The organism is Streptomyces decoyicus (assembly GCF_019880305.1).
Lineage (GTDB): Bacteria > Actinomycetota > Actinomycetes > Streptomycetales > Streptomycetaceae > Streptomyces > Streptomyces decoyicus.
The window spans coordinates 8,521,685-8,632,952 of sequence record NZ_CP082301.1 but is presented as its reverse complement, the minus strand read 5'-3'; the positions used below and the strand labels follow the sequence as shown (position 1 = coordinate 8,632,952).

General features: G+C 67.8%; 89 protein-coding genes and 19 pseudogenes (1 of these 108 only partly in view). 45 read left to right on the top strand and 63 right to left on the bottom strand.

All coding sequences use genetic code 11. From position 1 onward, the window contains the following. Window positions 1-623 precede the first annotated feature (623 nt). Entirely contained in the window at window positions 624-3,143 is a 2,520-nt protein-coding gene (locus K7C20_RS37885; protein WP_078952995.1) for a DEAD/DEAH box helicase, read from the top strand. A gap of 18 nt (window positions 3,144-3,161) precedes the next feature. Here the strand turns inward: K7C20_RS37885 and K7C20_RS37880 are convergent, their stop codons facing one another. The 5 genes from K7C20_RS37880 to K7C20_RS37860 all read right to left on the bottom strand — a co-directional run bounded on the left by K7C20_RS37880 (window position 3,162) and on the right by K7C20_RS37860 (window position 7,070). After that, window positions 3,162-3,464 (bottom strand): hypothetical protein, encoded by a 303-nt coding sequence (locus K7C20_RS37880; RefSeq protein WP_030084011.1) that lies wholly within the window; start codon window positions 3,462-3,464, stop codon window positions 3,162-3,164. Between the two features lie 161 nt (window positions 3,465-3,625). Then, the gene (locus K7C20_RS37875; protein WP_030084008.1) at window positions 3,626-3,952 is read right to left on the bottom strand and encodes a hypothetical protein; all 327 of its coding nucleotides are present in this window, start codon (window positions 3,950-3,952) and stop codon (window positions 3,626-3,628) included. A 79-nt stretch (window positions 3,953-4,031) separates the two neighbouring features. Beyond that, window positions 4,032-4,334 carry a hypothetical protein gene (locus K7C20_RS37870; protein WP_030084006.1) on the bottom strand — a complete coding sequence of 101 codons (303 nt, stop codon included), beginning with the start codon at window positions 4,332-4,334 and terminating at the stop codon, window positions 4,032-4,034. Between the two features lie 59 nt (window positions 4,335-4,393). Continuing rightward, window positions 4,394-6,253: an RICIN domain-containing protein gene (locus K7C20_RS37865; protein WP_030084005.1), complete on the bottom strand. Its 1,860-nt coding sequence runs from the start codon at window positions 6,251-6,253 to the stop codon at window positions 4,394-4,396. 67 nt (window positions 6,254-6,320) lie between these two features. After that, window positions 6,321-7,070 (bottom strand): hypothetical protein, encoded by a 750-nt coding sequence (locus tag K7C20_RS37860; protein ID WP_030084003.1) that lies wholly within the window; start codon window positions 7,068-7,070, stop codon window positions 6,321-6,323. A 271-nt stretch (window positions 7,071-7,341) separates the two neighbouring features. On the opposite strand from K7C20_RS37860, the gene K7C20_RS37855 reads away from it, so the two are divergent. Continuing rightward, window positions 7,342-8,439, top strand: a complete 1,098-nt coding sequence (locus K7C20_RS37855) for a hypothetical protein (RefSeq protein WP_030084002.1) — start codon at window positions 7,342-7,344, stop codon at window positions 8,437-8,439. A 40-nt stretch (window positions 8,440-8,479) separates the two neighbouring features. Further along, window positions 8,480-9,001, top strand: a complete 522-nt coding sequence (locus K7C20_RS37850) for a hypothetical protein (RefSeq protein ID WP_030084000.1) — start codon at window positions 8,480-8,482, stop codon at window positions 8,999-9,001. Between the two features lie 52 nt (window positions 9,002-9,053). Here K7C20_RS37850 and K7C20_RS37845 read toward each other — a convergent pair whose 3' ends face one another. Continuing rightward, window positions 9,054-10,571 (bottom strand): NHL domain-containing protein, encoded by a 1,518-nt coding sequence (locus tag K7C20_RS37845; protein WP_222892730.1) that lies wholly within the window; start codon window positions 10,569-10,571, stop codon window positions 9,054-9,056. Between the two features lie 1,194 nt (window positions 10,572-11,765). On the opposite strand from K7C20_RS37845, the gene K7C20_RS37840 reads away from it, so the two are divergent. The 3 genes from K7C20_RS37840 to tpg all read left to right on the top strand — a co-directional run bounded on the left by K7C20_RS37840 (window position 11,766) and on the right by tpg (window position 13,397). Next, on the top strand, window positions 11,766-12,374 hold the full coding sequence (locus K7C20_RS37840; RefSeq protein ID WP_030083996.1) for a helicase associated domain-containing protein: 609 nt from the start codon (window positions 11,766-11,768) through the stop codon (window positions 12,372-12,374). Between the two features lie 46 nt (window positions 12,375-12,420). After that, the gene (locus tag K7C20_RS39645) at window positions 12,421-12,615 is read left to right on the top strand and encodes a helicase associated domain-containing protein (protein WP_409351340.1); all 195 of its coding nucleotides are present in this window, start codon (window positions 12,421-12,423) and stop codon (window positions 12,613-12,615) included. Between the two features lie 260 nt (window positions 12,616-12,875). Continuing rightward, a complete protein-coding gene (gene tpg / locus K7C20_RS39640; RefSeq protein WP_409351357.1) occupies window positions 12,876-13,397 on the top strand; it encodes a telomere-protecting terminal protein Tpg in 522 nt (173 codons plus the stop codon). 44 nt (window positions 13,398-13,441) lie between these two features. Here the strand turns inward: tpg and K7C20_RS38910 are convergent, their stop codons facing one another. From K7C20_RS38910 to K7C20_RS37825, 3 genes are read right to left on the bottom strand one after another with little or no spacing between them, the layout of a single operon-like run. Continuing rightward, window positions 13,442-14,044 (bottom strand): hypothetical protein, encoded by a 603-nt coding sequence (locus K7C20_RS38910; protein ID WP_052414337.1) that lies wholly within the window; start codon window positions 14,042-14,044, stop codon window positions 13,442-13,444. After that, window positions 14,023-14,574 (bottom strand): hypothetical protein, encoded by a 552-nt coding sequence (locus K7C20_RS38905; RefSeq protein WP_245171005.1) that lies wholly within the window; start codon window positions 14,572-14,574, stop codon window positions 14,023-14,025. Before K7C20_RS38905 ends, K7C20_RS38910 begins: the two co-directional genes overlap by 22 nt. Continuing rightward, on the bottom strand, window positions 14,571-15,314 hold the full coding sequence (locus K7C20_RS37825; RefSeq protein WP_030083984.1) for an ATP-binding protein: 744 nt from the start codon (window positions 15,312-15,314) through the stop codon (window positions 14,571-14,573). The genes K7C20_RS38905 and K7C20_RS37825 overlap by 4 nt, the downstream gene beginning before the upstream one ends. Window positions 15,315-15,410: 96 nt before the next feature. Here K7C20_RS37825 and K7C20_RS37820 point away from each other — a divergent pair, with 96 nt between their 5' ends. Continuing rightward, a complete protein-coding gene (locus tag K7C20_RS37820; protein WP_030083982.1) occupies window positions 15,411-15,818 on the top strand; it encodes a helicase associated domain-containing protein in 408 nt (135 codons plus the stop codon). A gap of 1,170 nt (window positions 15,819-16,988) precedes the next feature. Further along, a complete protein-coding gene (locus K7C20_RS37815) occupies window positions 16,989-18,029 on the top strand; it encodes a vWA domain-containing protein (RefSeq protein WP_030083978.1) in 1,041 nt (346 codons plus the stop codon). 640 nt (window positions 18,030-18,669) lie between these two features. Here the strand turns inward: K7C20_RS37815 and K7C20_RS37810 are convergent. Beyond that, window positions 18,670-19,221 (bottom strand): SMI1/KNR4 family protein, encoded by a 552-nt coding sequence (locus K7C20_RS37810; protein ID WP_048828433.1) that lies wholly within the window; start codon window positions 19,219-19,221, stop codon window positions 18,670-18,672. Between the two features lie 246 nt (window positions 19,222-19,467). Then, window positions 19,468-21,924: an Orn/Lys/Arg family decarboxylase gene (locus tag K7C20_RS37805; protein WP_078953008.1), complete on the bottom strand. Its 2,457-nt coding sequence runs from the start codon at window positions 21,922-21,924 to the stop codon at window positions 19,468-19,470. 1,141 nt (window positions 21,925-23,065) lie between these two features. Between K7C20_RS37805 and K7C20_RS37800 the strand changes: the two genes are divergently transcribed. After that, entirely contained in the window at window positions 23,066-23,284 is a 219-nt protein-coding gene (locus K7C20_RS37800; protein WP_030084834.1) for an EF-hand domain-containing protein, read from the top strand. Between the two features lie 196 nt (window positions 23,285-23,480). Here the strand turns inward: K7C20_RS37800 and K7C20_RS37795 are convergent, their stop codons facing one another. Next, window positions 23,481-24,125 carry a DUF3995 domain-containing protein gene (locus K7C20_RS37795; RefSeq protein ID WP_209443864.1) on the bottom strand — a complete coding sequence of 215 codons (645 nt, stop codon included), beginning with the start codon at window positions 24,123-24,125 and terminating at the stop codon, window positions 23,481-23,483. Beyond that, window positions 24,122-24,463, bottom strand: coding sequence for a DUF6191 domain-containing protein (locus K7C20_RS37790; RefSeq protein WP_150127177.1), 342 nt, complete (start codon window positions 24,461-24,463; stop codon window positions 24,122-24,124). Before K7C20_RS37790 ends, K7C20_RS37795 begins: the two co-directional genes overlap by 4 nt. Before the next feature lie 598 nt (window positions 24,464-25,061). Here K7C20_RS37790 and K7C20_RS37785 point away from each other — a divergent pair. Continuing rightward, a complete protein-coding gene (locus K7C20_RS37785; RefSeq protein ID WP_030084840.1) occupies window positions 25,062-25,580 on the top strand; it encodes a cupin domain-containing protein in 519 nt (172 codons plus the stop codon). A 588-nt stretch (window positions 25,581-26,168) separates the two neighbouring features. After that, window positions 26,169-26,766 (top strand): annotated as a pseudogene (locus K7C20_RS39635) (transposase); the annotation flags it as partial. Between the two features lie 940 nt (window positions 26,767-27,706). On the opposite strand, the gene K7C20_RS37780 reads toward K7C20_RS39635, so the two are convergent. Continuing rightward, complete coding sequence (locus K7C20_RS37780) at window positions 27,707-28,117, bottom strand: peptidoglycan-binding domain-containing protein (protein WP_160328755.1); 411 nt, start codon at window positions 28,115-28,117, stop codon at window positions 27,707-27,709. 673 nt (window positions 28,118-28,790) lie between these two features. Here K7C20_RS37780 and K7C20_RS38895 point away from each other — a divergent pair. Together K7C20_RS38895 and K7C20_RS37775 are read left to right on the top strand one after the other, a co-directional pair. After that, window positions 28,791-29,267, top strand: a pseudogene (locus K7C20_RS38895) (transposase); the annotation flags it as partial. A 194-nt stretch (window positions 29,268-29,461) separates the two neighbouring features. Beyond that, a complete protein-coding gene (locus K7C20_RS37775; protein ID WP_150127306.1) occupies window positions 29,462-30,448 on the top strand; it encodes a hypothetical protein in 987 nt (328 codons plus the stop codon). A gap of 197 nt (window positions 30,449-30,645) precedes the next feature. Here K7C20_RS37775 and K7C20_RS37770 read toward each other — a convergent pair whose 3' ends face one another. Both K7C20_RS37770 and K7C20_RS37765 read right to left on the bottom strand, forming a co-directional pair. Next, on the bottom strand, window positions 30,646-31,809 hold the full coding sequence (locus tag K7C20_RS37770) for a VanZ family protein (RefSeq protein WP_078953386.1): 1,164 nt from the start codon (window positions 31,807-31,809) through the stop codon (window positions 30,646-30,648). A gap of 187 nt (window positions 31,810-31,996) precedes the next feature. Then, window positions 31,997-32,545: a hypothetical protein gene (locus K7C20_RS37765; RefSeq protein WP_150127304.1), complete on the bottom strand. Its 549-nt coding sequence runs from the start codon at window positions 32,543-32,545 to the stop codon at window positions 31,997-31,999. 73 nt (window positions 32,546-32,618) lie between these two features. On the opposite strand from K7C20_RS37765, the gene K7C20_RS37760 reads away from it, so the two are divergent. Beyond that, on the top strand, window positions 32,619-33,341 hold the full coding sequence (locus tag K7C20_RS37760; RefSeq protein ID WP_342452588.1) for a YncE family protein: 723 nt from the start codon (window positions 32,619-32,621) through the stop codon (window positions 33,339-33,341). Continuing rightward, complete coding sequence (locus K7C20_RS37755; RefSeq protein ID WP_078953384.1) at window positions 33,275-33,544, top strand: YncE family protein; 270 nt, start codon at window positions 33,275-33,277, stop codon at window positions 33,542-33,544. Before K7C20_RS37760 ends, K7C20_RS37755 begins: the two co-directional genes overlap by 67 nt. A 68-nt stretch (window positions 33,545-33,612) precedes the next feature. Here K7C20_RS37755 and K7C20_RS37750 read toward each other — a convergent pair whose 3' ends face one another. Further along, window positions 33,613-34,782, bottom strand: a complete 1,170-nt coding sequence (locus K7C20_RS37750; protein WP_078953401.1) for an IS110 family RNA-guided transposase — start codon at window positions 34,780-34,782, stop codon at window positions 33,613-33,615. Window positions 34,783-35,311: 529 nt separating this feature from the next. On the opposite strand from K7C20_RS37750, the gene K7C20_RS37745 reads away from it, so the two are divergent. Continuing rightward, the gene (locus K7C20_RS37745; protein ID WP_053209679.1) at window positions 35,312-37,570 is read left to right on the top strand and encodes a protein kinase domain-containing protein; all 2,259 of its coding nucleotides are present in this window, start codon (window positions 35,312-35,314) and stop codon (window positions 37,568-37,570) included. Window positions 37,571-38,272: 702 nt separating this feature from the next. On the opposite strand, the gene K7C20_RS37740 is transcribed toward K7C20_RS37745, so the two are convergent. Further along, window positions 38,273-38,512, bottom strand: a complete 240-nt coding sequence (locus tag K7C20_RS37740; protein ID WP_053209678.1) for a hypothetical protein — start codon at window positions 38,510-38,512, stop codon at window positions 38,273-38,275. Window positions 38,513-39,373: 861 nt separating this feature from the next. Between K7C20_RS37740 and K7C20_RS37735 the strand changes: the two genes are divergently transcribed. The 4 genes and pseudogenes from K7C20_RS37735 to K7C20_RS37720 all read left to right on the top strand — a co-directional run bounded on the left by K7C20_RS37735 (window position 39,374) and on the right by K7C20_RS37720 (window position 43,313). Beyond that, complete coding sequence (locus K7C20_RS37735; RefSeq protein ID WP_160328753.1) at window positions 39,374-40,546, top strand: GTP-binding protein; 1,173 nt, start codon at window positions 39,374-39,376, stop codon at window positions 40,544-40,546. Between the two features lie 163 nt (window positions 40,547-40,709). Next, entirely contained in the window at window positions 40,710-41,321 is a 612-nt protein-coding gene (locus K7C20_RS37730) for a GNAT family N-acetyltransferase (protein ID WP_053209677.1), read from the top strand. Window positions 41,322-41,588: 267 nt separating this feature from the next. Next, window positions 41,589-42,705, top strand: a pseudogene (locus K7C20_RS37725) (PP2C family protein-serine/threonine phosphatase). A gap of 192 nt (window positions 42,706-42,897) precedes the next feature. Next, window positions 42,898-43,313, top strand: a pseudogene (locus tag K7C20_RS37720) (NUDIX hydrolase). 610 nt (window positions 43,314-43,923) lie between these two features. Here K7C20_RS37720 and K7C20_RS37715 read toward each other — a convergent pair. Further along, window positions 43,924-44,268 carry a hypothetical protein gene (locus tag K7C20_RS37715; protein ID WP_030089311.1) on the bottom strand — a complete coding sequence of 115 codons (345 nt, stop codon included), beginning with the start codon at window positions 44,266-44,268 and terminating at the stop codon, window positions 43,924-43,926. A gap of 846 nt (window positions 44,269-45,114) precedes the next feature. Here K7C20_RS37715 and K7C20_RS37710 point away from each other — a divergent pair. Further along, window positions 45,115-45,339 (top strand): type A2 lantipeptide, encoded by a 225-nt coding sequence (locus tag K7C20_RS37710; protein ID WP_245171502.1) that lies wholly within the window; start codon window positions 45,115-45,117, stop codon window positions 45,337-45,339. Between the two features lie 329 nt (window positions 45,340-45,668). On the opposite strand, the pseudogene K7C20_RS37705 reads toward K7C20_RS37710, so the two are convergent. From K7C20_RS37705 to K7C20_RS37695, 3 genes and pseudogenes are all read right to left on the bottom strand, one after another. Next, window positions 45,669-47,646: pseudogene (locus K7C20_RS37705) on the bottom strand (SpoIIE family protein phosphatase). Window positions 47,647-48,261: 615 nt separating this feature from the next. Next, window positions 48,262-48,723 carry a hypothetical protein gene (locus tag K7C20_RS37700; protein ID WP_030089315.1) on the bottom strand — a complete coding sequence of 154 codons (462 nt, stop codon included), beginning with the start codon at window positions 48,721-48,723 and terminating at the stop codon, window positions 48,262-48,264. 42 nt (window positions 48,724-48,765) lie between these two features. Beyond that, window positions 48,766-49,323: a hypothetical protein gene (locus K7C20_RS37695; protein ID WP_053209676.1), complete on the bottom strand. Its 558-nt coding sequence runs from the start codon at window positions 49,321-49,323 to the stop codon at window positions 48,766-48,768. A gap of 269 nt (window positions 49,324-49,592) precedes the next feature. On the opposite strand from K7C20_RS37695, the gene K7C20_RS37690 reads away from it, so the two are divergent. Next, the gene (locus K7C20_RS37690; RefSeq protein WP_167352526.1) at window positions 49,593-49,748 is read left to right on the top strand and encodes a DUF6131 family protein; all 156 of its coding nucleotides are present in this window, start codon (window positions 49,593-49,595) and stop codon (window positions 49,746-49,748) included. Window positions 49,749-49,926: 178 nt separating this feature from the next. Here the strand turns inward: K7C20_RS37690 and K7C20_RS37685 are convergent. From K7C20_RS37685 to K7C20_RS38890, 4 genes and pseudogenes are all read right to left on the bottom strand, one after another. Next, a pseudogene (locus tag K7C20_RS37685) lies at window positions 49,927-50,088 on the bottom strand (transposase); the annotation flags it as partial. 46 nt (window positions 50,089-50,134) lie between these two features. Continuing rightward, window positions 50,135-51,409 (bottom strand): serine/threonine-protein kinase, encoded by a 1,275-nt coding sequence (locus tag K7C20_RS37680; protein ID WP_280922012.1) that lies wholly within the window; start codon window positions 51,407-51,409, stop codon window positions 50,135-50,137. Between the two features lie 841 nt (window positions 51,410-52,250). Beyond that, a pseudogene (locus tag K7C20_RS37675) lies at window positions 52,251-52,580 on the bottom strand (flavoprotein); the annotation flags it as partial. Beyond that, window positions 52,577-52,765 (bottom strand): annotated as a pseudogene (locus tag K7C20_RS38890) (helix-turn-helix domain-containing protein); the annotation flags it as partial. The pseudogenes K7C20_RS37675 and K7C20_RS38890, both read right to left, overlap by 4 nt. Before the next feature lie 661 nt (window positions 52,766-53,426). Between K7C20_RS38890 and K7C20_RS39730 the strand changes: the two are divergent. Both K7C20_RS39730 and K7C20_RS37670 read left to right on the top strand, forming a co-directional pair. After that, on the top strand, window positions 53,427-53,945 hold the full coding sequence (locus K7C20_RS39730) for an SCO2400 family protein (protein ID WP_425337910.1): 519 nt from the start codon (window positions 53,427-53,429) through the stop codon (window positions 53,943-53,945). Between the two features lie 623 nt (window positions 53,946-54,568). Beyond that, window positions 54,569-55,600 (top strand): hypothetical protein, encoded by a 1,032-nt coding sequence (locus K7C20_RS37670; protein ID WP_150127303.1) that lies wholly within the window; start codon window positions 54,569-54,571, stop codon window positions 55,598-55,600. An 881-nt stretch (window positions 55,601-56,481) separates the two neighbouring features. On the opposite strand, the pseudogene K7C20_RS37665 reads toward K7C20_RS37670, so the two are convergent. The 5 genes and pseudogenes from K7C20_RS37665 to K7C20_RS37645 all read right to left on the bottom strand — a co-directional run bounded on the left by K7C20_RS37665 (window position 56,482) and on the right by K7C20_RS37645 (window position 60,055). Next, window positions 56,482-57,530, bottom strand: a pseudogene (locus K7C20_RS37665) (iron-containing redox enzyme family protein). Next, window positions 57,527-57,715 (bottom strand): CDGSH iron-sulfur domain-containing protein, encoded by a 189-nt coding sequence (locus tag K7C20_RS37660; RefSeq protein ID WP_409351356.1) that lies wholly within the window; start codon window positions 57,713-57,715, stop codon window positions 57,527-57,529. The pseudogene K7C20_RS37665 and the gene K7C20_RS37660 overlap by 4 nt, the downstream one beginning before the upstream one ends. 70 nt (window positions 57,716-57,785) lie before the next feature. Continuing rightward, window positions 57,786-58,447 (bottom strand): annotated as a pseudogene (locus K7C20_RS37655) (HemK2/MTQ2 family protein methyltransferase); the annotation flags it as partial. A 520-nt stretch (window positions 58,448-58,967) separates the two neighbouring features. Continuing rightward, window positions 58,968-59,695: pseudogene (locus K7C20_RS37650) on the bottom strand (DUF6766 family protein). 87 nt (window positions 59,696-59,782) lie between these two features. Beyond that, the gene (locus tag K7C20_RS37645) at window positions 59,783-60,055 is read right to left on the bottom strand and encodes a hypothetical protein (protein ID WP_053209675.1); all 273 of its coding nucleotides are present in this window, start codon (window positions 60,053-60,055) and stop codon (window positions 59,783-59,785) included. Window positions 60,056-60,627: 572 nt separating this feature from the next. Here K7C20_RS37645 and K7C20_RS37640 point away from each other — a divergent pair. Both K7C20_RS37640 and K7C20_RS37635 read left to right on the top strand, forming a co-directional pair. Further along, the gene (locus tag K7C20_RS37640) at window positions 60,628-61,272 is read left to right on the top strand and encodes a hypothetical protein (protein ID WP_030084568.1); all 645 of its coding nucleotides are present in this window, start codon (window positions 60,628-60,630) and stop codon (window positions 61,270-61,272) included. Further along, entirely contained in the window at window positions 61,269-62,273 is a 1,005-nt protein-coding gene (locus tag K7C20_RS37635) for an SMP-30/gluconolactonase/LRE family protein (protein ID WP_107083456.1), read from the top strand. Before K7C20_RS37640 ends, K7C20_RS37635 begins: the two co-directional genes overlap by 4 nt. Window positions 62,274-62,496: 223 nt before the next feature. Here the strand turns inward: K7C20_RS37635 and K7C20_RS37630 are convergent, their stop codons facing one another. The 3 genes from K7C20_RS37630 to K7C20_RS37620 form a co-directional block, all read right to left on the bottom strand. Then, a complete protein-coding gene (locus tag K7C20_RS37630) occupies window positions 62,497-63,486 on the bottom strand; it encodes a magnesium and cobalt transport protein CorA (RefSeq protein ID WP_030084572.1) in 990 nt (329 codons plus the stop codon). Between the two features lie 387 nt (window positions 63,487-63,873). Continuing rightward, window positions 63,874-64,365, bottom strand: a complete 492-nt coding sequence (locus K7C20_RS37625; RefSeq protein WP_030084574.1) for a hypothetical protein — start codon at window positions 64,363-64,365, stop codon at window positions 63,874-63,876. Beyond that, window positions 64,362-66,851, bottom strand: coding sequence for a molybdopterin oxidoreductase family protein (locus tag K7C20_RS37620; protein ID WP_053209674.1), 2,490 nt, complete (start codon window positions 66,849-66,851; stop codon window positions 64,362-64,364). The genes K7C20_RS37625 and K7C20_RS37620 overlap by 4 nt, the downstream gene beginning before the upstream one ends. A gap of 157 nt (window positions 66,852-67,008) precedes the next feature. On the opposite strand from K7C20_RS37620, the gene K7C20_RS37615 reads away from it, so the two are divergent. From K7C20_RS37615 to K7C20_RS39165, 5 genes and pseudogenes are all read left to right on the top strand, one after another. Next, on the top strand, window positions 67,009-68,487 hold the full coding sequence (locus K7C20_RS37615; RefSeq protein ID WP_030084578.1) for an aminotransferase class I/II-fold pyridoxal phosphate-dependent enzyme: 1,479 nt from the start codon (window positions 67,009-67,011) through the stop codon (window positions 68,485-68,487). Between the two features lie 1,014 nt (window positions 68,488-69,501). Next, complete coding sequence (locus tag K7C20_RS37610) at window positions 69,502-71,370, top strand: virginiamycin B lyase family protein (protein ID WP_030084582.1); 1,869 nt, start codon at window positions 69,502-69,504, stop codon at window positions 71,368-71,370. A gap of 105 nt (window positions 71,371-71,475) precedes the next feature. After that, a pseudogene (locus K7C20_RS39630) lies at window positions 71,476-71,688 on the top strand (Ku protein); the annotation flags it as partial. Window positions 71,689-71,707: 19 nt separating this feature from the next. Next, window positions 71,708-72,100: a Ku protein gene (locus K7C20_RS39625; protein ID WP_409351355.1), complete on the top strand. Its 393-nt coding sequence runs from the start codon at window positions 71,708-71,710 to the stop codon at window positions 72,098-72,100. Between the two features lie 127 nt (window positions 72,101-72,227). Further along, the gene (locus K7C20_RS39165; protein ID WP_280922011.1) at window positions 72,228-72,911 is read left to right on the top strand and encodes a transposase; all 684 of its coding nucleotides are present in this window, start codon (window positions 72,228-72,230) and stop codon (window positions 72,909-72,911) included. A 48-nt stretch (window positions 72,912-72,959) separates the two neighbouring features. On the opposite strand, the gene K7C20_RS37600 is transcribed toward K7C20_RS39165, so the two are convergent. Next, window positions 72,960-73,679, bottom strand: a complete 720-nt coding sequence (locus tag K7C20_RS37600) for a hypothetical protein (protein ID WP_245171532.1) — start codon at window positions 73,677-73,679, stop codon at window positions 72,960-72,962. 92 nt (window positions 73,680-73,771) lie between these two features. On the opposite strand from K7C20_RS37600, the gene K7C20_RS37595 reads away from it, so the two are divergent. After that, window positions 73,772-74,344, top strand: a complete 573-nt coding sequence (locus K7C20_RS37595) for an ArsR/SmtB family transcription factor (protein ID WP_030084588.1) — start codon at window positions 73,772-73,774, stop codon at window positions 74,342-74,344. 459 nt (window positions 74,345-74,803) lie between these two features. Here the strand turns inward: K7C20_RS37595 and K7C20_RS37590 are convergent, their stop codons facing one another. Both K7C20_RS37590 and K7C20_RS39620 read right to left on the bottom strand, forming a co-directional pair. After that, on the bottom strand, window positions 74,804-75,058 hold the full coding sequence (locus K7C20_RS37590; protein WP_030084590.1) for a hypothetical protein: 255 nt from the start codon (window positions 75,056-75,058) through the stop codon (window positions 74,804-74,806). 34 nt (window positions 75,059-75,092) lie between these two features. After that, window positions 75,093-75,176 (bottom strand): annotated as a pseudogene (locus K7C20_RS39620) (helix-turn-helix domain-containing protein); the annotation flags it as partial. Between the two features lie 300 nt (window positions 75,177-75,476). Between K7C20_RS39620 and K7C20_RS37580 the strand changes: the two are divergent. The 3 genes and pseudogenes from K7C20_RS37580 (at window position 75,477) to K7C20_RS37570 (ending at window position 77,058) form a co-directional block, all read left to right on the top strand. Next, window positions 75,477-75,653: a hypothetical protein gene (locus K7C20_RS37580; protein ID WP_160328751.1), complete on the top strand. Its 177-nt coding sequence runs from the start codon at window positions 75,477-75,479 to the stop codon at window positions 75,651-75,653. Between the two features lie 186 nt (window positions 75,654-75,839). Beyond that, window positions 75,840-76,157 (top strand): annotated as a pseudogene (locus K7C20_RS39615) (MmyB family transcriptional regulator); the annotation flags it as partial. A 760-nt stretch (window positions 76,158-76,917) separates the two neighbouring features. Next, on the top strand, window positions 76,918-77,058 hold the full coding sequence (locus K7C20_RS37570) for a hypothetical protein (RefSeq protein WP_160328750.1): 141 nt from the start codon (window positions 76,918-76,920) through the stop codon (window positions 77,056-77,058). Window positions 77,059-77,331: 273 nt separating this feature from the next. Here K7C20_RS37570 and K7C20_RS38880 read toward each other — a convergent pair whose 3' ends face one another. Next, window positions 77,332-77,547: a hypothetical protein gene (locus tag K7C20_RS38880; protein WP_030084592.1), complete on the bottom strand. Its 216-nt coding sequence runs from the start codon at window positions 77,545-77,547 to the stop codon at window positions 77,332-77,334. A gap of 351 nt (window positions 77,548-77,898) precedes the next feature. On the opposite strand from K7C20_RS38880, the pseudogene K7C20_RS37560 reads away from it, so the two are divergent. Beyond that, window positions 77,899-78,342, top strand: a pseudogene (locus K7C20_RS37560) (IS701 family transposase); the annotation flags it as partial. Between the two features lie 9 nt (window positions 78,343-78,351). Here K7C20_RS37560 and K7C20_RS39610 read toward each other — a convergent pair. From K7C20_RS39610 to K7C20_RS37545, 4 genes are all read right to left on the bottom strand, one after another. Then, window positions 78,352-78,492: a transposase gene (locus K7C20_RS39610; protein WP_030084596.1), complete on the bottom strand. Its 141-nt coding sequence runs from the start codon at window positions 78,490-78,492 to the stop codon at window positions 78,352-78,354. Between the two features lie 76 nt (window positions 78,493-78,568). Beyond that, a complete protein-coding gene (locus tag K7C20_RS37555) occupies window positions 78,569-79,180 on the bottom strand; it encodes an IS5 family transposase (RefSeq protein WP_409351339.1) in 612 nt (203 codons plus the stop codon). Window positions 79,181-79,415: 235 nt separating this feature from the next. After that, window positions 79,416-80,687, bottom strand: coding sequence for an LmeA family phospholipid-binding protein (locus K7C20_RS37550; protein WP_245171499.1), 1,272 nt, complete (start codon window positions 80,685-80,687; stop codon window positions 79,416-79,418). Window positions 80,688-80,939: 252 nt separating this feature from the next. After that, a complete protein-coding gene (locus K7C20_RS37545; protein ID WP_053209673.1) occupies window positions 80,940-82,691 on the bottom strand; it encodes a pentapeptide repeat-containing protein in 1,752 nt (583 codons plus the stop codon). A 356-nt stretch (window positions 82,692-83,047) separates the two neighbouring features. Here K7C20_RS37545 and K7C20_RS37540 point away from each other — a divergent pair. The 3 genes and pseudogenes from K7C20_RS37540 to K7C20_RS37530 all read left to right on the top strand — a co-directional run bounded on the left by K7C20_RS37540 (window position 83,048) and on the right by K7C20_RS37530 (window position 85,004). Continuing rightward, a pseudogene (locus tag K7C20_RS37540) lies at window positions 83,048-84,062 on the top strand (IS5 family transposase). Window positions 84,063-84,380: 318 nt separating this feature from the next. After that, the gene (locus K7C20_RS37535) at window positions 84,381-84,641 is read left to right on the top strand and encodes a hypothetical protein (RefSeq protein WP_030084604.1); all 261 of its coding nucleotides are present in this window, start codon (window positions 84,381-84,383) and stop codon (window positions 84,639-84,641) included. An 87-nt stretch (window positions 84,642-84,728) separates the two neighbouring features. Next, on the top strand, window positions 84,729-85,004 hold the full coding sequence (locus K7C20_RS37530) for a transposase (protein WP_160328749.1): 276 nt from the start codon (window positions 84,729-84,731) through the stop codon (window positions 85,002-85,004). Here K7C20_RS37530 and K7C20_RS37525 read toward each other — a convergent pair. Both K7C20_RS37525 and K7C20_RS37520 read right to left on the bottom strand, forming a co-directional pair. Then, on the bottom strand, window positions 84,926-86,122 hold the full coding sequence (locus tag K7C20_RS37525; protein ID WP_150127301.1) for a hypothetical protein: 1,197 nt from the start codon (window positions 86,120-86,122) through the stop codon (window positions 84,926-84,928). The genes K7C20_RS37530 and K7C20_RS37525 overlap by 79 nt on opposite strands. A 594-nt stretch (window positions 86,123-86,716) precedes the next feature. After that, the gene (locus K7C20_RS37520; protein ID WP_048829816.1) at window positions 86,717-87,037 is read right to left on the bottom strand and encodes an IS5/IS1182 family transposase; all 321 of its coding nucleotides are present in this window, start codon (window positions 87,035-87,037) and stop codon (window positions 86,717-86,719) included. Window positions 87,038-87,145: 108 nt separating this feature from the next. Here K7C20_RS37520 and K7C20_RS37515 point away from each other — a divergent pair, with 108 nt between their 5' ends. After that, window positions 87,146-87,859 carry a hypothetical protein gene (locus K7C20_RS37515; protein WP_048829817.1) on the top strand — a complete coding sequence of 238 codons (714 nt, stop codon included), beginning with the start codon at window positions 87,146-87,148 and terminating at the stop codon, window positions 87,857-87,859. Between the two features lie 113 nt (window positions 87,860-87,972). Here K7C20_RS37515 and K7C20_RS37510 read toward each other — a convergent pair whose 3' ends face one another. The 8 genes and pseudogenes from K7C20_RS37510 to K7C20_RS37475 all read right to left on the bottom strand — a co-directional run. Then, on the bottom strand, window positions 87,973-88,833 hold the full coding sequence (locus K7C20_RS37510; protein WP_245171530.1) for an alpha/beta fold hydrolase: 861 nt from the start codon (window positions 88,831-88,833) through the stop codon (window positions 87,973-87,975). A gap of 160 nt (window positions 88,834-88,993) precedes the next feature. After that, on the bottom strand, window positions 88,994-89,287 hold the full coding sequence (locus K7C20_RS37505; protein ID WP_053209672.1) for a hypothetical protein: 294 nt from the start codon (window positions 89,285-89,287) through the stop codon (window positions 88,994-88,996). 561 nt (window positions 89,288-89,848) lie between these two features. Then, window positions 89,849-91,693, bottom strand: coding sequence for an ABC transporter ATP-binding protein (locus K7C20_RS37500; RefSeq protein WP_048829818.1), 1,845 nt, complete (start codon window positions 91,691-91,693; stop codon window positions 89,849-89,851). Window positions 91,694-91,703: 10 nt separating this feature from the next. Next, a complete protein-coding gene (locus K7C20_RS37495) occupies window positions 91,704-92,135 on the bottom strand; it encodes a lasso peptide biosynthesis B2 protein (RefSeq protein WP_030084612.1) in 432 nt (143 codons plus the stop codon). Beyond that, the gene (locus K7C20_RS37490; RefSeq protein WP_030084614.1) at window positions 92,132-92,386 is read right to left on the bottom strand and encodes a lasso peptide biosynthesis PqqD family chaperone; all 255 of its coding nucleotides are present in this window, start codon (window positions 92,384-92,386) and stop codon (window positions 92,132-92,134) included. The genes K7C20_RS37495 and K7C20_RS37490 overlap by 4 nt, the downstream gene beginning before the upstream one ends. Before the next feature lie 29 nt (window positions 92,387-92,415). Next, window positions 92,416-94,269, bottom strand: a complete 1,854-nt coding sequence (locus K7C20_RS37485; protein WP_048829819.1) for a lasso peptide isopeptide bond-forming cyclase — start codon at window positions 94,267-94,269, stop codon at window positions 92,416-92,418. Between the two features lie 25 nt (window positions 94,270-94,294). After that, the gene (locus K7C20_RS37480; protein WP_107050258.1) at window positions 94,295-94,405 is read right to left on the bottom strand and encodes a keywimysin-related RiPP; all 111 of its coding nucleotides are present in this window, start codon (window positions 94,403-94,405) and stop codon (window positions 94,295-94,297) included. An 815-nt stretch (window positions 94,406-95,220) separates the two neighbouring features. Further along, window positions 95,221-95,661: pseudogene (locus tag K7C20_RS37475) on the bottom strand (flavoprotein); the annotation flags it as partial. Window positions 95,662-95,750: 89 nt separating this feature from the next. On the opposite strand from K7C20_RS37475, the pseudogene K7C20_RS37470 reads away from it, so the two are divergent. Further along, window positions 95,751-96,032 (top strand): annotated as a pseudogene (locus K7C20_RS37470) (IS5/IS1182 family transposase); the annotation flags it as partial. Between the two features lie 61 nt (window positions 96,033-96,093). Here K7C20_RS37470 and K7C20_RS37465 read toward each other — a convergent pair. After that, window positions 96,094-96,570 carry a DUF1453 family protein gene (locus K7C20_RS37465; RefSeq protein WP_048829820.1) on the bottom strand — a complete coding sequence of 159 codons (477 nt, stop codon included), beginning with the start codon at window positions 96,568-96,570 and terminating at the stop codon, window positions 96,094-96,096. A 74-nt stretch (window positions 96,571-96,644) separates the two neighbouring features. Between K7C20_RS37465 and K7C20_RS37460 the strand changes: the two genes are divergently transcribed. Continuing rightward, window positions 96,645-97,271: a TetR/AcrR family transcriptional regulator gene (locus K7C20_RS37460; protein WP_053209671.1), complete on the top strand. Its 627-nt coding sequence runs from the start codon at window positions 96,645-96,647 to the stop codon at window positions 97,269-97,271. Between the two features lie 212 nt (window positions 97,272-97,483). Here the strand turns inward: K7C20_RS37460 and K7C20_RS37455 are convergent, their stop codons facing one another. Both K7C20_RS37455 and K7C20_RS37450 read right to left on the bottom strand, forming a co-directional pair. Beyond that, window positions 97,484-98,584 carry a hypothetical protein gene (locus tag K7C20_RS37455; protein WP_053209688.1) on the bottom strand — a complete coding sequence of 367 codons (1,101 nt, stop codon included), beginning with the start codon at window positions 98,582-98,584 and terminating at the stop codon, window positions 97,484-97,486. A 639-nt stretch (window positions 98,585-99,223) separates the two neighbouring features. Then, entirely contained in the window at window positions 99,224-100,213 is a 990-nt protein-coding gene (locus tag K7C20_RS37450; protein WP_030084626.1) for a BtrH N-terminal domain-containing protein, read from the bottom strand. 1,079 nt (window positions 100,214-101,292) lie between these two features. On the opposite strand from K7C20_RS37450, the gene K7C20_RS37445 reads away from it, so the two are divergent. Next, window positions 101,293-102,567: an APC family permease gene (locus tag K7C20_RS37445; RefSeq protein WP_030084628.1), complete on the top strand. Its 1,275-nt coding sequence runs from the start codon at window positions 101,293-101,295 to the stop codon at window positions 102,565-102,567. A 567-nt stretch (window positions 102,568-103,134) separates the two neighbouring features. Here K7C20_RS37445 and K7C20_RS37440 read toward each other — a convergent pair. The 8 genes and pseudogenes from K7C20_RS37440 to K7C20_RS37405 all read right to left on the bottom strand — a co-directional run bounded on the left by K7C20_RS37440 (window position 103,135) and on the right by K7C20_RS37405 (window position 109,687). After that, the gene (locus tag K7C20_RS37440; RefSeq protein WP_030084630.1) at window positions 103,135-103,500 is read right to left on the bottom strand and encodes a cupin domain-containing protein; all 366 of its coding nucleotides are present in this window, start codon (window positions 103,498-103,500) and stop codon (window positions 103,135-103,137) included. 135 nt (window positions 103,501-103,635) lie between these two features. Next, window positions 103,636-104,096, bottom strand: a pseudogene (locus K7C20_RS37435) (acyltransferase family protein); the annotation flags it as partial. Window positions 104,097-104,144: 48 nt separating this feature from the next. Further along, the gene (locus K7C20_RS37430) at window positions 104,145-104,621 is read right to left on the bottom strand and encodes a hypothetical protein (protein WP_030084632.1); all 477 of its coding nucleotides are present in this window, start codon (window positions 104,619-104,621) and stop codon (window positions 104,145-104,147) included. After that, on the bottom strand, window positions 104,618-107,116 hold the full coding sequence (locus tag K7C20_RS37425; protein WP_409351338.1) for a molybdopterin oxidoreductase family protein: 2,499 nt from the start codon (window positions 107,114-107,116) through the stop codon (window positions 104,618-104,620). Before K7C20_RS37425 ends, K7C20_RS37430 begins: the two co-directional genes overlap by 4 nt. Window positions 107,117-107,234: 118 nt before the next feature. Further along, window positions 107,235-107,726, bottom strand: coding sequence for a hypothetical protein (locus K7C20_RS37420; protein WP_053209670.1), 492 nt, complete (start codon window positions 107,724-107,726; stop codon window positions 107,235-107,237). A 55-nt stretch (window positions 107,727-107,781) separates the two neighbouring features. Then, a complete protein-coding gene (locus K7C20_RS37415) occupies window positions 107,782-108,339 on the bottom strand; it encodes a hypothetical protein (protein ID WP_030087967.1) in 558 nt (185 codons plus the stop codon). A 135-nt stretch (window positions 108,340-108,474) separates the two neighbouring features. Next, window positions 108,475-108,630 carry a DUF6131 family protein gene (locus tag K7C20_RS37410; protein WP_167352525.1) on the bottom strand — a complete coding sequence of 52 codons (156 nt, stop codon included), beginning with the start codon at window positions 108,628-108,630 and terminating at the stop codon, window positions 108,475-108,477. A 163-nt stretch (window positions 108,631-108,793) separates the two neighbouring features. Next, on the bottom strand, window positions 108,794-109,687 hold the full coding sequence (locus tag K7C20_RS37405) for an RNA polymerase sigma factor SigF (RefSeq protein WP_053209669.1): 894 nt from the start codon (window positions 109,685-109,687) through the stop codon (window positions 108,794-108,796). A gap of 577 nt (window positions 109,688-110,264) precedes the next feature. Here K7C20_RS37405 and K7C20_RS38875 point away from each other — a divergent pair. Both K7C20_RS38875 and K7C20_RS37400 read left to right on the top strand, forming a co-directional pair. Beyond that, window positions 110,265-110,435 (top strand): hydrophobic protein, encoded by a 171-nt coding sequence (locus tag K7C20_RS38875; protein WP_078953396.1) that lies wholly within the window; start codon window positions 110,265-110,267, stop codon window positions 110,433-110,435. Window positions 110,436-111,085: 650 nt separating this feature from the next. Then, on the top strand, window positions 111,086-111,268 hold the beginning of the coding sequence (locus tag K7C20_RS37400) for an FUSC family protein (protein WP_245171496.1). The gene runs 1,026 nt beyond the window's last position; 183 of the gene's 1,209 nt are visible here — the first part of the coding sequence; its start codon is at window positions 111,086-111,088; its stop codon lies beyond the right edge, outside the window.

The following is a 111,268-nucleotide window of genomic DNA, read 5'->3' as shown; positions in this document are numbered from 1 at the left end:
TCCGCGGGAACGCCAACGGAGCGCTTCGCGCACCGCGCCCGGCGAAGCCGGGCCGGCCCCTCCGCTCCGCTCCAGGGCCAACAGCAGTGCAAGCGGGCCGCGTTGCGGCCCGAGGCCGGGCTCCGCCCGGCCCGGCGGCCTCCGCTCCGCTCCAGCCACCCCCGCACGGCCCGCCATCGACAACCACCGGGCCGTGGGGGCGTAGTGGCCCTGCGGGCCAAGCGGGCTACGAAGAGGGGGTGGTGACGGACAGTCGGGACGGGGGCGGGAAGCGCCGGGGGCCGGCCTCAGAGGCAGAGGCACAGATTGAGGGGGTGTCAAGGCTTTGGAGTGGCTTGCGATAAGGCAAGACTGGCGGCTTTCGGCCACGTTAGAGGAATCTTCGAGGTCCGTGTGCTTCATTTTTAAAGCCGAGATAAGCTATGGACTCAGAGCGCACCACCCCGGACCACTCCGAAGGGTTATCGAGATCCATCCCACGGCCTTGCCGGTGCTCCGGTGAGGCGGAGCAACCAGCCGATCGCGTCAGTCCAGCCGAAGCCCTCTCACCTCTCTTACGTGCAGGTTTCCCGTTTTTGCCGCTCGAATCAACCGGACGGTACCCCAGGATAAGGCAGGAGAGTATGTCGAGCACAGACCGCGTTGACCAGCGCGAGGCAGCCCAGCGAGAAGCCGTTGACGCGGTCGTGCGTGCCCTCGAATTGCCTGCAAGATCACTTGTGCCCGAACGAGGGATTCGAACGCAGGTGATCATGGCGACCGGGTCCGGGAAGACTCGGGTGGCGGTCCGCAGTGCGGAGGAGCTCCACGCGGGTCGTGTGCTGGTGCTCGTGCCCTCGCTGGACCTGCTCGCCCAGACCGAGTCCGCGTGGCGCGAGGGGGGCCGCCGGGGGCCGATGATCGGGGTGTCCTCGCTGCGGGGCGAGGAGGTGTCCTTCCCCAACACCACGGACGTGGACGAGCTGGTGGAGTGGACGCGGGGCCTGGACAAAGTCACCGTGTACGCCACGTACGCCAGCCTGGGGCTGGGCATGCTGGAGCGGGCGCACGCTGAGGGTTTGGCGGCTTGGGACCTGATCGTCGTCGACGAAGCCCACAGGGTTTCGGGCCGGATCGGGAAGCCGTGGGCGGTCGTGCACGACAACCAGAAGATCCCGTCCCTGCGCCGGTTGTACATGACGGCCACGCCCCGGCTGTGGCAGCTCGGGGATGAGGACGAGGCCGGCGCACCGGGCGAGCTGGTCGCGAGCATGGAAGACGACCCCGAGGGCCCCTTCGGCAGCAGGGCGTTCACCTTGACGCTCTCGGAGGCCATCGACCGGGGAATTTGTGCCCCCTACCAGGTCGTATGCGTGGACGTCACCGACACCGCGCTCCAGGCCGCGCAGCTCCTGGGCGCCGAAGGCCGCTCGGCAGAGGTACGCGGGGCACGGCTCGCCGCTCTGCAGACCGCCCTGGTCAAGGCATCAGCCGAGGAGGGCTTCCGCCGCACACTGGTGTTCCACCATCAGATCCGGGAAGCCGAGGCGTTCGCGGCTGGCCTTCCCGACGTCGCCGCGCAGCTGCACGCATCCGATCCCGAGCTGTACCCCAGGACGATCTGGACGGATTGGCTGTGCGGGGACCACAAGCCTCTGGACCGGCGTCGTCTGCTGGGCGAGTTCGCGGCCGGGATCGCCACGGACGGCACCGTGGTGGAGAAATGCTTCCTGTGCTCGGTGAAGGTGCTGGGCGAGGGCGTCGACACCAAGAACTGCGACTCCGTCTACTGGGCGGATGTGCGCGGCTCCATGCCCGACCTGGTCCAGGCCGTAGGGCGGGCGCTGCGGATGCAGCCGGGCGAGGGCAAGGTGGCCTCGCTCGTGGTGCCGGTGCTGCTCGGGCCGGGCGAGACGGCGGACAACATGCTGACGTCCCGGGCGTTCGGCGGGTTGGCCAAGCTGTTGGAGGCGCTGCGGGCGCATGACGCGCGGATCGTGGAGAGCCTCGCGGAGCAGCAGGCTCCGAGCCGCTACAAGCCCGTCAGCAAGGACGAGAGCGGGAAGAGCACGGGCGGGAGCGGCGAGGGCTCCGGAGGCGTCAGCGGCCCCGCCAAGGCCCTGCTGAAGTTCTCCACGCCCCGCGACCCGGCCGCCCTCGCGGCGTTCATCAACCTGCGCGTCCTCAACCCTGAGCATGAGCACTGGCGGCGTGGGGTGGAGGCCGCGGTCATCTTCGCCCGTGTGCACGGTGACCTGCGGGTGCCGTTCACGTACCGCGTGCCGGAGGGCGAGGAGGCCGAGGGGGTCGGGTGGCCGGCCTCGCTAGCGAATTTCCCACTGGGGCAGTGGACCGCCGACGCGCGCCGGTTCTACGCCCGCGGCGACATGGACGAGGACCGCATCGAGCAACTGGAGAAACTCGGCATGGTCTGGAGCCACTTCGACGTCGCGTGGGAGGAGGGCCTGAGCGCCGCCCGCGGGTGGGCCACCGAACACGGGCACCTCCTGGCCCCCCTCGACGCCGCCCACCAGGGCTACAAGGTCGGCATCTGGCTGAAGAACGCCCGCGCCGCCGCCCGGCGCGCCCAGGAGCTCGAACAGCGCCAGGCCGAAGGACTCCCCGTCGACTCGTGGACCGGCGCCCTGTCGCCGGACCGGCGCGAGCAGCTGGAGGACATCGACCCGTCCTGGTGCCCAGCCTGGCCGGTGGAGTGGCAGCGGGCCTTCCACCTCACACGGCAGCATCTGGAAGAGATCGGCGGCGAACTGCCCACCGAACCCGGCGTCGTCATGCACCGCGGCCAAGACCTCGGGCGATGGGTCAAGGCGCAACGGCTGGGCTGGCAGAAGCTGACGACAGTGCAGCAGTGGATGTGCGAACAGGTCCTCGGGATCACACCCGCGAGTGAGGACGAGAAGCCGAAGCCGCGCCGCACGCAGGCCGACAAGTGGACCGCCAACCTCGCGGCCGCCCGGCAGTTCTTCGAGCGCGAGGGCCATCTGAAGGTGCCTCGAAAGCATGTCGAGACCGTGCTCTCCGAGGACGGCTGGGAGCTCCAGTTCCGTCTGGGGGCATGGGTCAGCAACCAGCGGAGCCGGGCCGCCACGCTGACCCCGGAGCGGATGGAAGAGCTCTCCGCCATCGGCATGCGATGGGCATGACTCAATTCCTGTGGGGTGCTACAGGACGGCGATGTGGAACGGCTGCGCCGCCTCCGTCCCGTTCTTGCCGGTCAGGACCTGCACGACATGCGGTCCCAGGCTGTGGGCGTAGACCTCACTCCCCCAGTTGGCCGCGCTGTCGGCGGTGACTTGCAGCGCGGCGTGGGTCACGTCGACGGTCTCGGCGATGATCACCTTGTAGGTGCCGGTGCCGACTTTCTCCACGCGGAGGATGTTCTTCGTCTTCTCCACGATCCCGTCGCGGGTCACCATGGCGGCGGCGCGGGCGTAGGGGGCGTACAGCGGGACGGGATCGGCCATGGCATGTCCTCCAGGTTGTTGTCTTGGCGAGGGCCGTTTTTCTCGTACTGTGATCGGCCGGGTGAGGTCAGGGCACGGGCAGGTTGAAGGGCTCGTCGCCCCGGGGGTTGCGATCTTGGTAAGGGGCACAACCGTGTCGGTGAGGGGCCGGCCAATGAGGCTTAGGGCACGATCACAATGAAGGGGCTGTCCACACGGGCAGCGCCCGCGTACGTAGTTACGCCGAAGGTGTGCGGGTCGTCGCTGGTCTCGTGGGGGTTGATATAGATCTGGGCCGGGACGGACGAGTCAACCCGGCCGATCAGGGAGGCCAGCGGCACGGCTTTGTCCAGGTCGATGTCCTTGCTGACCTCCACGGAGTAGCTGCCGTCTGCGATCCGTCGGACTTTGACGACGCCTTGGGCTCGTACGACGGTGCCATCCCCATTGATCACGGCCGCGGCTTGGGCATAGGGAGCGTTGGCCAGCGGGTAGGACGGGGTGCTCACAGCTTGTTCCTCTTTCCTTCGCGGGTGACGGCCGCACCGGGAGGGGAGCAGCGCATCTGGGTGCGGACGAGCGGCCTGTTCACGGCACGACCAGGTGGAAGGGCGCGTTGTTTCCGCCGTTGATGGTTTGGATGAGGACGCGGATCACGCTTTCTGCGCTGAGCACTTCGATGAGCGCGCCGGAACCCCACGGTGCTCCCGGTGAGGGGGTCGCCACGGGGACCGAGCGGTCCAGGCGGACCGTGCTGTCGACCTTGATCCAGTAATTGCCGGAGCCCTTTGGGATCACTTGCTGGATGCCGTGGGCGCGCAGGATGGTGCCGTCGGCTTTGACCACGGCTGCGGCCTGCGCGTACGGGGCGATGGCGGAGGGGTGACTCATGCAAGCTTCCGTTCATTCGACGCGGCTGACTGCCGTGGTCCGGCTGGGCTCTGCGTGGTCTATCGGGTCCTAAAGCGGCGGTAGAGGTTGCGGGCCACGTACACGCCGGGGCCGCCGAAGCCGATGATGTCGGTGCGTCCGTCGCCGGTGATGTCGGCGAGGAAGCGGGGGTGGTGGTCGACTCGCCAGGCGCCGGCGTCGTCGTTGTAGCCGAAGCCGCGGCACACCAGTTGGGCTTGGTCGAACTGCCCGTCGCCGCGGTTGTGCGCCACCCAGACGCCTTCGTCGCCGAAGCCGGTGATGTCCGGGGTGCTGTCGCCGGTGACGTCGGCCAGGAGCCGCAGATGTTTCTTGCCCGTCCACCCCTGGGCGCTTCCGAAGTCGTTCAGGACGAGTTTCGCGGGCTCGAAGGTGCCGTCGCCGCGGCCGCGGGCGACGACGACGCCCTGCGGGCCGAAGCCGACGATGTCCACTGCTCCGTCACGGGTGGTCGGAAGCAGGAACCGGGGGTGCTCCTCGGTCGTGCTCCATCCCTGTTCGACCCCGAAGTCGTCGAGGACGTACAGGGGTTCGACGAAGGTGCCGTCCTCGTCCTGGAGGGAGATCCAGAGTCCGTCGTCGTGGAAGCCGGCGATGTCGGCGCGTCCGTCTCCGGTGGTGTCGACGAGGAAGCGGGGGTGCTTGTCGGCCAGCCAGCCGCCCGCTTCCTCGTTGTGGCCGAACGCCTTGAGAGCAGGTTCGTCGGTGAGTGGTGCGAAGGCGCCGTCCTCGTCCTGGAGCGACAGCCAGAATCCGTCGTCGTGGAAGCCGGCGACGTCGGCGCGTCCGTCTCCGGTGGTGTCGACGAGGAAGCGGGGGTGCTTGTCGGCCAGCCAGCCGCCGGCTTGGACACCGTGTCCGAAGGCGTGGAGGGCCGGCTCGCCGCCCGAGGGCTTGAACGTCCCGTCCTCATCGCGAGCAAAGACGCGGAGGCCGTCGGCAGAGAGAATGACGATGTCGGGATTTCCGCCGGCTGTCGTGTCCGCGAGGGTCCACAGGTCCGCCGGGCTCGCGGAGGGTGCCGCTGAGTGCAGGACGCGTTCGTCGTCGAACGTGCCGTCGCCGTGGCTGGAGGCCGTGACCAGACCCGTCGCGGGTTTGAGGCCGACGATGTCCGCTCCTCCCGCTCCGGTGGTGTCGGCGAGGAACCGTGCGCCGGGCCCGGCCCACCAGGTGGGTCGCCCGTCGGGTGAGCGGTTGGCTCCGTCGCTCTTCCATCCGCCGGCCTCCTGGTCGCTCCCGAATGCCTCAAGGACCAGCAGCATGTCGCTGAAGGCAGGGGCGGCGCCGGGGGCCGGGCGCAGGGCGGGCGAGCGGGTCAGCCGCCAGGACTGGCGGCTGTTCCAGTGGCTCAGTGGTGCCCAGCGCAGCATGGGGTCGCTGGTGCGCTCGGGCTCGGCCGTGACGAACCGCCAGCGCTGGCTCTTAGCGTTCTCGTCGTAGTCGCTCAGGACGACCGCGGTGTCGTCCGGGCCGGGGCCGGTGAGGTCGAGGACGGCGAGGTCGAGGACGGCGCCGTCGGTCGCGGTCTCGATGACGTAGCAGCCGGCTTCGCCCTCGACGGGGATGACATGCCACTGCTGGGCCTTCTCGTTGGCGGCGGCGTTCCACTGGCGGACACCGCGGTCCGCGGCGGCTGGGTTGTCGAACACCTTGCCGCCGGCCGCGTTGCGGATCACGTACGCCTGCTCGTCCTGTGTCTGTCCGCCTTGTGCGGCCTGCACGGGGACGAGTTGCCACTGTTCCGGGCTCGGGCCGCCGTCCGGCAGGTCGCCTAGGACGAGCGCCCCCTCCGCGCCCGGCGCGTCCTTGACGCCGAGGGTCTTCCCCGTGGCGGCGTTGACGATCTGAAGCTTCAGCTCTTGCGTGGGTACGGGCATCGTGCTGCCCCTTCCAGGCGGTGCGGGCGTAGGTCAGGGATGGGGCTGATGCGGCGGTGGCCGCCGGTCACGTGAAGACGTGGTGGTAGGGGACGCTCCACTCGTTGGGCAGCCGCGGGTAGAAGGTGTTGATGACCGTCCCGGTGAAGTCGCCGCCCCAGTTGTAGGTGAGGCGCACCTCGCTGTCGGCGGCCACCGCGTGGTCCTTGAACCCGAGGATGGTGTCGGGGTGGGTGATCGGCACGAACGTGATCCCGCCCCACGGCGTCACCGTGACGATCCAGAGCTGTGTGTCCTCGGGCGCGCCGTTCTTCCCGCGCCACTTGTCGTCGACCTTGTCCGGCAGTCCCACCTGGACGGTGTCGGCCGGGCTCGCGGGGGCGTCTTGGTGCACGGTGACACGCCGGCGCTGCGGCTTCGGGGTGCCGTCGTCACCGCGCCCGGCATCGGTTTGCCCCGCGGCAGCGGGTGCGGGCGGCACTGGCCCGGCGGTGGCAGGGGTGGGCGACACCTGGCCCGCGGCGCTCTCGAGGAAGTACAGGGGGCGCTGCCCGAAGAAGCCTGCGGGGGTGATGTACCAGAGGTGGCCCTTCGCCTCCTTGGTGACCTGGTCCAGTGCGGTGGCCAGCTCGACGCCCTTGTCGTGGACCGAGTCGGTCAGTTCGGCGGGCCGCAGATAGCCGCCGTTGAAGGCGTGGACGAGCATGACGGGCCGGTTCTCGACCAGTGCCGCCACGATCGCGTTGTCGTGGCTGTTGACCGCTACCGGGCCACCGACCACCAGGTTCGACATCGTGGTGCGTTCTTGGGTGTACATCGCGAAATACCTCACCTGTTCTGGATGTGGAGAACAACGCGTCCGGCGCTCAGCGATATCACCGATAAACCGCTGCGATCGATACTTTCTCGAAGTTACCCTGGAACAAGGAGAGTTGAGAGGGCAGGGAGCGTTTATCACTCGATGGAGGGTGATGAACGGTGACATCTTTCGGGGAAAAAAATGCCGTGCTAGCTTCGATCGCCAGAACGCGTGCACATTCCGTTCAAATTTACCGAGCGATATTCGGCCACATTAGTCGAGGATGGGAATGTCTTCCAACGCGTACAACCTGGGACGGACCAAGCGCCAGCCGCTGACGAAGAAGAACCTGAAAGAACTCCACATCGACTGGAAGGCTCTGCTGAACCACCCCAACCTGGTCTACGTCGACGACTCAGGTGTGCCGCACAAACCCATCGGGCTCTCCGTTAACAAGCAGCGTTACGGCACCATGCCCGGTACCGTTACCGCGTTCCAACTGGGCTGGATCGCCTATATGCACCTCGGGGAGCCGCTCATCGAGGAGCGGTGCGACATCAGGCAGCCCCCGCCCGACATGTGCTCCTCGCGTACCTATGTCAACCGCAGTCAGACGTCCAAAATGACCTTCACCGACTCGGTCGACTTCAGCGTGTCGAACGACATCAAGTGGTCGCTCCAAGGAGATGCCAAGCTCACCTTCGGCGGCAGCATCAGCGCACAACTGCAATTGCAGCTGCAGAACCAGCTGCGGATGGACCTCCAGGAGCAGATGCAGGCGCAGTGCCAGAACGAGGTGGCGAACAAGAACGCGAACACCGTGACGAACAAGAACAGCAAAGACAGCGTCGGAGTGGACAACGCGAACGCCACCGAGAACGCGGTGCGGAACGCGGCAACGAACTCCATGGCGAACACGGTGACGGAGTCGGTGGGCTTCACGACCACGGGCAGCGCCACCGGCACCGCTACGCTCAACGCCTCGCTGGCGCTGGGCATCCAAGGCTCCGTGAGCGGTTCGCTGAGCACCAGCTGGGCCTCGAAGTCGCAGATCTCCGGCGAGGTCCCCCCGGGCGGCCGCGTGGAGAGCGTCGTCACCCAGCGACGCTGCCACAAGCACTACTACTACGAGATCCCGGTGACCTTCTCCGGGTTCATCGCGGTGTACTACGCCGTGCCGGTGGCGGTCCTGTGTCCCCCGCAGCCCGGCGACTATCCCGGCCTCGACCAGATGGTCGCCCGCCCCATCAGCGTCCTCGACCTGGCCTGCGGCGGCTTCCACCTGCACGGGCTGGCCGAGGTCGTCTCCGTCCTGGACGTCCACCACACGATGTTCGACTGCCAGAGCCTGACCGACAGCGACCGCTCGCTGCACAAGCACACGTGAGCCGGCACCACGCCGAGCACGACGAGCAGAGGTGACCACCATGGTGTTCAACAGCATCTTCGACTTCGCCGGCAAGAGCGCGGGGTTCTTCTCCGTGACCCACGGCGACCGGACGCAGCCGACCGCGGACCCCGACTTCGACTTCGACTCTGACTTCGAGGAGGACGTCACCGACACCACGTACGACGACAAGAGCACGAGCCTGTCCGCCGATGCGATCCACGGGGCTTCCTCGCGCGCGAAGGTCGTACAGGAGCAATCGCCGGAAGCGCGCCTCATCATGGGCTTCCTCGGCGCCTTCGTCCAAAAGACCCAGGAGGCGGCCGGCCCGACGGGGTACACCCAGGATCTCGGCTCGGTGTCCACGGCAGCGTCCGAAGGCATGGAGCAGTCGAATGCGAAGATGGCGAACAACCCCGACCTGAAGAAGAACGAGGACCTGCAGAACAAGCCGGACAAGGGCAAGTACACCGGCATGCCCAAGACGCCGGCGAAGCCCGCGGCGCCGGAGGCCGGCAAGGCACCCAAGGCGACCGCCGACAAGCCGCCCGGCTCCAAGTGACGCCCTGGTCGTGAAGGGGGCAGGGGCGAGACCGCCTCTGCCCCCTTCGGCATCACGCGGGCAGCAGCTGCCACTGCCGGCCCTGGTGGTCGCCCTCCGCCCCGTCCTGCCTGATCGCCGTGCGGGCATTGGTGTCCGCTCGCAGGTACAGTCCGCTGTTGCGGTTCGCGATCTCGTACACATGCGGAGCGTCCGCCGCCGAGCCCGCCGGGATCAGCCTCCACTGCTGGTGGTGCGCGTCGTCCCCCTCATAGGCGCGTTGCGCGATCACCGCGCCGGGCCACTCCTGCCCGCCGACGACCTCCAACGCCTTGCCGCTGCGCACGTTCTCGATCCGGTACAGGGCTTCGCCGTCGTTCTGGCCGACCACGACCAGCCGCCACCGCTGATGCCCCCGGGGAACGGGGAGGGTCTGATGGATCTCGGCACCGTCCTTGGTGGACTCGCGCGTGACCGCCATCCGCAGCCTGCTGCGGGCGTTGGCCCAGCAGACCACCGTGCCGGACTTGGGCAGCCTCGGTGAGGCGATCTTCCGGATCCGGTTGTTGATGTGGTCGGCGATGTAGAGGGCGTCGACGCCGTTCAGCGCGAGTCCGAACGGGTTGTTCAGCTGGGCCGAGCCGGCCGGGTCGTCATCTCCGCCGAAGTCCGCCTCGCCCGTGCCGGCGACCGTGCTGATCGTCCCGTCGGCCGCGACCTTCCGCACCCGGTGGTTGTACTGGTCGCAGATGTGGACGCAGTCGGCACTGTCCACCGCCACCGCCACGGGGTGGTTCAGCTGGGCCGACTCCGCCGCCCCGCCGTCACCACCGAAGTCCGCCTCGCCCGTGCCGGCGAACGTACTGATCGTCCCGTCCACCGCGACCTTCCGCACCCGGTGGTTCTCGGCGTCGGCGATGTAGACGACGCCTGCACTGTCCACCGCCACTGCGTGCGGGCCGTTCAGCTGAGCCGACTCCGCCGCCCCGCCGTCACCACCGAAGTCCGCCTCGCCCGTGCCGGCGAACGTACTGATCGTCCCGTCCACCGCGACCTTCCGCACCCGGTGGTTGTTGTGGTCGGCAATGTAGACGGCACCGGTGCCGTCCACTGCGACACCGTACGGACGGTCCAGCTCGGCAGCGGTGGCAAGACCGCCGTCGCCACCGGCACCCGCGGCGCCCGTGCCGGCGAACGTGCTGATCTCCCCGTTCGCCGTGACCTTGCGGACCCGGTGGTTGCCGGCATCGGCGATATAGACGGCGTCTGCGCTGTCCACCGCCACCCCACGCGGGTAGTTCAGCCGGGCAGAGACGGCCAGGCCGTCGTCGTCCCCGTAGTCCGCCTCCCCGGTCCCCGCGAACGTACTGATCTTCCCGTCCGCCGTGACCTTGCGGACCCGGTGGTTGCTGTATTCAGAGAAGTACAGAGTGCCGGTGCTGTCTACCGCGACACCGTACGGATGGTTCAACTCAGCCGATACAGCCAAGCCTTCGTCCCCGCTGAAGCCCGCCTCCCCGGTCCCCGCGAACGTGCTGATCGGCGGGTCGGAATCCTCTCCCCCTGTGGCTGCCACATGGGCAGTGCTCATCATCATCCCCTCACCGTTCACCAACCGCCCGCTACAGGCGTATGCAATAGGTCGGCCGTTCCTGGGCAGGTGCCGCACTGCCTGCACCGCTTGGTCGGCCTGGTCTTCTTGTCGGGCAGACGTCTCCTGCGCTCGCACACGAAGCAACCGTCTGCCGCAGGTGCGCTGCTCCCATGCTGGAGGCCGACAGATCGCCGCCCGAGCCTGCGGCGTGCAAACCCATCCATCCAGTGGTCCGGAAGCACTGCCCACCATGTCCAGCGCATGTCGACACGACCGACGCACAGCGTGCGCCTTCTGCCCCGGCGTACGCACCAAGATGCGGGCATCAACAGCAGTCTGTACGTGCTCACCTGCCTGTCGGCATCTACTCTGCGCAGCCGGCATTGCAGGGCCTGACCGTGGCCTCGGCGACGCCGGAGCTACCACCGCATCGGGCTCCGAGCGAAGACCACCCTCACAGATACGTTCGGGCGACCCACGGCCCACTCGGTCAGAACGACGCCTTCGGCGTCATCGACGGCGAGCCGCCAGCGCAGCTTCGTCGCCACCCAGTCCACCAGGCACAGCATGGGTGACGGCGGCGCTGTCGCCGGGTGGGCGGAAGCGGACCCGGAGCTGGCGTTCATCCTGCTGCGGTTGCCGAGGGCATCGTCTGGCCCGTCACGGCCGTCGACGGGGAGGCCGACCCGTGTACGGACTCCTTCGCGCTGGACGAGGCCGGGTGCGTGCTGCTGTCCGCGCTGCGGGACTGGGCGCGGGGCTCCCCCACCACGGCGATGGACCTGGCGCGGTGGCGCGGGCCGGTGGGGCGTTTCCCCTTGACACGGGCCGTGGTCAAGGGGAAATGCGGCGGTCGTGCACCGGGTGGCTGCACGGCATCGTCCCGTCGGTGTCGCGCACTCCCGCACGATGGTGTCCACTCCCAGGCGGTGGACTCCACCCGGTGGAGTGGATTCCGTGCATCGCCGGTACGCACCACGACATCGGGTGCCCGGCATCGGGTGCACTCAGTGGCTGGCCCCCCGGCCGCGGGGCGGTCCGGGCTCCTGCGGGCGGTGCGTCTGCTGGTCGTCCTCGCGCACTGGATGCACGCCGTCGGCGTCGTCCCGGTGCGCGTAGCGTCCATGGCGAGCCGAGAACGAGATCACCGGCCTGCACGCCGTCCCCTGCGACACCGAGACCGAAGTCGGCGTGACGAAGGGCTTCCCGCTCGGGCAGTGGGTCCACCAGCAGCGCAAGGCCCTGCGGGCCGGCGAGCTGGAGCCGCGGCGCAAGACCCTGCTGGACGCGCCGGAAGCCGGGATGGTGTGGGAGCCGGGCGAGGAAGCCTGGGAGACCAAGCTCGCCGCGCTGCGGTCCTATCAGCGGGCCACCGGACACCTCGCTCCACGTCAGGACGCGGTGTGGGGTGAGGGCGAGGCGATGGCGCCCATCGGGCAGCACATGGCCAACCTTCGCCGGAAGGGCGGCCTCGGCAAGGACACGGAGCGGGCCACCGTACGCGCGGAGCAGCTGGCCGCGATCGATGAGGACTGGAACTGCCCCTGGCCACTGGACTGGCAACGCCACCACCGCGTCCTGGCGGACCTGGTCGACGCCGACGGAGTGCTGCCGGCCATCCCGCCCGGAGTGCTCTTCGACGGCGACGACCTCGGAGTGTGGCTCCAGCGGCAGAAGGATCCGGCCACCTGGGCGCGGCTGTCCACCGAGCAGCAGCAGCGGCTGACCGCGCTGGGCGTGCAAGCCGCCCAGGCCCCGTCTCCCGCCCGGCAACGAAGCGCGCGGCACGGGCCCCGGTAAAGCCCAGCAGGCGTTCCATCGGGGCCTGGCGGCCCTTACACAGTGGGTGGAGCGGGAAGGCGATCGGCCGGTGCCCCGCGGGCACAGCGAAGAGATCACCATTGACGGCGAGGGCGGCGGCGAGGCGGAACCGGCGGTCGTAAAGCTCGGCGTATGGGTATCCAACACCAAGAGCAGACGCAGCAAACTCACCCCCGACCAGCGCCAGCAGCTGGCCGAGCTGGGCATCGAATGGGCATGAAGGCGCCGTCGCGATGCGGGTTCCCTCGTTGGCGCTCTTGCCGGCTCACGTAGCCGACGCCGGGCGGTGCTGTCTCGAAAAGTGCCGGAACTGGCGGGCAAGGCCGGGCGGTGTGGGAGACCAGACGCTACGGGCCGCAGGAAGCTGGCCCTGTCGGCTAGCTGCATGGAGGCCGGACGTGGGAGAGACGCGCAGGGTGGATGCTGCGGTATGTACGAGGAGCGGGCCTTGGGGGAGATCAATGACGGGCTGGAGCGGCTCTGCGTACCCGGCCCCTGCCGGGCAGCGTCACTGCCCGTCTGGGCTTCCTGCTCAGGGCGGAGAAGGGCTCCACAAAGAGGCTGGCGGGGGTTCTGGGGGTTTCGCAGCGGACTGTGCAGCGGTGGGTCACGTCCGGTCCGGGGCGGCGCACGCCGGGCGCGGCTCAGATGCGCGTGATCGAGGAGGTCGTCCGGGCGCGGTGGCAGCCCCGGATACGTGAGCGGTTGCGTGTGCGGGCCGAAGCACGCGGTTTCTCTGTGCACACCCGGGCCCGGTTTGGATTCGCCTCCGTGGCAGGTTCCTCCGATGGCCCCCGCCGGCGGCTGATCACCCAGCATCTGTCCGGCGCGGTCGCGCGGGAGCTGTTCGCCGCCCGGGACGCCGACGCCGGTGAGGCGCAGCAGATGGTCATCTTGGCCCGTGCGCTGGGGCATGCCTACTTCCGCGACGGAGGCGGGCGCGCCCACGGGCTGCAGGTGGCCTTCTCGGACGTCGAGTTCGCCGACTTCGCCATCGACTGACCCGGCCCCGCACGCGTGCCCGGGGCGGAACGTGGGCGTCGGGGCTACCGGCTGTGAAGGGGCAGTGTGCGCGGGGCCGCCAGCAAGCGCTGGTAGTACTCGGCTTCCCTGCGCTCCGCCCAATCCCACACCACCAGCCCAGATCCGGCCCTCCGTCGTCCCGGAGGTTGGGGCGGGCGTAGCTTGGCGCCCTCGGCGAGGCGCAGGAAGTGGGGGCGTTCGTTCGGGCTGGCCAGCAGTTCCTGGCTGCCAGTGAGGGCGGCGTAGCAGGCCGCGGCGCGCAGGAACGGCTGTGCCCAGGGCGGGATCGGGTGGATGGCGCAGCCGTCGGTGTAGCGGGCGGGGTCGTGGAAGGCGACGGTGACCGCGCCGGGGCCAAGGTCGTCGGTGCGGACGGTGAGGAGTTGCTGGTATGACGCGCCTGTCAGCAGCGTGGCGACCAGGGCTGCGGCCAGTCGGGGGTGCGCGGTTGCCCGGTGGATTCTGCGGGTGATCTCCTGAGCGGCTGTGTCGGTGAGCGGTCGTGGTGGCGGCCGTTGCTTCCAGTCGATCGGGGCCGGCGTGCACGGGCCGATGCAGGGGCGAGTGACGTCGTAGGAGACGAGGCGGTCAAGGGCAGGCAGCGTCACCCACCGGGCCGTTGGCATGCGCGGAAGGAATGCCGGCTCAGGAATGCCCACGGGAGTGGTGGGGCCCCGTCGTAGTAGTGGCTGCGGGCAGTGTCCAGGTCGCTGGTGACGGTGTGGGGCACGCCATACAGGGCCTGGTGGAGTGCGGCGGTCGGGCGGGGCCGGTGGCAGACCAGGGTCAGGGCGATGCCCGTCGCTTCGCGCAGGCGCAGGAGCCGCTCGATGCGGCGCGGGGTGAGCCGGTGGGCGCGTAGGACGGTGAGCCGAGCGGCGGGCATGGCGTGGATCCAGGCGGTGGCGGCCTGCCACGCCGGTTGCCGGCCTGGCGGGTAGCGGCCGGGCAGCAGCGGCGGCTTGCCCAGCGCCGCGAGGAGGTCGTGGGCGAGCGCGGTGTCGCTGATGGTGCCAGGTCCGGGGTGCAGGGTGATCCGGCCGACGGCGGGATCGTGGGAGGCCAGGGCGGTATGGGTGTGGGCCGCGTCGTCGTACCGGTCCAGCACGAGCACCACCGGCGGCGGCTTGATGGAGCTGGAGGAGGCGGTGGTCATGCGAGGCGGCTGAAGGCCCAGCGCAGCAACTCCCGGTCAGCCCGGGGCCGGCCGGTGCGGGCGAGCGCGGTGCGGGTGTGGGCGGTCAGCTGGGCCCAGGCGCGGAAGTTTCCGTGCGCGGCGTGGCTGTCGGCGAAGGCGATGTCCTCGGGGTCGGCATCGGCCCACACGGGATGGAACAGGGGAATGACCTGCTGGACCTCTTCGGGGGTGAGGCGGGTGAAGTGCTGCCGGATGAAGACGCGGGAGGAGAGCATCGGTTCGCGGCGCAGCACGGTGTGGCAGCCCTCGCCGCCGACGAAGACGACCGCGAAGCGGGTGGCGGGCCCGTCCCACAGGTAGCGGAAGTACTCGAACGCCTCCCCGTTGAGCCACTGGGCCTCGTCGACGAGGAAGGTGCGGGGGTGTTCGGCCAGTGCGTTCTTCAGCAGGCGGTCGAACTCGCTGGGGTGGCGGGGCGGCTCTCCGGGCAAATCCAGGGCGGTGAATAGCTCGTAGCGCACGGCGCGGGCGGTGGGACGGGCGCGGAAGGTGACCCGGCGGACGTCCTCTGCGGGTTCGAGTTCGCGCAGGCAGGTGTTGACCGCGAGGGTCTTGCCGAAGCCGGCGCCGCCGTGGATGCACATCATGGCCCGTGCGGCGACGGTGTCGGCGATGTTCTCCCGTGCGGTGAGCAGCGCGCGGGTGGTGACCACGGCCGCGTCGGGCAGGTCGACGTACTGGTAAGTGGCCGCGGTCATCAGGCGTCTCCTGCGGGGTGGGAGCCGGGCTCCGGCGGAGCCTCCGTCAGCGGCTCGACGTGAGTGGAGGCTGCGGGCCGAGGAAGGGGTGGCGCGGTGTCGGCTGCGATGCCGGGCGGGGTGCGCCAGTGCGCAGGCGGCGGGGGATGCGAGGCCAGCACCTGGGCGCAGTTGTCGCAAGAGCAGCAGCGGCGACTTGCCGGGCTGGGCCTGCATCCGGCTGAGACGCCGTCTCCCACGCCGTCCGCCAAGCGTGCGACGAAGGGCCCAGGCAAGGCGCAGCAGGCGTTCCAGCGGGGCCTGACGGCCCTGGCGCAGTGGGTGGAGCGGGAAGGTGACCGGCCGGTGCCCCGAGGCCATAGCGAAGAGATCTGCGTTGACGGCGAGACGGAGCCGGTGCCGGTAAAGCTGGGTGTATGGGTCACCAACACCAAGCAGCGGAGGGAAAAGCTCTCTCCCGCACAACGCCGCGCGCTGCGGAAGGTCGGTATCGACTGGGTGTGAGCAGCGGCGGTGACCGGGCGGTAGCCGGGCATCGTGCAGGGTGGTCAAGTGGGGCACTGAGAAGTTTTGTGCCTGACGTGGCCCGGGACTTCGTGCTGCGGGGGCCGGACGGCTCTAGGGGAGCCTTCACGCAGGTCCGCCAGGTGAGCGGCCCAGAACGTCGGCTGTTCCGGCGACCGCAGACGGTCGTGGGATACGACGAGTACCACTTCCGGGCCATGACCATGCCGTGATGGTCGCGTGCGCTGTATCCCGTTCGGCCGTCCCAACATCGACGTTGTCGCGGGTGTGCGTGGGTGCCGCACCGCCTCACTTATTTCGGCCGGGGGTGGGGCGCAAGGGTGGGATGTGAGACGCCCGGTCTCTGGCAACTGCAAGACGCTGCTGGCGAATTTCCTGTGCCGACGGAGGTTGCTGGTCAGTAGGTTTGCGCCATCGAAGGATGGGCGGACGGCTCGGAGGGGAAGGTGGACAGCTCGCAGGTCACCCTGCGCTTGGAGAAGGGCGTGACGGGGTTCCGAGGCGGGAGTGACCCGCCCTTGCCGAGTACCGATCCCAGGGCATGCCGTGTCGCCTGTATGCCGCGGCGCGGGCTGCGCACGGGCAGGTCGAGGACTTCACGGAGCAGGAGTACCCACAGAACTTCCACAGCGCCACGATCAGCGATCGGGAGGGCACGCACATCGCTCTGTTCCACGCTCACCATCCGCTGATTGCTTCGTTGGTGACCGGCGCTACTGGTACACCAGCGAATTCCAGGAAGCCCCTGCCTGGGCCACCGTCCTCGGCGACGTCGGTTTCGTCGTCTTGAGTGCAGCCCGGCTCCTCCCCCCACTGGCGGAGTCGGACACCTGTGCTCTGTCTGGCGCGGAGTGGCGTCAGATCAGGCACTGGCGGCCGGGGACGCTGGGCGCGACGCTCTTCAACTCGTGGGATTGATGGCCGGTCTTGGACGCCGGTCTTGGACGCCGGTCTTCCGCGTTCTCCTCGGCAGGACGGCGGCTCTCTCCTGGGAGGCTCGCTGATGCGGGCCGGGTGACGGCGCTGGGCCGGGTCTTTCTTCGTGGCAGGTCGGGGCGGTCGGGGTCTGCATGCGCCTGGTTTCCAAGATCGATTGTCAGTGGTGGGTGAGACGATGAGTGCATCGAGTCGGAAAAAGGGGGAGCAGTTATGTCCGGAAGCCAGAACTACATCAATCACGTTGCTCTTGTGCTGGATGCCAGTTCGTCCATGTCACACCTGAGCCGCAAGGTCGTCGAAGTCGCCGACCAGCAGATTTCCTATCTGGCCCGTCGGTCGAAGGAACTGGACCAGGAAACCCGCGTGACGGTGTACGTCTTCGCGGACAAGGTGGAGTGCGTCATCTACGACAAGGACGTGCTGCGAATGCCGTCCCTGAAGCAGCTGTACCGGGTCGGGGGAATGACGGCTCTGCTGGCGGCCACGCTGAAGTCGCAGAAGGAGCTGGCGCAGACAGCTCAGCTTTACGGCGACCACAGTTTCCTGACGTTCGTGCTGACCGACGGGCAGGAGAACGCAAGTCACCGCTGCCCGGACGCTGCCGGCGGGGATCCGCGTGAACTGGTGCGGGCCGTGGCGAAGATGACCGAGACGCAGGCGGACAACTGGACGCTGGCCGTCCTGGTGCCGGACCAGATGGGCAAGCGCGAGGCCATGCAGTGCGGCTTCCCGAAGGACAACATCGCCATCTGGGACGCCACGAGCACCCAGGGCCTGGAGGAGGCCGGACAGGTCATCCAGCAGGCGACCGAGAAATTCATGGTGGGGCGCACCCGGGGCATCCGGGGATCGCGGGCGGTGTTCTCTACGGGTGCCGAGGCTGTCAACAAGGACACCATAGAGGCAGCCGGTCTCACCCCGGTGAATCCGTCCGGGTACCAGCTGATTCCGGTGGCTCGCGAAGCGACGATCCGAAACTGGGTCGTCGAATGCGGACACGCTTTCCGTACCGGTTGTGCGTTCTATCAGCTGAGTAAGTCGGAGAAAGTCCAGGCACGGAAGCAGATTGCGGTGCTGGAGAAGAAGACGGACCGGGTGTTCACGGGGCCGGAGGCCCGGGCCCTGCTCGGTCTGCCGGACGAGGAGACTCGCGTCAAGCCGGACCACAACGACGACTTCACGATTTTTGTGCAGAGCACCAGCGTAAACCGGAAGCTGGTGCCGAACACACGGCTACTGCTGATGGTCTGACGCCGGGAAAGCCCCCGCCGGTCCGGCTGGCGGGGGCTGCCGGCGCAGGCCGGCGAAGGCGGCTTCGCTCGGGCGAAGCCGTTATTCGACGGCTTGCGGCTGCCTCGCCGGCAGCGGAAGGCCAGTGGGGGCGGTGGAGGTGGTGGGGCGGTGGTGGGGCGGTGGTGGGGCGGTGGCGCAGGCCGCGGGCTACGAACCTGCGCCATTGGGATGACCCGGCCTGGCCGAGCAAGCAGCGGACTGGCAACCTGCGGTCTGATCCCTCAGCAGGCGCCCTCGCCACTGGCGCCGGGGCCGTGAAAGATCAGCGGCTGTCTGACCGCTGCCGCCTGCCAGGCTGATCAGCCCCGGGCCCGGCCGTCAGAGGCTGATCAGGAATTGCCGGTGCTGGACGCAGTGCCGGGTGGGGGCTTGTCCGTGGAGTCGTCGGCCGGCGCGCGCAGGGAGGTGCGGCGCGAGCCAGGGTGTACGGCGCGAGGAGCTGCCCGCGGTGCGCGGTGTGTGCACGCTGCGACTTCTGCGCGGGCCCAGCCTCCGGCAAGGGCCGCCGCTTGCTGAAGGGCCGCCGCTTGCTGGAGCTGGGGAGACCTGGAGAGGTGCGCGAGGGCGGGCGGGGTGGGCCGGGTGGTGTGGGGGGTGTTCACGGGTGCTGCAGCCACTGGGTGTACCAGGTGCGAAAGCCGGGGCTGACGGGGACGAAGCCGCCCCAGTCCGGGTCGATCTGCCAGACTTCGCCGGCGTGCGGGCCGGTCAGGATCAGCCGGAGGAAGATGCCGCAGCCCTCTTCGGCCAGCATGAGCGTGCCCGAGGTCAGTTCCCCGGCCGGCGTGCCGGTCCGGCCGGGCAGGGGTTCGGTGAGGGGGAACGGCGCGGCGAGCCGGCCCGGCAGCCGGTCCTCTTCCCATTCGTCGTCCACGGCCCACTCCTCGCCGGCCTGCGGGCGGGGGGCGGTCAGCGGCATCAGCCCGTGACCGGGACCGGCTGGGCCGTTGCCGACCTCCGCGACGAAGGACCGGTAGGCCAACGGCAGTTCGATGCCGTGGGCTTCCTCGAACGCCCTGATCTCCGCCTTGGGCAACGGCGGCGCCAACTCGTACCGGTGCGTGTCCGCCCCGAAGCGCAGCCGCTTCGGGTCCCGTGCCGCCATCTGCCGTATGCGAGCGCGTACGCCGTCCTCGTCCCAGCTCCCCATCCAGCGACCGTAGCAACGAGGTCGGTGCCTGGTTCACCGCGCCGTGTGCACCGCACCCGGCGCGGTGAACCAGGCGCAGGGGCAGCACAGCGGGCAGCGCGCAGCACACGGGTCGGCTGCCGAACCGACGCCGGTGTTCCCGGCGATGGTCGTGAGCGGCTGCGGGGAGTCGTATGCCTGCGGGGGCGGCGACGGCGGCTGCGGGTAGCGGCGGCTGCGAGTAGTGAGGGGGCCTGGTGGCTTGGGTCAGGCTGGGGGCAGTGGGGGGCTGAGCGGGTTCGGGGCCGGTGTCGGTGTCGGTGTCGGTGTCGGTGTCGGTGTCGGTGTCGGTGTCGGGGCCGGTGTCGGGGCCGTGTGGTGTTCTGCGGCTGTGCGGCCGGTCTGCTGGGCGGGGAGGGGGCGTACGCATTCGATGAGGTAGTCGCCGGTGTCCGGGTCGAGGGTGACGCCGTGGGTCTCGCTGCGGAAGCCGGGGAAGCGGCGGTCGAAGGATTCCAGGGCGGTCAGGTAGCGCAGCAGGGGGCCGTCGGGGGTGCCGGTGTTCTCGCCCGGCATCAGGACGGGGATGCCCGGCGGGGTGACGGTGACCATGGCGGCGGCCACCCGGTCGGCCGCGTCGGTCAGTCTGACGCGCTCGGTGCCGCCGCGGATGAGGCGCTGGTAGCAGTGCCGGGGCGGGGTGACGGGCTCGGGCAGGTCCTGGAAGGCGGCATCGAGCAGCTCGACCAGGCGGGCGTCGCGCAGGTGGTGGTGCATCTGCCGGCACAGGTCGCGCAGGGTCTGTCCGGTGTAGCGGCGGGGGTGGGCGGCGACCAGTTCGGGCAGCACGCGCTCCAGGGGCGCGTTGTGGTCGTAGAGCGTTTTGAAGTCCATCAGGGCGTCCATCAGGGTGCCCCACTTGCCCTTGGTGATGCCCATGGAGAAGAGGATGAGTGTGGTGTAGCTGTCGGTCTTCTCCACCACGATGTTCCTGGTGGCCAGGTAGGCGGTGAGGACGCGGGCGGGGATGCCCGGGTCGGACATGTGGCCGGTGGCGTCGATGCCGGGGCAGGTGAGGGTGACCTTGACGGGGTCGAGCAGGCAGTAGCCCTGGGTCAGGCCGGTGAAGCCGTGCCAGTGGGCGTCGGGCTCCAGCTGCCAGCAGGAGGGTTCGGTGCGCAGCAGTTGGGGCGGTGCGTCGGCGAAGGGCAGACGTTCGCCGGTGGCCGGGTCGGTCACCGTCTCGGGCTGCCAGACGCCGAAGAACCAGTCGGGCCGGTCGTCGGCGGCGGCGATGCGCCGGGCGACGCGTACGACGCTCTGGCGGAAGCGGATGGCTTCGGTGACGGCTTCGTCGATGAGGCAGCGGCCCTGGGGGCCGTCCATCATCGCGGTGGCCACGTCGAGGGAGGCGATCATCGGATACAGCGGTGAGGTGGTGCCGTGCATCATGAACGCCTCGTTGAACCGTTCGTGCTCCACCGGCGCGCGGGGTGCGGGTTTGATGTGCACCATGGCGCTCTGGGAGAGGGCGGCCAGCAGCTTGTGGGTGGACTGGGTGGAGAAGACGGTGGGGCGTTCGGGCCCGGGGAAGGTGTCGGGGCCCACTGCCATGGCGTAGCGGCCGGCGTAGAGGGGGTGGAAGCGGGCGTAGGCGAACCAGGCTTCGTCGAAGTGGAGCCGGGGGGTGCTGGGTGCGAGGGCGCGGGCGACCTGGAGGGTGTCGTAGCACAGGCCGTCGTAGGTGGAGTTGGTCAGCACCGCGTACTGGGCCCGGGGGGAGACGGCGCCCCGGGTCAGGGGGTTGCGGCTGGTGCGGGAGGCGACCGAGGGTGCCTGGATCTCGGCGGGCGGCAGGGGGCCTGCCAGTCCGTAGCCGTTGCGGGTGGGGATGAGGTAGACCGGCCGGGCTCCGGAGAGGACCAGGCCGTGCAGCACCGATTTGTGGCAGTTGCGGTCCACCAGTGCGATCTCGTCCTGGGTGACGCTGAAGTGACCGACCATCCGGTCGCAGGTGGAGTCGCCGTGCAGGACGAAGTAGGTGCGGTCGGCGCCGAAGACGCGGGCGGCGTTGCGTTCTGCCGCACCGATGGGGCCGGTGTGTTCGAAGAGGGAACCGAGTTCGGCGACGGAGATCGACAGGTCGCTGCGCAGCAGCCGTTCGCCGAAGTAGTCGTGGAAGGCCCGGCCGACAGGGGACTTGAGGAAGGCGACCCCGCCGGAGTGGGCAGGGGTGTGCCAGGAGTACTCGTGCGCGTCGTCGAAGCGGCGCAGTGCCTCGAAGAACGGCGGCAGCAGGTTGTGCTGGTAGCCGCGGGCGGCGCTGGCGATGCGTCCGGCGATGAAGGGGGCGGTGTCCTCCAGCGGCCAGATGTAGCCGATCACCGCTTCGGCCACCCACAGGGGCAGGTGTTCCAGGTCCTCGCCGGCCGTGACCAGGAAGACGGGAAGGTCGTGGAAGCGCCGGCCGGCGTGGCGCAGCACCTCGGCGCCGCCGGTTTCGCCGCCGTCTGCGGCGGTCTGGGGAAGGTCCCAGTCGACCACGGCGGCGGCCAGGCCTGCCTCGGTGCGCAGCACTGCCTGGGCGTCACCGGCGGTGGTGGCCCAGCGCACGTCGAGGCCTCGGCTCTCCAGCTCCTTGCGGATGGCGCGCAGTTGCTCGGCGGCGGCGCCTTCGCTGTGGGGGAGCTCGCGTACCGCGAACAGAATCGTCCCGTCGGTCATAGTGGCCCTTTGCTCTGCGCGTGTCGGTGATGGTCAGCTGTGTGCGCCATGCGTGCTGTCCGAGAGACAACCGGTGCGTGCGCCATGCGTGCTGTCCGAAGGCAACCGGAAGATCGCCGGCAGCGGCCCGGTGACGGGGCGAAACCACTCCGATGAGGGAAACCCGGCTACTGGCCGTGGTGTGTGGACGCTGTGGCGGCGGACTTCGGCGGACTTCGGCGGACTTCGGCGGACTTCGGTGGGCTTGGACGGGCTTGGGCGGGCTTCGGCGTGTGCTGGGTGTGCTGCGGGTGCTGCGTGCTGAGGGCTACGGCGTTCCGCGGCAGGCTGACCGGTGACCAGGGACCTGCTGAGGGCCCCGCCGCGACCCGCGCCATGCTGACCGGGGACCGGGGACCGGGGACCGGGGACCGGGGACCGGGGACCGGGGACCGGGGACCGGGGACCGGGGACCGGGGACCGGGGACCGGGGACCGGGGACCGGGGACCGGGGACCGGGGACCGGGGACCGGGGACCGGGGACCGGGGACCGGGGACCGGGGACCGGGGACCGGGGACCGGGGACCGGGGACCGGGCGGCCGGCGTGCTGATGTCCCGGTCCGTCCGCTGCTGCGCCGGTGGACGGGCCCTCCACCCGCTCCCGCTGCCGTTCCCGCTGCCGCTCCCGTTCCCGTTCCCGTTTGCGCTGTGAGGCGGTCTCGGTCTGTGGCGCCGGTCCGGCGGCAGCACATGCCACACGGGCTGCCGCCGCAGCCGGTTGACGGCGGGCTCGGCTCCATGAAGCGCAGCGGTGAGGGGGTCTCCTCCCCTGCCTGCCGCCTGTCCCGGCTGAGGGGGAGCGCGGCCTGCCTCCAGCTGGAACGGGAGCGCGTGGACCGGCGCGTCGTCGAGGCCGCGATACGGGCGCAGGCACAGGAACGGGAGCAGGGCCGGCGCGGCCTGCCAGGCCGCTGTCCGCACGGGGCCGCCGGCGGACAGGGCGGCCTGGGGCCCGTTGCGCACCGTGGTGCGTACCGTCCTGTTCCTCCGGCGCCTGGAACGAGCTGGCCCGCACGGCGAGGCAGGCTGGGCGGCGCCGCGTTGCTCGGGGCGGACGGATAATCTGGGCCCGTCAGCGAAGATCACAGAAGGGCGGAGCACATGGCAGACATCATGGAGACGGCGGCGCGGAAGGTCTTCGAGCGCTACGACCTCGACGGGGACGGCCAGGTCACCGCGGACGAATACCGCAAGGTCGTGGCGGAGCTGGAGGGCTCGCAGATCACCGAAGCGCAGGCCCAGGAGCTGATCGACTCACTCGACACCGACGGCGACCGCCAGATGTCCTTCGAGGAGTTCTGGGCCGCCATGAAGGGCTGACCTGCCGGACCCGGCACGTGACGGTGTGCCGCGGGCGGCCGGCACGTCAACGTGGCGGCCGGCACGTCAACGCTCCAGGCCCAGGCCGGCTCCGCGGCCCACACAGGCCACCTGCCCCCTGCGCGAAGGCTGCCCGGATTGGAAGATCAGGCCTGGTCAGGCTCTGCTTCCGGCTGGTCCAGCTCGGCCTCGGCGGTCAGCGGGCGCCGGAGTTCTTGTCTGCGAGCCGGGTCTGAGGGCGTGTCACCTGCCGCTGTGGAGGGGCTTGGACCGGCCGCTGTGGAGTGGCTTGGACCGGCCGGTCGGAGGGGCTTGGACCGGCCGGCGGAGCAGTCAGCTTCCGGACGGGTGGCGGTTGTGCATCGGTATGCCTACGGGAGCGAAGGGCGGCGAGGCCGAAGGCCAGTCCTCCGGCGATGAACCAGGGGTTCCAGAGGGCCAGCGTCCAGGCCCGCTGCCCCACGCTCACCGAGGTGTCCAGGTGCGTCGTGTGGGTCAGCAGCAGCACCTCGATACCGATCCCCCGGGCCAGTAGGAGGGCACTGACGCCCCACCCCAGCCACCGTGCCAGCAGAGCTGGAACACCCCGGAGCCTGGAGAGGGCAAGCAGCCACGCCAGCAAGGCGCCGAGGAGGCAGAACACACCCACACCCCACAAACCGGCCACGACGAACCACAGCGGGCGCTCGGTGGCCAGCGGACCGGCGGAGATGCTCAGCCCCGCCTCACCGCCCACGGCCCAGTAGAAATGCACCCCGGCGAACACGGCCGCCCACAAACATGCGACACGCCCCCACAGCACGGACGGTTTTGCGCCCGCTCCCGCCAGTTCGCGTCTCACCGCCGGCCCTCAAGGCCATCGCGCCTGCCGGCGCACGGGCCGTCCGCCTCCTGCGGCAACACGATGAACGCCGTGCCCAGGGCCAGGTCGATGCCGGAACGGGGCGGCGCCCCCTCCCTCCCGTCATCCCGCCGCAGCAGCTCCACCCGCCGCTGCTCCAGCTCCACCGTCTTGTTTCCGTTCACGACCGCCGTGAACTCATCGAAGGCCGTGGTCGACAACGACTGCCCCGTACGCCTGCGCAGCCACGGCATCAAGCCCAGCCCCGTGAACCACCGCCACGCGCTCTCCACCAGGGCGAACAAGACCAGCAGACACACGAACGCCGGGAACGACATGAGCCAAAGCGTCACAGGTGACCCCAACGTCCTCAACACAGGTGACGGCCGGGAAACGACGCAGAGCCCGGGCCTCGTTCTCATCGGACGTGCGAACGAGGAGAACTCGGGGCCCCGGACACCGGCCCGCGCCCGACCCCTCACACAGACACCCGGCACCCCTCCCGGCAGCGTTGCACCCACCCCGACCGGGGCGGCCCCCCATCCCGCAGGCAAGCCGCTCTGCCCAGAGCAGCACAGGCCGCCCGGCCCCTCGACCGCCCACGTCGTTCCCGTCGTTCCCGTCGTTCCCGTCGTTCCCGTCGTTCCCGTCGTTCCCGTCTCGCTGACTGCCATGGGACCACTGTTCCGGACCCCCGCCACGCAGGGATCAGGCCGGCGCATGATCCGCTTCCCCCCTACGGCGGAGGCGCCACACCAGGGAGATCCACCGCACGGCGCAGCGCCGTGGGAGCGGCCTGCTTCGGTAGACCCGCCGGACAGCACACCCAGAGCCCCAGCCGCATCCCGGGCCGACGCAAGCTCAGCCGCACGCCCGATACCGCCTTCTTCAGGCGGGATCCACCATGCTGGTGGAGACCTGCCAAAGGAGCGCATCATGTCGTACCCGGAATACCTCAAGTACCCGGAGCCCCGCTACCACGGCACCAAAGGCGAAGTGAGTGCGTCCTTCCGCCCGGCCAACACCCCGCCGGACATCTCCCCGCCCGGCGGCTCCACCCACTACCTCGCCACCAACGACTCGACCGGCGGCGAATTCGGCCTGTACAAGGTGGAGTTGGGCGCACGGTCTGCTGGAGCCAGGACCCACTTCCACAAGGCGATGTCGGAGTCCTTCTACATCCTCTCCGGCGAACTGGAGCTCTACAACGGCGAACGGTGGGTCACGGGCCGCGAGGGCGACTTCCTGTACGTACCGGTCGGAGGTCTGCACGCCTTCAAAAACACCACCGACGAGCCCACGTCCATGCTCCTGCTCTTCTCCCCCGGCGCCCCACGCGAGGAATACTTCGAACGGGTCGCAGAGATGACACAGCGCGGCGGCGAGACACTTAAACAGTTCCGCATCCGGCACGATAGCTACTTCACCGAAGACTTCGAGCACGGCGCGGAGTAATCCGGGCTGCGGCACGACCACCACTCCCCGCCCGGCACGCGGCGGCCACCACCACGGCAAGTACGGCCTGCACAAATACCATGGCACGGTAGCCACCACCGGACATGACAGGCATCCTGGACGAGCGGGACGCAGAACCACCAGCCCTCGAAACGCGGACTCGTCAGCTGCACCCACGGAACCCGGGGCGAGCAGTGCAGGCAGAAGGCACGTCACACCGAGGCCACACCGGGGCTGCCCCGCGGTCATGACCGCTCTCCCCTCTTGGTGAAGGTACCCACGTATCCCAACGGCCGAAGGGACATCAGGGCGACCGGCTTGGGAAGCGACCGCGACGGGCTGCGCTGCCTGGCCGCAGCGCTCTACGCAACGGCAGGCGTGCGTGATGAGTGCGCGGGGCAACACCTCAAACAGCGAATGCTGCGACTCGAACAGAGAAAGCTGCGATGACATCGCCGAGCCCGGCACCGCACGTGCGAGGCAGAGCAAAGCCCGTCAGCCGTCACCCCGCCCCAGCCCCGGCGCAGCCACCACCACCAGCGCGCAGCACTATTGCTCAAGGTCTACGCCCTGGGCAGAGTTTCTCGGATCTCCGGACGTGGGAGGGGTGTCGGGTCAGGCTGGTTCCATGGTCGTGGGGATTTAACGAACGCAGAGTGGCATCGACTGGAGTCTGCCTCGCGGTGGTGCGCGTGGAGGGCGGTGGAGTGATCACCGACGGGTGATTAACGGAGTGCCGTACCGGGTGCGGACGGGTGTGCAGCAGCGGGACCTTCCCGAGCGGTCCGGGCCGTAGAAGACCATCTACAAACGTCATCGCCGCTGGCCAGCAGACGGCACGTAGGAGAGGCCACTGCCCCTCGTCCAGGCCGCCCAGGACGCTGAGGACCGAAACGACTGGGACGTGTCAGTGGACTCCACCGCGGTACGGGCCCACCAGCACACCGCCGACGCGAGGAAGGTACCCCCAGCCGCGGTTCCTCAAAAAGAGCCCGGGCAGGGACGAACCGAGTCGATCCAGTGCTGCGGAAACCGGCCGTCCAATGGGAGGACGTGATCAGACCGGCGAATACCTGGGACCCTCCCACGCGGCTCCACCACCAAAATCCACCTCGCCGCCAAGAGACGACGCCGACCCCTCACCCTCGCTCTGACACCCGGGCACTACAGTGACGGCCCCCAGCTCGAGCGAGTGCCGAAGCAGGCTTCCGAACCCCGCACCGGACTCGGCGGCCACCCAGCCCACCCGACCACGTCCTGACAGACAAGGCCCACACCTCCCGCAACAACCACCGTCACCTGCCACAACACGGAATCCGGCACACCACCCCCCAACGCCCCCACCAACAACGACACCGACACAACCGCGGCTTTCGACGCCAGCCACCCACCGGACTCAACAGCGAACACCACAAAAACCCCACACCCACAAGCGAACCACCAACCACCCCAAGACCTTCCGGCCATCACCACCCGCTACGAGAAACACACCTACGCCTACCTCGAAACCCTCACACCCACAACCCTCACGATCTCGCTCCAAACACAACCCGAAAAACAGTGCCTAACTGGCTGCCTCAAGCAAGATTCCTGCCAACGCTCTCCGCACACGGCGGACGGGCGTATCGCGCCAAGGAGCGGCAGAAGCGTGGCGGCGAGTGGGTCAGACCATCGAGGGGGCAGGAGCCGCGCTCGGCGTCGTGGGTGAGCACAGAGCGCCGGAGCCACCGTGTTCACGGACGTCTCTCGTATCCTCCCCGAGCGCATCCTGCCTCGTCGCCGCCACGGCTCCCCTGCTCATCCAGGTGTTCCGGTCCCAACTGCTCCGTCCGCCTGGAGCAGGCGACTGTGCGTGTCCCGCCCCGGGCGACCCTGTTCCTCCAGGAATGGGACGCCGGGCTCGCCGACGACGCCGTCGCCTGTCTCACCTGGAGGACAGCGTCTCCTACGAGGGTGAGATGCCGTTGCTTTTCGACCGCTAGGCCCGGCGGCTCCTGGCCGTCGAGGAAGCAGTGGTCTCCGAGGGCCCGGAAACGGGGACACAGGGCAGCGTCGTCTTCCTGGACATGGTGTCGCTGTAACGGGTCGGTGGTGCCGGGCCCTGCGTCCCGCTCCTGCGCCAGCGGTCAGGCCACCGGCGACTGGCAACTACATTTGACCTGACAGGTGAATACCTGGGTGCCACCCCGCCAGCAGAAGCACTTCTCCGTCTTCAGCGTGTCCCCCTGCGCGCAGCCAGCCTTGGCCTTGCAGTCCGCCTTGGCGGCCTCGCATGCCTCCTTCAGGGTGTCCCCGTCGCCTTGGCCAGCCACGCCACCAGAGCTGGACTCCGCGAGCACGATCTGCCCGTCCTGGTCCCCGCCCTGGGCTGCCTGGAACCCCTTGATCGCACCGATTGTGGCCGGTCCCACCAGGCCATCCACAACGATCAGCTCAAGGCCGTTGTCGGCCCGGAAGTCGTTGAGGAACTCCTGGACATCCCGCACATCCTCGGGCTGATTGTCGCCATTAAGGCCGACCAAACGAACAAATGACACGACCACTCCTGAACATCTACGGAGAAAGTGAGGCACTCGCAGGCTAGCGACAGCACGCGCCTCGACCGCCCATCCCAGCGCGCGTGCCGGACTCGACGGAATCACCATCCCCACGATGGCCTACAGGCCTGCCCGCACCGGGGCATACCACCACCACTATGCGATGGACGGGCCAGGCAGCGATCGGGCGGCTCCTCGGGGAGGGACTCGTCGACGGGCTCGGCGGTGAAAGCGGTGCCGTCGTCGACCCCGCCGACGAAAGAGGAGGGCAGAACTGACAACCTCGCGTAACCCGGAGTCGCCTATTCCTCAGCTGCTGAGGGCCCGTGATCGTCGTGAGTGGTCACCGGGGCGTAGCCGACATCCACATTACAAAGAGCCCTACCTCACCCAGGATTGGGATCGGTGCTCATGCCCCTCATCAGCGGTCTACCAATGCCTCCGCCCCGATGACACCACCCTTTCGGTCATGGTCGACTGGGGACCTCAGTCATGCCGGTGCCGGAGGCCGGGAGCCCCGTTGCGGGGCCAGGAAGAAGGTAACGGGAGCTACAAAAGGAGCCGCCGGCGACGTCGCCGTCTAGCCTGCCGGCCACGGGCGAGGCAACCGTACCGCTCCCTGGAGACCAAGTCCGCAATCGTCAGAATCTCGGCTCCCGAGGCGGCCAGCCACCGAAGTTCGCGACGTCCGGGTCGTAAGCGTCTGGATAGCCGCAAGGTGCTGTGCGGGATCCTGTTCGTGCTGTACACCGGGATCCGCTGGGAGTTCTGCCCCAGGAACTGGGCTTCGGCTCGGGGATGAACGAGGCCAGGGTCTGGCAGCGCCTGCACGATCTGCTGCTCTCCGAGTTGGGGGGCTGCAGGCCTTGCTGGACTTCTCCCGCGCCGCGGTCGACTCTAGCCCCATCCGCGCGATGAAGGGCGGGCCGGCCACCGGCCCGTCCCCGGTGGACCGGGGCAAGGCCGGCAGCAAGCACCACCGATCGTCGAGGCGCACGGCATCCCGCTCGCCGCGATCACCACCGGCGGCAACCGCAACGACGTCACCCAACTGATCCCGCTGATCCAGGCCGTCCCGCCGATCCGCGGCAAGCGCGGTCAGCCACTGCGCCGCCCCAAGCACCTGTACGCCGACCGCGGCTGGTCTCATGCTTTGAGCGCGACTGGCCCAGGGGCTGAACCTGCTGTAAAGCCTGCACCAAAACTTGGCCATCCGAGAGCTGCTCTACCTCGAAAGCAACGGGCAAGGGGGTGTGCCTGAGAACGGGCGCAGTCGGCACGCAGGCGACGATGTTTCGCGGAAGCTCCGCGCCTCAGGCGGGGGTGAAGCCACCGCAGTGGTGTGTGAACGCCCGTGGCCAGATCCTCGGAAAGCGCGAGGAGGTGTGCTGGATCTCCGGGCTGTCCTACCAGACGTTCCGCGTGGTCAACGGCCGCCGACAGGTGACAGGCTCGGCCGATATGAACGTCATCAACTACAGCTACGGTGATTCCGGAATGCCCCGATGGGGCTACGGGATCGAAGTCTCTGCCTACCGTGGCTGGGGAGATGCCCTGAAAGCATCCATCAGCGGCAAGGCAACGAAGGACGGTGCTTGCAAGGTTCACAAGTCGTCCTTTCCTTCAAGGAAATTGGCTCCGCTGAGTTCCTGGAAGCTGGGGGAGTCATTCTTCGACACCACGGCAACGCGCTCCGGCGCCATTGGCCGCTGCGCCACCACATGGACGCTGTCCGTCGCAAATGGGACCTACGGCACGTCGAAATCCTCCTTCAAGCTCAACGAGTTCCGCTGTGACAACGCAACGGCCGGTAGGGCCACGGTCGGATGTGTCGTCCCGTGGTATGCCTCACCGCTCATCTACAGCAAGAGCAGGGCGCCGCAACTAGCATCGCACATCACTCGTGCTCAGCGCTCCGGTCTGCCGGGAGCCACCTTCAAAAGTCCCCTGACCCGGACGACGAATGCGGCCACCATGAAACGCAACCGAGACCTGGCCTGTCCCAGGGACGAGTCACGGCCTCATCCCGCGCTCAACCCCCAAGGACCGGGCTGGTATCGAATGCGCGTCCACGCATCGGGGCGTTCGATCAACCCGGACGGGGTCAGCGAAGAGCCTGTCGAGGACTACCTCATTGCCGTCTGGCCACAAGAGCCGGCGGAGTCCGTCGTCATCCGCTCCAGCAAGATGATCGACGAGGCGCTGCCGGCCAACGCCGACACAACACCCGACGACACTTCACACGCGACCCCGGAGCCGGACGACGCAGCCGAAGCAGACCGGAGGGCCGACGTACGAGCACGACTTCTGCGGTCACTACAGGACGACTGAACCACGTGTGCCACGCGGTTCTCCTGCGGCTTCCCTGACGAGAATTCCTGGCTCGCTGTGAACAAATGATCCCGCCCGGCGTCCCCCCTGGCTGCACGCGCAGGGGGCGTCTGAGCGAGAGGCAGCGCGAGCGCCTGGCCGAACTCAGCGTCGAGCCACTACCCGGCCCACGCACCCCCGGTGAGCGATGCCACTGATTACCTGCCGGTGGTCCCGCCATCGTCGGGGGGCCCGGGTGTCACCTCACTGCCTGTTACGGCATCGAGGAAGACTGTCGACTCCACTGTCTTCTTCGGCCCCCGCACGATCGAGACCATCCATACTGGACGCCAAGCGCGGTTGACTCGTTGAGCGAGCAGTTTGACGGGGACCGCTGTGGCGCCTCCGGCCGTGCGTTCAGCCAGCTTCGTCGCACTGGCCCACGTGACAACGGCTTTGGGGAGCTTCGGATCGGGCGTGGACTGCGCAGCCATACCCGTGATTCGGCCGGTAGGGGAGACCGTGAGGTCCAGCCGCATCGGCATCATTACCCCGTCCACGTAGCGGCGATAGACCAGAATGTGCGGCCCTCGGCTGCCGTCGACAGTTCTGTGTGTGACTTTGGCTCCAGCCACATCATCAGGAAGCCATTTCTTGGCGAACCGATCGCCAACACTTCTGAGCTCGTCCTCGGATAGCGTGCCGGTACCGCGGGCACGTCCTTTCGGAGTGAAACGCGCGAGCTTTCGGTCCGGCCACAGCACATCGACGCTCCCTTTAGCCGTCTCTGCCGTCAGTCGCCAATGTCCATTGTTCAACTTCACACTCGTGGACTGAGTAATCAATGTGCCCTTGCCGTACAGGCTAGCCACCGCATTCTGAAGCCAGGCATCTTGAGCGAGATCGTCTCCGGCAGCCTCGCGTCTGTGCTGCGCTTTCGCCTCCGAGTGCACCGGATTGACGATGAAGGCGAACGTCGCAGAAAGAATGGCCCCGCCTACCACGCCAGAACAAATACCCCACACTGCATCTGTTTTCGTGAAGGGAGGGCGGCGTCTCCGCGTCCACAAAACGACAACGCCGAGAATCACGCCGAGGAAGCCACCGAACGCATTCGCCTTGATGTCGTCGTAGCTGCACGAGCGCCCCAGATCTGTCCATGACTGGAGCAGCTCAATACCACCCGTCGCCATCAAAGTTCCCGCAAGAACCAAAAATGGCCGCCGGAAAAGGAGCACGGCGAAGAAACTTGCGGGAATAAGTAGCATCACGTTGAGACGGGCCGACTCAGAGGACAAGAGGCCCTGCAGAGGCAGGCCGACATCACAGATGCCGGCCTGCCCCGATCCTCCGTCGCCCGGCGTGAGCGTGACAGTCAGCACACCACTCAGAGCTGCGGCAAACAGAAGCGAAAGGGCAACTGACGCACCCTTTGCCCGCGCTACCAACAAGGACGGAATTCCCAGCAGAATTACAATCACGAGAAATCTGGAATCAATCCAGGCAGTGCACCGACAGACGCTTCAATCACCAGGCATATCCTTCAAGAGGAGCAAACAAGAGGATTCTCTAGCAGAGATGGTCGATGTAAGGTGTTTCATAGTTGACGCCATTTGAACCCATGACGCCCACGGCACTGCAGTCCGAAGCTACACTCACAGGGGCAGTGACTGAGTAACTAATGCTCTTCCCTGCCGAGACGGTCTTCACCGGGCCCTTGTAGAGGGCACCCGCGAAGGAGACCTTCAGTTGTGCGCTTACGGCGCTACCGCCACTCTTCGAATACTTCTCTCCTGTGTAGATCTTGCTGCTCGACTGGCCTATCTCGCGCCCATTATGGGCTTCGAAAGACAGCTTGCCGTTCGACGGGCTAGTGCTCGTGCTGCCGCCAGCATAAGCAGCAGTCGCGCTAGCCGCGACTAGCAACGCTCCCCCCACTGCCGCACTCCACACCCTGTTGCGCGAGAAGATCTTCATGCGCAAACCCCCCTCTATTGGCGTCCCCATAGGCGAAATGGGTACGCAGCCTTTCTCAAATTGCGCGCTTTTTGCCAGCAACTGAGTTCGCCATAACTTTAAGTAGTTCACACTTTCGACGCAATTGATCTTTTCAGTCACGCGGCTGCGGTGTCTTGAATCAGCTCCAGATGACCGGATCTGGCGGCTGCAGAGGAGACGCGGCTGTCGTACGGTGCCTGGCGCGACGCCCGCGCCCGTCGGACCCGGCTCCGGATCCTGCGGCCGTGTGTATGTCACGAACCAGCAGGACAACACCCTCTCGGTGATCGACGCCCGCAGCTACAAGGTCGTCGCAACCGTGAAGGCCGGCAAGGCACCCGAAGGTGTCGCGGTTGCCCCGGGCGGCAGGCACGTATACATCGCCAACAACGGTTCGGCCCAGGTGTCGGTGCTCGGCACCCGCAACAACAAGATCACCACGACCGTGCCGGTGGAGAAGAGCCCCACGGGTGTCGGCCTCAGCCCCGATGGCAGATCCCTCTATGTCGCCAACGGGGGCTCGAACACCGTGTCGGTGATCGACACCGGAACCAACCGGGTGGCCGCACGTATCTCAGTCGGTAAGTCCCCGGTGAGCGTGACCTTCAGTCGTGACGGCAGTACGGCCTACGTGGCCAATTCCGGGTCGGGCAGCCTGTCGGTCATCAACACCCCTACGCACAAGGTCACCGGGAACCTCACCGGGGGGCACTCCCCTGTCGGCTTCGTCGTCACCCCCGACGGCAAGTCGGCCTACATCGCCGACGAGGTGGCAGCACGTGTGCTGGCCGTCGGAACCCGCACCCGCAAGGCGACTGCCGTACCGGTGTCGGCGAAGGGCCCTTCGACGTGGCGATCGGCCCAGACGGCAAAACGGTCTACACCGCCGTTCTCGGCCCGGGCCAGGTATCCGTGATCGATACCAGCAACAACCGGGTCTCGTCGACCATTTCCGTAGGCCCTCCCGGCACCGACCCGTGCAACATCGAGGTCACACACCAGGCGGTTTACGTCACGGAACAGGCCGCGGGCACCCTCACAGTCATCGACCCGAAAACCAACAAAGTCGTCGCCACAGTCACCGTCGGCACCAGCCCCTACGGCGTGGCAGTGGGCTGAGCTTGACACCTTCCTGCCCCGCCCAAGACCCCCACAACGACAGCGGATGCCACGCGCTGAGCTGTGCCCTACGGCCCAGATGGCCACCGGCCGGCGGCGATCCGATCCGCGTGCTGGCCTCCCACGCCGAGCAGGTTCCGCAGCTGCGCCTCGGCGACCTCCTCAGCCACTTCGCGGGACCCGATGCCAGTCCGGACCAGGTTGAACACTTCTCGGGCAGCGTAGCGTTTGAGACAGCGGATGATCTCGCGCCGGGTCTTGCCCTCAGCGATGCGCCGCTCGTAGTAGTTGCGGGTACGGGCATCGAACCGGAGCCGTGACTGCACGATCCGGTGCAGGGCGGCGTTGGCCTGCCGGTCGCCGCCGCGGTTGAGCCGGTGGCGACGCTGACGACCGGAGGAGTGCTCGACGGGGCTGACCCCGCAAAGCGCCGCGAACGACGCCTCACTGCACAGGCGTTCCGGGTTGTCCCCCATCGTGATCAGCAAGGTGGCGGCACTATCCGGGCCGATCCCCACCGGGATGAGTAACTGCGGAAAGTGACGCTGCACCAGCCCGGTCAGGTGCCGCTCCAGGTCACGAATCTGCCCGGTCAGCTGATCGATCCGCTGGGCCAACAGGCACAGGGCGATGCGGGTAGCCTGCCCGACGGCATCCTTCACGCCGTCGTCATCTTCACGATCGTCGAACTGCGCGCAAGTCCGGACCAAGGCCGGAGTCTTCAAGCCGGCCAGTTGCTCGCGCAGGTCCGGATCGGCGGTGACCAGGATCGCCTTGAGCTGATTGATCGCCTGTGTGCGGGCGGAGTCCTTGGCCAGTTTGAACAGACGGGCGCACTGCACCGGCCCATCCCCAGCCTTGGCCTGGGAGCGAGCGCGGCCACTAAGTACCGCCCGTGCCGCCTCCTGGGCATCCACCGGATCCGACTTCCCCCGCCGTCGACGAACCGAGCGATCAGGCCGGTTGACCTCGAACACCTCAACCCGGCGAGCCAGCAAATAGCGGGAGAGGGCAGCTCCGTAGCTGCCGGACCCTTCCACCCCGGCCCTGCGCACCGTACCCAGCCGGCTGACCCACTCCCAGAGTCCGCGATAGCCCACCGCCGTGGCAGGAAAGGACGCGGTGCCCACGACCGCCCCTAGCGTGGAGAGCAAGGCGGCCACATGAACATCCCGGTGCGTGTCCACGCCAAGGACGACCTCGCCCACAACAGGCGCATTTTCTCGTAGACTTGGGATGCTCGTTTCAGTGCATACCTCCAGCTCTGTCAGCCTGCCGGTCCTCGCCACCAGGCCGTCGAGGCGGTCAACGGTGAGACAGTGCCCAGTTCACGGCACGCATACCCTTGGGACACGCCTCAGCAGCCCGGCGACAGTACACCCCACACTGGTGATCGACGAAGGTAGGACCGGACACCCGGGTCCGATTTCTCACGAGCCAGAGACCCGCGCGGGGGTACGTCAACCGGTATACCCAGGTCTCACAACTTGCGATCACTCGGAGCGCAGCGCTGTTTCAAGGCGTGGTGATCTGATACGGCGGCGCATCTCCGCGGAGGCGGAGCAGACTTGTACTTGCGGGGAGTCGACGCCATCCGGAACGGTCTTCCTCTTGGCGGGGAGCGTCGTGTGCGGCACAGGAGCAACCCTGGGGTGCTGTTGGTCACCTGCTGTGCTCTGCTGTACTGCCCTGCGGCTAATTTGTGTGCAGGGCAGGTACGCAGGCCCGTGGTGGCAGAGGTGCACGAGGGACGGGAGGTCGGGAAGAGTGTCGCTGCGCGCAGGTGATCCAGCCGAAATCGGCGGTTATCCGCTTGAGGCGCGACTCGGCTCGGGTGGCATGGGCACGGTCTTTCTGGCCCGTACGAGTTCGGGTCGTCCTGTCGCGATCAAACTGATCCACCCGCAGTTCGCGGCGGACGACGAGTTCCGCATCCGCTTCCGGCAGGAGGTGGCGGCGGCAAGGCGAGTGAGCGGCGCGTTCACCGCCGCCGTGGTCGACGCTGCCCCTGAGGCCGAGCAGCCGTGGATGGCGACGACCTACATCCAGGGGCACACGCTCGCCCGGCGCATCGCCACGAAGGGCCCGCTGAGCGGAGCGGAGCTGCGAAGGCTCGCCATCGGGCTGGCTGAGGCGCTGCGGGACATCCACCGGGCGGGGGTCGTCCACCGTGACCTGAAGCCCTCGAACGTCGTGCTCTCGCCCGAGGGCCCACGCGTCATCGACTTCGGCATTTCGCGCGCCGTGGACCAGCAGACGCTGACGATTACAGGGCGGGTCATCGGTACGCCGCCCTTCATGTCGCCGGAGCAGTTGCAGGCGCCGCGCGATGTGGGGCCACGGTCCGATGTCTTCTCGCTGGGGACGCTGCTGGCGTACGCAGCGACGGGCCACGGGCCCTTCGACGCGGACAGCCCATACATAGCTGCGTATCAGGTGGTGCACGAGGAGCCGTCGCTGGAAGATGTGCCGGTGGCCTTGCGCACGGTCGCCGAGTCATGCCTGGCCAAGGAGTCCAACGGGCGCCCCTCAGCGGACGAACTCCTCGTACTGCTCCGGGACCTGCCGACCGACCTCGGCCAGACCGACGCGAGGAGAGTCGGCGCGGGCCGCACCCGCGACATGGTCACCGAGCATCACTTCGCGACGCCGGCCACCCCCACGCCAGCCACCCCGACGCCGGCAGCCCCGACCACCACCCCGGCCGGTCCCGATACGGGGAGCGCCGACACCTCCATCGGCCGCCGATCGCGTCCCCGATGGCGTCCCGTGTTCACGGCCGCGGTCGCGGTCACGGTGGCAGCGATCGGTGGAGGAGTCGCCGCACTGACAGCGGGCGGAGGGAACAGCAGCGGCGACAAGGGCAACAGCCTTGCAGCTCCGGGTGCCGCACTTCCGGACGGCTTCGAGCCGTGGCACAAGGCCGTGCCCGGCGGTCGCCCGGACATCCCCGACGAGCTGCGTTGCGTCGTGCGCGGCGACGCGCTGTTCTGCGGGGGCGGCAGTGTTGTCGCGACCCGTATCAGGGCCAGGGACGGCTCGCGGGTGTGGACGGCGAAGAGCCCCGGCGTCCCCGTCAACGGCATGCACCTGGTGGGCGCCACCGACGACACGGTGCTCGGTTACCGCTTCGCCGCCCAGGACGCCCCGCAGGACCCTCCGAGCGAGGTGGTGGCCATCGACGCGAACAACGGACGGGAGCTGTGGTCCGTGCCGTCCGGCGCCCAGTCGACGGCCGTCACGGGTCGGACTCAGGACGCCGTTGTGGTCGGTTCCGACGTCGTGACGGTCGACGCTTCCAACTCCCGCTTCGAGGCCCGCAACGCGCACAGCGGTCAGGTCACATGGACGTCGCCATTCCCAGCGGGTACGCAGTGCGCTCCCGTCCCGGTGGGCCCACAGCTCGTCGCGATGTGCGCGAAGGATGCGGAGGTGGATGCCTTGGCAGTGCGCCACCCCGCCCTGTACCCGGTCGACCGCGCCTCGGGGACACTAGGCAGGCCCATCGCGGTCAACGGCCCCGCCGTGCCGATGGACGTCGCCAACGGCAGGCTCGTACTCCTGCAAGTACACAGGAAGGGAACGGAGCTGGCCGGCTACAACGGGGTGGCGCAGGTTGACCCGGCCTCGCGGAAGGTCACGTACTCCCGACTGGCCAAGACATACGCGGGGACGCCCGGCATGGCGGACAGCACCGTATACGTGAGCGGGCAGACCGGTCTCGTCACAGCACTCGACCCCGCGACCGGCCGGAAGAAGTGGTCGCGGCAGACTGGCGTAGAGGGCGCGTCGGGTCCTGGTGCGGGAGCGGACGCACTGTATTTCAGCTCGGCCACCGGCCGGGTGGTCGCGCTGTCGCCGGACGACGGCAAACCCCTATGGACAACAGATCCGCAGGTCGATGGTTTGACCGGCGAGCAGGACGCAAGCCCACATGTGACTCTTGCAGGGCGTGCGGTGATCGTGGCCGCGGCCAAGAACACTCTCTTCGCTTTCGACGCGCAGAAGCCGCCGAAGTCGGGCTGACACGGGTGGCTGGACGGCGGCTGCAACATTGCCAGGGAGTACCGCGAGAAGCTCCGCCGCTGGCACCACATACCAAGATCCGGGCCAGGTGCGGACCAACCGGGCTTCGCATCGGGCATTTCCATCCGTCGCTGCAGGTCAGACTGATCGGCGACAGCCGCTTCCTCGCGCTGGCCGTGGGCACTATCGCCAAGGGCAGCCGGACGGTGCATGTCCGGTAGTACTTCACGGACTTCCGCGCCGCAGGCGGCACCGGCCGGGCCAGCACCGGCCGCAGCAGTCGTGAGCGGTGATGGTCGGGTTCGCCTTCTTGCTGCACCCCTTGTGACGGCATACGTAGTAGCCGCCTGCATGTTTGGTCCAGTGGGGGTGTTCGAAGGGGTCGTAGCTATCGGCGTAGCTGTCGCGTTCGGGGCTGGCTGCGGACGCGCGGCCGTTGGAGAGGGCCAAGAAGCCTCCGACCACGGCAGTGGCCACGCCGACGATCACGCCCGCTTTGTCGGCGGACCCGAGGCCGCTCCATCTGTCGGCGATGCGCCGACGCAGGGACCTTCCCCCATCGCTGCCTTCCGGCAGCGGATCGGAAGGCTGAAGATCACCCCTCGGGGAGCGGGATGTCGTATCGTCCGGCGCTGCCATCTGACAGGTCGTCCTCTCTGCTCTGGTAGGTCACACGGGAGTCGCCAGCAAGCCGGACGGTGGTCAGAAACTGTCGTCGGGCAGGGGCCGCATAGCGTACGAGACGACGTCCGTCACAGGCGCGCCGCCCTGACGGCCGATCTGAATCAGGTCCTCGGCCGTGTACCGGGCGGTCGTAGGAAGCCCGGCCAGGCTCACCTCCTCCGTGGTGGCCAGGTGCAGCTGGCACAGATCGCACCACAGCCCCTCGGCCGCCAGCTCCATGTCGAACAGCAAGGCCGTGTTGGGTGCCCTCAGGAACATGGCCGCCGCCTCGGTCCGGCAGGTGGGGGCGGCCGACGGAACCGGCGTACCCGCGCCAAGCGCGGAAGGCCGCTCGCGCCGAGCGCTCCGGCACACCCCGACGAGTCATTCATCGCCACCCGGATCAACCGCATCATTGATAGGTCCTCAGATCGCCAACGCCCCAGCAGGCTCGTCAGTCTGAGAGTCGCCGAGCAGGTCAGCGACCGGCCACGCAGGTTCTGGCTCGCCGACTCGGCCATGAATAACACCCCAAAGCCGCCCACCGGCACCGGCGCGGCCGCGCCCCTCACACCATGCGGAGCGCACCCGGCCCCCACCTCGGAATCCGTTACCCAGCCTTGACCGACACCCCCTCCACGCCCACGCCGGGCAGTCCGGCAGCCGGTCACCCGGGGGCCTCACTGCAACCATCCCGACACTGCGGCATGCTATAAAAATGGAAACCATTTTCAACAAGGAGCGAGCAAGCATGCCCGACGTGGCCCACGACAGTCGTCGGATCCGCCCCTTCACCTTGGTCGCATGCACGAACTGCCGGGAATCCATAGACAGCCAGGTGATGGACCGGCTGCGGCATGCTGTCCGCAGCTGCCCCCACGGGGTCATGGTCGCTACCGGATGTCTGGGACGGCTCCTGGACTGTCGTTCCACCAGCGGTCTGTACGCCGCCGTGCAACCGTGCGCAACGGACCCCAGACCCACGAGTGCCGCAGTACTTCTTGGTCCGATCGTCACCGAAGCCGACGCGGAGTCCGTCGGCGCATGGCTGCTGGCAGAAATGCCGGACGACGGCACGCTGCGCGTCGGCTTGCGCCCAGCACCGGCCCCCCGACCCCGTCCCCTCCCACGCCTCAACTGATGAGCTCCGCCATGCCCAAGGGCCTTTTGAGCGTGGTCGTCGGCAACACTCCTGACGCGCGCGGCACAGTGGTGAACCAGGCGATGCGCGCTTCTCCCCGCGCTGTGATCTTGTCTGTGTCGGTCCAGGATACGACCGACGACGGCTACCCGGCCGTCCAACGCTTCATGACCGGAGGCGATGCGCGCCTTCGGGACACCACGCCCCTGAGCGCGACCGGCGATCCGGCGGTGATCCTCCGCCAGGATCTCCTCTCCCTCAAGCGCACCGCAGGACATCCGCACGTCATCCTCGCCCTGCCCGAGGAGGTCGATGTCCTTGCGTTCCTTGTGGAGTTGTGGCACACGCGGACCGGAAGCAGCTCATTGGAGGACCACTTCGATCCAGCCCCCATCCTCGTAGGCGTCGATCCGGCGTCCTTCATGGCGGACATTGGCTGCGTCCACCGAGCCGTGCACCTGTGGAACGGCGGCCCTCGCAGCACCCCCCTGACACCCGCCGAGTTCGCCGCCCGCCAGATCGAGGCAGCGGACGCACTGATCGTGCCCGGGTCGGCGAAGAGCGACAGACGGCGCGCGGCCGGCGTTGCCGCACTGGCCAGCCATCTCAACGGGCAAGCTCTGCTCGTACGGCACCCGGGCACCGACGAAGCGGAAGCGGATCTACCAGCATCCCTTGTCCAGCCGGCACCCCCTGGAACCGTCGAGGAGTGGCGGGCACAACTGGAACCCATCACCGTGCCGCGCTCACGTCGCGGCAGCAACCACGGTGTGGATTCCCTACTGTGGCGGGCCCGCCGCCCCTTGCACCCCGAGCGACTGGCAGATGCACTCAGCGCCGTGATGTGCGGCGTGGTGCGCAGCCGCGGACACCTGTGGCTGTCCAGCCGCCCCGACTCCGTCGTGACCTGGCGCTCGGCCGGGCCACACCTGGAAATCCGCGAAGCGGACCGCTGGCTGGAGGCCGGTGCACAGGGCGCGTGGGACCGCCTCACCGCAGCGGCGAACGCTCGCCTCGTGGTTCTGGCACGACTACTACGGCGAGCGACGCAACGAGATCACCTTCACCGGCACCGGCCTCGACGAGCAGCGAATCCGCTCCGCCCTCCTCACCGACGCAGAACTGTCACTGGGCTGGGACGGCTGGTCCGCCCTCCCCGATCCGCTCCTTAGCGATGGAGATCCCCCGTGACCACCCTCGTCCGCACGCCCGCGACGCAACCGGCCCACATCCGCCAGCGCACCTCAGGGCCGCGCCGCGCCTCACCACCCGGCACTCACCGCACTTGATCTGCCGAAAACGTGAGCCGTGAACCACAGCAAACAGGAGATACCGATGACCAACGCCCCGCACTCCTCGTACACCCTGCGCCCCGCCACAGAGGCGGACCTGGAGGGAGCCCGCCGCCTCATGCTCGACACCTTCTACCGGGAATTCGGCTACGGGTACGTGCCCGAATGGCACCGAGACGTCGTCGACCTAGCGGGCACGTACCTGGACAACCCCCGCCATCTCTTGCTGGTGGCCGTGCACGAGCGCGACGGCGAAGTCGTGGCCACAACTGGTGTGCGATCGACGGGCCCGGCCCATCCGCCGCACCCCCGCTGGCTCGCCGAGCGTTACCCGGCGGGGACCACCGCACAGCTGGTCCGGGTCTACGTCAGGGCAGAGCACCGGCGGCACGGCCTGGCGCGGACCATGGTGCGCATCGCTTGCGACTTCGCCGCCACGACCCCCGGCTACGACAGCATCTACCTCCACACCAATGTCAGGGCCGAAGGCGCCGAAGCCTTCTGGCGCAGCATGGCCAAGAAGGTATTCGACGCCCGGACCACCGGCGAGCACGGCCTCGGTGTCGACACAGTCCACTTCGAGATCCCCATGCCGTGCCCCGCGACTATCGTCCGGCCCCAGCAGGCACAGGTCGCACCCTGTGCAAGGGAGTAATCCGGAACGACCCTCCGTGGTGCCCGCGGCCATGGCGCGCACATCCACTGCCGCACTGGTGCGTCCGGGCCCTACGGGACCCTCCGATTCCCGCAGATCAGGCTGCACGCGAACACTCTCGGTCAGCGCCGGAAGGCCAGCTCCGAGCAGGGCACGGGCCCCCGCCGCGAGGGATTCGCCCTGCTCGACGGCCCCTTGCCCGACTCGTCAGCCGCCCGGGGGCGGTGCACTGTGGATGACGTGGGCTTCCGGCAACGCTTTGCAGGTCTGCGGGAGCCATGGCGGCCGAGCCATGCGCTGCTGGTGATCCCTGTGGTGCTCATTGTCGTGATCACCGTGGTGGACATCCTGGTGCCGGAGGACATCCATCTGGGGCCATTGCTGGTCATCGCGCCCGCGATCACCGCCTCCTTCGCCGGTCCCCTGATGACCGGAGTGATCGGGATCCTGGCCCTCGCGGCCCAGGCATTCATCGGCCTGCACTTCGGCGTGCTGTCCACCCGCAACGTGATGGTGCAGATCCTCGCCCTCGCCGTGCTCTCGGCCCTGGTCGTGTTCTACTGCGTGCTGCGCGAGCGGCGCAGACGGGAACTGGCCCAGGTGCGGACGGTGGCCGAAGCCGCACAGCACGTCCTGCTCTGGCCCCTCCCGGAGCGCATCGGCCCACTGCGGATCGCCTCCCTGTACCTGGCCGCCGAGGACGAGGCCCAGATCGGCGGCGACCTGTACGCGGCCACCCGTATCGACACCGGAACCCGGGTGATGATCGGCGACGTGCGGGGCAAGGGCCTGACCGCCATCGGAGAAGCCGCCCTCCTCCTCGGCGCCTTCCGCGAGGCCGCCCACCAGAACACCACCCTGCCTGCGCTGGCCGCCGCCCTGGAACAGAGCGTCTCCCGCTACCAGGCCGACTTCGAGCCGGCGGAGGAGGCCGGGGAGCGCTTTCACCACCCTGCTGCTGGAGATCCCCGACGACGGCCACATCACCCGGATGACCAGCTGCGGCCACCCCGCGCCCCTCCTGCTCAGCCCCGCTCACGCCGTCACCGCACCGAGTCTTCACCCCGCGCCCCCACTGGGCGTCGGCGGCATAGCGCCAGCGGACTACACCGTCGACGTGTTCTCCTTCGAAGCCGGCGACACCCTTCTCCTCTACACCGACGGCGTCATCGAAGCCCGCGACCGGGACGGAGTCTTCTACCCCTTGGCGGAACGGGCCGCCCAGTGGATCGAGAGCTCCCCGGAGACACTCCTGCACCACCTCCGACGCGACCTCCTCACCCACGTCGGCGGACGCCTCGGCGACGACGCCGCCCTCATCGCGATCCACCGCCCATCCACCGCCTACCGAGGACGTCACCACGGAGGGAACCACCCACCCTGACGTCTACCGATACGGCTCAGGAAGGACCGACCCACGGGGGTGAGCAGGCCCGGTGCACCATGCACAGACGCTCCCTCCCAGAGTTGCATCAGCCGACTGCTGCGGCAGCCGCACTCAAGATCCCGACGCCATGGCGGGCATCCCCGCCAATGAGATCTTTCCACCGATGTTGGCAGCCCTGGAGGAGCACCCATGACGGAGCAGACCGCCGAAGAGGGCCCGGGAATCTCGGCCGCGATCGTTCGTCCACGAAGGGCGGGTCTTGATGGTCCGGCGGCGAGTGAAGGCAGGCCCGCTCTCGTGGCAGTTCCCCGCAGGGGAGATTGAGTCGGGGGCGGTCAGCGGAGGAAGCGGCTGTCCGCGAGACCGGCGAGGAGACCGGCCTCACGGTGACCGCGGTCAAACTCCTGGGCGAGCGCGTGCACCCGAAGACGCAACGACTCATGTCGTACACGGCATGCGACGTGGTGTCCGGAACCGCCGACGTGGCGGATACCGAGGAACTTGCCGAGCTGGCCTGGTGTGCCCACTCGGAGATCCCGGAGTACGTGCCGTACGGGCTCTTCGAGCCGGTGCAGGCATACCTTGATGTCGTACTCACCAGGTAGCAGCCCAGGCGCCCGCCTTCCGGGGTCGAGCAGGTCGTGCACGATGTGCGGCATGGCTAAGGGTGACGACAAGCAAGCGGCGCTACGCCTCGCCGATCAGGCCCACGAGGTTGGGCGCGCATCCGGGCGGGAACCCTGGCGCAAGGTATTGCGGTGGATCAGCGGTGGGCGGCTGGGCCGATGCAAGGGGCGGCCGGACGTCCCCGAGCTGGGCACACGTCACCACGGGCGGGCGACCCGAGCGGTGCTCGCTGCACAGCGCACGTATGTCTAGGTTCCAGAACTGTTCGCGCAGCGAAGTCGGAACTGGCCAGCAACGGCCGCTTTCGGGCCAACTCGGTCAGGCCCACGCCTGAACCGTGCGTCCCGCGCGGGGTTCGGCGCGCTGGGCCCTAAATGGAGCGGGCTTCGGACGTTCCTCATCATCTCGGGCTCGCCGCGCCCTCCGCCTGAAGCCCGGCCGAGCTCGCCGAGCACCTCGTCCAGCGCCGCGTGGTGCCCAGGGTGAGCCGTGAGCCTGAGCCAGATTTAACCAAGGGCCGCAGGCGTCGCTCGCCGGGACCTGGCGAATCACCCCTATTTCTTCGCCAGCCAGATGGGGGTCAACCCGTCAGAGGCGGCGCATCCGTGCGGCTATGCCGTGCCCGACCAGCAAATAGATCACGGCCGGCAGGCCATAATTGAGGAGGACGCGAAGCCCTTCCGTGTCCATCGTGAAGATGTCCTGTGACCACCAGGCCAGCAAGTCCGCCACACCTTCCACAAACTCGACGAAGACATTGGCCCGGTTGGCTTCGAGTAGGTAGAGCAAGATCCACAGGCCCAAGAAAACAGCCGCGATGTCAGCGATCGTGTGAATGATCAGGGCTGTCCGCCTTGCGGCGGAGCCGTCCCGCTTGCGCTCAAAGCGGTGGTTGCCGCCCTGGCTGCGGTCGTATGGCTGGTTTCCCGACATGGGTTCGGTGTTACTCACTGGGGTTCCCATCTGACGCGTACGAGGTCTTGGCGGTAAGGAGGAGACACGGCCAGGTGTCCCGTTCGCTCCTCCCTGGGGGCATTTCCGCCGTGTCGTATACGGGTCGCTAGGCGCGCCCACATTCCGTTCTGCGTCGCAAGGGTGCCGTTGCGTTACCAGGCCGCCCGATATGGGCCCCGACGATATCCCTGTCATTCGCTCGACCTGGGGTTTGACAATTGATCAGCAGGGCCGAACTGCGCAGAGTCGGGCCCTCGGTTGGGGTTACCGCAAGGCGCAGGCCACCACGGGAGAGGGTGCCACGTCGAAGGGTGCAGCATCCCCGCCGACCCAACCGTCTACCAGGGCGGACCTCGCCACCCTCTTCCCGAACGCGACGCATCGGACGAACCCGAAATCCGGCGACACAATTCCATGTTCCGAGGCTCGGCAACCCTGCCCATTCTCTTCGCAGAATGGGCACATGCTCGCTGCTGATTCTCACCTCACAGGGCGAGTGCCCTCTTCGTAGAGGCGATATGCCCTTCGAGTGACACCACCGGCACCGCTCCGCAAGCCTCGACTGTCGAAAGGTGTGTGAAGGAGTTGTCGCCATCCGGCCGAACATTCCACTTACCGATATCGCGGGATACCGGAACGACTACAGAAATTACCGACGGGTCGGGGTAGCCTGGCCGTCCGCTGACATGGTTTGATCTCGCACCAATCGGAGGTTGCACATCCGCTTCCAGGTATCAGAGGATCGTCAAACCGGCAGGATCAGCTTGTCGCCGGGTCGGCCGATACCGCTCCTGATCACACATACGATGAAGAGAAGGGCCAGTCATGCGTAAGGACGCCATGCCTCAGAACGAAACTCGCGAGATCTCTGACAGCGACCTGGACAATGTTTCCGGCGGAATTCTCGGGGCCCTGGTTGGCGGTGCAGAATCCGCCCTGCCTGCCACGCCTGCTCTGCCCTCCCTGGGCGGCTCGGTTTCGGGTGGCGTGAGCGGTCAGATAGGTCCTGTCTCCGGCCAGGCAGGTTTTTCCGGCGGCGCCGGCATCTGACACGTATTTGCCAGGGCATCCTTGGTCTGAATTACTCACCCTACCGGTCCATCCGAATTCCTTAGGGTGACCATGGGCCCCGGGGCTGCCACCTCCGGGGCTCGTGGCATTCCACCGGCCGTACACCGTTCAAGAAAGCGGTGGAGAATCGCAGGAGGAGGGTGCCGATGGCCTGGTCCAACCGTCGAGGTGCTCTGGCCGCATGCGCAGCTGGCCGCCGCCGCGCAGCTTTGACTCCTGCCGAGCCCTCTCCGCGTCTGAGAGATCACCCGCCTCGCACGGACGGAGCAACTGGCCCGTGGCCCAGCCGCGCTGCCGTCGGGCGGGCCCTATTCCTGCGCGCGGGCGATGAGGAGGGCGACGTCGTCGTGGTTATCCGGGCGGCATAGGGACCGCAGGAGCCGGTCGCAGGTGTCTTCGATCGAGCGGTGGGGATCGTCGAGCAGGCTGAGAAGCTTCTCCAGCCGGTCGTCGAGATGCTGGTGCCGGGTTTCGACCAGGCCGTCGGTGTAGAGGACCAGCTGGTCTCCGGGCGCGAGGTCGAACGTGGTGGTGCGGAAGGTGACACCGCCCACCCCCAATGGCACCCCGGTTGGCACATCGAGCAGCTCCGGAGCGTGGTCTGCGCGTACTCGAACGGGAGGCAGGTGGCCGGCGTTGGCGACCTGGCATTGCCAGTGGTGGGGATCGTAGATGACGAATACGCACGTGGCGATGTAGTGATCGAGGCGGGCAGTGATCTTGTCGAGCTGTTCGAGCAACCGATCAGGGGACAGTTCGAGTTCCGCCAGGGCGCTGGTCACGGTACGCAGTCGGCCCATGGTCGCGGCGGCGTCGATGCCGCTGCCCATCACATCGCCGACGACGAGCGCGGTCTTGTCGCTGTCCAGGGGAATGACGTCGAACCAGTCGCCACCGACCTCGCTGGCGGCTCCGGCCGGCTGATATCGGGAGGCGACCTCCAAACCCATGGTGGGGGGCGGGTGTTCGGGCAGCAGGCTGCGCTGGAGGGTGACCGCGGTGTTGCGCGCGCTCTGGTACCAGCGGGCGTTGTCGATTTGCACGGCTGCTCGGGCTGCCAGCTCGCGCGCTAGGACGACGTCGTCATCGGTGAAGGGCAGCGGGTTGCGGGTGCGTTTGAGGTCCAGTGCGCCGAGCACTTCTCCGCGAGCGATGAGTGGCACCGCGAGATAGGAGTGGAGGCCCGCCAGGGAAAGGAGCGAGGCTGCGTCGTCGTCGCGTGCGAGGCGGTGCAGGTCCTGGTCGTCAACGTGGCCTACCAGGACCGGGCGGCCGGTGTGCACGCACTGGGCCACGAGGCGATCGGCGGGGTAGTGGGCGAGGTGCCCGGGTGGGGCGGCGGCGCGGAGAGCTGCGGTGGGGTGGTCAGTCTTGACGGCGAGGGCTCGGATGACGGCCGGGCCGGTGGGCGACACGTGGGCAGAGCGCCCTTGCAGGACGTCGTCGAGCAGGTCGACGGCGGCGATGTCGGCCAGGTCGGGCACGGCGACGTCGGCCAGTTCGCGGGCGGTCCGGTCCAGCTGCAGGGTGGTGCCGATGCGGGCGGAGGCGTCGGCGATGACGGACAGGCGTCGGCGGGCTCGGTCGGCCTCGATGCCGCGAAATGCCGCTCGGTGACGTCCATCACCGAGATGGCCACGCCCAGGACAGCTCCGGCGGCTTCCTCCAGCCGGTGGTACGAGACCGACCAGGGGTGCGGCCGACAGCAGGCTGATCGATCAGAGGCTCCCCGGTATGCAGCACCTGACGCACCGCGGACTCGATGGAGTCGACATCCAAGAAGGGCAGGACCTCGCGGACCGACCGGCCGAGGTGTTCTTCGGCGGGTATGCCGTTGATCCGCTCCAGGGCCGGGTTGACCGAGACGTACCGCAGATCGGTGTCCAGGACCGCCAGACCGATCGGGGACTGCGAGACCACCCGCATCGACAGCGCCAGGTCCCGCTCCACCCGTCGTACGGTCGCCTTGTCACTCGCGATGCCGAGGGCATAGAGGTCTCCACGGTCGTCCAGGAGGCGCATGTTGCGGAACTCCACCAGCCGGGTGCCGCCGTCCTTGTGCCGGACCGGAAAGGCGCCGGCCCAGCTGCGGCCGATCGCCATGGCCTCGTCGAACAGCTTGAGCACCGTACCGAGATCCCCCTCGTGGACCAGGAGCCGCCCTGCGTACTGACCCAGCGCCTCCTGCGCGGAGTAACCGAACAGCTCCTCGGCCTGCGGGCTCCACAGCACGATGCGGCCCTCGGCGTCCAGTACGACGGCCGCCACGCCCAGCACATCCAGCAGTCCACTGGGCTGGAACGGCCCGGAGGCCGACCCGCCGCCATTGGCCCAGAGGGGTCCAGCTGTGCTCCTCCCAGGCCCGCCTCCGCCCGTTCCGTACGAACAGCCGTCGCGTACCGGCTCCGGCCCGCAACACCCATCCGCTTGTCTCCGCGACTCCATGGTCTCCCCGGACCGGCCAACAGCACAGCCCTGCATACCGGGCCGGGGTCGTCGCAGAGAGTAGTCGCAATGATGGCCTCACTGGCACCCGGCTGCCTTGGGGGAACTGCCGTGCTCCCCCAGAGTCGCTGCACTGCCCGGACGGACTGCGTACAGACGTAACCGCTTCATCACCGCACCGCTTCTAGGGCCCGTCCGACGGGTCGAGTACGGGCCCACCCGCGAATCGTTCCGTTCCGCGTGGGGGCGGGGCAACATTACGGATGTGGAGTGGGTTCGGCTGGTGCCGCACCTCCTCGCTGACCGCCGTGAGCACAGGATGGCCAATCGATCGATCCCTCGGGAGGTACGCCCACTTCCCTCAGGCCGATCCAATTGGCCGACGCACTCGGCCGCTGACCCGAATCCATCTACGAAAACCGCTCTGGATCGCCTAGTCACGCAGTGTCGCGTTTGCTATTCGGCCAGCAGACGGTTGAAGAAGAAACGATAGTGGCGAAGAGCCATTCGCAGACCCTCGGTGTCCATCTCTTCGCCGCGCTTCCACCGGTCTTCGAGTTGCTGTTTGTGGTCGGCGAATGTCGTTGCCAACGTCTGCATGACGTCGGCAACGAGCGCGTCGGCAGAGTGCACTGCATCGCGAGGGTCGTCCACGAACCGGTTCTGGATCTCCTGCCAGCGGGTGTTGAAGTCCTCTGCTTGCTTTGCCGTCAGGAGTTGCGGGGCCTCCTCGGCCTCGCCAGTCTCCTGTGGGCGGGGCTGCGAGGTGTCCGTGGCGATGGCCTCACCCGGGTGGGTGGGGGTTTCGGGAGGTGGTTGGGGCGGCTCGGTGGCGGAGGCTTCGGCGGGCTGAGGCTGGGCAATGTCTTCGGTGGACAGACCCTGCTGTGCGGGGTCCGCTGCTCGGTCGTGTGGCATTTTCTCTCCCTTCTGTGCCCGCTGCTCGGATGGGCGGGGAGTTCAGGCGCGGGCGTGTCGTGGCGACCCGCCGTCGGAGAGGAGCTCGTCAAACAAGGTGCGGTAGTGCACCATGGCTCCGCGCAATTGCTCCGTGGTGGCCCTGTGCTGATCGCTGAGTGTGTCGACCTCGTGGGCCGCGCGGTAGTGCTCCAAGGTGCGGCCGTGCTCGACCGACAGATCCTTGAGCTGCTGATCAAAACCTTCGGTCGGATAGCCCCGCTCGTGCATCAGCGACGTCACCAACTGGTCTGCGTCGTGCACGGCCTGCTCCGGGCGGTCGACGAATTCGTCCTGCACACCCGCCCACTCCCGGCTGTAGCGTTCCCGGCTGCTGGATGGGAGGGGTTTGATGTCCAGCGCGTCGTGCCGCTTCTCTCGGGCCCGCAGTTCCTGCTCAGCTGCCAATCGGCTGTCGGAGCCCTCCATGGTCCGTTCGTACTCCGGGCCGAAGCGTTCCCGAAGATGACGCCGACGCATGAGGAGTGTGGTCGCCACTGCCAGGAGGGCTACCACCACCACTACGGGAATAATGATCGCCAGAAGCGTCCCTGTTGACATCAGCTGAACCTCCCATCCAGAGGCCCCCACTCCAGCTTATGACTAGGACCAGCGAAGGACTCGCCGAGCCTTCCCACATAGGCTGACCACGGCATTCCCACCCCCGAACTTGCCCCCTGTGAAGGCATGGAGAAATGCCATTGTGGTCCTCGTGGCAGGTATCGGATTTGCTCACCTGTCTGGTGCCCGTGCGGTGGGATAATGCTGATGAAGCCCTTGGTCGCGAGCGGTGGACGCGCCAGTCAACCTGCGAGGGACAGGTGGTCACAATGATCATCCTCGGAATCATTCTTCTCATAGTCGGATTCCTCACGGGAATCTCCACCCTGTGGACCATCGGCATCGTGGCGCTGGTCATCGGAGCGATCCTGTGGATCCTGGGAACTGCGGGGCACGCCATCGGGGGGCGGCGCCACTACTGGTAGCACAGCGCGACGGTGTACAACCGAACCGTAATGTCGCTATCCTGCCGCATCACCGCATCGAACAGCTAACACACCCCGCAGCTGCTTGAGTGCTACGGAGTGGGGCCGGACGCCGCCGCAGCTCTGCTCATCGCCGCAGGCGACGGTCCTGAACGGCTGCGCAGCCAGGCTTCGTTCGCCGTCTCGGCAGGTCCCGCCACGGGATCCCCGTCCGCTGCCGGAACAAGATGCCGTTGATCACCTTGCGGCGACACTTCCAGCACCTACCCCGCCCGATGTTTTTCGGCAGGTACGGCTCCAACCGAGCCCATTCCTTGCCCGAGAGATCGCCCCACCCCACGCCGATCCGAACGACTCGGGCGTGAGCCGGTTACAGGCCCCTGTCCCTAGCGCTTCGGTCCCTTCTTCTTCCGTGCCGGCTTCTTCGGCGGAGTGGAAGCCGGGGTGGCAGTCTGCTCGGATGATGCTGTGGGGTGGGCCGTCGGCTCGCCCGTGGCGTGCGCCGTCGGCTCGGTCGAGGGTGAGGTGCTGGTGCTTGCGGGTCGGGAAGTGGCGGGGGAAGCGGCAGGCGAAGGGGTGGCGGAGGCTGAGGAGTCGGTCGACGACGGTGACGAGGCGCCGGTCAGAGCAGGCGACGGTTCGGATTGGCGGGAGGGCGGGTGATCCGTGTCCGAGTTCATGGTCATGCCGACTGCGGCTGAGACCGCGAAAACGACGGCTCCGACCACGCCGACCAGCGCCTTGTTCAGGGTGGCCCTGGCTCCCCGCGCCGGCCGGGGCTTGGGCGTGGCGGTGGAGGACGGGCTGGTCTTCGTGCGCGCGTCGGCCGGCCAGGGCGGCCGGGGCTGCTCGGTCCTCCAGGCGGCGAACCAGCCGGCTATCTGCTCGACCGAGGGACGTCGGCCGGGCTCCTTCGCCAGCAAGCGCAGGAGATAATCGTCCAACGCCCCTGGTAGCCCGGTGCGCAGCCGCCCGGGTGGTGCAGGCGGCATGTGCACATGCTGGTAGACCACCGCCGTCGGGTTGTCTCCCTTGAAGGGCGGACGACCGGTCAGCAGCTCATACAGGACGCAGCCGAGCGAGTACGCATCGCACGGAGGTCCCGCAGAGCGGCCCAGCCCGCGCTCCGGTGCCAGGTACGAACTGGAGCCCACGACCTGCCCGGCGGTCACGCTGCAGGCTTCCTCGGTGAAACGCGCGATGCCGAAGTCGGTAATCTTCACAGTGCCGTCGGCGGCCAGCATCAGATTGCTCGGCTTGATGTCGCGATGTACGACGCCCTCGCGGTGGGCCGCGGCCAGGCCGGCCGCGACCTGGACAGCGATGTCGGCCACGCGTTGCGGGTCCAGCGGGCCGTGGGTGGCCAACTCCTGGGCCAGGCTGTGCCCGTCAAGGAGTTCCATCACCAGATACAAGCGGCCATCGTGAGCGCCGAAGTCATAGACGGCCGCCACGTGAGGATGATTCAGGCAAGCCGCCGTCCGGGCCTCCATACGGAAGTCCTCGGCCGCCTTCTCATCGGCGCCGGCGGTCAGCATGAGCTTGACCGCCACCTGCCTGCCGAGAACCTGGTCCGTGGCGCGCCAGACCTCGCCCATCCCCCCTCGGCCCAACGGCTCGTCCAGTCGATACCGATCCGCTACCAGCACGCTCGCACCCATTCCGACCTATACAGTTTCACCGTCCGAGGGGCCCCGGGCCCCTCACCGGAGAGCAAAGGCGCAGGCGCGGGCAGGGAGCAAGCCCCACCCGCGCCTGGCGTGGATGCCCCGGCACGGGGGGAACCGGACATCCACAGACCGAAACCAGTCGGCCCAATCCCTTCAGCGTGACGGGCGCCGGATGTGTCACACCCCGACTAGATGATGTCTGGACATTAGCCTCTTAACGCCCCGCCGACATCGTGGCTCTTGGCATTGCCTTGCGCCACCCTGGCGATGACGATGGCATCGCTCTGTCCATCGTTCTGGCCCCAGGCCCAGCCGGGGGACGCAGGTCTCGGTCATGACCTGCTCGAACTGGGTGCAGTCCGCCCGTTGCCCACGGTCAGGGCCGTGTAGCCACCCCCAGGGTGCCTCTCTGGTTGGGCCATTGGGCCTCGTCGCAGGTGCCGTCGTACTGCGAGGTCAGCTGCCCTCTCGTGCGTGAGCGATGCGTGAGCGGACGGCGTGTCACAAGCCATCCGACGCAGGATCCTGCGTCAAGGCAGGCATCCTATGACCAGGCAAAACCGGACTTCGGCGGACCAAGCAACAGCGTCGATCATGAAACCGCCGGGACTTTTAATCCAACGGTTCCGGATACGAGGCACGGCCGACCAGCAAGCGACACACCGACACCACCGCCCCGGAAGGCGCCGACGGCTCATGGGCACGGCGCCATAAACGCGCCGCCAAAGCGACGCTGACCAGCAACAACCGACCGATGCCTGGTCTCAGTTCTGGTCTCATTCACCCCCGTTCAACACCGTCCATCACCGACCCGACTCCGCGCTCCGCCACAGGTCAGAACGCCCCCGCCCCACGCTGAACACCCAGACGAACATTTGTTGATCGTGTTGAACGTGGCCGGGGCAACCGCGATCGCGTCCGCCGACGGCAGCGGGCGGGGCTCGCTGGGAGTGCGCCCGGCAGAACGGATCGGATAACCGGTCTGGACCTCGATCGCCTGGACATCTGTGAAGCCAAGCGCGTACGGAGTGGCGACGACACCGACATCCCAGTGCCGCTCCTGCGCGGCAGTGATCAGCTTGCCGACGTCCCCAGCAATGCCGGACGGGCAGACCACGATGTACAGGAACGGCTTCTTCAGCTGGTGAGGCTGGTCACTCACGCGGAAACTCCCAGTTGGCGGCTGAAGTGGTGCAGTTCGGGCAAGGATCGGCGACGGTCACGGGCGGCTATGTCGGCGGCCAGTTCCCGTGCGCCAGGTCGACGGATGTCCTGGGCCGCGCAGCTCTCCGCAATCCGCAGGACCTGGTAGCCGTTGGCGAGCCTCCCCTGCTGACTGCGAGCTCGAGGGCATCGGCCTCGGCGCGTCCCGCACAATGACCGTGAAGGTCAGCAAGGCCGCCTCGTACACCACCGCCTGCAAGCCGGGAATCGTGGGCAACAGCATCCGGGGCGACTTCACCATGACGGCAAAGAAACACCACGGCTGACACACTCCGCCGCAACCTGGGGAGACAGCGACACTCCGCTTGCGAGCCTCCCCGTCTCCAGTCCTGCGGGGCCAGCCTTCTTGAGCGTGGCGGTCGCGGCCTCGATCCCGACGTCTCTGCTCCGTGGAGACACAACGAAGGCCAGAACGCCAGTAAGAAGCTGCCAGGCGGAGTCGATGGCGGATTCCGGTCCCACACCAGCTCTTGCAGCTTGGCAAAGGCCGGATCCTTGATGTCCCCCGGGAGTCGACCCTCGACGGATGCGCTTCTCGAATCTCTTCTTCTGTCGCGCGGAAATCACGCAGGCCATAGAGACGCCGCCTGGTCCGGCTTCTCATCCCGGCATTCGTGAGGACATGTCCGGAGGGGTGAGAGCCGTAATCTCCACGGGAGCGTCACAAGGTCTACGTGCTGCCTTGTGCGGGTGTCGTTAGCGTGGCAGCCGCTCGATCCCGCGTGCGAACTTGAACAAGGTCGCCGGCGTCCCTGGCGGCGCAGTCAGCACAGAAAGATCGCAGATGGACTACTGCTCGTCGTGCCGCCGGAACCTCAATGGGGCGCTCATGTGTCCGGGATGCGGCGATTACGCTGCGGACATCGCCCCGCCCGCCCCCCGCCAGCACACCACGGCGGCCCCTCCCGCGACGCCGTGGGATGCGTGGGGCACGGAGGACATCCCCGCTCAGGAGTCCCACCCCGGCACTCATCGCTCGGACGCAGCACGGCCCGGCAGCGGCGCATCCGAAGACGCAACAGCGGATGCGACGGGCGCTGCTTCGTCCAGGGGCTCCGAAGGCCCCACCCCCACCGGGCAGGGCCGGGCGGCTCGGCGTCGGCAGCTGGCACGGTGGAAGAAGTACCGGCGCCGGAGCGTGGCGACCGTGGCCGGCAGCAACGGCGGGCAGCGCGACGGTGGCGGCGAGAGCCGCAGCACCGGCAACGGCAACGGCGATACGCGAGATGTGACGGGACACAGAACCCCCTCAGAGGACACCCCACGAAAAGGGTGCCGGAATCCGGAAGTCCGGCCGGTTTGACTGGACCCCCACACAGTGACGCCCCGTCACGCCTTGCCAGGAGAAATCCGGTTTGGTATTACAAAACGCAGATATTTACGCAACCGCACCACGCCAGGCGCGCTCCCCCGCACCCACCAGCACAAACACAACACCTCTTACACCCAACCAGACACCCCAAGGGGCTACCGCCGGTACACAGCCAGCGTCAGCCCGGGCCGGCCCGGTCGAAAGCTCGCGCGTCAGGGCGCGGGCGCATACGGCCGATGCAGCCCTGAGACGACGCCCCATCTCCTCTGCCCGCCACGCCCAGCCGATGAAGAGCACCACGGAGGGAACGGATCCGGCCGGCTACAACGGGGTGACGCGGGCCGGCGACGGTCAGACCACCGGCTCCTGCAGTTGAGGCAGAGAGAAAGGGTCACTGCGCGGGGAGGACTTCCGCGAGCAGGCCGCGGATGCGAGTTTCGGTCGCGTCACGCATCGGACGAACCGCATCGATGTCCTGGCCGGCGGGGTCGGCGAGTTTCCGGTCTGGGTAGCCTGCCTCGACGCGGTTGGGCGCTTTCCGTTGCAGTTGACGTGCCCACGGCGAAAGATAGGGGTTCGGTCGACGCAATCTCCGGGGGGGGGGGACGACGAACGTGGTCGAGACAGTGCTTCAGATCATCACGCAGATGGCGAGCGGGACCGCCGCTGCGGCCGGCACCGGAATGGGAGAGGCGATCTCCGCGATGGTGCGCGATCGGCTCGCGGGGACCGATCGCGGGTCCGCGGCCCTGCGCGCGGTCGAAGACCAGCCCGGAGACCGGGCGGCGGTCGACGAACTGCGCGCGCTGCTCCAGGCGGAAGTCGACGCCGACCCGGGCTTCGCCGAGCGTATCGCCGCGACTCTGGCCGCCCTGGAGACCGCTGAGCCTTCCCGCACCACGACCAACAGCATCACGTTCGAGGGCACCACGGTACGGGGCCGGAACACCATCTCCCTGGGGCCCGTGACGGTCAGCAACACCCGCAACGTTCGGCTGACCCTGCTCGCTGCGGCACTGGTATTCATCGCGCTAGTGGCGCTGGGGATCTACGGCGGGGTGCGTCTCATCGTCGGCGACGACCCCGCGCACAGCCCAACGGCCACTAACAGCAACCAGCCTGACTCACGCGCGGACAACCCTCCGAAAGAGACGGCGAAGGCCACACCGGAATCGGTCGCCGGGTCCACGCCCACCAAGCCCTCCGGGGATATGGAAGACGCCATTCTCATCAAGTCCGACGTCCCCGAGCATTGGGTGGAGAACGGGTGGGCGGACTACCCCCAGCACCTGCCGTGCGACGCCCTGGAGGGCTCCCTCCCCGGGAGCAGCGGCGTGTCGAACTCCTTCGGTTCCGGGCCCGAAGGAATGGGTGTGAGCATCCAGATGCACAGCGACCCGGCCGAAGCCAAACAGGCCCTGGCCTGGCAGCGCACGAACGAGGAACAGTGCCTGCACGGTCGGTCTGTGGCCGTCACGCCGAGGGGCGATGAGACGGTCGGCTACCAATACACCAAGCACTCCGTTGTCTACATCCGTGACGGCAAGTACCTGCTCGAAGTCACGACCAGCGGCGATCTGCCACACGGCCTCACCGGGTACTTCTCCAGGAAACTGTATGAGAGGTTCTCAAAGGTCATGCATTGAGGCCGATTCGCCCGTGTGCTCAGCGGGGCCCCACCGTGTGTGCGGATCCCCATGGAGACAGGAGCATCGGCTCCCGCAGCCTGCCGCACGGCCCGAAAGTCCCGGCCTCCCCAGGCTGGGAGAAAGCCCTGGTCACTGCAAGAAGTCGCCGGAGCGGACACCGCTCCCCTGGCCCCCCGAATACCCGGTGGACGGGCCAGGGAACTGGTCACAGGCGTCGGCCGCCGCCCATGAACCCGCGCCGAGCGCCAGTGGTCAATTCGGGGGTTCCTCCCCCGGCGGGCCCGGCCGGACCCAGATCCGCTGAGCCGCCAGAGCACACGCGACTTTGCCGCCGAGCAGACGGTCGCCAGGTTGAGTGACGACCGAATGGCCCAGTAGCTGATGCATCCCGGCGCAAAGGATGAGGTGATGGCCTCTCACGGCAAACCGAGGAGTGAAAGATGCGCAACGAGGGCCGCGACAAGCACAGGACCGAGTCGGAGAGGGGGCAGGCGCTGAAGCGAAAGCCTGCCAAGGAGGAGAGAGACCGAAGCGCTGAGGAGGTGAACGCCGATCAGCCGTCCAACCGCGGCGAGAAGCCGAAAAGGGCACCGAAACGGTAGGGCATCCCGCAGTACCGACAAGTTTTCCCTGCTGCCCTCCCCCGGCCGACAGGCGCCACCCCGTCGGATGTGCTTACGGACTTCACCGCGCCCCATGTTGCCTGCTCCCGCAATGTGGATGCGGGAGAGCGGGAGAAATGCAGCAGAGACCTTCACCGCCGCCGTGGCGGCGGCGGAGGCTCCTGGCAGAGCGTGGCCTTTACCGAGTCCCGAGACTCTCGGTGATCTCGTCCATCACACCTGTCGTTCTCCGTCCTGCTGATGAGGACGCGGCTGTCAGGTCTCGTTCCGAGCGGGCTCGCGGGCGCGGACTTGCGGCAACGGCGCCGGCAGTGCGCTGCGGCCTTCCCGCCAGGGGGCGAGCAGGATTTTGGCGAGACGCCCCTCAAGAAGTGTGGTGGCACCGATTCCGAAGGCGACATCGGGTTCCAGATCCGGCTCGTCCTTCAGCAGACCCTCGACCACTTCTGTGCGGACGACCTGTTCATGGACGGCGTCGGCTTCGACGTGCTCGTCGTAGAACCTCTCCGCGGCGGGGCCGGCGCCGGTGCGGCGCATGGCTTCCGCGAGACGTCGTGATCCTGGCGAGGAGGTCACCTCGACCGTGGCGAAGTGGCCGATCAGCGCCCCGCGCAGCGAACGGTGCAGTCCCAGCAGGGACATGAGATTGACGACGGCGAGCGTTTCGGCGGGTGCCAGGTCGAGGTAGTGCCCGTACGCGGTTTCCAATGCGAGGTCCGCCATGAGGTCGGCGAAGAGCTGGGCGTGGATGTCCTCGGCGCGCCCGGCACCGAACTCGTCGAATTCGATGGCCGCCATCCCGGCCTTGTCGCGGCCCCGCAAACGGGGCAGACCCAGGCGTGCGGGTCCGCTTCCTTGAGGTGGTAGAGCGAGCGGAGGGCCGCGTACTCCCTCAGCTGCCACAGCCGGCCTTCACGCTTCAAGTAGTGGCTGACGCTGCTGCCGTCGTCGGCGGCAGGCTCCGTCAGCAGGCCCGCCATCGCCTCCTTCGCGCCGAGTGCCGGGACGTCAGTGCAGAGGGCCCCGAGAAACGCCTCCTCCAGATAGCGCCGTGCCGACAGCAGTGCAGGAGCCCATTCGCAGTCGTCGTCCACGCCGTCGAACCCCTGATAATGCAGTTCATACAGCACGTACAGGGCGAGCTGGAGATCTGCCTCGTACGGACCGTCGCGCTGGACCTCCTCCCGGGTCGGCAAGGGCCCCTCCCCGGTACGGAGCCACGAAATCACCGTGCCGGACAAGTGGCCGCGCGCTCGCGGAAGCTGCGGTCTGCCCGGCCGGGCGGCTCCGACGCTCGCCTTCATAGCCGGTCTCCTTCGCCTGTTCTGTCCGCTGCCGGGCAGCCGGCACCATCTGCGGGGTCGGATGTGGGCTTCGAGCGAGCGCGGTGGCTGGTGTCGCACGAGGGGTAGCTGCGGCTGCGTCGGCACATGCAGATCGCGACGGTGAAGCGGCGGGAGACGGCTGTCTCACCATCGTCACCGACCACTTCCACCGGCCCCTCCACCAGGAGGGGGCCGTTTCGGACGAGGGTGACGCGGCGTGGACCCGCAGGAGTTCTCGGCACGGATGATCACCAATTCCTCTGTGTCCTGGACCTCGTCCAGCAGTCCTTGGCACCGCAGCCAGGCCAGCCGGGAGCGCAGGATCGGGCCGAAGGGTATGACCGCACGGTCGCTGACCGTCGCCCGCAGCCCCGCCGATGTCAGCTGCTCCAAGGTGTCCTCGGCGCCGCACAGCCCGGAATGGACATGAGCAGCACGCCCCCGGGGCGGAGCACGCGCGGCGCGGCGTCGCAGATGCGGTCGACAAGCAGCCGCCCGTTACGCCCCGCGTCCCAGGCGCGGGCCGGCCCGCGGGGCGCCCGGTTCTCGGGGGCGGGGACGTAAGGCGGATTACTGACGAGCATGTCGAAGGAGCGCCCCCGGACCGCCGCCGTCAGATCACCGCGGCGAACGGTGAGCCGCTGCCTCGAAAGCCACGCATTGACCCGCGTGGCCAGCACCGCCTGCCAACAGATGTCAACCGCGGTGACTCGGGCACCACATCGTGCCGCTCCCACTGCGAGGGCTCCGCTACCCGACCCCAGGTCCAAAAGCTCGGTCCCCGCCCGCACACCCTCGCGGTACAGAGCACGCAGCAAAAGCCGCGTGTCCTCCTGCGGCCGGTAAACACCGGGCAGCACCCACGTACGCGGCCGGACGAGCGACAACGCCCCCATGCTCATGCGATACCTCCGGCCCGAGAGACGAGAACGAACACCTGAACGATTGACGCATCCGTGCTTCCCAGCCTGCTGGCAAACCCGTGCGCCGACCACCCGAACGGCGGCACCGGCCATCCCTCTCCGTCCCGGGCACGGCACCCGCTGAGCGCAGACCGGCCAGGACGATTCACGGCGCAGCCCACAGCGATCGCATCACCCCTCCGTGATCTCCTCTTGCCTGTCGCGCCTTCCCCGATCCCGTCACCTCACGCCGATGGAGCGCAATGGGCGGCGCCCACCCCGCACGCGGCCGACGGGGCGTTCTTCCCGCGGAGGGCATTCTGAGCCCGGCCCCCGGCCCCCTTGGGGCACCGACCAAAGGGCCCATGACCAGAACCACCGAACAGGCGGATTCCGCGAACCCGTTGGCCGCCATCGACGTCGCCGGAATCAACAGGTACGGCGTGGGCCTTGCTCCGACCCCACGGCCTGATCTGTCCGATCCCACGGCCGGATCTGTCGGTCTCACCTGCCCTCAGCCCCCTTCCACGTCGGTGGCGGAGTGGGGCGCGCAGACCGGCTTGGACTCCGGTGAACCCCGTTGCCTCAGGTAGATGGCGAGCACGGCCATGGAGGCGATGGCCAGCAGCTCGGACTGCCAGTTCTGCAGGGTGCGGTTCCAGAAGTCCGCGGAGGACAGGTAGTTGACCCATGTGGTGGGGGCCTGGAGTTAGCGCAACTGCTGCTCGTTGTACGCCGCGACGCCGGTGACCGACTGGGTCAGCCAGGACAGCAGGAAGATCCCCCCATGACCAGACCCAGCGAACGGGAGAAGACGACTCCCCGCCAGCCCGTGTCCGCGGCCCAGCGCGGGGAATCGCTCCTGGCGTGTTCCCCGACCATCTGCTCCTCGTCCGACTCGGTACCGGCCTTGCCGAGTCCCTTGGATTCCGGCGATCCGCGTTGCAGCAGCCAGACGGTGCAGAAGATGTACAGGAAGAACTGCAGGTACTCGGACTGCCAGTTCTCGGTGACATCGACGGCGAAGTCCGACGACGTCACGTACGCGGCGAAACTGAGGGGGGCCAGCCCGTCGGTGGCAAGTTCGTCGTTGAACTCAGCGTGTCCGGCCACGGCCTGTCCTGCCACGGCCAGCAGGAACGCGGCCATGAAGAACAGACCGAGGCTGTTGTGCCGCACGTGGCGTCGTACGCGGTGCCGTCTCGGTGCGGTGTCCGAGCCGCGCTCCGGTACGGCGCTCATCGGTGCATCAGTCCCAACGTCATGCAGTACGCTAAACCGCCGACGAGCACCAGCAGGATCCCGATGAACAGCGTCCGCATGGCTCCGTCACCCGCCCTTGATCTCGCACTGATACGGCCGCTGGGGACGTGGCCGGCACCCGGCGGCCGTCAACTTCCAGCCGGTGGAGAAGTGCGCCAGGAACACGGTGTCCTGCTCCAGCAGCACTCGGGCCTGATCGCCGTACACGTCCACGCCCTGCACCGCCCCGGCCGCCGGCAGCTCCTGCTCATGGATCGCCTGGCCGATCGCCTGAACGCATCCGCTCTTGGCGGACTGTTCCAGTTCCTCATTGGTGGCGGGTGCGAGGGCGGCGCACAACCGCCCGAGTTGTCCGCATCCTGCCTCCCCGGCGGCCTGGGCAGCAGCGGGCCCACTCGGTCGATCTGTGACATGCGGCTACTCGTTCATAGGACTTCAGCACTCGGGTGCCCGCAACCCGGAGCGGCCGATGGGGCGCCCCCCGCCGCCCGGCACGAACTACGGTTCGATGGGAGTCCTGGCCTCGCTCGGCGCCTCGGCCGCCCAGCGCTCGACCCGGCGGGCGGGAGGGTACGTCCGGGCGAGGACGGGCCGCCCGGCCCGGCCAGGGGCGCACGCTGCGCGCCGACCCCGATCCCTACCGCATCACCTGAGGACACGGCGCCAATGAGCACCGATCACCGGCCACCTATGCGGGCCAGACCGTTGCCGCTGCTGCCCCCGGCCCGGCCCGCTACTGGACGAGTTCGTTTGGGCCGTTCGGCTGAGGTCCGGGTGTGGGAGGAACGAGGCCGGGGTACCCGGCCCGTGCTCTGCGAACGGCGGGAAAGAGGTGCATCGAGAACCGTCGGAGTTGTCGCCGCGTGCGGCGTCGCCCAGGGCGATGGAGCTGTAGCGAGTCTGGAGGAGAGATGGACCTTCGACGCACCCCGGTACTGCGTGCCTGGCAGAAGTGGCGCCGTCCACGCAATCTGCCGGTGCCCTCAAGCTCCTTCGATACCGAGGACGCGAACCGACGATTCCTCATGTATGGCGTTCTGCCCCTGTGGTTCGTGCCGGCAGTGGCGGACTGGATCATGCATCGGCGTACCAGGATCGAGGAAACCACCGGAGCACGTGAGTCAGCGTTGCATGCGCTGATGATGACGGAAGCGGGCATCCCGGTTGCGATGGGCCTGCTCGCCAAGGTGAATCCGCTCGTGCTGTCCGTCATGGGGGGCGCCGCCATCGCTCATGGAGCCACGGCGCTCTGGGACGTGAGCTTGGCGACCGACGAGCGCGAGGTCCGCCCGGTGGAACAGCATATTCACAGCTTCCTGGAGGTCCTGCCGCTGGCAGCGATGGCTTTCACATGTTGTCTGCATGCCGACCAGGTCCGAGCCACCCTGCGCGGCGGCGTCAAGCCAGACGATTGGAAGCTGCTCCCCAAGGAAAACCCCCTGTCGGTCAAGTACTTGGCCGGCCTCGGCCTCGCCATCAGCGCCTGCGTCGCTCTCCCCTATGCCGAAGAGATGACACGGTGCCTCAAGGCGGCCAGGGCGCGGAAGGCCTCGTGAACCAGGGCGCCGGCCGAGTCGGCCGCCCCCGTGGCCCGAAACGGTTCCCCGCCCCACGAGTGGTCGCCACCGAGGTCCGGGGACCTGAAGATGTGGTGGCCGACACCGAGGGCCGAGTCGTCACCGGAGCCGCGGACGGAACCATTTGGCAGCTGACACTTTCGCATTCCGGCGTGGGCCGCACAGTGGCCGTGACAGTGGCCCACACCGGTGGCAGACCACTCGGCTTGGAGCCCACCACGGAGGGTCGGCTGCTGGTGTGCGATGCGCAACGCGGGCTGTTGCGCGTCGACCCGCGTGACGGGGCCGTATGTGTGCTGGCCGACGAGCTGAACGGCGAGCCCTTGCGATTCTGCAGCAACGTTGCTGCGGCTGCAGACGGGACCGTCTACTTCAGTGTTTCCAGCAGCGTTTACGGACTCGATGACTGGATGGGCGACATCTTGGAGCACACCGGGACCGGCCAGTTGCTGCGGCTTCGACCAGGTGGCACACCAGAAATACTGCTGGACGGCCTGCAGTTCGCCAACGGGGTGGCGCTGGCAGAGGACGAGTCCTTCGTTGTCGTGGCCGAGAGCGGAGCATATCGGCTCCGCCGTCTCTGGCTGGAAGGCCCGCAAGCCGGCCGGTGCGACCATCTCGTAAGCGATCTACCGGGCTTCCCCGACAACATTTCCCGCGGGCCCGGCGGCGTGTTCTGGGTCGCTTTGGCCGGGCCCAGAGAACCCGGCATCGACTTGCTGCACCGTACGGCGCCCAAGGTCAGAAAAGCGGTGTGGCACGGTGTGAAGCCGATTCGGCCACGCCCGCGCCGCACCGTGAGGGTCATGGCCCTGCGCCCGGACGGCTCCACGGTCTGTGATCTGCGGCGGGCCAGGTCGCCGTACCGGATGGTCACGAGCGTCTGCAGATCCGGGACATTCCTGATCATGGGAAGTCTCGTGGAAAACGGTCTTGTGGTATGTGAATTCGACGGCGCACCACCGGACTTCGCTCGCTGACCCCCTCATGCCCCATGGCCCACCGGAGCAGCGCTACGTCTGCCTCTCCGACGTCCTGCCGACCGCCTGGCAGTCCGTCGCTTACGCCGGTCCTGGGACTGGGACCGATCGGCGGGGTGCGGTACGGGGCTCTATGGCCAGACCTTCGCCCCAGCGCTTCCAGGCCGCGAAACGACAGCCGCACCCCTCAAGCAGCAGGTGGGGGGCTGTGCCTCGGAGTCTTCTACAGCCAGTTGTTACGGCGAAAGGCTCGGTACAGCAGACCTGCGGCCACGACCATCATGGCGACCGCGAGCGGGTATCCGTATACCCAGCCGAGTTCGGGCATGTGGGCGAAGTTCATGCCGTACACACCGGCGATCAGTGTCGGGGTGGCGAGGATCGCGGCCCAGGAGGATATGCGCCGCATATCGTCGTTCTGCCATGTGCCCACGCGCGCAAGGTGGGCATCGAGGGCGGAGTTCAACAGCTCGTCGAGCGAGTGCACCTCCGTATTGGTGCGCTGCATGTGGTCCGCAACGTCGCGGAAGTAGGGCAGGGCCTCCTTGTGCCACCCCTCCCGGGACTTGGCAAATTCCTGCACGACCGGGACCAACGGCTCCACGGCATCCCGGAACTCGACGACCTCCCTCTTGAGGGAGTAAATCTCCTCGATCAGGTCCTCGCGGGCCGGGGCGAACACCCGGCGCTCCAACTGCGTCAGATCGGCGCGGATGCGAAGAGCGACCTCGGAGTAGGAATCAACCACGGTGTCCAGAACCGCGTGCAGCACCGCGAGAGGCCCGAACCGCAGCGTCCTGGGATCTTCCTCGAGCCGTCGAGCGGCTTCGGCGGTCGGGTCGCTCGGACCGTGACGGACGCTGAGCGCGAGACGCGGCCCAGTGAAGAGCATGACGTCCCCGGTCTCCACCTCAGGGCCCTCCGGGAGATACCAGAGGGTCTTCAGCGCCACGGCCAGCACATCACCGTACCGCTCTCGTTTCGGGCGTTGAGACGCCTGCACCGCATCCTCAACGGCCAGTGGATGCAGTTCGAGATATCCACTCAGCTCGTCCAGATCATGCTCGTCCGGCCCGTCCAGGTGCACCCACGCGAACTCGCCCTCCGCCAGCTCCTTCAGGCGGCCCAAGGTGGCTGCATGACCACCGTCGTCCTGCGGGCAGCTCACGCGCTCCGCGCGACCGGTCCGCTCGTTGTAGACCACACACCTCATGCCTCACGTCTGCGCCGCAGCAGACATTCCATGCACCTCATTTTTTCAGCGCTGACACACCAGCCCACTCTGCGGCATCACCTGCCACAGGGCGGAAAGTCCCCGGCGTTGGGCCGGCGGGTTCCGACATCTTTCTTCGCGAGGCGCAGGCATCTGGTCTGAGTTCGCCCCGCACCCCGCCAGGAGATCCCGCCCGCGACCAGGTAGCGGATGGCGTCCAGCAGCTGACGGGGCAGTAGCCCTCGGGCTGCCCGCCTCTGCCCTGGAGCCAGGCCGGCACCGGCAGCAACGGCCGGATGGCCGCCCACTCCGCGTTCGTCATGTCCGACGGATACCGGCGTTCCCGGTCACGATCTACACCTGGAGTACTGACAGCGCGGCTTTCGTTCACAGGCTCGTCAGAATTTGGGGGCACAAGATTTTGATCATGGTGTTCGTCCAGCGCACCTGACGGAGCGTCTGGGGGTGGCACGCAGAAGCGAGTTCGAGGAGCTTGTCGTCCTTGGTGGCCTGTGCCGCTTGGGCGAGCATTTCCCAGTGCAGCGAGTTGTTTGACGCGCTCAGATGCAGCTCCCGCAGATCGCGCAGCAGGAGCAAACCGGGCTCCGGTCGGCATCCCGCCCTCTCGGCTGCCTGCTCCGTCAGCGTCATCAAGAAGCCGGAGGAGGACGCATCTGGCGGACCGGTCAGAGCCAGATCGTAGTCCCGGGCGGTGTCCGACACTTGCTGGAGGTGCTCGCGGGACCAGCCGGCGAGGTCAGTAGCGACGTGGTGGATCTCGTGCTCGGTGTGGTGGCGTTCCGCTACCGCGACCAGTTCCCTGACCAGGTGTTGTTCACCGTGATGGACAGCGCGCAGGATGAGCTTGATGCCGTTCACTCGCTGTCTCCTTGGTGCCTGTGCCGGGCAGGATCTCCCACCTGAGACACGCGGGCTGAAGGGCCTCCCATGGTGGCGGGAACGTCGCCGGGCCGGGACGGGGCGGACGCTGCGGTGGTCGGCGCGGGGGCACTGGCGCCGTCGCCGCGTTCCACGAGACGCAGAGCGGCTGCCGCCGTTTTGAAGAGTGGCTGCTTCGAGACGGGGTCCCAATCCGTAATGGTCGTCTCGTTCGCTGCGCGGCCAGGCGTGCTGTCGTCCGGTCGGTGCCCGGCCGGGGTGTCCCAGTAGCCGTAATGGAATGGTACGAACAAAAGGCCCGGCCGGATGTCGGTGCTCCGCAGACGCGCCCTCAGTCCGCCGCGTGGAGTGAGGACTTCCATCATGTCTCCTTCGTGGAAGCCGAGCGTGCCGGCGTCGAAGGCGGAGACCTCCACCCACACATCTGGAGCGGCAGCATTCAGCTGCGGGGCACGGCCGGTCTTTGTGCGGGTGTGGAAGTGATAGATCGTCCGGCCGGTAGTGAGCTGGAACGGGTATTCCTCTGTCGGTTCCTCGTGGGGCGGAAGGTAGTCGGCGGCCTTGAGCATGGCTTTGCCGTCGGGGTTGAGGGACCTGTACTCGACGACGCTGTTCGTCGCACCCGTCACCAGGTCCTTGCCGTAGGACTCGCACACCTCCGGCCGGGCCCAGCTGATGCCGTGGGCGTAAAGGCGTTCCGTCCCATCGGGGGCCTCGTCGTTGCACGGCCATTGAATGCCACCCGCCAGGCGCAGCCCGGCGTACGTCAGACCGGTGTAGTCGCAGGGCCGGCCCGCGCTGCACCGTTTCCACGCCTCGAAAGTGGTCTCGGGGTCGTGCCAGGTGATCAGGGGCCCGCCGTCCTTGTCGCGGAAGTCCATCCGGGCGGCGTAGTCCAGGAAGATCTCCAGGTCCGGCTTTGCCTCGCCCGGCGGTTCGACGGCTTTGTCGGACAGGTGCACGGTCCGGTCTGCGTTGGTCAATGTGCCGGTCTTCTCACCCCACGTCGCAGCCGGCAGGACCACGTCGGCCAGCTGGGCGGTCTCGGTCAAAAAAAGGTCCTGGACCACGACGAACAGGCGGTCCTGGGCGAGAATCGAACGGATACGGGACAGCTCCGGCAGGGAGACAGCCGGGTTGGTACCGCTGATCCACAGCATGCGGACCGAGCCCTGCTCGGCGTAGCGGAAGATCTGCATGGCGTGGGTGGGCGGGGCGTAATGCGGAATGGTCTTCGGCTCGACGTTCCACACCTTGGCCAGCTCGGTGACGTGCTGGTCGTTGTCCCAGTTGCGAAAGCCCGGCAGGTCGCCGTTGGCGCCGCACTCGCGGGTGTTCTGGGCGGTGGGCTGGCCGTTCATCTGCAGGACTCCGGCCCCTGGCCGCCCGACCATGCCGCGGATCAGGTGCAAGTTGTTGATCTGTACGACAGCGGCGGTGGCCTGATGGGACTGGTAGACGCCCTGCAAGACCGTGGACAGCAGCCGGTCCGCGCTGCCCACGACCTCGGCTGCCTCCCTGATCCGGTCGGCCGGTACGTCACAGATCTCGGCCGCCCACTCAGGGGAGCAGTCCTTGACCCGTGCTCGCAGTTCGTCGAAACAAACCGTCTGCGCCGTGATGTAGTCATGGTCGATCCGGCCGGTACGGAGGATCTCGTGCAACAGGGCATTCAGCAGCGCCACGTTGGTTCCCAGGCGTGGCGCAAGATGGACGGCGGCCCGACGGGCGGCCTGGGTGGGGCGTGGGTCGACGCACACCAGCCGGGGCGGGTCCCTGCCTTCCAGCCGGTCGAGGATCCGCATCCACTGCACCGGCTGGGTCTCCGCGATGTTGTGACCGAACAGGGCGATCACATCGGCGTGATCGATGTCGTCGTAACTGCCGGGCTGCCCATCACAGCCGAACGACTCCTTGAGTGCCTCTGCCGCCGTCGAAGTGCACAGACGGGTGTTGCCGTCCAGGTGGTTCGTGCCGATACCCGCACGCGCGAGCACGGCAAGCGTGTAGTACTCCTCCAAGAACAGCTGACCGGTGGTGTAGAAGCCGATCGACCCCGGACCGCGCTCGTCGAGCAACGACTTGGAACGGCAAACGATTCGCTCCATGGCGGTGTTCCAGTCACACTCGACCAGCCGCCCGTCCTGGCGAATCAAGGGGCGGGACAACCGATCGGGGGAGGCGTTGGCCTGCCAACCGAACAGATCCTTCGGTCCCAGACGGCCGCGGGTCACCCGGTCCACAGAGCGGCCCCGCACGCCCACCATGTGCCCGCCGCTGACGGCGATGTCCATCGCGTCTCCGTCGGAGTGCAGGATGGACGCCGCTTGCACCCATCTCTCCACCATGCCCGGTTCGACGCCCGCGGCCAGGTGCGTGTCCACACGGACCGGCCACGGCTCGTGCCGGCCGAAGGGAGTGCGGCTACCCCACGGCTGTGCGATCCCGTCCACAGAAGCGTCCACGCCTACCTCCAGGACTCGACGACACCCAGCGCGACCCGTCATGGGTACCCGGAGCCGTTACTGTCTAACGTCGCATCCCTCTCAAGCCGGCCGGCCCCGACCTTCCTGAGGTAAGGCAACGCGATTACTCACTTTTGGCGTCGGGAAAGCGTCTGCTATGTCACTTGACCACAGCCAGGCGCCCGTACTGGACGCTCTCGCCCGGTATCACGCCTCGAAACACCTGTCGTTCAGTCCCCCTGGTCACAAGCAGGCACGAGGCGCCGACCCTCGGGTCCGTGAAGTACTGGGCGACGCCGCCTTCTACGGGGATGTTCTGGCGTCCGGTGGTTTGGACGACCGGCGCACCCGCAGCGGAGTACTCAAATGTGCCGAGCAGCTGATGGCCGATGCGGTGCACGCCTCCCACACCTTTTTCTCGACCTGCGGGAGCTCCTTGTCGGTGAAGGCCGCCATGCTCTCCGTCGCACATCCTCACGAGAAGTTGCTGGTCAGCAGGGACGCACACAAGTCCGTCGTCGCAGGCCTGATTCTTTCCGGCATCCAGCCGGTATGGGTGGACCCCCGCTGGGACGCCGAACGGCACTTGGCGCACCCGCCGTCCGCCGACGATTTCGAATCCGTCTTTGCTGCGCACCCGGACGCGAAGGGGGCACTGGTCACGAGCCCGACCCCGTACGGCGCCTGTGCGGATCTCCGCGCCCTCGCGGATATCTGCCACCGTCGGCAACGGCCACTGATCGTGGACGAAGCCTGGGGAGCCCACCTGCCCTTTCACCCCGAGCTGCCTGCCTGGGCCATGGACGCCGGCGCGGACGTCTGTGTGACCAGCATCCACAAAATGGGGAGCGGTCTGGAGCAGGGTTCGGTCTTCCATCTGCAGGGCGATCTGATCGACCCAGCCTTGCTCAAGACCCGTGCCGACCTGCTCGGCACCACCAGCCCGTCCGTGCTGATCTACGCAGGCCTCGACGGCTGGCGCCGCCAGATGGCCCAGCACGGACGCGGCCTGCTCGAGCGGGCCCTGCACCTCGCGACACAGGTGCGGGAAGCCGTCGAGGCGATCGAAGGCTTTCACGTCAACGACCGTGCGAACTTCTGCGGGCCCGGCCTGGCCGACGACTTCGATCCACTTCCTGTGGTCATCGACGTCACCGGGCTCAACACAACGGGGTACCGGGTGGCCGACTGGCTTCGCGAACACCGACATGTCGATGTGCATCTCTCCGACCACCGCCGCATCAACACTCAGCTCACCCACGCTGATGACCAGGAGACGGCGCGCGTCCTCCTGGAGGCGCTGAAGGCTGTCTCTGCCGCCGCCCCCGACCTGCGCCCCAAAGCCACGGTCGACATCCCACCACCCGCAACTCTGCGGCTGCAGCAGACCTGCCTGCCGCGCGACGCCTTCTTCGGCATCGTCGAAGACGTTCCCGCCCAGGACGCCGTGGGCCGCGTGGCCGCCGAGATGCTCACCCCCTACCCACCCGGCATCCCGGCCGTACTGCCGGGCGAGCTCCTCAACGAGCCCGTCCTGCACTACCTGCGCTCGGGAATCGAAGCGGGAATGAACGTCCCCGATGCCGTGGACCCCCAGCTCAACACCGTAAGAGTCCTGGTGGACAGCAAAGGGTAGAACCCCGGGGCCGGCTCGCCAGCCTGAAGAGGGAATCAGGCTGCCGTCCGACCAGCCCGGCGCCGGCCGTCTGCCCCTCACCGAGGACGCGGTCGACCACTCCGTGCTCTCACCGTGGAGACGACGTGGACGACCGGGTGACCCGGCTCGTCGTAGCTCACCATGACCCGCCGGTACGGACGCGGGTGCCTTGCTCGTGATCAGGACCGGGCGTCATCTGGCCCATCAGGGCGGGGCCTTGCAGGGTGTGCCGATATCTCACTCACCCCCTTCACGCTCTCAGATCTCACAACACTGCCCCTATGACGGAGGTCATGGCTGTGTGGGCCTGACCAGGTGGAACACCTCGCGGGCGGCGTAGCGTTTGAGGCATCGAACAATCTCGCCTCACTGTGCAGAGGTTCCGGGTTGGCCTCCATCGTGATCAGCAAAGTGACGGCCGTGTCCGGCCCGATGCCCACCACATTGAGCAGCTGCGGGGCGTGGCGTTCCACGAGCCGGGCCAGGCGGCCTTCCAGGTCCTGGATCTGGTCGGTAAGCTGCCCGATTCGCTGGGTCAGCAGACCCAGGGTCATGCGGGTGGCGTGCAGCACCGTCTCTTCACCGTCCTCGTCGTTCTTCGGCAGTTCGTCGTCTCGTACGGCGTGCCCCGGTTGGGCTGCGTATTGGTCTGTCCGGGTGATATTCGCGTCAATGCGGTGGTGCTCTATTGGCCATTTCGGGTTAATGGTGGGGACCGTTTTCCGGTGGGTTGCCCATCTCTCCGGGGAGAGATGGGCAACCCCTGTGGTGCGCGGGTGCGTGGTACATGTCGGCGTGCCCTCTTTCTGTCCCGGTGTGCAAGCGGTGATCCGGTTCGCGTATACCGGCGCCGTGCGACGCGGGCCCCGGTGGGAGTTCTTGGGCGGCCCTCTCAGCTGAGAGAGGTTTGTCATGGAACCGATTACGGGTTGGTGGGGAGCTCCGGCGGTAGCCGGCGGGGTCCGGCCGGTTGTACCGGCCGGTGGATCCGAGGTGGCCGCGGTACGGGGGCTTGCGGTCGCGCCCTTCAGTGCGGCGTTCTCCACGGTGACGATCCCGGCGGGCACGAGCCCGCTGGCGGTGACGGTGGCGCCGAACAGCAACGTCTACGTCGGCAACGCCAATTCCAACAACGTGACGGTGATCAGCAGCACCACGAACACCGTCCTGGCCACCGTCCCCACCGGTTCGAACCCGGCCATGATCGCGGTGGCGCCGAACGGCAACGTCTACGTCACCAACCAGAGCTCGAACAACGTGACGGTGATCAGCAGCGCCACGAACACCGTCCTGACCACCCTCCCCACCGGCGGGGGCCCGTTCGCACTGGCGGTGGCGCCGAACGGCAACGTCTACGTCGCCAACAGCACTTCGAACAACGTGACGGTGATCAGCAGCGCCACGAACGCCGTCCTGGCCACCGTCCCCGTCGGCGCGGTCCCGGACGCGGTGGCGGTGGCTGCGAACGGCAACGTCTACGTCGCGAACCGGAACGCGAACACCGTGACGGTGATCAGCAGCGCCACGAACACCGTCCTGACCACCCTCCCCACCGGTGGCTTCCCGGGCGCGGCGGCGGTGGCGCCGAACGGCAACGTCTACATCGCCAACCAGACCTCGAACAACGTGACGGTGATCGACAGCGCCACGAACACCGTCCTGGCCACCGTCCCCGCCGGCACGGTCCCGGGAGTGATCGCGGTGGCGCCGAACGGCAACGTCTACGTCACCAACACCGCTTCCAACAACGTGACAGTGATCGACAGCGCCACGAACACGGTCCTGGCCACCGTCCCCACCGGCGGGGGCCCGTTCGGAGTGGCGGTGGCGCCAACCGGCAACGTCTACGTCGGCAACAGCAATTCCAACAACGTGACGGTGATCAGCAACACCACGAACACCGTCCTGGCCACCGTCCCCGTCGGCGCGTTCCCGTTCTCGGTGGCGGCGGCGCAGAACAGCAATGTCTACGTCACCAACGCCAATTCGGCCAACGTGACGGAGATTTCGCCGTTGACGGTGACGACCTCACCGGCGTCGCCGGTGTGCGGGCAGCCGGTGACATTCAACATTTCCGGGGGGACTCCCAACGGGACGGCGGTGGTGGACTTCGGGGACGCCAGCCCCACGGTCACCGTCCCCCTGAACGCCACCGGGAGCGGGCAGACCACCCACACCTACACCGCGGGTACGTTCACCACGACCGTGAACGGCAACCCCACCTCCGTCACCGTGAGCCCCAACCCCACAACGACGACGCTGTCGGTGACGCCGAACCCCTCCACCTGCGGGCAGAGCGTGACCGTGTGCGCCACCATCACCCCGGCACCAGCCACCACCTCCGTGCCGACCGGCACGGTCACCTTCACCCTCCCCAACAGCCAGACCCAGATGGTCCCCGTCAACGCATCGGGGCGGGCCTGCTTCACCACCACCGCCCTGACCACCGGCACCCTCACCGCCACCTATAGCGGTGACAGCTGCTTCACCGGCTCCACCGCCGGCACCCCCGTCACCGTGAACCCCACCCCCACCACGCTGACCGCGCAGCCAGGCACGATCCGGCTCCGGCTGACCCCGCTGCCCGAGTTCTACATCCCCACCCTCAGCGCCACCCTGACGACCACCTCGGGGATGCCGGTGGCCGGTCAGCCGGTGACCTTCACCGCCACCACGCTCTTCGGCCCGGTCAACCTCGGCACCGCCGTCACCGACGCCAATGGCACCGCCACCCTCCACAACGCTGTCGTCCCCGTCTTCGCCGTCGCCACCCCCTTCTACACCGCCACCTTCCCCGGCACTGCCTGCTACACCGCCGCCACCGCCCACAACATCCTGTTGTTCATCCCCCTCCCCGGCTGACCTCGTCGGATCCGAAAACCCCAGGTCACCTTGTCTGCTGCGACGGGAGGAACACGTCGTGCCCCAGCTGCATGAGTTGGCCGCCCAGACCCGGTTCATCTCGTACATGCCGTCGATGGGGCCAGGATCCGGCAACGGCGCATCCACGAGGCTGAAGGCGTCGAGGTGCCATACGAGGAAGTCGCTCGCGCTACGAGGCTCCGAATGAGCCGCACCGTCGTGCTGAACGCCAGCGATCTCGCGGATCTGCCCCTTCCCGGCGTGAAGACGATCGAGGTGCTCGGCTTCCTGCCGTCCGACCAGAGCGACCCCATCGCATTCGACAGGTCGTTACTTCCTGGGCGTCGAGGGAGCCGGCGCCCACCCGTACCGGTTGTTGCGGGACGCGATGAAGCAGAGCGGCCAGGTCGGAGTCGCCCGCGTGGCGCTGCGCGGTCCGGAGCGTCTCGTGGTCCTCCGGGAGCAGCCACAGGCGCGGAACATCTCCGCGCACGCGGAGATGGGCGCCCGGTATAGCCCTACGTCCACGCCACCTCGGACAAAACCGGGAGCTTGGAGGATGCTTCCAGCGCGTTGGGGTTCTCGCGTGCGAAGGGGTACGACCCTGGACCGTCGCGAGGAGTTCTTATGCCGTGTGCTGCGTATCTGCCGTAGCACACGTGTCGTCACCGCGTTCCTGCTCCGTGTGATCGAAGCCGGAGAGCCGGAGTACAACAGTGCCAGAGCCTGACATCGCGCCGTCCTAGCCCGCCGCGCGGAGAAGCCCCGCCGGAGCATTCCGGCGGGGCTTCTCGTCTCACGTGCTCTCACACGTGTCTCACAGACAGTGTGGACGGCTCCGGACTGAGGGCTCCGAGATGGCCTTGGGAGCCACTCCCTGCTTCGGCTGGACGCCCCAGGACACGGGTTACGACCTGTGCCAGGTGGGACCGTCAGCTCGGAGCGGGCGGGCTACGGCCAATCCAACAGAGCCGCACCCCCAAGGTCTGCATCAGTCAAGATCCGGACCATTCCCGGGCCAGCAGGCCCGGCAAGATCCCCACGGCTGCCATATCCGCAGGTCAGCGAGCCGCTTGCGCTGTACCACCAGCAGACGAAGAACCTGCTGTGGGTGGCTCGCCGTGGAGCGCCACTCCCTGACAGTTCATTGCCGGACCGTTCTGACCTGGGCTAACGTCTCCCGGACCGATACCACTTTCCTCGGAACTTCGCAGGGGCGAAGTTTCCCCAAAGCCGTCAAGAAGATCGTCGATGACGAGGCCGAGCTGCTGGCGTTCTACGATTTCCCCGCCGAGCACTGGATCCACCTGCGGACCAGCAACCCCATCGAGTCGACCTTCGCGACGGTGCGGCTACGGACGAAGGTCACGAAGGGCGCCGGCTTCCGCGCGGCGGCCCTCGCGATGGTCTTCAAGCTCGTCGAGTCCGCCCAAGTCCGCTGGCGGGCCGTGAACGCACCTCCCCTCGTCGCCCTCGTCAGGGCCGGAGCCCGTTTCGAGCGCGGCCACCTCGTAGAACGCTCCGAGGTTCACGCAGCCTGAACCACCGCAACTGGCGCACAGGTACTGACGATTACTCACCGAACGGGTCTACGTGTAGGACCGGATGGCCACCGTGACATCCATGTTGAAGGCGTTCGCCCCCGCCGCGGACGGCAGGCCCAGGGCCCGGTCGAGCGCGCGACTCAGAGGGCCGCAGCCACTAGCGCCCGGGGCGGCGAACTCCGCGTCCTGGGCACCGAAGGCGACGACCAGGGGGTCCCTGGATATCACCCGGGTGGGATCGGTGTCCTTGAGCACTAGGTGGACCGCGTCCTCATCGCTGCCCACCGAGCAGCCCGACGACGACCGGGCCAGCAGCCCGTGCGCCGAGCCTATGGCGAACTTGATGTCGAACTCCCCGCGCCGGGTCTCGTCGGACAGGAAGTCCGAGTAGCCACCGTACTGCGGAGTCAGGGTCAACGGGGTGCCTCCCGCCCGGATTGGCGCAGCGGTCATCTCACCGAAGACCTGGCGGAATTCGCCGTCCACACGGCCTTCCGCGAAGGTGATCTTCATAGGTTCGGTGAGCGGCTCGTCGATGGCGCCCATGCGCAGATGCCCCGTGGCGTGCATGACCTCGCAGCGCCAGGTCCCGGGGTCCGCACCCGCCGGCAGCTCATCGACGGTCGGACAGGCGGAGAAGTTGAACTCGGGCAGATCCGCGGCCCGTTCAGCTCCATGCGCGGGTACGGCGCCCAGGGCGAGTCCGGCAAGCAGGGCCCCCGCAGCAGCACTTGTGAAGCGGCGGACTGTGTGATTCAAGGTCACTCGGTTCGGCGTCATACGCCCCAGCATTGCAGAGCTTTCTCTGCATAGGAACTCTTGCAGAGAAAACGCTGCTATCTGGATAGACTGCCGCCATGACGAAAGAGCGGAGAGCGGAAGCCGCAGGACGGCGCACGGTCGACAGCCCCGAGGTCCTCAAGGCCCTCTCGCACCCCCTGCGCCTGCGTATCCTGCGCCACCTCGGCGCGGCCGGCCCGGCCACCTCAACCACGCTGGCCGCCGCCCTCGGCGAGAACACCGGGACGCTCAGCTACCACCTGCGCATGCTGGAGCGCAGTGGCCTCACCGAGGACATCCCCGAGCGCTCCACCGGGCGGGAGCGCTGGTGGCGCGGGGTGCGCGGGCTCGACATCCGCAGACCGCCGCAGGGTGAGCTCACGGAGGCCGAGCGCGCCATGTCGGCCGAGCTGGACCGAATGAGGATGGAGGAGGACGTCGAGCTCGCCCGGCAGTTCACCGCCGGACAGGCGGAGTCCGAAGGCTGGATGCGGGGTTCCCGCAGCCTCATCCACCTCACGAAGGGTGAGCTGGACGCATTCCATGACGACTATCTGGCCCTGCTCGCGCGCTATGCCCGCGGGCCCGAGGACGCCCCCGACGGCGCACGACCCGTGCTCCTTCGCTGGTTCGGCCTGCCCGCTGACTGACCGGCAGCCGCCCGGCGAACTGTCTGATCGGCCGACTGACCGTACGGGTGAGTGAGGGAAGGCACCATGTCGGGCCACCGTTTTCACGGGCAGCCACGGCTCCTCATTCGGGCGACGCTTTGCGCGGACCTCGAACGAGAAGAAGATCAAAAATCAGTCACGCCCGCCCATCGAGACTGTGGCCTGACCAAGATCGATCCACAGGTCTTGACAATTCCTCGGTGAGGTGGCCGCTCATTGCGTCGGCTGCGTCCATCACTGCTTTGATGCAGTCGTTTCGGGTTCTGGGTGACTGTGTCTGCCGGTGCGCCAGCATCAAGGTGACGGCGCCTGCCGCGGTGGCTCCGCGCCACACGGGTGCTGCGATGGCGTGGTATCCGTCCAGGACGGCGGGGCCAATCGCGTATCCGGTGTGGCGGATTTCGCGCAGTGGGGTGTCGATGTGGATGCCGGGGTTCTTCATGGCGGCTGCCAGGACGTGGCCTGGGGGGGGGCGATGCCCAGGGGGGCGAGGTGCAGGGCGTCGTGGTCGATGGCCGGCCGCATGCCCCATTGGATTTCGACGGCGAGGCGCTCGGGGTGCTCTCCCAGGTGGAAGGGGGCGTAGAGGAGGGCGGTCTGGCCGGTGCGGGTTTGGAGGGTGGTCAGGGTGCGGCGGATGGCTTGCGAGGGGCTGGGTTGTGGTTTGTGTGCTGGGGTGTGCCAGTCGAGCAAGGTAGGCGCCTCGTGGTTGGGGCTGGCGTACTTTTCCGGTGCCCACCAGGGCCTGGAGGTAGCGGCAGGCGGTGCCGCTGGTCAGGCCGGTCTGCGAGGCGACCTCGCGCAGGGGTACTGCTCGCCCTGTCTGTTGCTGTCAGGTCTGTAAGGCGTGCAGTACGTCGATGACGCGGCGTACGACGTTGCCCGCACCTTCTGAGTGTGTGTCAGGTGCCGTGTCGAGCATGGGAATCCCCTCACCGTCGAGCGAACGGGGCGTCCCGCGACACTCCGCATCCGAGGTGTGATTCTCGACCGGGTACCAGCGGATGACCAGGCAAAAATTCTTACGGAAGTGAAGTTGGGGCACTACTCGGTTACCGAAATACGTTGCGGCACGTGGCCGCGACGGCCACAGAAGGGGCTTCTCAAGCGCATGATGAACCGAAAAGACCTGCTCAAAGCCCTACTTGTCCACCACCGTGAGCTGCGCACACCCCAGGACGTGGGGTGGCGGGGCACCACGAGCGGCGGGCCCGGCCGGCCCCGGGACCGGATCTCCGCGGAGCTCTTCGCCAAAAGCCTCGGCGTCTCCAAGCCCTACTACCTCTAAATCGAAAACGGCCGACAGCACCCCAAAGCCGAAGAACTGGAACACATCGCGGAGTTGCTGAAGATGGCATGGCGAGCTCGCGCAGCCCTCTACCGCCGCGCCCTCGGCTGCACACCAGTACTCCCAGCACCACCTCGCCCCGGAACCACCGAGCCGGCCCTTCGGTAAGCCCTCCTCGAGCCGCAAGCCACCTGCCTGACGGACCTGGCCTACAACATCCGCAGCCACAACGACCAGTTCACCGCACTCCTCCCCCACGCTGCGGCGGACTCTTCAGCAGGTCCTCGCCCCAACCTGATGCGCGCGACGCTCCTGCGGCCGCAGGCATCGCAGTGGACAGACAACTCGGCAGAGTGGGCCGAGGAGTTGACTGCTGAGCTTGCCGAGGCGGTCACGCTGCATCCCGACAACCGCGAGTTGCGGGGACTTCATGAGGAGGTAACGGCTGACCCTGTGGCCGGTCCCATCTATGCGGACGCCCACCCGCTACGCCTTCCCCGATAGAGAATGCAAAGTGGTCGTCAGCCACAGCTTCCCGGAACTCAACACCCGGCAGGTGATCCTGGTGTCCGGCTGACCATCTCCAGCGCCATGCGACGGCGCACACGAGAGGCTGACTGCACTGTTTCACTGTGCGCAGCGCGCGAGAACCGCTTGTTTCAGCTCACGGCACACGGTTGCCTGCGCGAAGACTGAGGCTTGTCTCCTGGTACAGGTCCGGCTTTGGTGGTGCTGACGGTGCATCGCTCCCCCCGACCATGACACCGTCCGCCGAAGCCGGACGAAAATACGCGTTCCGGTCCGGCGACAGACGGCACCACGCTGCCCAGGCCGGACACTTGGCCCCCCGCCAAGCACCCGGCCACCCACCTGACACCGCGAAATGCCAGGCACCCCGCACCCCGCAGCCCAGCCCGTGCCGCGCGGCAGGTCCCCGCGCGACACCGGCGTGAGCTCATCCCCGCGGGTACGCGGAGCGGCGGTGGCGTGCGGGGTGGTGCGGACCAGCTCGGGCTCATCCCTGCGGGTGCGGGGAGCAGGGTGCGCACTCGACGACATGGCACTCCGGAACTCATCACCGAGCCCCGTGAACTGGCAATCAGCAATTTGAGAAACGTGCTGCCTCGCGCACCGCGTACCTCTGACACGTGGCCTGTATAGCGAGATCTTCTGGCCCACATAGGCGCGTTGTCTTCTTGCTTCCGGCCTCTTCCTTGCGTACCAAGGACTGTCCTTCTCGGCTATGGCACATATCCGTCGAGCCTTGGGAGTATTTGAGAGAGTTCTGCGCGAGGACCATCGCTATACGTTGCCCTCGTGCAACACCCTTACCTACGCCTATCTGTCGATGCGTGATCTGGCGCGGGTGGTGCCGCTGTTGGAGCGGGCGCTGCGGGACAGCTAGCGTGTGCAGGCCATGGACCAACCGGCCACAGCGAACGGCCACATCAAACTCGCCGCAGTCGCCGATCACAACGTACAACGAGATTAATCATGACCGGGCGGTCGCATCCCCCCCGCTCGCCGACACCGCCCTCCCCGCCCGCCCACTGCAGCAGTGCTTGAACTTCCTCCCCCCCCGCATCATGCATGGACACGGCGCATTCCTGCGCGGCCGCACCACCGCGAACGGCACGGCTGCGCCAACAGCCTGCCCGAGGCGGATGGCGCGATCGAGCTACGTGATGTCGTCCACCACCATGCCCGGAAGGTTCCGGCCGGCGATGACGATCAGCGAGCCTTGGTGGGCCCGCTCGTACCAGCGAGGTGAGAAGTTGAGAGGCATCCCCGGCAGGAGGGCGCCGTGTGGGCTGTTGAGGGTGAGTTTGTTGTCGACCAGACGGGCCTGAAGGTCCCTGCAGGACCCAAGCAGCATCACCGCGACAGCGGTCACCAGAACCGTCCTGACCCATCTGCTCGTGCGCACCATGACTATCGCCCGCCCCTCGTATCAGACCATCGCCAAAGGGGGCACTCTCGCATACGGCTGGCACGGGCCACACGGGCCAGACGCCCGGCATCCGGACCTATGCCCGCTGTCCACGAACCGTGTCCAAGAGCACGCTCCTCTCCTATACTCCGCCCCACCATGCGGCGGTGTCCGAGGCCCCGGCTGGTCATCACGGAAGTTGTGCCAGAACCCGAGAGGGTTCTGGCACAACTTCCGTGAGTTAGCTGTGACGGCGAACCTTGTTGGATTGCCGCCGAAGTTGGACTGGTGAGGCTGTCCTGTTCCTCGGAACGTCACCCCGTCCACGACCTGTTTCCCGGCCTGCCGCGGCAGAAATGGAAGCGCCGTTCTTGCGGTGAAGGAGCCCATGGCCGGCGGATCTTCGACTGGGCACGCGTCGAAGTGAGGCCCTGGCACCGCGAGGACCGCCGGCACTGGGTTCTTGCCCGCCGCAGCGTCAGCAGGCCCGAGGAAATCTCCTACTACATCGCCTACTGTCCCGCCGACACGACGCTGGACGAGCTGATCCGCATCGCGGGCAGCCGATGGGCAGTCGAGGAACGCTTCCAGACCGCCAAGCAGGAATGCGGCCCGGACGACTACCAGGTCCGCCGCTACCCCGGCTGGCACCGCCACATGACCTTGGCCACGGCCGCCCACGCCTGCCTGACCGTCCTGCGGGCCCGACAGCTGGACACGGACAAAGCAGAAACGGACCCTCCCAGCTCCTCCACCTAACTGATCGTTTCAGAATGGGGTACGGAGGCGTCTCAAGCAGATGATGCTGCAGGCGAGTTCGAGGAGACCCTGGTGGAGGTCGGCGCGTATCTCGTAGCGGATGCGCAGGCGCTTGAACTGGTGGAGCCAGGCGAAGGTCCTCTCCACCACCCACCGCCTTTTGCCGAGTCCGGAGCCGTGCGGGGTGCCGCGGCGGGCGTTCTTCGGGGCGATCCCGCGCTTGCGGTCAGACGGAGGTACTTGTCGAAGTCGTAGTCGCGGTCCGCGAACAGCCGCCGGGGCGGTGCCGGGGACGTCCTCGCAGTCCGCGAATGCGGGGTATCGCGTCCAGCAGCGGCATGAGCTGGGTGACGTCGTGCCGGTTCCCCCCGGTCAGCGACACCGCGAGCGGAGTGCCGTGCCGGTCGACGATCACATGGTGCTTGCTGCCGGGACGGCCGCGGTCGACTGGCGGAGGTCCGGTGTGAGCCCCCTTTGAGGGCCCTGACGTGGGAGCCGTCGATCGAGCAGTCGTCCAAGTCGAGGAGGCCGGCTCTGCGCAGCTCGGTGAGCAGAGCCTCGTGGAGCGGGGCCAGAGCCCGGCTTCGGTCCAGTCCCGCAGGCGTCGCCAGCAGGTCACCCCGCTGCAGCCGATCCGCTCGGCGGGCACGTCAGCCCAGGTCACGCCCTTGCGGAGTACGTACACAATGCCCGCGAGAGCGACACGGTCCTCCACCGGCTTCCGGCCCGGGAACCGGTACCGACGCGGCGGCCGGGCAGGGATGAGCGGGGCTATCCGCTCCCACAAGTCATCAGGGACAAGATCATCAACCACCCGCCAGACCCTGCCCGACGGCATCCCCAACTCCCAGCCGCCACACCGAACTCATTCTGAAACGATCAGTAAGCCTCGCCGAAATCCGACGCCTGATCCACCGCCTCACCGACCCCCGGCCAGCACCGATCGAGCACATCCTGCACTGGTCAACATGGCGCCGACGACGCCAATATCAGGCCCCGCCTGAGTCACTACAAACGACGCGGACACAGCCCCTTAAAACTGCCCGGCACTCAGAACAAGCACCGTTGCAGTACTAGCCCACCGGTACGTCCTTGCCGGTCAGCTGCGCCCGAATGCCGTTCTTCGTCACGGAGATGTCGCGCAGCCGAATGTCGCCCGGCAGGTTGTCCGGCAGCTGCACGGAGAACTCCATCTGCTGCGCGACCTTCGGCTCCCGGAGCTTCTGTAGGCCCTGGATGAGCGAGGGATCGATGCCGGTGGGCTTGAGCAGCGACGGATGGTCCACGAGCGTGTCCAACACGCGGCCCTTCATCATCTGATGCGGAAGGACGCGCTTCCCGGTCGCCTGTTGCAGCTCGCCCTTGTCCATCCTCTCGGCGACGGGTGCAGTCAGCTGCAAGCCACCGCCCTTACCCGGTACATACGTGAGCAGGCCGGGCACCACCACGCGCGTGTCCTGCACGGTCATGCGCAGGCCGCGGTCCCCGGTGCGCTGCAACTGCGCACGCCCCCGGACCTGGGCCTGCTTGTCGCCCACCGGCACGTCGCCGCCGGCCAGCACTGTGTTCTTCTCTGGGCCGGGCATCAAGTGGATCTGCGACGCGCCGACTTCGCGGTTCAGGTCCTTGAAGTCCAGCAGGATGTCGCCGCGCACCCGGCTCAGCACCGCACCCTTGACGGAGGACGGCAGGCTGCCGACGATCCGGATGTCGTCCACCGTCCCCTTCACCTGAGCGACGGAGACCGGCCCGGCGTCGACATCGGGGACGTTGACCTCGACGTGGTCGATGTTGCCCTCGAGCACCTCCCCGATCAACGGGAAGCTGTCGATGTGCACCTCGGGCTCGGCGCGCAGCTTCAGCGCCTTCTGCACCTGCTGCGCCGCCAGGTTCTCCGCGTAGAGCACGGCCCACCGGTCCCCGAGCGCAAGAAACGCAAGAACGACGGCCGGCGCGACGACCACCTTCGCGGTCCTCCGCACGATCCGCCGCGGCTTGCGCGCGGCCCGCGGGTGCTCCTTCTCGTCGCCGGTGCTCGTGTTGTCAGTGCCTGCGTCGGCTGCGGTTGCGACTCCATCTGCGCCGACAACAGCGTCGTCGGCGCCAGTGACCGTGGCCGAGGTCGTGCCGCTGTCGGCGGCAGTAGCGACGGTGCTGGTGCCTGTACCGGAGTCGGCGCCAGCGGTGTTGCCCTGAGTCGACGAGGCGTCCGGCTCTTCACCGCCCTGGGCCGACGGCTCATCCGGGCACTGGTTGTCCGAGGCCGGGCCGGGCTGAGCAGCACGGCTCGCCGGTACCCGCGCCTTGGAGTCTGCGGAAGGTTCGTTGGAGAGCATCGCCACCATGCGACCACACCCCAAAGCACTCGAACCAAGTTGTGCACAGTCTTCGAGATACCAACGCAGAGGGCGCCAAAGCCGAGTCGACGCCGTGCCCGAGCACTGCGTTCAGTTGAAGATGGTCTGTCCCACTCGCCCCAGAACGAAGCGTTGGGCCATGGCCCGCATCCGCGTGCCACGACGCGGGCCGGAAAGACCCTAGACACAACCGTTGGCTTGCGGCGGCTTTCTGCTGCCCACATGCCCTCGGGTGGGTGGTCAGCGCTTGACGCGGTTGCGGACGGCCAGGACCGCGAGGCCCAGCAGAACGGGCTCGGTTACGCGGGAGGCCATCTCGATGTAGGTGCCGACCGTGGTCAGGTCATTGTTGGAAGAGCGGAAGACCACCGAGTTGAGCGTGACGTTCAGGGCCTTCTCGAAGCGCTTGCCAGTGAACCTGTCTTTGGTGGCGTTTTGGGGGTCCGCCTTGTCGATCTCGAAGGTGACCTTGCCTCCGCCGGGCGCCACAGTGCCGGTCGCTTCCTGCTTCGGGGCGTCCTTGGGGAGTCCGAAGCCCATCAGCAGCACGATTGTGACGACCATAGCGGCAACGAGCCAGCCCAGGGCCCGGGAGGCGCGCAGGCCATAGCCGGACAGAAGCCAGTAGCCGTGCAGCAGTCTGCGCTCGGCAGGAGTGGTGCCAGTGCGGTCGTGACGGCGCATCTCCATCTCGCCGTAGTAGAAATCCGCCGCCCCCGGCTCGTTCTTGCCGTCCTCGAACGCCTTGCGCAGCGCCCGGTACACAGGCGCCAGCTGCGCCGGCCCGACGTGTCCGGAGCCAGACAACGCCACGGTCCAGCCCCCAGCCGCTGTCGGCTGGCTCGCGCGCCAGTGACATTCCTCGGCGAGTATGCGGCGCTGGGTGAACCGCACAGGGGGCCACGTGCGCCAGCGCATGCCGGACGGTGCCGTGCCGAAGGAGCAGGCGCCCTCCATCCGCAGCTGGTCCAGATGCACGGTCCCGGTGAACAGGCTCCCCGAAAGGTCGACGTCGGCCAGGACTAGGTGTGCCGCGTCCACTCCCTGCAGCGAGGCGATCCGCACCCCGGCATCCCTGGCAAGGATATGTTCCGCAACCGGCAGCCCGTCAGGGAGCACGAATGGCTCGGCCTCCGCGGCAATGGTGAGGGGGTATTCGAAGACCGCGTGGGCAAAGTCCACCGTGGCGTAGCGCAGACGCACCTCTGCTGTTGACGACCAGCGGGTCCGCCGGCACTCCAGGCGGCGCGCGGCAAACGAGAGGGTTACCGGGCCGCCGAACACGGCGCCGGACAGCACCACCCGCTCAGCGCACACCAACGGCCCGAGGCTGGCCAACCGCTCGAAAACCGCCTGTTCGAACCCGGCGTCGCCGTGGAAGGTCGTCGAGCCGAACCTGGCATCGCTTCGGAAGGTCGCCGACTCGAACCCGGCGTCGCTTCGGAAGGTCGCCGACTCGAACCCGGCGTCGCCATGGAAGATCGCAGACTCGAACCCTGCGCCGCCGTGGAAGATCGCCCGGCCGAACGCTGCGTCATTTTGGAAGGTCGCCCGCTCGAACTGGGCAGCTTGTAAGGTCGCCGACTCGAACGTGGCGCCGCCTTCGAAGGTCGCCGACTCGAACGTGGCGCCGTCCTGGAAGGTCGCCGAGTAGAACACGGCGCGGTGTTGGAAGGTCGTCGAAGCGAAGCTGGTGACGCCTTGAAAGGCCGCCCGGCCGAATACGGCGGCTTGGAAGGTCGCCGACTCGAACGTGGCGCCGCCATGGAAGGTCGCCGAGCCGAACAGGGCGAGGCCGAGGCGGGGGTGTCCGGTGGCGGGGTCGCGGAGGGCGTCGAGGAGGGCACTGACGAGAGGTCCGGTGAACGGGGTGCCGCGATGGTCGATGTCGCTGCCGGGGACCAGTCCGGCCAGGTAGGCGTCGCGGTCGGCATCAGTTAGGTGGGCGAGGCATGCGGTGTGGCCGGTTACGTGGATGCCGCGGCAGCCCATTGGGTTTTCTGGGGTAGTGCCGTGGCCGCAGTGCGGCCAGTCAGGCAGATTTGGGGACGGTGCGGAGCTCGGGTGCGTCATGCCTGAAGGACGATTGAGCACGGCCGGATAGTTGCCTTAACCGCGTGTCTCGGAGGACATCACTGAAACCTTCGGTGCGGTGCTGAAGGACGCACCGAAATGCATCGTGCGCTACTGAAATGTTGCGTGCGGTCCGACATACTCCGTGATCAACGAGGTGAGGACGGCTTCCGCGCACGGCGGGCTACGGAGGTGCGCAGGTTGCCCGGAACAGCCAAGAAACTCCGAAACTGGGTGACACGAAGGGGCGGGGCTTCCTAGACAGTGTTTCTCGGATCTCCGGACGTGGGTGGGGTGTTGGGTCAGGCTGGTTCCATGGACGTGGGGATTTAACGAACGCAGAGTGGCATCGACTGGAGTCGTTCTTGCCTCGTGGTGGTGCGCGTGGAGGGCGGTGGAGTGATCACCGACGGGTGATTAACGGGGTGCTGTACCGGGTGCGGACGGGTGTGCAGCGGCGGGATCTTCCCGAGCGGTCCAGGCCGTAGGAGACGGTCTACAAACGTCATCGCCGCTGGTCAGCGGACGGCACGTGAGAGAGGCTACTGTCCCTGGTCCAGGCTGCCCAGGACGCTGAGGGCCGAATCGACTGGGACGTGTCAGTGGACTCCACCGCGGCGCGGGCCCACCAGCACGCCGCCGGCGCGAGGAAGGTGCCCCCAGCCGCGGTTCCTCAAAAGGGGGCCGGGCAGGGGACGAACCGGGTCGATCCGGTGCTGCGGAAACTGGCCGTCCGATTGGAGGAAGTGATCAGATCGGCGAATGCCTAGGACGCTCCCACGGCGGCTCCACCACCAAAATCCACCTCGCCGCCGAGAGACGACGCCGACCCCTCGCCCTCGTTCTGACACCCGGGCACTACGGTGACGGCCCCCGGCTCGAGCGGGTGCTGAAGCAGGTTTCCGTACCCCGCACCGGACTCGGGCGGCCACGCAGCCGACCCGACCACGTCCTGGCAGACAAGGCCTACACCTCCCGCAAGAACCGCCGTTACCTGCGACAACGCGGAATCCCGCACACCATCCCCGAACGCCTCGACCAACAACGACACCGGCACAACCGCGGCTTTCGACGGCGGCCGCCCACCGGATTCGACAGCGAACGCTACAAAAAACCCCACACCCTCGAGCGAGCCATCAACCGCCCCAAGGGCTTCCGGCCATCGCCACCCGCTACGAGAAACGCGCCTACGTCTACCTCGGAACCGTCACGGCCGCGACCCTCATGATCTCGCTCCGAACACGATCCGAGAAACAGCGCCTAGTGCAAGTCCGGCTTTGGTGGTGCTGACGGTGCATCGCTCCCCCGCCATGACACCGTCCGCCGAATCCGGACGAAGTGCGCGTTCCGGTCCGGCGGCAGATGGCACCCCGGTGCCCAGGCCGGGCGCTTGGCAATCCCCCTGCCAAGCACCCGGCCACCCACCTGACACCGCCAAGAGCCAGGCACCCCGTACCCAGCAGCCCAGCCCGAGCCACGTAGCAGGCCCTCGCGCCGCACCGGCGTGAGCTCACCCCCGCGGGCACGGGGAGCGGCCCAAGCGGGCGCCTGTCACACTCGCTGCGGATCATCTACGTCACTCCGCAGGAGGCCAAGGAGGCCGGCTTCGTGGAGACCGAGCACTACGGCATCCGCTACAAACGTCGGTCCAGCCATTTCGACTTCACCGACGTGCCGCAGCGGTGGCTCCGTGATCTGCTCTGGGATCGCGTGGCTCGCCGCTTGCGTTCTCCCCAGGGGCCGCGAAGCCCGCAGCGCATCGAGAGCGGGCGAAGGGCGGGCGTCGAGCTCGGAGTGTTCCTGACCGCCGTTGCTCCCGGAGGCGGCCAGGACCCGGCCCTGCTCAGCGATGATCACATGCAGCGGTGACGCCTTCCGGGACCGGCTGGCGGCCCTGGAGATCGGCGCCTGGGTACCTCACCAGGCCCGTCACACGCTGGCCACGTCGAACGGCTGGTGCCGGAGGCGCCGAAGCGCCCGCAGGGTGGGGGACGGCGGCGGTGCGACGATCGTGCAGTGCTGGCTGCGATCGTGTCGGCCACGTCGGACTGTACCTGGCGCCAGTTGCCGCCGTTGTTCGGCGCCTCCTGGCAGACGCTTCACAGGCTGGTCGGCAGCGCGAGTGTGGGCGAAGCCGCCCCGGGTGCTAACAGTCAGCCGAGCTTTTTGCTCTGCTCCTCGATGGGCAACGCCGCGAAGGGGGCGAGTCCACTGACGGAGCTTTCACCCTGATAAAATACTGCCAGGCGGGCCCCTTTGCGGATCGCAGTCATGCGCAAGTACTCCTCACCTTTCTGGACTTTCCCCGTTTCGCTGCTCTGGCGAAGGGTGAACTCAACTCGTTCGCCAGCCAAGTTGTTGTCGCCGGCGGCTATTACTCGTGTTTCTACGGAGTCATTAACCAAGTCCGGAGATAGATCAACAGTGAATGATGGACAATCTCGGATGGCGGCGATGGAATGATCTATGGTGTCTTTAGCCTCACGCTCGTCGCTGTACTCCCGCAAGAGCAATTTGACTTGCCACCCCTTGCCGGTTGAAGTGAGTGAAGACATCGGCCCCAGCAGCACAGGTTCCGCTCCCTTTGGTTCGCCGTCGGTAAGATCCACCACGGGCTGGCACGCTGGGTCATCGGCGACCGCACCGACTGTGTTGGCAACGACCGGTCCATTCGCGTTCGTGACGGGGCTTGCTATCCAGCCGAAGGGGCTAGCGGACAAGTCCGGCGTCGTTACCGCTAACTGCCCCAGCGGCTGACTGGTGCCGGAGTCCACCCCCTGGTCGCCTTCAGGTCCACCAGACACGGCGGGGTCCACGCCTTGGCCGCTTTCAGGTCCACCAGATGTAGAGCCCTGACTGTTCTTGTCGGGCGAGGAGTCTTCGAGCATTCGCACACCGCCATAGGCTCCCAGCGCGAGTAGTGCGACCATCACGAGTCCAGCCCCTACCAGTGCGGCACGCGTTTTGGGCGTGTCCGACATGGTGACTGGACCGATCGTGATATTGCCTTTCATTCTTCCGGAAATCGATACAGCACTGAGGTTTCCGTGCACGGTGTTTCCTGTGCCCTGCGCGGTCGCACGGGCCGTGATCGAAGCACGCTCCAGGCGCTCAGCGAAGGCCGGGTTTGCCGTGATGGCTTCGCCCACCAACTCGCTTACCTCATCAGCTGCTTGTGGATCTTCCGGGCTCCGCTCGAAGCGTTCCAAGGCTCCAACGCCGGTCGGCGACTCCCCGAGTCGCTCCCGAATCAAGTTCGCCACGCCATCCCCGAGACCTGTTCCGGTCCCAGTGGCAGCGGCCGTCAGAAACTGCATGGCAACCGCCGACAGATTTTCCGCTTCCACCATGCCTCAACTCCCCCACGCCCATTAGGAAAGTTAGATCGTGGCAGGAAACCTCGGGATCCGACAGGGCTTCACAGGACAGTGTTCCTCCCATTCAGTCGGCCTGAACCGTCGCTGCGTGTGAGTCTGCCCGTCGAGGTACCCGTTGTCCCGCTTTCGGGTCGAGTTCTATGGCTACCTATACTCCGTGCGGATGCGCTCTTCGAGCTCACCGACGCGATGCTCCGCACGAGTGGACCGGTGAAGGCCCTGGTCGAACAGACGCGAGCATGGGGCGCTGTATGCCGCGTTGGCATGAAGAAGGCAACTTAGGCAGCAGGAAACGGAATGCACGGGGGATCTACCTTTCAGGCCGGCGACGGTTTGCGTGGCACACCGGCAACGGTCCGTCCACGGCACTCGATCGAGTGGTACAGCGCCCGCCCGCGAGCGCCGCCACGTACATGTCCGCTACGTTCAATCCCAGGTCACTGGCCACAGAACGTCTCCCTCGGCCGGAAAACGTCGGCACGGGGAGCGGCGCTTTGCTGCCCCACCCCGCAGAGGGGCGCTGGGCTCATCCCCGCGGGCACGGGGAGCGGTGCGCCGGCCCCTGGATCAGGCTGCACGGACCCCTTCCCGACCGGTGGCGGCGGAGTGCTGGTGCGCACAGACGATGGTGGGGGCAATCTGTACCAGCCAGTCGACGACTCCAGAAGCGTCGGCTTGAGCCTGGATCTGTTGGAGGATCCGCGTGAACACTCCATCCAGGGCATACCGGCGGAAGCGCGAGTAGACGGTCTGCCACGGACCGTACCGTTCAGGCAGATCACGCCACGTGATCCCGGTACGAATCTTGTCGACCATGCCACTCATGACCCTGCGGTCATTCGCCCGTGGTCGCTCGTTCACGGCCCGCGGTATCAGCGGAGCCAACAAGTCCCATTCTGGTCGGTGAGTTCATGACGCACCAGACCATGATCCAGTCGAGCGAGTCCTGGGCGCCTCCCAACGCTAGGGTCTGAGGGAGCGAGGGGAGCGAAGGACATGGAGAGCATCGCGGGGGCTGTGGGCTCGCAGATATTCAGTGCGGTGGTTGCTGCCGTGCTCACCGGCCTCGGCGGGCTGGTGCGCTGGTTCGTGGTCAGACGACTGCCAGCGCGCCGCACATGGCGCTATTCCGGGGCTGGCGAGCTTTCCGTCGTGTTGGACACCGCCCACATAGACACGGGGCGTTACCAGCGCCCTGTGGCCGGTCTGGGGCAGGTCCGAGCTCTGTCCCTGCTCGCACCCTCCCTGACACAGGCCTACCGGGACCTCAATCTGGAGAAGGTCCGACTGTCAGCCCATCTGCCAGGTCATGAGATGGAACATGACCTGCTCGTCCTCGGCGGCCCGAAGAATAATGAGGTTGCCCGCCGCCTCCTCGTCGCCATGGCGGAGTCGCTGCCCTTCCAGCTCGGCGGTGGAGAGATCACCTGGGATGGCACCGCGTACCGAGGAGAAGCCGCGGACGGCGAGATCTCACGGGACTGCGGCTACATCATCAGAGCCACGAACCCACTCAACCCGAACAAGCGCGTCGTACTTATCGGCGGTTGGTCCACCTATGGCACGGTGGCCGCAGCCCGCTGGCTGACGGAAGACGGGGCCGACCGCTCACTGGCCGCCGATATCGCAGTGCTCGTAGAGGCTTCAGTCATGCGCGACGGCCACGTCTCCACACCTCGCGTTCTACGCCAAGCAGCACTGAACATCTGAGTGTGGCATCAACTTGTTTGAAGACGGGCCCTAGTTCGAGGCCCATTTCGACACCGGACCCGCCGCGGTACCGACAGCCTGGAATGAGGCCGGCCAGCAAACCGATCGAAGCCCTATGCGCCCACCGTGCCTTGCACGAATCGCCGAAGGTGCGCACGCACGGCGTCGGGCTGCTCCAACCAGGGCTCGTGCCCAGCGCCCTCGATCCGCGTCAGCGGAAGACCGAGCCGGAGCGCGAGTGATTCAAGAGCCGAAATAGGGCGGGGATCGTCGGCCCCACCCACAAGCTCCGCTCGCGCGGGAAGACACGCACGCAGCTCGGCAAGATGCTCATCGAGCGGATCCGCGCATCCTTCCTTGCCAAGTTCACCGTTCATAGCCCAGTTGACGGGGCGCCGCCGCCGGGCACCCTGCGCGGCCCAGTGCCACCCCCGTTCGGGGTCGGAGTGGTCGGTGAACCAGGCCAGCGTCAGCAGCTCGACTTCCTGCTCCTCCGTGCGATGCGGCAGCTCCTCCAACTCGCGGAACCGCTCCTGCTGCGCTGCGGACATACGGCGGCCGCGCTCAGCTCGGTACCCGGTACGCCAATCACCGACGAATGGGCCGCACATCAGCAGCGTCGCGGCAACCCGGTCAGAGTGTGTCAGGCAGAACCGGCTCGCCAGATCGGTGCCGTAGGAGTGCCCAATCAGCACGGCCTTGGGCACGCGCCATGCGTCGAGCAGCTCGGCGAGATCGTCGACATGCCGGGCGAAGGAATGGGGGCCCCGCCACGGGGATTGGCCCGTGCCACGCTGGTCGTACCGGTACACAGGCACGAGGTCGGCGACCATGAGGGCGACATCGCTCAGATAGTCCGGCAGACCCGGACCGCCATGGAGCAGGATCACGGCCAGCTGGCGAGTCGTGTCCCCCAGCGCCATCCAGCGCAACTGCGCCTCGTCGGTCATCGACACGAGGCCCTGTGCCTCCATCAAAGTCACCGCGAAAAACCTACCAACGTCACTGAGGCTCCGCCAAAGGTTAAAGAACAAGCTCAGCAGCGCCGGGCCGAACAGCGAAGCCGCCCAGCTGCGATGAGCATGGACGCCCGCGTGCTGGCGTGAGCTGCGTGCCGCCGGCTCAGAGCGCTTTTCAACGTCGGCGGAACAGGCAGACCAGGTAGGTCACCTGGGGGTCCGCGCCTGGGGCAGACGTCATGTTCGTCAAAAACCATCCTTGTTCCTCGATGGCCGCGATCTGGGCTCCTGCGCCCGCTGCGTCTTCGGCGGAGGTGTTGGAGTCGAATCGCTGCGCAACCCTGTAGACGAACACCTGCTGATTGTTGCGGTAAGCGGTGCCGCCATGACCGGTGCTGACCGGCTTGGCGTCGCCGATCCGGTCAGTGATCCGGAAGAGACGGCCTAGGCGCTGGTGCGTGTCCCGCACCGGCAGGGACGTGTTGGAGCTGCGTGCCCGGCTGCATCGGTCGGCGCCGCGGTGTCCGGCATGGTGTCGCGGGACGGGGGGCTGTGGGCGTCTACCGCGCCGCTGAGGACGCGGTCGGGGCTCTCACCCCGAGGGCGGCGAGCAGCATGATGGGCCGCCACACCGCCACGGCGATGGAGTCCTGCCGGGGCGGGCGTGCGCGCCGCTCACCGGAAGAGTCCGTGGCACGACCCGTCGGCCTTGATGCGTTCGGCGCGCGGCCGCGTCACAGCATGTCCGGGTCCTCCACCGGCCACTCGCCCCGGCCCGGACACCGCAGGTAGTAGACGCCGGCGCGGATGTCGGTCACCACTGCCTGCCGATCAGCCGCGCATTCGGGACCCACCGGTAATGCTGGCGGACTGAGCGCTAAGGAATGATCTTGATCCTGACTGGTTCGTGAGCTGGTGGTCTTCGCGGCAAGCGCCGACATCGGTGGGGCGGGGTCGGTAGCCTGCCGGTCATAAGTGGGCGGGATGCCGGGCTGCCTGAGGTCCTCTCGGCGTCGTGCCCGTGTCCGGTTCACAACGGGTGGCGTGGGTGGGGGCGGACGGTTGCGTCGGCGGAGGTCCGGGCGTTGGCCGGGCGGAGCATCTGTCCAGCAGCCAGTTCGCGGTAGATGGGGCTGCTGGTGAGCAGTTCCTCGTGACGTCCGCGGGCGGCGGTGCGGCCGCTGTCCAGTACGACGATCTGGTCGACGTGCTGGACCGTGGAGAGCCGGTGTGCGATGACCAGCAGGGCGCATTCCCGGGCGACGTCCTTCATCACTGTGGTGAGCGCGGTCTCATTGATGGTGTCGAGGTGGGAGGTGGGCTCGTCGAGCAGGAGGATCGAGGGGCGGGCGAGCAGGGCGCGGGCCAGGGCCACGCGCTGGCGCTCGCCCGCCGACAGGGTGCCGCCGCGCTCGCCGAGCATTGCCGACAAGCCGCCCGGCAGCCGCCGCACGACCCCTTCTAGCTGGGCGAGCTCGACGACGCGTCGTGCCTCGGCCTCGGTGGCGTCGGGCGTGGCGTAGGTGATGTTGTCCCAGAGGGTACCGCGGACGACGTGGGTGTTCTGGTCGACGACGGCGATGCGTCCGCGGCATGCGGTGCGGCTCAGTGCGGTGGCGGGCAGGCCATCGAATAGCAGGGCCCCGGAGTCCGGTTCGTAGAATCTGGCGACGAGGGCGAAGATCGTGCTCTTTCCGGCACCCGACAGGCCGACCAGGGCTGTCTGCTGCCCGTGGGGGACGGTGAACGAGACACCGCGCAGCACCGGCCGGTCCGGGTCGTAGCCAAAACTGAGATTCCGCAGGGCGAGAGCGGGCTCCTGGTACGAGTCGGTCCGCCGGGCCGGTTCGCGCGTGCATGCCCGGACGGCCGGCGCCTCCTGGGAGGGCTCCGCCGGCAGGGACAGCGCCTGCTCGATGCGCTGGTAAGCCCCCATGCCACGCTGGAGCAGGCCGACCGCCCGGAAGACCGAGGACAGCGGACGGACCAGGTAGGAGGCGTACAGCAAGAAGGCGACCAGGTCGCCGAGGGAGTTGGCGTGGCCGTTGACCCGCAGGCCGCCAATGACCAGGACGATCAGGAAGGAGCCCTGTACCGCGAGTTCGACCGCGGGGCTCATCACGGAGGCGAGTTTCGCGGTCCGTACGCCGGCGCTGTACGCCGATTCGACGCATTCCCCGATGCGGCCCGCTTCACGGTCCTCGGCTCGGTGAACCCGGATCATCGGCAGGGCGCCGAGCGCGCGTTCGAGGTCGGCGGCGATCGCGCCGACGGAGGTCTGCATGCGTTCGGAGGCGGCCCGGATGCCCTTGAGGAGCGAGGCGACGATCACGGCGGCGGTAGCTACGGTGAGGGCGACCAGGAGCAGCAGCAGCGGATCGATCCACACCATCAGGACGATCGCCCCCGCCGCGACGAGGGCACCCGTCACCAGGTCGACCAGTGCCTGGGAGACGACTTCTCTGAGCAGGGTGGTGTCGGCAGTGACCCGGGAGATCAGGTCGCCGCTGCGGTGCCGGTCGTACTCCCGCATCTCCAGCCGAAGCAGCCGCGCCACCAGACTGTGGCGCAGCCCTCGTACGATGCTTTCGCCCATGCGCTCCAGAACGAAGCGGCTCACCGCGCCCGTTGCCGCTTCGGTGACGAACAGTACGGCGAGGAGCAGCAACAGTGGCCACAACATCTGTCCGCGCCCGCTCGCGTCCACGACCCGTTGGGCGACGAGCGGCTGGGCAAGCCCGAGCGCGGAGCCGACGAGGGTGAGTACGGTGGCGACGGTGATGGAGGCCCGGTGGCCGGTGGTGAGCCGGTGCATGGTGGCGACCGCGGCCCGGGTGGAGCGGTCGCCCTCGGCCGCCGGCTGCGCCTGATCCACGACGGTGTCGTCATCGGCCTGATCGGCTCGCGGCGGCGACCGTGATGAGCCGGGTGAAGTCGTCGGGTACACCCTCGTCCACGGGGCGGCGGTCCGCCTCGATCCAGGCGTGCGCCGTGCACGGCGGCACCACGCGCACCCCGGTGCACCAGGTCGGCCAGCTCCCTCCCAGGCGGCACAGCAGCGCGGCTCCCAGAGACCGGGGCAGGCAGCCTTTCGGGCCTGCGCAGCGCAGGCTCACCGCGCACATCGCGTCCCGTGCGTTCTTTGCCTGTGCGGCGGTGGCCGGTGTGGCTCCGCGACATGTGAGGTGGAGCACGGCGCGGATCCGGCGGGGCGGCAGGAGTGAGAGCGCGAGGGCGGGGGGCAGGACGAGTCGGGCGGCCAGGCGCCGGGCGAAGGGCACGCCGGTGGGCCGCTCCAGGGCGCTGGGGGTCGTCATTCGGCCAGCCCCGAGGCCCGCAGTTGCTGTACGAGGGCGTCGACGTCCTGCTTCTCCTGGACGAGGTCGATGTCGAACTCGTCGGCGAGCGCGGCGACCGCGGCGGTTTCGTCACCGCCCGCCATCAGCGTGTTGACCACCAGGGTGCCGGTGGGATTCAACTCCCAATAGCCCCCGGCGCGTTGGTCCAGGAGGACTGTGCCGTAGTCCGTCTCGGCAGTGGAGACATCGGCCCCGAACTTCAATGCCATGCGTGTGCCTTTCTACTGGGGAACGGTGGTCATGAGGAGGCGGGAGTCTTGGGCTCGGTAGTTCGGGGGAGGCCGCGCAGCCACACTTCGGCGGCGATGGTCGAGTAGAGGATCGCGTCGCGTAGTTCGGGTGTGGCCGGGCGTTGGGCGAGCCGACGCAGGGCTGCGCCGTCGACCAGGCCGAGCTGTTCCAGCCGGGAGTCCGCCCAGAGCGCCAGCAGATCTGCGCGGTGTTCGCGCAGTCCGTTGGATGCGTCCATGGAAGCGGCGGCCTTGTTGGTGCGCCGCAGGCACGCATCGGGCACGATCCCGCTCATGGCGGCGGTCAGGAGGGGTTTGTACTGCCAGGGCGTGACGCGCTCGCTCGGGCGGATGGCGAGGCATGCCTCGATGACGCGGTCGTCGAGGAACGGCGATGCCATCGGTACGCCGGCCCGGGCCGCCATCCGGTCCCACTGGCGGATGATGCGGGTGCAGGAAAGGATCTGTTCGAGGTCGGTGTGCAGGCCGCCGTCCGGGTGCAGCGGCACGGCGGTCATGGCGGCCTCGCGCAGCGCCCGTTGGGCCATCCGCTCGGCGTCGGGGGTGACCCAGTCGAAAAGGCGAGGGGGCATGCCCCAGCCGAGGCTGGTGCTGACGGTGGCGGGTAGTGGGTCTCGCAGGCGGCAGCTGGAGTCGGCCAGCCACTTACCGTAGGACCGTGAGTCGGCCAGCGCGCGTGCCGTGCCGCCAAGTGGCCACTGCCACAGGGCCCTGAAGCGCAGCTGCCGCAGCGCGAACAGCGGGCGGGTGCGGAGCAGTCGGTGGTAGTACGCCTCCGAGCACCAGGCCACGTGATCGCCGCCGATGCCGGTCAGGTGCAATCGGCTGCCGCGCTCCGCCAGGCCGGGCAGGTGGTGCAGGACCCGCGAGCGGTACATGACGCCGATGGTCGGTTCGTCCAGCAGGTCATCGATGCCGAGCAGGCCGGTGTAGACGAGCGGCGAGGTATCGGCGTCCCAGACCACATGGTCGATGTCCGGCAACGAGCGGGCGGCCTGTTCTGCCCAGTACAGATCGGTGTCGGCGGGGTCGCGACCCGGCAAGGTGCTGGCCACTACCCGTGCCGGTGAGCGGTCCGCCAGGAAACAGATGGAGGTGGAATCCAAGCCGCCTGACAGGTCGCAGCTGACCAGGCCACCCTGCCGGGTACGGGCGTCGACCGCCGCGGCCAGGGCTTCGCGGACGAGAGGGGCGCCATCGGCGAGCGTGCGTACCGGTTCCGGCGGTGTCCACCAGCGCGAGTGGCGTACGGTCCGGCCGTCCGGCGAGACGATCAGGGCGTCCTGGGGGGACACGGCGGTGACGCCGCGCCACATGGGTGCCTCGGCGAGTGGATGGGGAACCGGCCACAGCAGCCGGACGGCCAGTTGCTCCTCGTCCGGGTCGGTGCCGAGCGCGGCGGCGAGTACGTCGGCGCGGGTGGCAGCCACCTGTGTTCCGTCAACGGGGGCGTGGAAGACCAGCCGGAGCCCGGAGGCGGTGCCCTGCACCCTGAGCCGCCCGTCGAGCGCGGCGACGAGATGGAAGCTACCGGGAAGGGAGCGGGCCAGTGCGTCGAGTTCGGCGAGATCACGTAGCCGCCCGGCTTGGCGCTCGAGCTCTACGGCATCGATCGGACAGCAGCCGATGACGGCGAGGGCCGTGTGGCCGGCGCGCGCGGTGACGATCTCCTGCTCGTGCCACTGCCCCACCAGCCAGGGCCGGCCCGAAGCGTGCTGCAGGATTCGAGTTCCGGGGCGGGCGAAGGAGCGGGCCACGGCGGCCGCGTCCTCCCGGTCGGTGAAGACCGTGAAGTGCGCGTCGCCGGGGCCCGTCCCCGCACTCTCGTGCAGTTCAGTCATGACGTCGGGTCAGGACCGTCGCTCGTCAGTTCTTGCTCAGGATGAGACGGTCGTTGCCGGAGCTCTGCAAGAGCCCGGTCTTCTTCCGGAACGTCCCGAGCCGGACCAGTGTCGGCGCCTCGTAAGCCTTCTTCATGACTTCTCCTCACGTACAGGTGTCACGACCGCCCCTCCTGGGCGGCTGCGAACCGGAGGCCGGTTCACTGCCGTCCTGTCCAGGCTCATCGGGAGCCGGAACAAGGAAGCGGGTGCACGCAATAGCTACGTGCATAGGTGGATGCCGCAGCAAGGTCGCCAGAGAAAATGGGACCATAGGTTCTTAAATGGCCGGAGAGCTGTACCGCGGCTCACGAGGTTCGTCGAAAATGAAGCATGCGGCGAGCGGGAGGCGTGCAAGGACGGAGAATCGTTTCGACCTGCGCATCGAGAAGCGCACGGTGGGTGTCGCGAAGAGGGCGCGCCGACGGGAGCCGGGCGGAGCCGCCGGGGCGCACTCCGATCTTGCCGCCGTGCTTCCGTCCCCGCTTTTTCTGCCTGAATGGCTCGATGCTGCCGCCGGTCTCCATCGCCTCGCAGACGAACCGAGGCCAGGGTGGCCCTCCAGAACCACACCGCACGTTTCCCGGTCGTGTCCTCCCTCGCCAATGCCCTCAACGTGCCCACCCCAGCCGTACGCAAGCTGGGGCCCTGGACCGAACTGCCGCGCCCAGCGGACGCCGGCGCCGAGCCGTCCGGACACGTCCGCCTCGACTACGCCCGTGCCTCCACCGTCCGACAGTCCCTCGACTCCCAAGTCGACTCCCTGGCCGAGGCCGGTGTCGCCCGGATCTCTCGGAGAAGGTTTCCAGCCGCGCCACCGAGCACCCGGAGCTGGAGCAGGCCGTCAGCCTCGCCCGTGAACTGCGCGCGTCCGGCGTCCGCGTCACCCTCGTCGTCCACGAGCACAAGCGATCAGGTCCGAGGAGACAGTCGGGGGACGAGCAGTTCCAGCGCCTCCTCCCAGCGGAAACGATCAGCACCGCCGCCGACCTTGGGCTTGTGAGGTTCGTACGAGCCGATCAGGACGCCCATCTCGCGCAAACGGTCCAGGCTCTGCCGGTATGCAGGATGGGCTGCCTGGGCCGAGTTCAGGTACGGGAGCACGGCGGTGGGGATACCAAAGCCGTACGCCTCGCACAGAATGCCCACCGCGAGGGTGTCGGAGATCCCGGCGGCCCACTTGTTGATCGTGTTGAACGTGGCCGGAGCGACGGCGATCGCATCCGCCGGCGGCAACGGGCGAGGGTCGCCGGGAGTGCGCCATGCGGAACGGATCGGGTAGCCCGTCTGCGTCTCGATTGCTTGAACGTCTATGAAGCCGAGCGATTGCGGGGTGGCGACTACGCCTACATCTCAGTGCTGCGCCTGGGCGCGGTGAGCTGATCGGCGGTGTGCCGGACCAGGGTGACGGCCTGGGCTGTGTGCTTCTCGCGGGCCAGTAGGCGTACTCGTCCCGCCGGAATCGCCGCTATCTGCGGCGTCGGCAGAACAAGCACACGATTTTCGAGCGCAAGGATCAGCGGGCCAACCGCCAGCGCCGTGGTAACGCGGGCGGCCGGCCCACCGGCTTCAACAAGACGATCTACAAGCGTCGAAACGAAGTCGAGCGAACGATCAACGCGCTCAAGGGCTTCCGCACTGTAGACACCCGATTCGACAAGCGGGCGTACATCTTCCACGGCACCGTGACCGTCGCCGCCATTCGCCTCTGGCTCCGCTCATGACCTGTCGGACGGTGCCAGCCGAGCGAGTCCGACATGTGCGGGCTCGGGATATGGCAATGCGTCAGCGAGTTCGTGCGGGGGCGAAGGGGATTCCCGAAGCCATGCCGCGGCGGCCGACGATGAGGGACTCGCCGAGGAAGCTCACGCCGATGGAGAGCTGGACGGGTCGTGCGTTCTCGTGCATGCCCATCTTCACCGCCAGGACACTGAAGCCAGCCGTGATCGCCAGGGTGCCGATCACGGCGAGGAAGGTGCGGCCCGTGTACCGCTGCCACAGGACGCCTCCCCTGTCGACGAGTTGAACGGTGGCGCCGCGGAGTGCGCCGAGTGCCGCGCCGAGGACGGCGCCCGTGATGACCCAGGTGAGGTCGGTGCCGGTCAGATCCGTCATCTTGACGAGGGACAGGACGCCGATCCCGGTCAGGATCGCGGGGGCGACGAAGAGGTCCCTTGCATTGACCGGTTCACCGATCATCCGCTTGATCACGACCGCGATCACGACCACCGCGACGATCGCGGCGAACAGCCAGGGGTTCACGCAGATACCACCCATCTTTATGGCACGACTGAGCTAAAAAAATGATGTTAGCCCGGTCGTGCTATAACGGCAATGTGCCAAAGATCGTCGATCCCCTAGCCCGCCGCAGGGCCGTGGCGCAGGCCGTCCTGTCCGTCGTCGCCCGGCATGGGCTGGAGCATGCGTCGCTGCGCAACGTCGCCGATGAAGCCGGACTCGCCATCGGGTCGGTCCGCCACTACTTCGCCGACCACGACGAGTTGATGACCTTCACGATGAGGGAACTGAGCCGGCGCATCGGCGACCGCATCCGCACCCACGCCGAGCGGCTCCTGGCTCCCGACAGGGGCACCGACCGCACCGACCGCCGGGCCGCGACAGAAGAGCTCCTGGCCGAGTTCCTCCCGCTGGACGGGGCCCGCCGCCAGGAGGCCGCGCTCTGGCTCACCTTCGCCGCCGCAGCACACACCCGCCCCGAACTGCGGCCCTGTGCAGCCGAGATGCAGGCCGACCTGCACACCCTGATGTCGCGCGTGCTGCACGAAGCCCGGTACGCCGGCGGGCTGCCGGCTGACACGGACGTCGAGCTGGAAAGCACGCGACTGGCCGCCCTCCTCGACGGACTCACTCTCCAGGCGACGCTGCTGCCGGACCGCTATCCACCGAAGCTGCTCCGGCAGGTGCTGCGGCGGCACCTGGACGCCCTCAAAGCCGGCAGCTGACCTCCGGCCAACGCGTTCAGCCCACACGCCGCAGGATCGCGGTGCGATGCTGCCCGGCAGCTCGCCAGCCCTTCACTCTCCTCGCTAAGGACGGGCAGCGCGGCCTCAGCGCGCTCGGCGTCGACGATATGTGTCCAAGTCGCCTGGCATGAGGGTCGAGCCCCGGTCGACCGGCCGCCACTCGCGCGACGGTCTGACCCACCGGACAGGGCCTAGGACCGCGTCGCCCTCCCGCACTCGTCCCCAGAAGACTCGCCCCGCCCGAGCGGCGCGCTGCGGTCGTACGGGTCGACCTCCGCGCCGGCCCCGTCCGCCCGGCGGTCCGTGCCGAAGGGCGGGGTGAAGTAGCCCGTGGGGGCGCCGCAGCCGCCATTGGTCATGTCGTACTTGTACGAGACGACCGAGAACGTCCCCGGCTCGGTGAGCACCTTGTCAGGGTCGTCCCAGCTCAGGATCAGCTCGCGCCGGACGATCGTGCGCACGATCTCGTCGTCGCCGCCCGCATCCGCGCGGGTGACCGGGTAGACGAAGGTGACGTCGGCGGTCACCTGGAGCGCGCCGCGCTCGCCCTCCCGGTAGGTGAGCCGGCCCCGGGTCTTCACGACGTCGCCGACCAGGTGGGTGCGGGAGGGCTGGAAGCGGCTGAAGAGGAGGAGGGGGTCGTTCTTCTCGCTCGGGGTTCGGAAAGCGGCTTTCAGAAGCTCCTGGACGTCCTTCTGGTGCGGGTTGATCAGTGCGATCGCCTTCTCGGGGCGCGCGCCCCGCAGCACCCCGCGGTCCAGGCCGGACGCGACGAGGAAGTCCCGGCTGCGGGCGAGGGCCCGCTCGACCTCGGCCGCGCTCATCCAGCCGACTGCCCCGGCCTTCGGCACGGTGATCCCCGCGGCTCCGCTCGCCCACCTCGCCGCCGGAGAGCCGCGGAACGGCTTGTCCCTGGCGGGGCGTTGGGCCGCCTCCGCCGGGGGTGCCTGGGCCGGGCGGGCGGTCTCGGCCGCCAGCGGCGCGGAGTCAGGGCCGTCGTCGGCGAAGAGGTCCACTACCTGCCCCGGCGCGAGCGCCACCGCCAGCAGCGCCAGCGAGACCAGCAGTCCGACCACGTACCAGCCCGTGCGCCGCTTGGGGCGCGCAGGCGTGTAGCTACGCCAGCCCTCCAGACCGCGGCCGGGCTCCGCGCGCAGCCGCTTCGCCACGTCGCGGGCCCGCGCCGACGGCTCTTTGGGCGCATCGGCGGTACCCGCCACCGACTCGCGCAGAAACCGCTCCCACTCCTCGTCGGACCTGGACGAGCCATCCGGCTCCGTACCCGCACTCATCCCCAACCCCCTGGCAACCACTAGAGCGCGACCCGTTCCCCTTGGGGCGCGTCCGCATAATGCCACAGAGCGCTGACAGCAAGGCCGGCTGGACGGACGGTGTGCAACTGGCCAACTGAAGCGCTCAGTCACACCGGCAACGCCTGTCCACGGAGCAGGCCAGGTGGATTCGCTGATGTGGCGCGGCTCAGGCGTTGCCGGTTACGTCGGCCGGGTCGGCGAGGAGGTGCGGCCGGGCCTCCGGCAGGAGCGCAGCCCCGTGCCGGGCGCGCGTTCGCGGAGCGCAGCTCACGAGTTAAACCGCCTCCCCCGATGGCGTGATCTTGGCGGAAGGCTACTGCCAGAGCCATGCGGCCGTCCGCCTCGACGAACCGCCCGCACCTTGGGCTCCGGGCTGCTCCAGGGCCCGGAGCCCGGTTTGGTCACGACTGTTGAAGACACCTTCTGGTGGCCTGGACCCAGGAGGCGACTCTTCGCGGATCTTGTCTGCGGTCTTCGCGCCATAGCTCCGCCTCTTGGTGTCAGATCCCGCAGTTGGCCCCTCGTGTAGGCAACGTTTGGTGGGATTCCCCGTGATGCGTTCCGCGTGAGAGCGCCAAGGCTTCTTGAGCCTGTCAGGGCTGGATCGCCTTCGCGCGTTTACTGCCCCAAGCGGCTCAGCGCTTGCATGGCCTCGCGCTCCATGTGTGAAAGATCACGGAGGAGGGTACCTGCCTGCTCGAGGCACTGCGCATTGCCTGATTCGCCAGCTTGTGTGAGCAGTGCTGCGACTCCCGTCCACAGGGTGGCTGCCTCGGTGTACAGACTGTGGCCCGTGCGCAGGTGGTTGCATTCGACCTGTCGGGTGCATTCAGCGAGGAAGTCGCGGTAGAGGTTGCGGAACAGGGCGCCGCCGGTTCCGGCCTTCTCCATCAAAAGGGCCGCCTGCGATAGGTCCCGCTCCGGGGTGTCGGTCCGCTGGAGCCAGGTGCGTACCAGCTTGCCGGCCTTTTCGATGCCTCGGTAGCCGAGGTTGGCGATGGGCGGGTTGAGGAAAGCATCGGCGCATGCGGTGATGGCGGGAATGATCTGGTCCCGTGGGGAGGGCAGGCTCCTCGGAGCGGTGAGGGTGAAGGACCGGTGCTTGGCGGTCATCGGTCCGCGCGCGGCCCAGGCCTGCGCAAGACTGCTCAGGCTGGTGGACACCTTTCCGCCTTGCTGGTCGGTGTCCACGAGGTAGGCATCGTGGTCGTCATAGCCGTACATGGCGACGACATGACCGCCGAAGTGCACCTTCGACCCGAAGTAGTCCAGGTAGTAGCTGTCGAGTTGCAGGCCGACGGGACAGCCGGCGTCGATGGGGGTCACCACGTTCTCCCAAGCCCTGCGGGGGGAGGTGGTCTCCCGGACCACGAGCTCCAGCCCGAGTGTGGTGGCCAGGTTTCTGGTGAGGTCAAAGGGCTTGACCCGTCCCCCGAGGAAGGGGAAGCCCATGTTCTTGCTGTCCCAGTAGATGAAGGACAGGCCGGAGCCGAGACCGAAGAGCATCGGCTCGGACAGATCGAGTCCCTGATGCCGCAAGAGCACCCCCAGGCCAGTCGTCTCGCAGTGCTGCGTACCGCGGGCATCAATGTCTCTCACCGTGGTCATGCCATCCCTTTCTGACGGAGATGATCAGCTGGGTCATCCGTTCTCCTTGCGGTGCCTTTGCCAGCCCGACGAGACAGAGCTCCCCTACGGGCGTCTGCGGGAGCAGCTCACGCGCTCCTGGATAGCGGCGAGTAGAGCTGCGTCCTTGATGCCGCGGTCTTCGGCACGGAGCTTCTCACTCAATCCCCGCAAGGCCGACGTCACGTGCAGAACCATGCCGCCTCTCCTCTGCGTTGGGATCTCCGCACCGAGGAGAACAGGTACCGGCCTGAATCACCAGCGCTGTTCTACCTAGCGTGGCTGACGGACCACCGGAGCGAGTTCGAGCGGCTGGGCCGTGACCGGCTCACGGTCGCGCACCACCTGATGCAGGTGACCGACTTCGACTTCACCCTCGCCCGACGACCGTCCGGCACCGTGGACCTGCAGGGCGCGCAGGTGTCCTACCGCCACGACAACGAGCACAGCCGGCCGGACGTGGTGGAGCTGGACGGCTTCATCAAGGCGGTCGAGGCAGGCGAACGACGGGAAGCGGTGGGGCGTCGAGAATTAGCCGCGCTATGTCCGAGCGGTCTCAGACGCCGCAGCTCTGCCCTGGACGGGTGTCACTGCCGCGCCGGGAGCGCTGCCCGGGAACGCCGGACAGCCAGCCGTTCAGGCGGACGCGCCGTTCGTCGGCCTTCGCTCACAGATTCAGCGCGGCCTGGTTACGCGGCGAGCTCCAAGCGGAAATACCGGGCCGAGACGTGGGGACCGAACGACAGCGACCCACACAGCGGCAATGCGTGGGGGCGTCCAAACTTCCGAGAACAGGGAGACCTCGGTGCAGTAAGACAACCCTGTCCACCGTTACTCGGCAACCACCCTCGGCCGCACCCAGCACGAGGGCCATCGTGTCCACCGCTGCATGAAGGGGCCGCCGCGGGGAGGGAGCATGGCTCCTTCGACGGCTGCGAGCGGCTGCGAGCGGCTGCGGAAGACTTCTGCGCGGACGCCTACCCGCAGTTATGAGCTGCTCCCCGGCCGGACATCTTACTCAGCTACCGTGCGCCGCAGGGGGCTCGACTAAGGAGTGCACGATGAGTACGGCGCGAACCCCAGCGGGTACAGCCGAGTTGAAGCGGCGCCTGACTGTGGCCGACGCGGTGGTGATCGGCCTGGGGTCGATGATCGGGGCAGGAATCTTCGCCGCCCTAGGTCCGGCGGCCGGTGCCGCCGGCTCCGGGCTGCTGCTCGGCCTGGCACTCGCCGCGATCGTGGCCTACTGCAACGCCACATCATCAGCACGGCTGGCCGCCCGATACCCGGAATCCGGCGGCACCTACGTCTACGGCCGCGAACGCCTCGGCAACTTCTGGGGCTACCTGGCGGGCTGGGGTTTCGTGGTCGGCAAGACCGCTTCCTGCGCGGCGATGGCTCTCACCGTCGGGTCTTACGTGTGGCCCGGTCAGGCGCACGCGATCGCCGTCGCCGCCGTGGTGCTACTGACCGGGCTCAACTACACGGGTGTTCAGAAGGCCGCGTGGCTGACCCGCATCATCGTCGCAGTCGTTCTGGCGGTACTGGCTGCCGTGGTCACCACCTGTCTGACCAGCGGGCCCGCCGAAGCCACTCGGCTGGACATCGGCGCCGACGCCACCGCGGGCGGCGTCCTGCAGGCGGCCGGACTGCTGTTCTTCGCCTTCGCCGGATATGCCCGCATCGCCACGCTCGGCGAGGAGGTCCGTGACCCGCAGCGCACCATCCCCCGCGCCATCCCGCTCGCCCTGGGCATCACCCTCGCGGTGTACGCGGCCGTCGCCGTTGCGGTCCTGGCCGTGCTCGGTCCCGACCGGCTCGCCCATGCCGCGGCGCCACTGACCGATGCCGTGCACGCGGCCGACGTCCCGGGACTGGCCCCGGTCGTGCGCGTCGGCGCGGCCGTCGCCGCCTTGGGTTCCCTGCTGGCCCTGATCCTCGGCGTCTCCCGCACCACGCTTGCCATGGCCCGCGACCACCACCTGCCGCATGCCCTGGCCGCCGTCCATCCCCGCTTCGGCGTCCCGCACCGCGCCGAACTCGCCGTCGGAACGGCGGTCGCACTGCTCGCCGCCACCGTCGATGTGCGTGGCGCGATCGGCTTCTCCTCCTTCTGCGTGCTGGCCTACTACGCCATCGCCAACGCCGCCGCATGGACGCTGAGCCTCAGCGAGGGGCGCCCGCCCCGCCCGGTGCCCGTGATCGGCCTGGCCGGCTGCGCGGCACTCGCCTTCGCCCTGCCCCTGGTCTCGGTCATCTCCGGAGCAGCGGTCCTGATGGCCGGCGCAGCCGTCTACGGCCTACGGAAGGCCAGGAGCAACTCCTTCCCGCACTGACGCGCCCCCGCTGAACGGCAGTCGGTACCCAGCCCGGCTGCACACCGGCCTCCCTCGGCTCCTGATCAGCAAGCCCCCGATGCAGAGGATTCTGGCCTCAGGCACCTCTCTCGCTGCTCCATGTCGTAGCGGCCCAGCTGAGCTGGTCAGGACGCGTGGTGCGGCGGCGGTGGCACTGTCTTCACACCCGGCTCCGAGCGCCCCACGGCGGTGATCAACGGTCCCCCACGATGCAGCCGCCATCGACGCGAGTTCGCGCCGCTCGACTCGACGCCGGCGCCATCCTCAAGGAGTCCGTGGACACTACCGCCAGCGCCCTTCACCGGTACCTTGCCGACAGGCCCAGCGTGTGCGCCAACACCACGGGTGTGCTCCAAAGAAGGCAAACTCACCAGGCAAAACAGTGAGAGCTCTCTGGTTGCAGATGTGGTTGCCTTCACGCCCTCCCGCACCGTCCGCAGCCCGGTGAGCGGTCACTCCACCGCGTCGAGGCAGTGCCTGCCCCTGCGCATCGCCGCTGACCGCCATTGGTTCACACGGGTGCACCACCCGGTCGGCCGGACAAACCTAGCCGGCGTTCCCCTTGATGTGGTCGAGCACCTTACGGAACTCCTCGGTCGGCGAGAACTCCATGAACTCGCTGTCCTCCATCGCCTCGGGGGCGTGTCCGGGCGCCCAGTAGTAGGCATCACCCGCCTGATACTCCTCCGTACCTTCCTTCGTCCGCATCCGCAGCCGCCCCTTGGTGACGAAGCCCCAGTGCGGACACTGGCACAAGTCATCCGGCATGCCCTTGAGGGCCGGGCCGAGGTCCGTACCGGCGGGAGCCCTGATGTAGCCAACGGACATGCCTCCACCGATGTCCTGCAGGCGTAGCTCCAGCTCACCATCGGTGAGCTCGATGGGTGCCGCGTCCCTGGTGGTCGCTGTCATGGCTGGACCTCCTTCGTGCGCCCCCCTTCCCCCCTTCCCATCATGCGCCCGGCACCAGTGGCCCCGCCCCCTCGGAAACCGTCGGGCGGCGGAGGCGCGTCCGATCACCTCCCACTTAGCGAGTGTCGCCGGTCAGAGGGTGAGCAGCACCGCGCCCCAGGGCGTGTGCACCCACCGGTTGTCGTACCCGTTCCAGAAGCGCGACCCCTTGGCGAGGAAGCCGTGCAGCAGATAGCCGTAGAGGGCGCCCGCGCCCAGCGCCGTACACCACATCGTCGGCCCGGTACCCAGGCGAAGAAGCAGGCCACCAGCACCAGCAAGCAGCCGGATACCGCCAGCGACATCACCGCGCCGCTCCACCAGGGGGCGGCGAGTTCCTGTGCGGCGTCACGGTCGTAGAACCAGACGGCGTTCATCCGCGGCGCCGCCCAGTACGCGAAGACCAGGGCAGCCGCGAAGAGGGGCGCGGCCGCGCTCCGCGCCTTCATGCGGCGTACGAGCTTGAAGTGCTCCGGCCGCAGCAACAGCCCGATCACGAAGAAGGGAAGTAACTGCAGCGTCCGCTGGAGGTCCAGATCGTCGCCGATGTCCGGCCTTCGCTCTACGACGACACGGCAGCCGCCTCGACCGGAGCACCACGCAGTTCAGGCACTGGTCAGTAGTTGGGGGCTGAGTTCTTTCAGCACGGTGTGGGTCCAGCGCATCTGTCGCCGCGTATAGGGCTGGCAGGTCGAAGCCAGCTCCAGCAGCCGGTCGTCTCTGTTTGCCTGTGCGGCTTGGGTGAGCATGTCCCAGTGCAGGGAGTTTCCCACGGCCGTGAGGTGCACCTCGCACAGCTCCCTCAGGAGGACCAGCCCGCTGTCCCGCCCCTGCGGTACGGAGGCTGCATCCTGCCGTGCCCCGTCGCTCCGGTGGCTCGGGCGTGTGGGGTCGGGCAGGCTGTAATGCGGGCCGATCGCTCTGATGCGGTCTCCGCTGTCGTAGGACCATCGGGCGAGGTACCGCGCGACATGATGCACCTCGGTCTCGGCAGCATGCCGCTGCGCCAGGTCGAGCAGTCTGAGCGCGAGCTTGTCCTCCCCCTCGAGGAGCGCGGCCAGAATGACGGTAATGTCGTTCACCCGGCGTCACCGTCCCGTGGTTCGTTCTCGTTTCGCGGACGGCCGGGGACTCGCCCCGTCTCCGGGCCCCCGCCACCGGTCCCCGTGTCGGGCGCAGCGGAAGGGGCGGGTGCGGAGGCTGCGACGGACGGGGCGGGCGCACTCCGCCCGAGGCCGCGTTCGACGAGCGAGAGACGGGCAGCAGCGGTCTTGAAAATCGGCTGCTTCGAGACGGGGTCCCAGTCGGTGACCAGGGTCTCGTTCGCCGCCCGGCCGCCGTCGTCTGCGGCGGGGCCGCTGCCTTGAGGGGTGTCCCAGTATCCGTAGTGGAAGGGCACGAAGAGCATGCCGTCGCGGATGTGGGTGATCCGGAGCCTGCCGCGTACGGAGCCCCGGGGCGTTGCGGCCTCCACCATGTCGCCCTCCTGCACCCCGTGTCGGGCCGCCTCGGCCGGGGAGAGCTCGATCCACACGTCGGGGGCTGCGGCGTTCAACTGGGGGACGCGTCCGGTCTTCGTGCGGGTGTGGAAGTGGTAGAGAGTACGTCCGGTGGTGAGTTGGAGGGGATACTCCGGGGACGGGGATTCGTGCGGCGGAAGGTACTCGGCCGCCTTGATCATCGCCTTTCCCTGCGGATTCGCCCCTTGGTACTCGATCCCGGAAGAGGCGGCTCCCGTGACGACGTCCTTTCCGTAGCTTTCGCACAGCGCGGCGTCGGCCCACATGAACCCCTCGGTGTAAAGGCGTTCCGTTCCTCCGGGCGTGGAGGCCGTGCAGGGCCACTGGATGCCGCCGGCCTGCCGGAGTCGCTCATAGGTGAGGCCGGTGTAGTCGCAGGGCCGTCCGGCGCTGCACTTCTTCCACGCTTCGAAGGTGGATTCGGGGTCGTGCCAGGACACGAGTGGTCCTCCGTCCCGGTCGTGAAATTCCATGCGCCGGGCGTAGTCGAGAAAGATGTCGAGGTCGGCGCGCGCCCGGCCGGGCGGCTCGATGGCTTTCTCAGACAGATGGACTGTGCGGTCGGCGTTGGTGCAGGTGCCGGTCTTCTCTGCCCACGTCGCCGCAGGGAGCACCACATCGGCGAGCTGCGCGGTCTCGGTCAGGAAAATGTCCTGGACGACGGTGAAGAGGCCCTCGTCCCTCAAAAGGGCACGGATACGGGCGAGTTCGGGCAGGGAGACGGCCGGGTTGGTCCCGCTGATCCAGAGCATCCTCAGCGATCCCTGTTCGGCGTAGCGGAACATCTGCATGGCATGCGTGGGCGGAGCGAAATGCGGAATGGTGGCAGGGTCGACGTTCCACACCTGGGCGAGTTCGGCGACGTGGTCGTCGTTCTGCCAGTTGCGGAAGCCCGGCAGATCTCCGTTGGCACCGCACTCCCGGGTGTTCTGCGCCGTGGGCTGGCCGTTCATCTGCAGCACTCCCGCGCCCGGCCGGCCGATCATGCCGCGCACCAGGTGCAGATTGTTGACCTGTACCGCGGCGGCGGTCGCCTGGTGGGACTGGTAGAAGCCCTGGAGCACTGTGGACACCAGCCGACGTGCTGTGCCGAGGATCTCCGCAGCTTCTCGGATCGATTCGGCAGGCACGTCGCAGATGTCTGACGCCCAGTGCGGCGTGCACTCGGCCACGCACTGCTTCAGTTCGTCGAACCCCGTGGTATGGGCCCGGACGTATTCTTCGTCGATCCGGCCAGTGCGGATGATTTCGTGGAGCAGCGCGTTCATCAGGGCGACGTTGGTGCCTGCCCGGGGCGCGAGGTGGACGGTCGCCCGGAGGGCGGAAGGCGTGGGCCGCGGGTCCACGCAGACCAGCTTCGGCGGCTGCCGCCCGGCCAGCCGGTCCAGTACACGCATCCACAGCACGGGCTGGGTCTCCGCCATGTTGTGCCCGAAGAGGGCGAGGGTGTCGGCGTGGTCGAGATCCGAGTAAGAGCCCGGCTGGCCGTCCGAGCCAAAGCTCTGCTTGAGCGCCTCGGCGGCGGTGGAGGTACAAAGGCGGGTGTTGCCGTCCAGATGGTTGGTGCCGACCCCGGCCCGTGCGATGACCGCGAGGGTGTAGTACTCCTCGAGGAACAACTGGCCGGTGGTGTAGAAGCCGATCGAGCCGGGACCGCACTCCGTCAGCAGGTGTTGCGACCGGTCCACGATCCGTTCCATGGCGGTGGGCCAGTCCGTCTCGGTCAGTCGGCCCGCCTCCCGCACCAGCGGCCGGGTGAGCCGGTCGGGAGCGGCATTCGCCTGCCAGCCGAAGAGGTCCTTAGGCCCGAGACGTCCCCGGTTGACCCTGTCGCCGGGCCGGCCTCTCACCCCTAGGATCCGGCCCGCGCCGACCGCCACGTCCATCGCATCCCCGTTGGAGTGCAGAAGCGAGGTCGTGGGAACCCACCGCTCGACATCGCGTTCGGTTACTCCGTCGGCGAGCTGAGTATCCACCCGGACCGGCCACTCCTCTCCCAGCCCGTACGGTATACGCGTCCCCCATGGCTCTGCGATGCGACCGGGCACTGGTGCCACCTCACACCTCCGGTGTGCTGCGTCTGTCGAAATGGTGGCACCTCTCCGGTTGCCACTCATCCCAGCTGGGGTTTTGTGGCAGGCGGGCGCCTGTGAGACGGCCCTGTGGGACGCGAGGTCAGGTGTTGAGCAGGCGGTTGAAGAAGGAGCGGTATCGCTGGAGGGCGACGCGCAGTTCCTCCGTCGCCACTTCCTCGCCACGGTGCCACTGGCCTTCGAGTCCTTGCTTGTGTTCGGAGAAGGTCGTTGCCAGGGCCTGCATGACCTCGGCGACCAGCGTGTCCGCCGCGCCTACCGCCTCGCGTGGATCGTCGACGAATTCGCTCTGGATCCGCTGCCACCGGCTGCGGAACTCCTCCTGCTCCGGCCCGAGGAGCGGCGCGTCCGGCTCCTGGACCTCGGCTCCCCCGTTCCTGTCCGGTGAGGCGTCCCGGCCTTCGTCTCGGGGCGTGGAGCCCCCCAGGTCTGCGGCTGTGGCCTCGCCCGGGAGGTTTGGTGGCACCTCGGACTGGGGCTCCTGGGCAGCGCCGCCCATGTGCTGTCGCGTGCCTGCCAGGTCTTCGGTGGAGGGGCCGCCCGCTCCAGGCTCGGATATGTCTCTGCGCTCCATCTTTCCGCCTCCGTTTCCGTCCGGGCCGTGCCTTGCCTGCCGGTGTCGCACGGGCTCACGCACCGCTCTGCCGTGGTGTCTGGCCGTTGTGCAGCAGTTCCGTGAACAGCGCGCGGTAATGCACCATCGCGCCCCGCAGTTCCTCCGTCGTTGCCTCGTGCCGCGTACTGCGCCCATTGACCTCGTGGGCGGCCCGGTAGTGCTCCAGGGTGCGCCCGTGCTCCACCGACAGGTCACTCAGCTGCTGGTCAAGCCCTTCGGTGGGGTAACCGCGGTCGCTCATGAGTGAGGTCACCAGCCGGTCGGCGTCATGGACCGCGTCCTCGGGCTGGTCGACGAAGCGTTCCTGCACCTGGCCCCATTCATGGGCGTACCGGTCCCGGGCAGATGGTGGCAGCTCCTTGATGTGCAGCGCGTCGTGGCGCTGCTCGCGTGCACGCAGATCGCGCTCAGCCGCCCTACGGCTGCCTTTGGCCTTCACGGTCCGCTCGTACTCCGGTCCGAACCGTGATTGCAGCCGGCGACGACGCATGATCACCGATGCCGCCAGCGCGCACACCAGAAGCACGACCACGATCGGCACAATGATGGCTATGAGTGTCCCAGTGGACATCGGGTCCTCCGCTTGCAGTTGCTGACGCCAAAAGCAGATCAATTCCAGACTCGCGGGTGAATCCAAGCGGCGCGGACGGCGCGTAGCCGGTCTTCGGCACGTTCTTCCTCGACCGCCGCCGACAGCTGGCTTCCGCTACCAGTAATGCTTTCGTCCCGCGACGGCGTGCCCCATCGCGCCCAGAAGCCACAGAATCGCGCCGATGGCCACGAGCACGATGCCGATGGTCCACAGGATGGACAGGCCCGTCACGAATCCGACGACCAGAAGAATGACGCCGAGAACGACCATGACCAGCTCCGATCTCGCATAAGTGTTCTTTTTTACTTTGATCCCGGACCGCGGCAACGGCAACTGGTGCTGTCGTCACCACCAGGGTGGCGCACCGCCGTGACGCCGGACGCAATAGGCTCGGGAGCCGACTCCCGCACTCCCGTCACGCCGCCGGGCAGCTTCACGCTGCGGCGAGGAGACCCTCACGCAGCTTGCCGCAGATGCGGGTCAGCAGGCGGGAGACGTGCATCTGGGAGAGGCCGAGCTCCTCGCCGATTTCGGCCTGCGTCATTTCGCCGCCGAAGCGCAGCTGGATGAGGGTGCGCTCGCGGTCGTCAAGCTTGGCCAGGTGCGGCTTGAGGGCATGGATGTCCTCGGCCAGGGCGAGGGCGGGGTCCTCGGCTCCGATGAGGTCGGCGACGAAGCCGGTCTGCTGCTTGCCGCCACCGCCGGCCTGGATCGGCCGGTCGAGGGAGTCGCTGTCGTAGCCGTTGCAGGCAACCAGCCCCTCCGCCACCTCACCCTCCGGCATGTCCAGGTGGCCGGCGAGCTCCGCGACGGACGGCTCGTGGCTGCCCTCCCCCTCCAGCTCCTCCCGGGCCCGGGCCAGGTCGATCCGGAGCTCCTGCAGGCGCCGCGGCACATGCACCGACCAGGTGGTGTCGCGGAAGAACCGCTTGATCTCGCCCTGGATGTACGGGACGGCCAGCGTGGTGAACTCCACGTCGCGAGAGACGTCATAGCGGTCGATCGCCTTGATCAGACCGATCGTGCCTACCTGAAGCACATCCTCCATGGACTCCTTGCGGCTGGAGAACCGGCGGGCGACGTAACGCACCAGGGTCAGGTTCATCTCGATAAGGGTGTTCCGCACGTACTGGTACTCAGGCGTGCCCTCTTCCAGGGCCTCAAGTCGCAGGAGAAACAGCTTCGAGAGCTTACGTGCGTCGGCAGGAGCGACATGCCGCGGATCCTGCATCTGCGGCAGCGCCGGGGCCGGAACGGCACACACCTTCGACGAGGTCTCGGGCGCCGTTCCTACCGTCAAGGTGCTGTTGCCCGTGCTCGTGCTCATGCTCTGGCTCCTTCCGGTTGCTGGGCCTCGCCATAGAAGCCCCTACCCGCCACCGGAACTTGCATGTCCCGTCGGACTGCGACCGCTCTTCCGACGCTTGGCCAAGTAGGCATCTGTCAGGGCGGGTTGGGCAAGGGCGTAGCCGCGTTTGTCGTCGTACGCCGGGTGCCCGGCGCCGGGGGTAAGTACGGCACGGGCCGTGCTCCTGCCCGCCCCGATGCGCGTGACGCGTATCTGCTCTAGGGCTGCTTCGAACTGGGTGCAGTCCGCTTGCTGCCTGGTGCGATGGCCAGGGAGAGCGGCCTACAGCGGCCGCCCGCACTCAGGTGAAGCATGCTGGTGAACCCGCCGCGCGAGCGGCCAGGCGGTGGCGCGGGGCAGGGGCCAAGGACAATCGAAGGTGATGTGGGGTGTGCGGGCAACCGAGCCGCTGCGATCATCCGTGCCACGACAGTTGGTGAATGCAGTGAGGTCACTTGCGGCTGTGCTGATGCCCTACATGTGAGCCGAGAAACACTGCGTTTCTCCGTGTGTGAGGAAAAGCGCGGGGCACATGATGGCTCGGAGGTTGATAAATATGTTTCCCCTGCTACTCGTTCTTCTTCTCGCACTGCTTCTTTTCGGTGCCGGGTTCGCTCTCAAGGCCCTGTGGATTGTCGCGGTCATCGTTCTTGCATTGTGGCTGCTCGGATTCGTGCTGCGTTCCACCGGAGCTGGCGGAAAGCGTGGACGGTGGTATCGCTGGTAGCCAGCCTGCCAGCAAAAAGCCTCGGGGTGGGCCAGACAGCACGGCACTGTCTGACCCGCCCCGAGGCTTTTGCCGTTCGTAAGGCATTATCCCTCTCATTGCGGCCATAAGGCCACCGCGCCTGGAGATGCACTGTCCCCGCAGGGAAGTCACCTCCACCACAGCGCGCTCCGGACCACAGCCCCGCCGTTCCGAATTAGCATCAGTTTTGCAGGAGAATTGCGGGGCATCCGAGCTATGCCACCTACGAAAGGACCGCGTCATGAGCGCCAGCGAAAAGGCCAAGGCCAAGTCTGAGTAAGCCGCCGGCAAGGTCGAGAAGGAAGCCGGGCGCGCGGTCGGAAACGACAGCGCCCCCGCTGAAGGATTGGCGAAGGAACCCGAGGGAGACCTCCGCGCCGCCAAGGAACAAGCCGAGGACGCTCTCAAGGACTGAGTTCAGACATGCATCTCGCGGGTGGGCCCCAGCAGGAAGGCTGGGGCCCACCCGGACGTCCGGTGCCCTGCCGACGGCCGGTACTCCCAGGCCCGGCACCTGAGTTTGACGTCACATCGGTGTCCGCCGACACCGCCGCTACGCGAGGAGGGACAGCTATGCCGACCGAAGAACAGCAGCCGAGGGACGCGGTCTCGACAGGTGGAGGAGGGGTGTGAGCAATGCAGCAGGTGAGCTGCGGGGGGATCCGGTTCAGCAGGGGAGGCTGGCCCGGGCTGCTCAGTGGTGGCGGCGCGCATGGGGGTCGGAGGGTCACGAGCGTCACACGGCGCTGCTGATCGGGAAAGGTACGGTCGCTGCCACGCTCGCCTGGGTGCTCTCCCACAACGTCCTGCAT

Coding starts and splice junctions, on each gene's coding strand:
- K7C20_RS37695 (WP_053209676.1), bottom strand. CDS start 49,323: ATGTCAACAGGGACGCTTCTGGCGATCATTATTCCCGTAGTGGTGGTG.
- K7C20_RS37510 (WP_245171530.1), bottom strand. CDS start 88,833: ATGGAGGCACAGGGCCTCGTGTCGATGACCGACGAGGCGCAGTTGCGC.
- K7C20_RS37450 (WP_030084626.1), bottom strand. CDS start 100,213: ATGACCACGGTGAGAGACATTGATGCCCGCGGTACGCAGCACTGCGAG.
- K7C20_RS37740 (WP_053209678.1), bottom strand. CDS start 38,512: ATGTTCCTGAGGGCACCCAACACGGCCTTGCTGTTCGACATGGAGCTG.
- K7C20_RS37555 (WP_409351339.1), bottom strand. CDS start 79,180: ATGCCGTCGGGCAGGGTCTGGCGGGTGGTTGATGATCTTGTCCCTGAT.
- K7C20_RS37525 (WP_150127301.1), bottom strand. CDS start 86,122: ATGGTGGAAGCGGAAAATCTGTCGGCGGTTGCCATGCAGTTTCTGACG.
- K7C20_RS37420 (WP_053209670.1), bottom strand. CDS start 107,726: ATGGAGCGCAGAGACATATCCGAGCCTGGAGCGGGCGGCCCCTCCACC.
- K7C20_RS37715 (WP_030089311.1), bottom strand. CDS start 44,268: ATGTCGGGAAACCAGCCATACGACCGCAGCCAGGGCGGCAACCACCGC.
- K7C20_RS37515 (WP_048829817.1), top strand. CDS start 87,146: ATGGAGAGCATCGCGGGGGCTGTGGGCTCGCAGATATTCAGTGCGGTG.
- K7C20_RS37440 (WP_030084630.1), bottom strand. CDS start 103,500: ATGACAGCGACCACCAGGGACGCGGCACCCATCGAGCTCACCGATGGT.
- K7C20_RS37880 (WP_030084011.1), bottom strand. CDS start 3,464: ATGGCCGATCCCGTCCCGCTGTACGCCCCCTACGCCCGCGCCGCCGCC.
- K7C20_RS37800 (WP_030084834.1), top strand. CDS start 23,066: ATGGCAGACATCATGGAGACGGCGGCGCGGAAGGTCTTCGAGCGCTAC.
- K7C20_RS37785 (WP_030084840.1), top strand. CDS start 25,062: ATGTCGTACCCGGAATACCTCAAGTACCCGGAGCCCCGCTACCACGGC.
- K7C20_RS37805 (WP_078953008.1), bottom strand. CDS start 21,924: ATGACCGACGGGACGATTCTGTTCGCGGTACGCGAGCTCCCCCACAGC.
- K7C20_RS37815 (WP_030083978.1), top strand. CDS start 16,989: ATGTCCGGAAGCCAGAACTACATCAATCACGTTGCTCTTGTGCTGGAT.
- K7C20_RS37790 (WP_150127177.1), bottom strand. CDS start 24,463: ATGTCGTTCCCGGCGTTCGTGTGTCTGCTGGTCTTGTTCGCCCTGGTG.
- K7C20_RS37735 (WP_160328753.1), top strand. CDS start 39,374: ATGAGCTCCGCCATGCCCAAGGGCCTTTTGAGCGTGGTCGTCGGCAAC.
- K7C20_RS39165 (WP_280922011.1), top strand. CDS start 72,228: ATGGCCTTGGGAGCCACTCCCTGCTTCGGCTGGACGCCCCAGGACACG.
- K7C20_RS37595 (WP_030084588.1), top strand. CDS start 73,772: ATGACGAAAGAGCGGAGAGCGGAAGCCGCAGGACGGCGCACGGTCGAC.
- K7C20_RS37825 (WP_030083984.1), bottom strand. CDS start 15,314: ATGACCGCGGCCACTTACCAGTACGTCGACCTGCCCGACGCGGCCGTG.
- K7C20_RS37630 (WP_030084572.1), bottom strand. CDS start 63,486: ATGAGGTGTGTGGTCTACAACGAGCGGACCGGTCGCGCGGAGCGCGTG.
- K7C20_RS37640 (WP_030084568.1), top strand. CDS start 60,628: ATGGACCTTCGACGCACCCCGGTACTGCGTGCCTGGCAGAAGTGGCGC.
- K7C20_RS37455 (WP_053209688.1), bottom strand. CDS start 98,584: ATGAGTGCGGGTACGGAGCCGGATGGCTCGTCCAGGTCCGACGAGGAG.
- K7C20_RS37445 (WP_030084628.1), top strand. CDS start 101,293: ATGAGTACGGCGCGAACCCCAGCGGGTACAGCCGAGTTGAAGCGGCGC.
- K7C20_RS37855 (WP_030084002.1), top strand. CDS start 7,342: ATGTCTTCCAACGCGTACAACCTGGGACGGACCAAGCGCCAGCCGCTG.
- K7C20_RS37700 (WP_030089315.1), bottom strand. CDS start 48,723: ATGCCACACGACCGAGCAGCGGACCCCGCACAGCAGGGTCTGTCCACC.
- K7C20_RS37415 (WP_030087967.1), bottom strand. CDS start 108,339: ATGTCCACTGGGACACTCATAGCCATCATTGTGCCGATCGTGGTCGTG.
- K7C20_RS39730 (WP_425337910.1), top strand. CDS start 53,427: ATGGACTACTGCTCGTCGTGCCGCCGGAACCTCAATGGGGCGCTCATG.
- K7C20_RS37845 (WP_222892730.1), bottom strand. CDS start 10,571: ATGAGCACTGCCCATGTGGCAGCCACAGGGGGAGAGGATTCCGACCCG.
- K7C20_RS37405 (WP_053209669.1), bottom strand. CDS start 109,687: ATGAGCACGAGCACGGGCAACAGCACCTTGACGGTAGGAACGGCGCCC.
- K7C20_RS38910 (WP_052414337.1), bottom strand. CDS start 14,044: ATGCCAACGGCCCGGTGGGTGACGCTGCCTGCCCTTGACCGCCTCGTC.
- K7C20_RS37860 (WP_030084003.1), bottom strand. CDS start 7,070: ATGTACACCCAAGAACGCACCACGATGTCGAACCTGGTGGTCGGTGGC.
- K7C20_RS37870 (WP_030084006.1), bottom strand. CDS start 4,334: ATGAGTCACCCCTCCGCCATCGCCCCGTACGCGCAGGCCGCAGCCGTG.
- K7C20_RS37495 (WP_030084612.1), bottom strand. CDS start 92,135: ATGACGACCCCCAGCGCCCTGGAGCGGCCCACCGGCGTGCCCTTCGCC.
- K7C20_RS38905 (WP_245171005.1), bottom strand. CDS start 14,574: ATGACCACCGCCTCCTCCAGCTCCATCAAGCCGCCGCCGGTGGTGCTC.
- K7C20_RS38875 (WP_078953396.1), top strand. CDS start 110,265: ATGTTTCCCCTGCTACTCGTTCTTCTTCTCGCACTGCTTCTTTTCGGT.
- K7C20_RS37485 (WP_048829819.1), bottom strand. CDS start 94,269: ATGACTGAACTGCACGAGAGTGCGGGGACGGGCCCCGGCGACGCGCAC.
- K7C20_RS37580 (WP_160328751.1), top strand. CDS start 75,477: ATGATGAACCGAAAAGACCTGCTCAAAGCCCTACTTGTCCACCACCGT.
- K7C20_RS37550 (WP_245171499.1), bottom strand. CDS start 80,687: ATGGTGGCGATGCTCTCCAACGAACCTTCCGCAGACTCCAAGGCGCGG.
- K7C20_RS37480 (WP_107050258.1), bottom strand. CDS start 94,405: ATGAAGAAGGCTTACGAGGCGCCGACACTGGTCCGGCTCGGGACGTTC.
- K7C20_RS37490 (WP_030084614.1), bottom strand. CDS start 92,386: ATGGCATTGAAGTTCGGGGCCGATGTCTCCACTGCCGAGACGGACTAC.
- K7C20_RS37865 (WP_030084005.1), bottom strand. CDS start 6,253: ATGCCCGTACCCACGCAAGAGCTGAAGCTTCAGATCGTCAACGCCGCC.
- K7C20_RS37730 (WP_053209677.1), top strand. CDS start 40,710: ATGACCAACGCCCCGCACTCCTCGTACACCCTGCGCCCCGCCACAGAG.
- K7C20_RS37710 (WP_245171502.1), top strand. CDS start 45,115: ATGCGTAAGGACGCCATGCCTCAGAACGAAACTCGCGAGATCTCTGAC.
- K7C20_RS37680 (WP_280922012.1), bottom strand. CDS start 51,409: ATGGGTGCGAGCGTGCTGGTAGCGGATCGGTATCGACTGGACGAGCCG.
- K7C20_RS37410 (WP_167352525.1), bottom strand. CDS start 108,630: ATGGTCGTTCTCGGCGTCATTCTTCTGGTCGTCGGATTCGTGACGGGC.
- K7C20_RS37545 (WP_053209673.1), bottom strand. CDS start 82,691: ATGGGCTGCCGCGGCATCCACGTAACCGGCCACACCGCATGCCTCGCC.
- K7C20_RS37810 (WP_048828433.1), bottom strand. CDS start 19,221: ATGGGGAGCTGGGACGAGGACGGCGTACGCGCTCGCATACGGCAGATG.
- K7C20_RS37615 (WP_030084578.1), top strand. CDS start 67,009: ATGTCACTTGACCACAGCCAGGCGCCCGTACTGGACGCTCTCGCCCGG.
- K7C20_RS37885 (WP_078952995.1), top strand. CDS start 624: ATGTCGAGCACAGACCGCGTTGACCAGCGCGAGGCAGCCCAGCGAGAA.
- K7C20_RS37690 (WP_167352526.1), top strand. CDS start 49,593: ATGATCATCCTCGGAATCATTCTTCTCATAGTCGGATTCCTCACGGGA.
- K7C20_RS37850 (WP_030084000.1), top strand. CDS start 8,480: ATGGTGTTCAACAGCATCTTCGACTTCGCCGGCAAGAGCGCGGGGTTC.